The sequence below is a fragment of the Enterobacter cloacae complex sp. XAL002 genome, assembly GCF_049236805.1.
Classification (GTDB): Bacteria; Pseudomonadota; Gammaproteobacteria; order Enterobacterales; family Enterobacteriaceae; genus Enterobacter; species Enterobacter intestinihominis.
Map to the genome: position 1 here is coordinate 170252 of NZ_JBMKJN010000002.1, position 115343 is coordinate 285594.

The following is a 115343-nucleotide window of genomic DNA, read 5'->3' on the forward strand; positions in this document are numbered from 1 at the left end:
TGCTGCTTTGTTCTGTACCGGTGCGGTTTGCAGGGCGCGTGCTTTTTCGGCTTCGTCTTCTACCGGGATATCTTCAAACCCTAACAGCAGGGTCAGCACGAACGACAGCACCACCGCCAGACCCATCACACCAAACACCCAGACGATGGTCATCGGGTTGGCCGGGTCGAAGAACTGCACGCTGGTGAACAGCCCCGGCGCCGCCATGGAGTGGCTGGCAAGACCGGCCATGCCGGCCACCGCGCCGCAGATAAAGCCGCTGATCAGGCTTGCAATCAGCGGACGCTTCAGGCGTACCGCCACGCCGTACAGCGCCGGTTCAGAGATCCCCGCCATGATGGCGGAGGCCGCAGCCGCCAGCGCCGTCTGGCGCAGCTCCGGGTTTTTGGTTTTCCACGCCACCGCCAGCGATGAACCGCCGAGTGAGAGGTTGGCGCCGATTTCCGACGGCATCACCATCCCTTCTTTGCCCGTTTCGGCAATGGTCTGGATGATGGTCGGCGTAAACACGCGGTGCATCCCGGTCATCACCAGCAGCGGCCACAGCGCGCCCATAATGGCAACGGAGAGCCAGCCCAGATAGCCGTGAATGGTGTAGACCAGCGCGGAGATGGCGCTACCGATCCAGATCCCAAGCGGGCCAATCAGCACGATGGCGAGCGGGGCGGCAATCAGCACGATCAGCATCGGCTTGAGGAAGTTTTTGGTCACCGCCGGGGTGATGCGATCCACCCAGCGTTCGATATACGACAGGCACCAGGTCATCACCAGGGCCGGGATAACGGTATAGGTGTATTTCACCGCCGTCACCGGAATTAAGGCAAATTCTACATGCTCGCCCTGCGCCGCTTTCGCCATCAGCTCGATAAAGCTCGGGTGAACCAGTACGCCCGCAATGGCTATCGCCAGGGACATGTTGGTTTTGAACTTCACCGCTGCGGAAGCCGCCACCATCAGCGGCAGGAAGAAGAACGCGCCGTCGCCGATAACGGTCAGGATCGTCAGCGTCGGGTCACCTTTGCCCAGCACGCCGGTCATCTCAAGGATCATCGCCAGCAGCTTGACCATCGACCCGCCGATGATCGCCGGGATCAGCGGAGACATAGTGCCGATCAGCGCGTCGAGGATCCCGGCGCCAATCCGGCGCAGCGTAAGCTTCTGTGGACCTTCCGCTACGGCAGGTTGCAGGTTGGCGGGCAGCAGGCTCACCACTTCACGGTATGCCTGGGATACGGTGTTGCCGATGATCACCTGGCACTGGTTGTCGTTGCGCACCACGCCGAGCACGCCGCTGATGCTTTTCAGACGCGCGGCGTCGGTAAGGCTTTCGTCTTTCAGAACGAAGCGCAGGCGCGTCATGCAGTGGGTGACGGCGACGATGTTCTCTTTACCGCCCAGCGCGCTAACCACGTCATTTGCCAGCGCAGCGTAATTTTTTGCCATCGGATGTGATCCTGTTATCGTTGTGAGAAGTGTAGGAAACCGGTTTCACATAATCATCATGAGTTTCTTTTAATGAAACAAGACCACTTTTTATGCATTTTTTCGTTTCGTGATGACGATCACTCGTGGCCGTATAAAGCGTGATAACGCCGCTGCGACAATTTTTCTGCGGTGAAGTACACTGCGGCTCATCAGATTTGAATGGAATAACACTATGACCACGATGCTGGAAGTGGCGAAGCGGGCAGGCGTGTCGAAAGCGACGGTCTCCCGGGTGCTGTCGGGGAACGGTTACGTCAGCCAGGAGACGAAAGACCGCGTGTTTCAGGCCATCGAAGAGAGCGGGTATCGCCCCAATCTGCTGGCGCGAAACCTGGCGACCAAACGCACCCAGACCCTGGGGCTGGTGGTGACAAACACCCTGTACCATGGGGTCTACTTTAGCGAGCTGCTGTTTAACGCCGCGCGGATGACGGAAGAGAAGGGGCGTCAGCTGATCCTGGCGGACGGCAAGCACAGCGCCGAAGAGGAGCGCGAGGCGATCCAGTACCTGCTCGACATGCGCTGCGACGCGGTAATCATCTACCCGCGTTTCCTGAGCGTGGAAGCGCTGGACGAAATTATTGAGAAATGCGAGCAGCCGATTATGGTGCTCAACCGCCGTTTGCGGAAAAACAGCAGCCACAGCGTCTGGTCCGATCATAAAGCGTCGTGTCAGGACGCAGTATCGCAGTTGATCGCGAAAGGCCACCGGGAGATTGCGTTTATCACCGGTTCGCTGGATTCCCCCACCGGGGTGGAGCGTCTTTCCGGCTACAAGGACGCGCTGGCGCAACACGGCATTGCCCTGCGTGACGCGCTGATCGCCGAAGGGAAGTGGAGCCCGGCCAGCGGCGCGGCGGCGGTCTCTCAGCTGCTCACCCGCGGCGAAACGTTTACCGCGCTGGTGGCGAGTAACGACGATATGGCGATTGGTGCCATCAGGCAGTTGCACGAGAGCGGCGTCGCCACGCCGGGCGCGGTGTCCGTCATCGGCTTTGACGACGTGGCAATCGCGCCCTATATCGTGCCGTCCCTCTCCAGCGTGCGTATTCCGGTAACGGAGATGATCCAGGAGACCATCAGTCGCCTGATCTTCATGCTCGACGGCGGTGAGTTTAAGCCTCAGCAAACTTTTTCCGGCGAGCTTATCCTGCGCGGCTCCGTCATTGACGGCCCGCATCGCTGACGTCGACATCTGTCATCGTCACAAATGACGATGACAGATCCTCTTCTTTTTTATTTCTCTTTAAAATCAATGTATTAAATATTGGCACGGTTTATGAATAGCTTCGCGCATAACAGTTATGCCGGAGAAGCAGATGAACCGTTTTATTATGGCCGATGCCAGCAAATGCATTGGTTGCCGTACCTGTGAAGTGGCGTGCGTGGTGTCCCATCAGGCGGAGCAGGATTGCGCCTCCCTGACCCCCGACACCTTCCTGCCGCGCATCCACGTCATTAAAGGCGTGAATATTTCCACCGCCGCTATCTGTCGCCAGTGCGAAGACGCGCCGTGCGCCAACGTCTGTCCGAACGGGGCGATTAAGCGCGAGAAAGGCTTCGTGCATGTGATGCAGGAGCGCTGCATCGGGTGCAAAACCTGTGTGGTGGCGTGTCCGTATGGCGCGATGGAGGTGGTCGTTCGCCCGGTGGTGCGCAACAGCGGTATCGGGCTGAGCGTGCGCGCGGAGAAAGCCGAAGCCAATAAATGTGACCTCTGCTACCACCGCGACGCCGGTCCGGCGTGTATGGAAGCCTGTCCGACGCATGCGCTGGTCTGCGTCGATCGCGACAAGCTCGAACAGATGAGTGCCGAAAAACGCCGCCGTGCGGCGTTCGACACCTCGTCATCGCTGCTGTTTTAAGCTGCAATGCGCGTTAACGGCGTACAGCTTCGGGTGCGCGGCAAGGTGCAGGGGGTAGGATTTCGTCCCTTCGTCTGGCAGCTTGCACACCAGCTGGGGCTGGCGGGCGACGTGTGCAACGACGGAGAGGGTGTCCTGGTGCGTCTCGCGGGTAGTGGGGGTGACTTTACCGCGAGACTGCGCCAGGACTGCCCACCGCTGGCGCGCATCGACCGCGTTGAAACGCAGCCGTACAGATGGAATACGCTGCCGGACGAGTTTGTCATCCGCCACAGCGAGAGCGGGGCGATGGATACGCAAATCGTCCCGGATGCCGCCACCTGTCCCGCGTGCCTGGCGGAGATGCGCGATCCGCGCGAGCGCCGTTATCGCTACCCGTTTATCAACTGCACCCACTGCGGGCCGCGGTTTACCATTATCCGCGCCATGCCCTATGACCGCCCGGCCACGTCAATGGCGCCATTCCCGCTCTGTGTGCCCTGTGAAACGGAGTACCGCAACCCGGCTGACCGGCGTTTTCACGCTCAGCCGGTGGCCTGCCCGGACTGCGGGCCGCAGCTGGAGTGGCAAGCCGGGGATGCTGCCACCACCCGCGAATCGGCGTTAAGCGCGGCGGTGGAGAGATTGAAAAACGGCGGGATTGTGGCGGTCAAAGGGCTGGGCGGATTTCACCTGGTCTGCGACGCGCTTAACCCACAGGCGATTCGGAAATTGCGGGCACGCAAGCAGCGCCCGACCAAGCCGCTGGCGGTGATGATCCCGCATGCGAACGATCTGCCGGAGGCCATCCAGACGCTGTTACGTTCACCCGCTGCGCCGATTGTGCTGACGCCAAAAGCCTGCCTTCCTGCGTTTCCTGAGGAGATTGCGCCGGGGCTGAATACAATTGGCGTGATGCTACCTGCGAACCCGCTCCAGCATTTGCTGATGTTGGACTGCCAGCGCCCGCTGGTGATGACCTCCGGCAACCTCAGCGGTCATCCACCCGCCATAAGCAACCAGCAGGCGCTGGAAGAACTCAGTGACGTCGCTGACGGCTTCCTGCTGCACAACCGCGATATTCTTCAACGGATGGATGATTCCGTAATGGATCGGGACGGTGCGATGCTGCGTCGCGCACGCGGTTTTGTGCCGGATGCCATCACATTGCCCGCCGGATTCCGCGACATCTCGCCCATGTTATGCACCGGCGCGGAGATGAAAAATACCTTCTGCCTGGTACGTGGCAACCAGGCGGTGCTGAGCCAGCATTTTGGCGATCTGAGCGACGAGGGCGTAGAGGCGCAGTGGCGCAGTGCGCTCTCGACGATGCAGGACATCTACGCCTTCCAGCCTGAGCGCGTGGTGTGCGATGCCCATCCGGGATATCACGCCCGACAGTGGGCCCGGGCGCAGGCGCTGCCCGTTGAGACCGTGCTGCATCATCATGCGCATGCAGCGGCGTGTCTGGCGGAGAATGGCTGGCCGCTCGACGGCGGGGATGTTATTGCCCTGACGCTGGATGGGATCGGTATGGGTGAGAACGGCGCGCTGTGGGGCGGCGAGTGCCTGCGGGTGAACTATCGCGACTGCGAACGGCTGGGCGGTCTGCCAGCCGTTGCGCTGCCGGGGGGCGATCTGGCGGCAAAACAGCCGTGGCGCAATTTGCTCGCCCACTGTCTGGCGTTCGTACCTGACTGGCAGCAGTACCCGGAAACAGAGGCGGTACAGCGTCAAAACTGGCCGCTGCTGGCAACGGCAGTGTCGCGCGGTATCAATGCGCCGCGGGCCTCCTCCTGTGGTCGTCTGTTCGACGCCGTGGCCTGTGCGCTGGGCATTGAAACGCAACGCTATGAGGGCGAAGCCGCGTGCCGGCTGGAGGCGCTGGCCGAACGCTGTGCAGGGGTTGATCATCCGGTGACGCTCAAGACGGATAACCTTGCGCTGTTCTGGCAGCAGTGGCTGGCCTGGCGGGCGGAGCCCGGCGAGCGCGCCTGGGCCTTTCATGATGCGCTGGCAAAAGGGCTGAGCGAACTGGCGGCAACGCATGCCCGCCGACGGTCGATCTCTACGGTGTGCTTCAGCGGAGGTGTCCTTCACAACCGCCTGCTACGCGCGCGCCTTCGTCATTACCTTTCTGATTTCACGCTTCTTTTTCCTTCGCGCCTGCCCGCAGGCGACGGAGCGATCTCCTTCGGGCAGGCGGTGGTTGCTGCCGCCCGATCATGTTCACAAAGGATTTAAAATGTTACGACTTTTACGCAATGAACCTCGTGCAGCGTGCCTGCTGCTGGCTCTGGTGATGGCTAACCTGCTGGCCTGGGGGCTGGCGTGGCACACCTTTAGCGGCAGTACGGCGCTGATGGCGGCCAGCCTGCTGGCCTGGTGTTACGGACTGCGTCATGCGGTGGATGCCGACCATATCGCCGCGATTGATACCGTGACGCGTAAGATGATGCAGCAGGGCAAGCGCCCGTCCGGCGTGGGCGCATGGTTTTCCCTCGGACACTCCACCATCGTGGTGCTGGCCTCCATTGCCATCGCCGCCACCGCCACGGCGTTTCAGAAAAATATGGAATGGTTCCACGAAACCGGCAGCCTGATTGGCACCGCCGTCTCCGCCACCTTCCTGCTGGCGATGGCGCTGGTGAATATGGTGATCCTGCGCGGCGTCTGGCGCAGTTTTCAGGCACTGAAACACGGCAGGCCCGTGCAGGGCGACATCACGCTGCCTGCCCAGGGTGGCGTCATGAACTGGCTGTTCGGCAAAACCTTCCGCCTCGTCAATAAAAGCTGGCAGATGTATCTGGTGGGCTTCCTGTTTGGCCTCGGCTTTGACACGGCCACCGAAATCGGCGTGCTGGGGATCTCCGCCGCCAGCGCCTCCAGCGGGATGTCGGTGTGGTCGATCATGATCTTCCCGGCGCTCTTCGCCAGCGGCATGGCGCTGGTGGATACGCTCGATAACCTGCTGATGGTGGGTGCCTATGGCTGGGCGTTTAACAAGCCACAGCGCAAGCTGTACTATAACATGACCATCACCGGCACTTCGGTGGTGGTGGCGCTGTTTATCGGCGGGCTGGAAGCGCTGGGTCTGCTGATGGACAAGTTCGCCCTCAGCGGCGGCGTGTGGGATATGATTGGCGCGGTGAACGATAACCTGGGCGACGCCGGGTTTGTGGTGGTCGGGCTGTTTGTCGCCTGCTGGCTGATCTCGATGGCGAACTACCGCTGGCGCGGTTATGACGCGCTGGTGGTGCGGTCCTGAACCACGCAGCCCTGTTTTTACCCGGCGGCGCTACGCTTGCGCGGGCCTACAAGGTTTACCGTTATGGTGTTAAGTAGGCCGGGTAAGCGGAGCGCCACCCGGCATGACGAGGGTTAAGCAGGTAACGATTTCAGCAGCGCGAAGGCCTCCTTCATTCTGTCTTCGCTGACCACAAAGGCGCGCATCTGACCGACAGTATCGGTGCCGCGCGCCACCATGCCCTGAGGCGAAAGGACAATCTCCCAGTTCAGATCCTGACGCTGCGTTTCACCTGCGAGATGCAGCGGTAGTTCCGGCGTTTTTACCTTCACCAGCATGGCGGGTAATTTCACCGGGGCGTTGCCGCCGAGCAGGTTTTTCGCCAGGAACATGGCGCTTAACTGAATCGGTTGCAGGAACGGCAGCACCTGGCCGTTAATTTCCGCGCAGTCGCCCAGGGCATAAATGTCCGGCTGGGTGGTTTGCAGGTAGCTGTCTACCTTCACGCCGCGATTGATCTCTGCGCCTGCGCGGTGCGCCAGCGCGGTTTCCGGGCGCAGCCCCGTCGCCGCAATAACCACATCCACTTCCACCCTGCGGGTGCGGTCGAGCGTCGCACAAATGCCGGTTTCGGTTTTACTCAGGCTCTGCAACTGCGATTTCAGCAGCAGATGCACGCCCATGTCGGTCAAACGATGCTGTAAGCGACTGCTTACTTCTGCCGGCATCAGCGCTGACAGAATGCTGGCCGCGTGGTCAACCAGGGTGACGGATTTTCCCGCCCGGCAGAAGTCCATCGCCAGCTCGGTGCCAATCAGCCCGCCGCCGACAATCATCACCCGTGTGGCGTCGCGTAACAGGGTCTCGCTGGCCTGATACTCCTGCTGACTGTTGAGCGTGACCATCAGCTCGCGGCCCTCAACCGGCGGCACAAACGCGGATGCCCCCGTCGCCAGCACCAGCTTGTCGTACTGCCAGGTTTTATCTTTCGCGTTCACCACGTGGGCGTCGGCGTCGATATCGGTGACCCAGGTGTACGGAAACAGACGCAGATTAAATTGTTCTGCAAACTCCCCCGCCGTCTGGCGGGTGAGATCGTCGGCGCGCTGATTTTGGCTAATGACGTGGCTTAAATCAGGCTTGTTGTACTCATCCATGCTGTCGGCGGCGATCACCGTCAACGGCACGTTAGCATCCTGTTTGCGGATATTTTTCACCAGCTGGCGGGCGGCAAAGCCCGAGCCGATAATGACGATGCCGTGGCTCATTTTGCCTCCGTTGCCAGTTCATCAAAGACGTCTTTTCCGAGGGAACATTCCGGGCAGAGGAAGTTGTCCGGCACCTCGCTCCACGGTGTACCCGGCGCGACATCCTGCAACGGCTCGCCCAGCTCGGGATCGTAAATCCACTGGCAGACGCTGCACTGCATGCAGGGGCCGAGGTCGGCAGCGGCAGGAGCGGCTTCTGCTACGGCTTCCGGCGCAGCAGCCGCGGCGGGTGCGGTTTCCGGCAGCGGCGCAAGCGCCCACTGGCGGGCAATGTCGCGACCGTGCTGGCGACAGATTTCCAGCGCGTCGAGATCCGGACGCCATTTCGCCTTCAGGCTCAGGGACATCTCAAAACCGGCATCCTGTAAACGGGTGGAGAGACGGTCTACCGCGCCGCCGCTCCAGCCGTGTGAACCAAAGGCGCTGGCGCGTTTGTTACGGAAGCGCAGGCCGGTCATCTCTTCCACCAGTCCGGCAATTTTCGGCATCATCACGTTATTCATGGTGGAGGTACCCACCAGCACGCCTTTGGAGCGGAAGACGTTGGTCAATACCTCATTCTTATCGCTGCGCGCCACGTTGAAGATTTTCACTGCCACGTTCGGGTCCACTTCGTTGATGCCCTGGGCAATGGCGTCCGCCATCATGCGGGTGTTGTTGGACATGGTGTCGTAGAAGATGGTGATGCGGTCTTCCTGATAGTCCGCCGCCCACTTCAGGTACAGCTCGACGATCTGGGTTGGATTTTCACGCCATACCACGCCGTGGGAGGTGGCAATCATATCCACCGGCAGGTTGAAGCCGAGGATCTCGGTGATTTTTGGCGTGACCAGACGGCTGAACGGCGTCAGGATGTTGGCGTAGTAGCGCTGGCACTGTTCGAACAGCTCGGTCTGATCCACTTCGTCGTTGAACAGACGTTCGTCGCAGTAGTGCTGGCCGAAGGCGTCGTTGCTGAACAGCACCGCGTCACCGGTCATGTAGGTCATCATGCTGTCCGGCCAGTGCAGCATTGGGGTTTCCACGAAGATCAGCTGTTTGCCGTTGCCGATATCCAGCGTGTCGCCGGTTTTTACGGTGTGGAAGTTCCACTCCGGATGGTGGTGGTGACCGTTGATGGAGTCAATGGCGTTGGTGGTGCAGTAGATCGGGGTATCCGGAATGTGGGACATCAGCTCGGTCAGCGCCCCGGCGTGATCCTCTTCCGCGTGGTTGATGATGATGTAGTCGATGTCATTCAAATCGATTTCGCTGCGCAGGTTCTGCACGAACTCGCGGCTGAATTTGTGATCGACGGTATCGATCAGGACGTTTTTACCTTCACGAATGAGATAGCTGTTGTAGCTGCTGCCGCGCAGCGTTTTGTATTCCGTCCCGTGAAAATCACGTACTTCCCAGTCACGTTGACCCACCCAATGAATGTTATTTTTAACCAGAATAGACATAGCAACCTCAACTTAATACGGCGTTTTCAAATAAGATGACTGTCATATATCAAGTTGCGTGCCAGTTTTTTAACTTATTGAAAATAATGTATTTGTGTTTTGATTCTCCCTAATGGGTAGTCATTTTGACTATCTTAAAAATTGTCAATATGACACTATGTGTTGTCAAAATGACAGTGAGGCAGAGATGAGCTTTTCCGTAGATGTGCTGGCGAAGATCGCCATAGAACTGCAAACCGGTATTGGTCATCAGGACCGCTTTCAGCGGCTGATCTCCACGTTGCGCCACGTGCTGGATTGCGATGCCTCGGCGCTGCTGCGTTACGAAGGGCGGCAGTTTATTCCGCTGGCTATCGACGGTCTGGCGAAGGACGTACTCGGGCGGCGCTTTACCCTGGAGGGTCACCCGCGTCTGGAAACCATCGCCCGCGCGGGTGACGTGGTGCGTTTCCCGGCAGACAGCGATCTGCCCGATCCGTACGACGGCCTGATCCCCGGCCAGGAGAGCCTGAAGGTTCACGCCTGTATCGGCCTGCCGCTGTTTGCCGGGCAGAACCTGATTGGCGCGTTAACCCTCGATGGCATGTCGCCGGATCAGTTCGATACCTTCAGCGACGAAGAGCTACGGCTGATTGCCGCGCTGGCGGCCGGGGCGCTGAACAACGCCCTGCTGATAGAACAGCTGGAGAGCCAGAATATTCTTCCGGGTAGCCCGACGGCGTTTGAGCAGGTGGCGCACACCGAAATGATTGGCCTTTCGCCGGGCATGGCGCAGCTTAAAAAAGAGATTGAGATTGTCGCCGCGTCTGATTTGAACGTGCTGATCTTCGGGGAGACCGGCACCGGTAAAGAGCTGGTGGCGAAAGCGATCCACGAAGCCTCGCCCCGTGCGGTGAACCCGCTGGTCTATCTCAACTGCGCGGCGCTGCCGGAAAGCGTGGCGGAAAGCGAGCTGTTCGGACACGTCAAAGGGGCCTTTACCGGGGCGATCAGCAACCGCAGCGGCAAGTTCGAAATGGCTGATAACGGCACGCTGTTCCTCGATGAAATTGGCGAACTCTCCCTTTCGCTCCAGGCCAAACTGCTGCGGGTGTTGCAGTATGGCGATATTCAACGCGTAGGTGACGATCGCAGCTTACGTGTGGATGTGCGCGTGCTGGCGGCGACGAACCGCGATCTGCGCGAAGAGGTGCTGGCGGGCAATTTCCGCGCCGATCTGTTCCACCGTCTGAGCGTGTTCCCGCTCACGGTGCCGCCGCTGCGCGAGCGGGGCGATGATGTGGTGCTGCTGGCGGGCTTTTTCTGCGAACAGTGTCGGCTCAAAATGGGGCTTTCCCGCGTGGTGCTAAGCCCCGGCGCGAGGACGCACCTGCTGAGCTACGGCTGGCCGGGTAACGTGCGTGAACTGGAACATGCGATTCACCGCGCGGTGGTGCTGGCGCGGGCTACGCGTTCGGGGGATGAAGTGGTTATCCATGCGCGCCATTTCGCGCTGCATGAGGAAACGACGCCGTCCGTGAAGCCAGTGATACCTGAGAGCGTGAACGAAAACCTGCGCGAGGCGACGGATGCGTTCCAGCGTCAGATGATCACCCGCGCCCTGGAGCAGAATAACCGCAGCTGGGCGGCATGCGCGCGGGCGCTGGAGATGGACGTCGCCAACCTTCACAGGCTGGCGAAACGTCTGGGGCTTAAGGGTTAAATAATCCCCGCCTGGTAGAAGTCTTGCAGGTTGATCGCGCCGCACAGCCTGCCGTGCTCGTCCACCACCGGCGCGGCGGTGATTTTGCGCTTCATCAGCACCTCTTTGGCTTCAATGGCGCGGCTGTCGGCATTCAGCGTCAGCCCGCCCCGGGTCATTGCTTCGGATACCCGCGCCTCCAGCTTGCCGCCGCCCACCAGCCAGCGGCGCAGGTCGCCGTCGGTGAAGACGCCCTTCACCTGGCGGTCGTTGTCGCATACCGCAACCAGCCCCAGCCCGGTGCGGCTCAGCTCCAGCATGGCGTCCATCACGCTGGTGTCGAGTTTGACCTGAGGAATGGCATCGTCCGTGCGCATCAGATGGTGAACCTTGTTGAGCAGACGTGCCCCAAGCGCGCCAGCAGGATGGGAACGGGCGAAATCTTCCTCATTAAAACCGCGCGCCTGCATCACCGCCATCGCCAGCGCGTCGCCCATCATCAGCGTGTTGACGGTGCTGGAGGTCGGTGCCAGGTGCATCGGGCAGGCTTCGCGCTCAACGGAAATATCCAGCGTTGCTTTCGCGGCCAGCGCCAGCGGCGAACGGGATTTGCCGGTCATCGCTAACAGGGCCACCGATTTTTCTTGCAGGCGAGGGATGATGAGATCCAGCTCTTTGGCTGAACCGGAGTAGGAGATAAACAGCATCACGTCGCGGCTTTCGATCATCCCCAGATCGCCGTGCAGCGCTTCGGCAGGATGCACGAAGAACGCCGGAGTGCCGGTGCTGGCAAGCGTCGCGGCAATCTTCTTGCCGATATGACCGGATTTACCGATACCCGCCACGATCACTTTGCCCTCGCAGTGGATAATGGTGTTGGCTGCACGAACAAAATCCTCATCCAGACGCTCCGGCAGGCGGCTGGCTTCCTGTAGCTCCAGCAGCAGAGTCTGGCGGCCTGCGTTTAACAGAAAATCACTCATTTTTCTCTCCGGTTACGATCACGTCGATGCCCTTCGCTTCCAGCGCTTTTTTAAATGCCGGATCGATACCTGCGTCGGTAATCAGCTTATCGACGCTTTCAAGGCTACAGACAATGTTGGGGCTTTTACGGCCAAACTTCGACGAGTCCGCCATCAAAATCACTTCCCGCGCGGCGTTGCACATCGCTTTGCTGACGCTGAACACCTCGTTGAAGGTGGTCACGCCCGCGTTGAGGTCGATGCCGTCCGTGCCCATAAACAGCTTATCGAAGCTGAAGTGGTCGAAGGCATTCTCCGCCAGCTGCCCGTGAAACGACGCGGATTTTTTACGGAAGGTGCCACCGGGCATCAGGATGGTCTGCTCGCTGTCGAACTCTGACAGGGCATTGACGATGTGCAGGCTGTTGGTCATCACGGTGATGTTATTAAAGCGGCTGAGCAGCGGGATCATCTGTAGGACGGTACTGCCAGCGTCGAGGATGATGGAATCGCCGTCCTGGATAAATTTGACCGCAGCTTCGGCAATCAGCGCTTTCTGGTGCGTATTAATCAGCGTCTTGTGATCGATAGGCGGGTCGGCTTCGTCTTTATTGAGCACCACGCCGCCATAGGTACGAATGACGGCGCCGGAGTTTTCGAGCAACACCAGGTCCTTGCGTATTGTCGTGCCGGTGGTGTCAAAGTAGTGGGCCAGATCCTCTACCGAGCACTTTCCCTGCTTTTGCAGATGCTCAAGTATGGCCGCCTGCCGCTGACGTGGTTTCATAGGCGCTTCGTTCCTTACGTTGCGAAATGATAATTCCGCAAGTTTATAACTTTCACAACGAAATTATCCCTGTTTCAGATTAAGCGCTAATGATAGTGCATTCTGACAGAGTGAATCATGGGGGAAGATCACATCAGGTTGTAATTCATGCAGCAAAATGCCGTTGATCGCCTGGATTTTCACCGGACGGGCAAAGACGGTCATGCCGCGCATGATGAGGGAATCGCAGACCTTATTGTTTTCATCCAGCGCAACAGCGACGACAACCCGCGGTTTGAAGCGTCCGCCGGAACGCCCGACGCCCACACGGCCTTTCTGGCACAGGGCGTCAAACGCGCGGTTAAACTGATGGATTTGCCAGCCGCCAAACGCCATCTGGCAGATCCAGGCGAGGGCGGCGACGGTGATTAATGCGGTTACCATATCGGCTCCTTGTTTTGTTCCCTCTCCCGGTGGGAGAGGGTTAGGGTGAGGGCATCAGGCCGCTCGATCAGAACATCACCTGCCCACCGGTGACGTTAATCGACTGCCCGGTGCAGTACGAGGCTTTCGGGCTGGCGTAAAACAGCAGCATGTTCAGCACGTCCTGATAATCACACCCGCGCTTGAGCGGCACTTTGTCGATGTAGTACTGCTCCACTTCTTCAGCTTTGATGCCGAGCTTGGAGGCGTACTGCGGCAGCAGGGACTGGAACATCGGCGATTTCAACAGGTTACCCAGCATCAGCGAGTGAACGGTGATGCCGTATTCGGCCAGATCCAGCGCCAGAGACTGCGTCAGCCCCACGCCGCCAAACTTCGCCGCGCTGTAGCCGGAGTTGTGCTTGCTGCCCACTTTCCCGGATTTCGAGTTGATCTGAATGATGCGCCCCTGAATACCATCGCGGATCATCAGCCGGGAAAACTCACGGGCGCAGAGGAAATAGCCCACCAGATTCACCTGCAACGAGCGGTCAAAATCCCCCAGTTCGAAATCGCTGATAAAGGCCGCTTTCGCGATCCCCGCGCTGTAGACCAGCAGGTCGATACGCCCAAATATCTCATCTACGCCGCGGGCCAGCGCCATCACGCTCTGCTCGCTGGTGGCGTCGGCACCAAATCCGTACGCCATCCCTTCGCCAAACTCGGTGTTGATGGCGTCCGCCACGCGGGCGGCTTTTTCACTCTGAATGTCCACAACCGCCACGCGGTAACCCTCTGCGGCAAGCCCACGGCAGAGGAACTCGCCTAAGGTTTGTCCCCCACCAATGACAACGGCAACCTGACTCATGTGTTTCTCCTTAATTACGCAACAAATTTTAACGTACAGCCTGGTGTGACAGCCTGCGGAACCGGCCCCTCAACGTGAACCGTGCCGGGATACTCCGCCTGCGGCTGCCCGTCAAAACGCAGGGTGATGTGCCCCAGCTCGCGCAGGTTTTGTTCAGCGACGTCGCCGACGGCGGTCACGGCATAGCGCGCCTCGCCCAGCTCAAGCTGGCTCCCGGCCTTCAGCTCGCCGTTTAGCTCGCCGTGGCAGTGGATAAAGCAAAACTCTTCGATATCCGCAGGCGCCCCTTCGCGGAAGGTGATCAGCATCTGGTCGCTCAGCGCATCGGCTGCGCTCTGGCCGATGCGGGTAATGGTGGTCTGGTAAATCACGGTCATGGCAGGAACCTCTTATTGATAAATAAAGCCGGAGACAAACCAGGCAATCAGCACCGTGGGCGCGCCCGTCAGGAAGCGGCTCACCAGCACGGAGGGGACGCCCACGCGCACGGTGTCCTGACGTGCTTCCGCCAGCGACAGCCCGACGGGGATGAAGTCGCACGCCGCCTGAGCGTTAATGGCAAAAAGGGCAGGCAGAGCGAGGTGCGGGGGAATGTTGCCCAGACCAATCTGTACGCCAATCAGCACGCCGATGACCTGGGCAATCACCGCGCCCGGGCCGAGAAACGGCGACAGCAGCGGGAAGGAGCAGATCAGCGCCAGCGTCACCAGGCCGAGCGGGTGGCTGGCGAGCGGGGCGAGGCCGTGGGCAATCCAGTCGCCGAGGCCGGAGGCCATGATGATACCGATCAGCGCCGAGACGAACGCCATAAACGGCAGAATGGTTTTCAGCACCGTGTCGATGGTGTCGCGCCCGGACTGGAACAGCACCGCCACGGCGGACCCCATCCCCATCCCGACCTTCGCCAGCAGGCCATCGCTCTGCTCGGTGATTTTTTTGCTGGTGTCGTACTCGCGCGGGGCCGCTTTTTGCGGCGCGGATGTGCCATTCACCAGCGTGATGTTGTCCTCCTTCACCCCAGAGACATAAATATCCTCAAGGATGTACTGCGCCAGCGGGCCGGATTTCCCGGTGGAGTGAATATTTACCGTCGGAATGCGGCGCTTCGGATAGATGCCGCAGCGCAGCGTACCGCCGCAGTCGATCACCGCCACGCCGATTTCCGCTTCCGGCGGTTCCCCTTCCTTGAAGCCGTCGACCGCTTCCCAGCCCGTCAGCTCGTGCAGCCTGTCGACGATCGCCGGGCGCGTGCCCGCGGTGATGTACACAATCTTTTTGCCTTCGGTGGCGTCGAACTCCAGCGGGCCGCCCCAGCCGCCCGTGCCTTTCTCAATGCGGATCCGGTTCATGCTGTAGCTCCTGAAAGATGGACTTTCTGTTCAAGCTGGATGCCCATTTTTTTCTCAAAAATGGCGGTGGTGAGATCCGTCACCCAGCCGCGGAAGAAGTTGGTGACCAGACCGACCAGCAGGTAGCTCACCGCCAGCGGGCCGAGCGGCAGGCCAAGCGTGGTAAGGCCGCTGGCGATCCCGAGATAAACGAACAGCTCGCCGGGGTTGATGTGCGGGAACAGGCCGTTCATGGAATGGCAGCTGTAGGAGGCGGCGGCGTAATAGCTCGGCTTGTACTTCTCTGGCATAAAGCGGCCGAGGCTTAAGGTCATCGGGTTGCAGAACACAAAGGTGCCGATGAAGGGCAGGATCAGGTAGCGGGACAGCGGGTTTCCGGCGCAGCGCTGGGCGAAGCGTTCAATACGCTGCTGGCCGATAAAGTTAATCAGCGCGTTCATGATCACCAGCAGGCTGATCAGCAGGGGCAGGATCCCGGTCACCATGCCGGTGAATACCTCGCCGCCTTTCTGAAAAAGCCCGATGAACCACTCGGCGCCGTGGGTGATGGTTTCTATCATTCTTCTCTCCTGTAGGGCGTTTTTTTTTGTCTGTTCGGGGCTAATAATAATCAAATTGAAAGATTTTAAAGTGTTAATTAGATCTCACAATGAAAGAAAAATGGATTAATTTGAAAGATAATTGGTGGGGCGAATGATTTTCGATGGAAAAAAGCGCGGATTTGCGTTGGGGAGGTGTGTACCGCTTCCTTGAGGTGTTGCGGATGCTTTACCATACTGGGTTCTTACCGAACTCGTTAAATGGATGCCACATGTTCAAGCGTCGTTATGCAGCGCTGTTACCTGCGCTTATTCTCCTGTCCGCCTGTAGTAGCAAACCCAGGACTGAAGCTGTTCAACAAACGGCGGGCGCGCCTTCCGGCGGGTTTCTGCTTGAGCCGCAGCACAATATGATGCAGATGGGCGGCGACTTCGCGAATAACCCTGCGGCCGAACAGTTCATCGATAAAATGGTGAGCAAGCACGGTTTTGATCGCCAGCAGCTGCATGCCATTTTGTCTCAGGCGAAGCGTCTGGACTACGTGCTGCGCCTGATGGACAGGCAGGCGCCGACGGCCCAGGTGCCGACCGGGCCAAACGGGGCGTGGCTGCGCTATCGCAAACAGTTTATTACCCCGGACAACGTGCAAAATGGCGTGGTGTTCTGGAATCAGTATGAAGACGCCCTGAATCGTGCGTGGCAGGTCTATGGCGTGCCGCCGGAGATCATCGTCGGTATTATTGGGGTCGAGACTCGCTGGGGACGCATTATGGGTAAAACCCGCATCCTCGATGCGCTGGCGACGCTCTCCTTCAACTACCCGCGCCGCGCCGAGTATTTCTCCTCTGAACTGGAAACCTTCCTGCTCATGGCGCGAGACGAACAGGACGATCCGTTAGATCTGAAAGGGTCGTTCGCCGGTGCGATGGGCTACGGCCAGTTTATGCCGTCCTCCTATAAGCAGTACGCGGTAGATTTTAACGGGGATGGTCACATCAACCTGTGGGATCCCGAAGACGCCATTGGCAGCGTGGCCAACTACTTCAAAGCGCACGGCTGGACGCCGGGCGGCCAGGTGGCGGTGCAGGCGAACGGTGAGGCGTTTGGTCTGGAAAACGGATTTAAAACCAAATACAGCGTGGCGCAGCTTGCAGCGGCAGGCTTAACGCCGTCGCAGCCGCTGGGCAATGTTGACCAGGTGAGCCTGCTGCGCCTGGATGTCGGAACCGGTTATCAGTACTGGTTCGGACTGCCGAACTTCTACACCATTACCCGCTACAACCACAGCACGCACTATGCGATGGCGGTGTGGCAGCTGGGGCTGGCGGTGTCTCAGGCGCGTGTGCCGGCAGCGTCACCGTTTAGCCAGTAAGTTACCCCGACGGGTAGGCCGGGTAAGGCAACGCCGCCACCCGGCATGGCTGCCCGCACGGTGCGGCCTGATGCCCTCACCCTGACCCTCTCCCACGGGAGAGGGAAGTTTGCAGAAACATTTCGCCACATTCCCATTTCACTCCCGCCGTTTACATCTTAATCGTCTTTCATTATTGTTATGTTATAACATAATTTTGAATTGAGATGTCCATGTCCCTGTTTTCTCTCTCATCCCCGGTTCGTCTGCTGCTGGCGCTGATGCTCATTCTGTTTCTCGGCCTGGCCGTGCGCTGGGCGGTGGCGTTGCCATGATCGTGATGAACGACCTCGTGGCGGGTTACGATCGCCAGCCCGTTACGCGCGCACTGTCCGGCGTGATTGAACGCGGGAGCATGACCGCCATCGTCGGGGCCAACGGCTGCGGCAAATCCACGCTGCTGAAAACGCTCGCTGGCTTTCTTCCGCCCGTCAGCGGTACGTTTCGCTGGCAGGGGAGACGTCCGGTGGTGGGCTGGCTGGCGCAGCGTCACGCGCTGGAGGCGCAATTTCCTCTGACCGTGCAGGACGTGGTGAGCATGGGCTGCTGGCCAGCAATCTCGCTATTTGCCAGTTTTCGTCGGGATACCCGCATGCGCATTGCCGGCGCGCTTGAGCGCGTGGGGCTGGCGTCCATGGCGTTATCCACCATCGATGAACTCTCCGGCGGGCAATTCCAGCGCATGCTGTTTGCCCGCGTTTTAGTGCAGCAGGCACCGCTGGTGATGCTGGACGAACCCTTCACCGGCGTTGATGAGGCGACCTGCAACGTGCTGATGGATCTGATGCTGGAGATGTATATGCAGGGGCAGACCCTGCTGGCGGTTCTGCATGACAGCGAGCGCGTAGCACGTCACTTCCCGCAGACGTTACGTCTGGACGCTGATAGTCCCCAATGGAAAACCGAGCGGGTGAGGGTGGCATGATCTGGCATACATTCTTCCAGCCGTTTATTGAGTACGGCTTTATGCGCCGTGCGCTGGTGGTTTGCCTGGCGCTCTCCGTCAGCACCACGGCGCTGGGGGTATTCCTTCAGCTGCGTCGGATGAGCCTGATGGGGGACGCCCTTTCTCATGCCATTTTGCCGGGTGTCGCGGTGGGCTATCTGCTCAGCGGTATGTCGCTGCTGGCAATGACTGTCGGCGGGTTTATTGCCGGGATCGCCGTTGCGCTGGTGGCCGGGCTGGTCAGCCGCCGCACGCCCCTTAAAGAGGATGCCAGCTTCGCGGGGTTTTACCTGGGTTCCCTGGCGCTGGGCGTCACGCTGGTGTCGCTGCGCGGTTCAAATGTCGATCTGCTTCATCTTCTGTTTGGCTCCATTCTCGCCGTGGATAGCGCGTCAGCCCTGTTCGTGACGGGCGTTTGCATGTTCACGCTCCTCACGCTGGCGATGTTTTATCGTGGGCTGGTCAGCGAAGCGTTCGATACCGCGTGGTTGCAGGTGAACGCGCGCTGGCTGCCCGGGATGTTACACGGTCTGTTTCTGGCGCTGCTGGTGCTCAACCTGGTGGCCGGTTTTCAGGTGCTCGGCACGTTGATGGCCGTCGGGCTGATGATGTTGCCCGCCGTGGCGGCACGCTGCTGGGTGCGCACCCTGCCAGGGTTACTTCTGATGGCGGGTATCAGCGGTATTTTTTGCGCGTGGCTGGGCTTAAGCCTTTCCTGGGCAGTGAGTCTGCCCGCCGGGCCCTCCATTGTGCTGACCGCCAGCGCATTGTTCTTTATTTCCGTTTTATTTGGCACGCGCAGCAGGCTGGCGGATAGCCTGCGGGCACTTTTTTAACGCAAGGGGAAACGATGAAACGTACAGGGTTAGCCGTGGCGCTCGCGCTCGGCATGATGACGCACGGCGTAATGGCGAAAACGCTTAATGTGGTGACCAGCTTTTCCATCCTGGGAGACATCACGCAGCAGGTTGGCGGCGATCGTGTGAAGGTGACGACGCTGGTGGGGCCGGACGGTGATCCCCATACTTTCGAACCCTCGCCCAAAGACAGCGCGGCGCTGAGTAAAGCCGACGTGGTGGTAGTCAATGGGCTGGGGCTGGAAGGCTGGCTCGATCGTCTGGTGAAAGCCTCCGGATTCAAAGGCCAGCTGGTGGTTGCTTCGGACGGCGTGAAAACGCACACGCTGGAAGAGGACGGTAAAACAGTGACCGATCCGCACGCGTGGAACAGCGCGGCGAACGGCGCGCTGTATGCGCAAAATATTCTCTCTGGGCTGGTGAAGGCCGATCCTGAAGATACGGCGGCGCTTGAAGCTACCGGTAAACCCTATATTGCGCAGCTCTCTCAGCTGGACGGTTGGGCTAAGAAGCGTTTCAGCGACATCCCACAGGCGAAGCGCAAAGTGCTGACCAGCCACGACGCTTTCGGCTATTTCAGCCGCGCCTACGGCGTGACGTTTATGGCGCCGCAGGGGCTGTCGTCTGAGAGTGAAGCCAGCGCGGCGCAGGTGGCGGAGATCATTAATCAGATTAAAGCTGACGGCGTGAAAACATGGTTTATGGAAAACCAGCTTGATCCGCGCCTGGTGAAGCAGATTGCGACCGCCACGGGCGCCCAGCCGGGCGGTGAACTTTACCCGGAAGCGCTGTCCGCGAAGGGCGGCGTGGCGGACACCTACGTCAAGGCGTTTCGCCACAATGTAGACACCCTCGCTAACAGCATGAAATAAGCGTCTCTCTGGCCGGTGCGCCCGCATCGGCTTTTTTCTGAAGCCCCCTCGTAAAACCCGACGCGCATCCCCATATTTGATGAGAAAGTGCTATCTTGTGCTGCATGTTTTTCTAAGGCCTGGAGCGAGAATGACTGACCATGAATTGATGCAGCTAAGCGAAGTGGTGGGGCTGGCGCTGAAACAGCGCGGCGCGACTCTCACGACCGCAGAATCCTGCACCGGCGGCTGGGTGGCGAAAGCAATTACCGATATTGCTGGCAGTTCCGCCTGGTTTGAACGCGGCTTTGTGACCTACAGTAACGAGGCTAAAGCGCAGATGATTGGCGTGCGTGAAGCCACGCTTGAGCAGCATGGCGCGGTCAGCGAGCCGGTGGTGATCGAAATGGCGATTGGCGCGCTGAAAGAGGCGCGCGCAGATTACGCTATCTCCATCAGCGGTATCGCGGGGCCGGACGGCGGCAGCGACGTGAAGCCTGTCGGCACCGTCTGGTTTGGCTTTGCCACCTCAAAAGGTGAAGGGATCACCCGCCGGGAATGCTTCAGCGGCGATCGCGAAAGCGTGCGTCGTCAGGCAACGGAATACGCGTTAAAAACGCTCTGGCAACAATTTCTACAAAATACTTGATACTGTATGACTATACAGTATAATTGCCTCAACAGAACAGAAGTCCATGGTGAAGCGCAGTTGCTTCTCCCGGCATGACAGGAGTAATAATGGCTATCGACGAAAACAAACAGAAAGCGTTGGCGGCAGCACTGGGCCAGATCGAAAAGCAATTCGGTAAAGGCTCCATCATGCGCCTGGGTGAAGACCGTTCCATGGATGTGGAAACTATCTCCACTGGTTCGCTTTCTCTTGATATCGCACTGGGCGCTGGCGGTTTGCCGATGGGCCGTATCGTAGAAATCTACGGTCCGGAATCCTCGGGTAAAACCACCCTGACGTTGCAGGTTGTTGCGGCGGCACAGCGCGAAGGTAAAACCTGTGCGTTTATCGATGCCGAGCACGCGCTGGACCCGGTCTATGCCCGTAAACTGGGCGTTGATATCGACAACCTGCTGTGCTCCCAGCCGGACACCGGCGAGCAGGCACTGGAAATTTGTGACGCGCTGGCGCGCTCAGGTGCGGTTGACGTGATCATCGTCGACTCCGTTGCGGCGCTGACGCCAAAAGCGGAAATTGAAGGTGAAATCGGTGACTCTCACATGGGCCTCGCGGCACGTATGATGAGCCAGGCGATGCGTAAGCTGGCGGGTAACCTGAAGCAGTCCAATACGCTGCTGATCTTCATCAACCAGATCCGTATGAAAATTGGTGTAATGTTCGGTAACCCGGAAACCACCACCGGCGGTAACGCTCTGAAATTCTATGCTTCTGTCCGTCTGGATATCCGCCGTATCGGCGCGGTGAAAGAAGGGGATAACGTCGTCGGTAGCGAAACCCGCGTGAAGGTTGTGAAGAACAAAATCGCAGCACCGTTCAAACAGGCTGAATTCCAGATCCTCTACGGCGAAGGTATCAACTTCCTCGGCGAGCTGGTTGACCTGGGCGTGAAAGAGAAGCTGATTGAAAAAGCGGGCGCATGGTACAGCTACAACGGTGACAAGATTGGTCAGGGTAAAGCGAATGCTATCTCCTGGCTGAAAGAGAACCCGGCGGCGGCGAAAGAGATTGAGAAGAAGGTGCGTGAACTCCTGCTGAGCAACCAGGACTCTAAACCTGATTTCGTGGTCGACGGCGCGGATGCTGAAGAAACCAACGAAGATTTTTAATCCTCTCGGATAAAAATGAAGGGCTGCTGATGCGGCCCTTTTTGCATTTCTGAATCGACAGGTTTTTTATGAGTGAACCGACATCACGCCGACCAGCCTACTCACGCTTGCTGGATCGGGCCGTGCGTATTCTTGCCGTGCGTGACCATAGCGAACAGGAGCTGCGGCGGAAACTGTCAGCGCCCGTCATGAGCAAAAACGGTCCGGAAGACATTGATGCCACCGCGGAAGATTATGACCGCGTGGTTGCCTGGTGCTACGAGCATCACTATCTGGATGACGGCCGTTTTGCCGCTCGCTTTCTTGCCAGCCGTGGTCGTAAAGGCTATGGGCCAGCGCGTATCCGCCAGGAGCTGAACCAGAAAGGTGTAGCCCGTGAATCGATTGAAAAAGCCATGCGCGAAAGTGAAATCGACTGGTGCGAACTGGCGCGTGAGCAGGCGGTACGAAAGTACGGTGAGCCGCTGTCGCGTGAATTTTCAGAAAAAGTTAAAATCCAGCGCTTTTTGCTCTACCGCGGCTTCCTGATGGAAGATATTCAGGATATCTGGCGTAATTTTACCGATTGAACGCATGCGGGATTTTACTTCCCACTAAAGAAAACTTATCTTATTCCCACTTTTTCCAGTAGCTGGTCCGTCCAACTGTTTACAGATACAGATCTGCTGCGACATTTCGTTAGCTTGATTTCAGGATAATTATGAGCAAGAGCACCGCTGAGATCCGTCAGGCGTTTCTCGATTTTTTCCATAGTAAGGGACACCAGGTTGTTGCCAGCAGCTCCCTGGTACCGAACAATGACCCGACTCTGCTGTTTACCAACGCCGGGATGAACCAGTTCAAGGATGTGTTCCTTGGTCTCGACAAGCGTAATTATTCCCGCGCCACAACCTCACAGCGTTGCGTGCGTGCGGGCGGTAAACACAACGATCTGGAAAACGTCGGTTACACCGCGCGCCACCACACTTTCTTCGAAATGCTGGGTAACTTCAGCTTCGGCGACTACTTCAAACACGACGCCATTCAATATGCGTGGGAACTGCTGACCGGTGAAAACTGGTTTAATCTGCCGAAAGAGCGTCTGTGGGTGACCGTGTATGAGACCGATGACGAAGCGTTCGACATCTGGGAAAAAGAAGTGGGTATCCCTCGCGAACGTATCATCCGTATCGGTGACAACAAAGGCGCGCCTTACGCGTCTGATAACTTCTGGCAGATGGGTGACACCGGCCCTTGCGGTCCGTGCACCGAGATCTTCTACGATCATGGTGACCACATCTGGGGCGGCCCTCCGGGAAGCGCGGAAGAAGATGGCGATCGCTACATTGAGATCTGGAACATCGTCTTCATGCAGTTCAACCGTCAGGCCGACGGCACCATGGAGCCGCTGCCAAAACCGTCCGTAGATACCGGTATGGGTCTTGAGCGTATCGCGGCCGTTCTGCAACACGTTAACTCCAACTATGAGATTGACCTGTTCAGCACCCTGATCAAAGCCGTTGCCGAAGTGACGGGCGCAACCGATCTGAACAACAAATCACTGCGCGTTATCGCAGACCATATTCGTTCCTGTGCGTTCCTGATTGCTGACGGCGTTATCCCGTCGAATGAAAACCGTGGCTATGTGCTGCGTCGTATCATTCGTCGTGCGATCCGTCATGGCAACATGCTGGGCGCGAAGGACACCTTCTTCTATAAACTCGTTGGGCCACTGATTGGCGTGATGGGCTCTGCCGGTGACGAGCTGAAACGCCAGCAGGCGCAGGTTGAACAGGTTCTGAAAACCGAAGAAGAGCAGTTTGCCCGTACGCTGGAGCGCGGACTGGCGCTGCTGGACGACGAGCTGGCGAAACTCAAGGGCGACACGCTGGATGGCGAAACCGCTTTCCGCCTGTACGACACCTACGGCTTCCCGGTTGACCTGACGGCGGACGTTTGCCGCGAGCGCAACATCAAAGTTGACGAAGCAGGCTTTGAAGCCGCAATGGAAGAGCAGCGTCGTCGTGCGCGTGAATCCAGCGGTTTTGGCGCGGACTACAACGCGATGATCCGCGTTGATAGCGCGTCTGAATTTAAAGGCTACGAAGAGCTGGCTCTGACCAGCAACGTGACCGCGCTGTTTGTTGACGGTAAAGCCGTAGACAGCATTAGCGCAGGTCAGGACGCGGTTGTTATCCTGGATAAAACACCGTTCTATGCGGAATCCGGCGGCCAGGTTGGCGATAAAGGCGAACTGAAAGGCAATGGCTTCAGCTTCAGCGTAAGCGATACCCAGAAATACGGTCAGGCAATTGGTCACCAGGGCAAACTGGTTTCCGGTTCTCTGAAAGTGGGCGAGGGCGTTCAGGCCAACGTTGACGAAGCTCGCCGCGCGCGCATTCGTCTGAACCACTCGGCAACCCACCTGATGCACGCAGCCCTGCGCGAAGTGCTGGGTACGCACGTTGCACAGAAAGGTTCTCTGGTTAACGACAAAGTGCTGCGTTTCGACTTCTCGCATTTTGAAGCGATGAAGCCGTCTGAAATTCGTGCGGTGGAAGACCTGGTGAATGCCCAGATCCGCCGCAACCTGCCAATCGAAACCCACATCATGGATCTTGAGGCAGCGAAGAAGAAAGGTGCGATGGCGCTGTTTGGCGAGAAATATGACGACCGCGTTCGCGTGCTGAGCATGGGCGACTTCTCTACCGAACTGTGTGGCGGTACTCACGCATCCCGCACCGGTGACATCGGCTTGTTCCGCATCGTTTCCGAGTCGGGTACGGCGGCAGGCGTGCGTCGTATTGAGGCGGTGACCGGGGAAGGTGCAATTGCCAGCCTGCATGCGCAGAGCGACCAGCTGCACGAGATCGCGCAGCTGCTGAAAGGCGATAGCCAGAACCTGGGCGAGAAAGTGCGTGTCGCGCTGGATCGTACCCGTCAGCTGGAAAAAGAACTCCAGCAGCTGAAAGAACAGGCTGCGGCGCAGGAGAGCGCAAACCTCTCCAGCAAAGCGGTAGACATTAAGGGCGTCAAACTGCTGGTCAGCGACCTGGCGGGCGTTGAGCCTAAGATGCTGCGTACCATGGTCGACGATCTGAAGAACCAGCTTGGTTCGACGGTTATCGTGCTGGCAACGGTCGCAGAGGGTAAGGTTTCTCTGATTGCGGGCGTCTCTAAGGATGTGACGGATCGTGTCAAAGCAGGGGAACTGATTGGCATGGTCGCCCAGCAGGTGGGTGGCAAAGGTGGCGGTCGTCCGGACATGGCGCAAGCCGGTGGTACGGATGCGGCGGCACTTCCCGCGGCATTAGCCAGCGTTGAAAGCTGGGTAAGCGCGAAACTGTAATAACTACAAAGCACAAGCAGACGCCATAGCGGTAACGTTATGGCGTCTTGCTCACTGCGCTATCGATAACGATAAAGTCAGGTTGAGTTTGTGTATATCGGCTAAACTTACGTTTAACAGAATGTGATGCCGTGACTGCTTACACTTTACGTGTTTGTCATCGCTTACTTTTTGGCGTTATATGATGGATAATGCCGGGATACAAGAGACCCGACTCTTTTAATCTTTCAAGGAGCAAAGAATGCTGATTCTGACTCGTCGAGTTGGTGAGACCCTCATGATTGGGGATGAGGTCACCGTGACAGTTTTAGGGGTAAAGGGTAACCAGGTACGTATTGGTGTTAACGCTCCTAAAGAAGTATCTGTCCACCGTGAAGAGATCTACCAGCGTATCCAGGCTGAAAAATCCCAGCAGTCCAGTTACTGATATTGTCGCGTCTCGCTGTCGGGCGAGACGCAACCCTCCCGCTATTTTTCCTGCATAAAGTTACCGTTCTATTTCAAACGCTTCGTTTTTGACCACTCTCATAATCTTATCTCATCCAAATGACGCGCTTCTCTCAACACAATTCTGTGAAGATGCCTGCAAAATCCGCTTATAAAACACTCTCTTTGCGGCTTTTACATGCGAATTGCGTGCGAATTGTGCAAACGAAAAAAGCATGTGGAAAATTGTTTGACTTATAAGTCCCAGAAAGTAATATATGCGCCACGCAGCGACGAGAAGCTCTTAACGAGTTGCTCGAAGCACTCGAAAGAGGCGTTGTGTGGTGAGGTGGCCGAGAGGCTGAAGGCGCTCCCCTGCTAAGGGAGTATGCGGTCAAAAGCTGCATCCGGGGTTCGAATCCCCGCCTCACCGCCATTTTGCATCCGTAGCTCAGCTGGATAGAGTACTCGGCTACGAACCGAGCGGTCGGAGGTTCGAATCCTCCCGGATGCACCATCTATTACTTCATATTGCTTTCGAAGTGATATGAATATCGAGCAGTACAGCAGTAAATCCCGATGCATCCGTAGCTCAGCTGGATAGAGTACTCGGCTACGAACCGAGCGGTCGGAGGTTCGAATCCTCCCGGATGCACCATTTTTTACTTCATATTGCTTTTGAAGTGATATGAGTATCGAGAAGTACAGCAGTAAATCCCGATGCATCCGTAGCTCAGCTGGATAGAGTACTCGGCTACGAACCGAGCGGTCGGAGGTTCGAATCCTCCCGGATGCACCATTTTTTAATTCATATTGCTTTTGAAGTGATATGACTATCGAGAAGTACAGCAGTAAATCCCGATGCATCCGTAGCTCAGCTGGATAGAGTACTCGGCTACGAACCGAGCGGTCGGAGGTTCGAATCCTCCCGGATGCACCATATTCTCCGAGATAATAGCCACGCTGTTGTTTCAAGGTCTGCGTGTTAATCGCAAGCACCAGGGAGGATAACGTTGCTTCAGCAACGGCCCGCAGGGCGAGGCGCAGCCGAGTAATCCTCCCGGATGCACCATCTCTTCTTGTGATCCCCTTCGATGTTTAGTTCTTAATCACTCTCATTGTTATCACTTCGCAATCAGCGACAAAAATCCCCTTTTACGATAAAGTAATGCTTTGTTAATCGTTTAGCGAGAGCACGATGTACGCACAGTATGACGGTTTGATCTTCGACATGGACGGCACCCTCCTGGATACCGAACCCACGCATCGTCAGGCCTGGACCGAAGTCCTGGGCCGTTACGGTATGCGCTTCGATTTACAGGCGATGATTGCCCTCAACGGATCGCCCACCTGGCGTATCGCACAGGCCGTGATTGAGCTGAATCAGGCCGATCTCGACCCGCACCAGCTCGCGCGTGAAAAAACCGACGCGGTAAAAGCCATACTGTTAGACACCGTGCAGCCTTTACCACTCATTGACGTCGTCAAGGAGTGGCACGGCCGTCGTCCTATGTCTGTCGGTACGGGCAGCGAGAGCGCGATTGCTGAAGCGCTACTCAAACACCTTGGCCTGCGCCACTATTTTTCTGCCGTCGTTGCCGCCGATCATGTTAAACATCACAAACCCGCACCGGATACCTTCCTGCGCTGTGCAGAATTAATGGGTGTACCACCTGCAAAATGCGTGGTGTTTGAAGATGCTGATTTTGGCATTCAGGCCGCGCGTGATGCCGGAATGGCGGCGGTGGATGTTCGCTTACTGTGAGTGACGCGCTGTCACTCGCTTCATTATTCGCCAGCAGTTTTTTAAGCTCCACCCTCTTACCGGGGAGTTCGGAAGTGGTGCTGGTGGCGATGCTGTTGTCCGGCGTGAGTCAGCCCTGGTTGCTGGTCTTAATAGCAACAATGGGTAATAGCCTTGGAGGGCTGACTAACGTTATTCTTGGACGTTTCTTTCCGCTACGCGAAAAATCTCGCTGGCAGGAAAAGGCAGTGGGCTGGCTAAAACGCTATGGCGCTGCCACGCTGTTATTAAGCTGGATGCCTGTAATAGGCGATTTACTGTGTCTGCTGGCGGGATGGATGCGCATCTCTTGGGGACCGGTGCTCTTTTTTTTGTGCCTTGGCAAGGCGTTACGCTATGTTTTACTGGCATGGGTAACACTACAGGGTATGACGTGGTGGCACTAATTGGTGGAATGAATTCGCGACCTTCAATCGTCAACCATTACAATTATGCTGAGTGACAATTTTTTGACAGGCGGGAGGTCAAATTGATCCCGGACGTATCACAGGCGCTGGCCTGGCTGGAAAATCACCCTCAGGCACTGAAGGGGATTCAGCGTGGGCTTGAGCGCGAAACGCTGCGCGTAAATGCGGATGGTAGCTTAGCGACTACGGGACACCCGAAGGCGTTAGGCTCGGCGCTGACACATAAATGGATCACAACCGATTTCGCCGAAGCGCTGCTGGAGTTCATTACGCCAGTAGACGGTGATATTGATCATATGCTGACGATCATGCGCGACGTGCATCGCTTCACCGCCCGCAACCTCGGCGACGAGCGTATGTGGCCGCTCAGCATGCCGTGCTATATCGAGCAGGGGCAGGAGATTGAGCTGGCTCAGTACGGCACCTCGAATATTGGACGGCTGAAAACGCTGTATCGCGAAGGACTGAAAAATCGCTACGGCGCACTGATGCAGACGATCTCTGGCGTGCACTACAATTTCTCTCTGCCGATGGCGTTCTGGCAGGCGAAGTGCGGTGAAACGGATAAAGAAGCGATCTCCGCGGGCTACTTCCGCCTGATCCGCAACTACTACCGTTTTGGCTGGGTTATTCCGTATCTGTTCGGCGCGTCCCCGGCTATCTGTTCATCGTTCCTGCAAGGGAAACCGACCACGCTGCCGTTCGAGAAGACCGAGTGTGGCATGTACTATCTGCCGTACGCGACCTCGCTGCGCCTGAGCGACCTTGGCTATACCAATAAATCGCAAAGCAATCTCGGAATTACGTTTAACGATCTGCACGAATATGTGGCAGGCCTGAAGCGGGCGATAAAAACCCCGTCGGAAGAGTACGAAAAAATCGGCCTCGAAAAAGACGGCAAGCGCCTGCAAATTAACACCAACGTATTGCAGATTGAAAATGAACTGTATGCGCCGATTCGTCCGAAGCGCGTGACGCGCAGCGGTGAAACGCCGTCGGATGCGCTACAGCGCGGCGGGATCGAATACATTGAAGTGCGCTCGCTGGATATCAACCCGTTCTCACCGATTGGCGTTGACGAGCAGCAGGTTCGCTTCCTTGACCTGTTTATGGTCTGGTGCGTACTGGCGGATGCGCCGGAAATGAGTTCCAACGAACTGCTGTGTACTCGTGCCAACTGGAATCGCGTGATTCTGGAAGGGCGCAAGCCGGGTCTGACGTTAGGTATTGGCTGTGAAACGGCCCAGTTCCCACTGTCTAAGGTAGGGAAGGATCTGTTCCATGACCTGAAGCGCGTAGCCCAGACGCTGGATAGCGTGTACGGCGGCGAAGCTTACCAGAAGGTCTGCGACGAACTGGTTGAAAGCTTCGATAACCCGGAACTGACATTCTCAGCACGTATTCTGCGTTCTATGATTGAACAGGGAATTGGTGGCACAGGGCGTTCACTCTCAGCGGAGTACCGTGAGATGCTGATGCAGGAGCCGTTAGAGATCCTGAGCGAAGCGGATTTTGTGGCAGAGCGCGATGCGTCCGTTGTGCGTCAGAAAGAGGTCGAAGCGGCGGATACGGAGTCGTTTGAGGCGTTTCTGGCGAAGCAGGCCTGAACCAAAAGAAAAAGGCCACATCGCTGTGGCCAAAATATACATCTCTGAATTCAGGGATGATGATAACAAATGCGCGTCTTTCATATACTCAGACGCGCATTCTGTAGAAGAGTTCAGTTTATTTTAAAAAAAATCACTATCGGAGGTGACGTATGCCGTTATTAGATAGCTTTACTGTCGACCATACCCGTATGGAAGCACCAGCAGTCCGCGTGGCGAAGACCATGAACACGCCGCACGGCGACACGATCACCGTTTTCGACCTGCGCTTCTGCGTGCCGAATAAAGAAGTGATGCCAGAGAAAGGCATTCACACGCTGGAACACCTTTTCGCCGGATTCATGCGCGACCACCTGAACGGCAACGGCGTGGAGATCATCGATATCTCTCCGATGGGCTGCCGCACCGGTTTCTACATGAGCCTGATTGGTCAGCCTGAAGAGAAACGCGTCGCGGATGCGTGGAAAGCGGCCATGGAAGACGTGCTGAAGGTGAAAGAGCAGAACCAGATCCCAGAGCTGAACGTTTACCAGTGCGGTACTTACCAGATGCACTCTCTGGAAGAAGCTCAGGAGATTGCCCGCCATATCATCGAACGTGATGTTCGTGTAAACAGCAACGACGAGCTGGCCCTGCCAAAAGAAAAACTTCAGGAACTGCACATTTAGTATTGTGCCTGTGGATGCCCGGTGGCGCTTCGCTGACCGGGCCTACAATACTGATGACGACAACCACGGCCAGCTCCGCGCTGGCGACGCCGGTATCGCGATCGTTTTGCGGATGCACGCTGTTACAGACGTCGCTGCGGCGGCTGAAGTAGTGGCAGAAATATTCGATCTGGTCGAGATAGACGTTCGGCGTGCTCACTTCGACGTAAGTCTGTCGAGAGCCAGCGCGTGGCGCGGGTGTGTTCAGCATGGTACGCTCCTGTTGTCTTTTCACACTCGTGAATCAATTTCAGGCGCGCTGCTTTATCGGAACTGACAATCGCTGTCGCGTTTTGGACACGGTGCGGTGTTTTGCCGGATGGCGGCTACGCCTTATCCGGCCTACGTTCGTAGGCCCGGTAAGCGTAGCGCCACCGGGCAACCCGTGCACAGGGCTAGTGCGCTCCACCGCCACCGCTACCGGCACCAAACGGTGGTTTGGCAAACCACACCAGCCCCAGCAGGACGATGAAGATCCCCGCCGATATCCAGAAAATCTCGTTTGCCGAGATAATCAGCCCCTGGTTGGTGATCTGCTGGGCAAGCCAGCCGGATGCCTGCTGCTCCGTCATCCCCATCCCCTCAAGCTGGCTATACATCTGCTGAGCGTTAGGGTTGAACGGGTTCACCGCTTCGGTCAGTTGGGCATGGTGCATCGCTTCCCGGTTGGTCCACAGCGTGGTGGTGATCGATGTCCCGATGGAGCCCGCCAGCGTACGGGTGAAGTTCGACAGGCTCGATGCCGCCGCCATCCGCTCAGGCGGCAAGCCCGAAAGCGTAATGGTGGTCAGTGGCATAAAGAAGCACGCCACAGCAAAGCCCTGAATAAACTGCGGCCACGCGGAGGCGCCAAAGTCCATTCCCGGTTCAAACGTATACGCGCGCCAGTAGAAGCACACGGCGTACATGATGAAGCTGAACGTCACCAGCCTGCGCATGTCGAGCTTATGGGCGAAACGGCCAATAATCGGCGACAGCAGAACCGGAATTAACCCCACCGGCGCGGAGGCCAGCCCCGCCCAGGTTGCGGTATAGCCGTACACCTCCTGCAACAGCTGCGGCAGCAGAACAATCGCGCCGAAGTAGAGCATATAGGCGAGGCTGATACAGAGGCAGCCGATGGTGAAGTTTCGCGATTTAAACAGCGAGAGGTCGACTATCGGATTTTCGTCCGTCAGCTCCCAGACAATCAGGAAGCTGATGGCAACCACGGCGACCACCGTCAGCACGATGATTTCCGTAGAGGCGAACCAGTCCAGCTCTTTGCCGCGGTCGAGCATGATTTGCAGGCTGCCGATGCCGACAACCAGCAGTGCCAGCCCGATGCCGTCGATCCGCCGCTGTTCGGTCCGCGTTTCGCGACCACGCAGAGACTGTAGCGTCATCAGCACCACCAGCGCACCGATGGGTACGTTGATGAAGAAGATCCAGCCCCAGTGATAGTTATCGCTGATATAGCCGCCGAGGATTGGCCCGCAAATTGGGGCGACAATCACCGTCATCGACCACAGCGCGAGCGCGATGGAGCGCTTGGCGGGCGGATAGTTGTTCAGCAGCAAACTCTGCGATAGCGGAATCAACGGCCCGGCGACAATCCCCTGGATGACGCGGAAGAAAATCAGCATCGTCAGGCTGCTGGACATGCCGCAAGCCCAGGAGGCCAGCACGAACAGGATCGTCGACCAGAGGAACAGCTTCACTTCACCGACGCGCTTCGCCAGCCAGCCGGTGATGGGAATAGAGATGGCGTTCGCCACCCCGAACGAGGTAATGACCCAGGTCCCCTGGCTCAGCGATGAGCCAAGGTTCCCGGCGATCGTAGGGATCGCCACGTTTGCGATGGTGGAGTCCAGCACCTGCATGAATGTCGCCAGCGACAGCGCAATGGTCATAATGACCAGCTGCGCCCCCTCAAGCGGTTTTTGCGGCTTTTGCTGTTGCATAACGCTCACCTTCGGCTTAACCGGCGTTTGCCTTCACGATGTCATCGATCAGCTTATTGACCGGATCGAGGCTAATTTCACGGGCGTTACTTTCATAAGCTGGCGTGCTGCGCACCTGGCTTGCGAGGATCTGACCGTCGCGGTTGGCGGTATCGACCGTCACCAGCGTGGAAAGGCCAATTCGCAGCGGATGGTCTGCCAGCTGCTTAGGATCCAGCTCGATACGCACAGGCAAGCGCTGTACCACTTTGATCCAGTTGCCGGTGGCGTTCTGTGCAGGCAGCAGGCTGAACGCGCTGCCGGTCCCCATGTCCAGACCGACCACTTTACCGGTGTACTTCACGTCATCGCCGTAGATATCGCTGACCACGGTTGCGGTCTGGCCGATACGCATATGCGCCAGCTGGGTCTCTTTGAAGTTCGCGTCCACCCATAGGTTGTTCGCCGGAACGACCGCCATCAGCGGCGTGGTGGTGCTAATTTGCGCACCCGGCTGCACGGAACGACGGGAAACGTAACCGGTCATCGGGCTGACGATTTTGGTACGTTGCAGGGCAAGCCATGCGTTACGCACTTCGGTCGCCGCCTGTTTCACCGCTGGCTGGTTTTCCAGAGAGGTGCCCAGCACCATCGCCTGGTTGGCGTTGTACTGTTGGATCGCCACGTCCAGCTGCGCCTGTGCGCTTGCCACCGCATCGCGTGCGTGCTGCAACTCTTCACGGCCAATCAGGTTGGCGGTGCCGAGAGGAACACGACGCTTGAGGTCGCTCTGCGCCTGGGCCAGGGCCGTTTTCTGCACGTCGATATTGGCCTGAAGCTGTTTGCTGTTGATCATCAGCTGGCGGGTCTGGCGAACGCTGGAGGCCAGCGCCGTCTGTGCTTTTTCAAACGCCTGTTGGGCGTCGGTCGGATCAAGCGTGACCAGCACATCCCCTTTTTTCACAAAGTCGGTGTTGTCAGCCCAGACTTTCGTCACGCTGCCTGACACCTGGGCCATGATTTGAACCTGATTCCCTGCCACGTATGCATCGTCTGTCTCTTCAACATGACGCAAGACTAAAAACCAATAGATCCCATATGCCACGGCAATAATAATAAAGAGCAAGGTCAGCAGAATAAGGGCGCTCTTACGTTTGCCCTTCTTGTTGACCGGTTGCTGCGGGGGGGTGTTCTCCGCATTTGCGCTCATTGTTGTTCTCCACGATCTTTTTATTTTCACATCGGCTGAGCCGACCTGTTGTCAGAAAGGCCAGCAGTTTCACGTGCTGGCCTGTCAGTTTTTCTTTTGCAATCTGGAATGTTGAGCGGATCGTCGCGTTAGCGCAGCGCCTCAAGAATGACGCCATCTTCATCCATCTGGTCCAGACGGGTGAGCAGCTTGCGAGTAATGTGCTCAAGCTGGTCGCGCTCGGCGGTGCTGAGGGCAGACCAAAGCTGGTGCAGGCAGTTATGCTGCGGTGGCAGCACTTCGCGCAGGAATTCGTGACCTTTCTCGGTCAGTTGCAGATGCAGGCAGCGGCGATCGTTATCGCTCTCACGGCGCTCTATCCAGCCGCGCTTCTCCAGCTCATCAGCAATACGGGTTGCATTGGTACGGGATGAACCCAGCGCGCAGCTCAGTTCAGACGGCTGAATGCTGTGGTTTTCCTGAGACTCAAGCGTAATCAACGCCATAAACAACGTCTCGTTAATCCCTTGCGCTTTCAGCATCTTGTTACGATTTTCCAGCAGCTTACCCTGCATGTGCATGCACAGGCGGGTCAGCAGGATCTCCTGATACGGGAAGTCCTCATGACGACTGGCGCGGAACTTAAGCATTTGTTCAATGGGCGTAAACGAACTATCCATTTTGGGCATAACCTCATTAATTACAGCCGATATAGTAACGATAGTGACAAATAATGTAAATGAATTATTTGTGCGGTTATATCCGCCAAACGTATGTCACCATCAGAAAGCGCCGGGTAAATCCGTGACCCGGTGAGCACAGAAAGTGTGGGGTTTGTACCCGCGAAAGAGGGGATGTGAGGACTGGGGTCTGAACTATTCATGCCGGTAGTAAATATGTCACCCACAGTAAAATTTCTGGGATAAATGATTACCGTTACCTTAACAGATGCAGGCCCCCTTTACACCCCAGGGGGCCCAAAGCAATGTAAAACTTAGTGAATTGCTTCCTGGCGGTGATAGCCGCGCCACCATACCAGCAGATTTATCGCCGCCACGACGGCGCCGATTGCGCACACGCCCGTCCAGCCCGCATGCTGCCAGGCGGAGGCTGAGATTAGCGAGCCCGCCGCGCCGCCGATAAAGTAGCTGGTCATGTACCCGGCCGTCAGACGGTTACGGGCGTCTGGTTTCACGCGGTAAATCACGGTCTGGTTGGTGATATGTACGCCCTGCACGGTGAGGTCGAGTACCAGAATACCGACAATTAGCGCCAGCACTGAGACGTGTCCGTACCAGATAGCCGCCCATGAGAGCAGGAGTAAAACCAGCCCTGCGGAGGTGGTCATATGAGATTTACCTTTGTCGGCCAGGCCACCCGCCGGGCGCGCGCCCAGTGCGCCAGCCGCGCCTGCCAGCCCGAACAGGCCAATCACGCCTTCTGAGTAGTTAAACGGCGGCGCGGCGAGCAGAAACGCCATCGACGTCCATAAGATGCTGAAGTTGGCGAAGGTGAGACACCCCAGAACGGCGCGTGTGCGCAGGAGTTTATCCCGGGTGAAGAGGCTGAAAACGGAGGCGAGGAGCTGCGGATAGTTCAGGTGATTCTCCTGCTTCACCTTTGGCAGGCCGCGCCACAGGGCCAGCGCCATGATAACCATCAGCACGCTTGCCACCCAGTAAACGGTGCGCCAGCCGCCGAGGCTCGCCAGCAGCCCGGCAACGGTTCGCGCCAGCAGGATGCCCAGCAGCAGGCCGCTCATAATAGTGCCAACCACTTTGCCGCGTTTTTCCGGGGAAGCCAGCGTCGCCGCGAGGGGAACCAGAATTTGTGCCACCACCGAGAACAGCCCCGTCAGCGCGGTACCGATAATCATCATCGTTAACGACTGGCTGCTGGCGGTGATCAACATCCCGCCTGCGGCCAGCAGCGTCATGGAGACGATAAGCATCCGGCGCTCAAACATATCGCCTAATGGCACCAGGAACAGCAGCCCGGCCGCATAGCCGAGCTGCGCAGCGGTGACGATAAAGCCGGCGGAGCTGGCTGAAAGATCGAAAGCACGCGCGATAGTATCAAGCAGAGGTTGCGCGTAATAGTTGCTGGCGACGGCCAGTCCCGTTGCCACGGACATTAAAAGGATGAGTGCGGGGCTAAGCCCTTGAGTTGTTTTTGTCATTTGTTTCAGGAATCGTAAGTTAAGTGATTATTTTTCCGGAAACATAATAACCAATGATTGTGAATGTTGGGGGATTGTTACGTGGTGGATTGTGCGGTTTAGGTTGGGTGCGGTTTGATCCCCTCACCCTATCCCTCTCCCCAAAGGGGAGAGGGGATTTTATACACCCTCTCCCCTTTGGGGAGAGGGCAGGGTGAGGGGTAGTATTTTTACTTCTGCGCCTCAAGCGCCTCTTTCACCCAGCCATCGAACTGCTGCTGGTGGGCTTTGATCCAGCCATCCACGTGGCCTTTGATATCAGCTTCGGATGATTTACCCGCATGCATCATCGCGTTCTGGGCGTTAATGTCTGCCAGCGGCAGTTTCATCACCGAGAACAGCTTCGCCGCCGCCGGGTTTTTCTCGGCCCAGGCTTTGTTCGCCACGATATGCATGGTATTCACCGGGAAGCCATAGTTCATGCCGTTTGGCAGTTTGGTGTCGATATCTTTCTGCTCGCCCGGCAGGGAGGAGAAGGGCACCTGCAACCACACCACGTCTTTGCCCGGCTTCAGCACGTCGCTCACCCAGTACGGCGTCCAGGTGTAGTAGATCACCGGCTTGCCTTCTTTAAAGCGGGCGATGGTATCGGCCATCATCGCAGAGTAATTGCCGTGGCTCACGTCGACGGTCTTTGCCAGATCGAAGGCTTTGTTCTGGTGGTTAATCACCGCTTCACAGCCCCAGCCCGGCGAGCAGCCCATCATGTCGGCTTTGCCGTCACCGTTGGTATCAAAGAGTTTGGCGATCTTCGGATCTTTCAACTGTTCAATATTGGTGATGTGATACTTATCGGCGGTTTTCTTGTCGATCAAATATCCCTGCGCAGCGCCGGTCACAAAGGTGCCTTCGCGGTAGAACTTCTTGTCGCCACCGGCGGCGGCATACATGTCGTCGTGCAGCGGCTGCCAGTTCACGGCGGTAAAGGTGGCATCGCCGGAGGCAATAGAGGTATAGCCCACGTTGTAATCCACTTCACTGGCGGTATTCACCGTATAGCCCAGTTTCTCCAGCGCACGGCTGACAATCTGGGTCTGGAAGGACTCTTCCGAAATGGTGCTCTGCACCGGCTGCACGGTAATGCCTTTGCCCGGCAGGTCAGCGGCAACTGCGCTGGTGGAGACAAGGGTCGCAAACGCTGTGGCAAAAAGTACGTTATGTCGCATCGTTGTTCCTTATTTTGTGAATGGGCGGGTGAGTAACCCGACAGGGCCGGTGGTATACCAGCGACGGTTGCCGCGACTGCGTGAATCACGACCGACAGCCTGGGTCAGGCGGTCAAGAATGATGGCGAGGATCACAATCCCGACGCCGCCGACGGTCGCCAGCCCCATATCGAGACGGCCAATGCCGCGCAGTACCATCTGACCTAACCCGCCAACGGCAATCATTGAGGCGATCACCACCATCGACAGCGCCAGCATCAGCGTCTGGTTAACACCTGCCATAATGGTCGGCATCGCCAGCGGAAGCTGAACCTTAAACAGCATCTGACGCGGGCTGGCGCCAAACGAGCGTGATGCCTCTATCAGATCCGCAGGCACCTGGTTAATGCCCAGAATGGTCAGGCGAATAATCGGCGGCAGGGCGAAGATAATGGTCACGACCACCCCCGGTACGTTACCGATGCCGAACAGCATCACGATAGGCACCAGGTAAACGAACGCTGGCGTGGTCTGCATTGCATCCAGCAGCGGGCGGATAATTTTTGCGGCCCGCGGGCTGCGCGCCAGCCAGATCCCCATCGGCAGGCCGATCGCCACGCAGAACAGCAGGGCGGTCAGCACCAGCGCCAGGGTGATCATCGCCTGAGACCACGCGCCAATCGCGCCGATGGCAATCAGGGAGATCAGCGTGGCGATCCCCATACCCGCGCTGCCGAACTGCCATGCGATCAGCGAGAACAGGATAATCGCCACCGGCGCGGGCATGCCCAGCATCAGCTGCTGGAAGCCGTTCAGGATGTAATCCACCGGGATACGGATCCCCTGGAACACCGGACGGAAGTGGGTAACGACCCAGTCGATCCCCTCCGTTACCCAGCTATCCAGCGGGATCAGCGTCTTGTGGAACGGATCCATAATATTGAAATGCTCTGGGGCAGGCGCCGGTGCGCTGTTGAGCCAGTCTGCCGCGCCGCCGCCATCGGCAGGCGCAGGCGTCGACCCCCACGCATCGGCAGATTGCGCCGCGCTGTCCGCTGCTTCAGTGGTGCCCCATGGGTTTGATTGATCAGCCATTGTTTGTCCCCTCGCGATCTAAAGCCTGTAGCAGCATCCGTTTTGAGATGATGCCAACGTACTGTTGTTCTTCACCGACAACCGGCACGGCGCACGGCGCCTGACCCACGTGAGAGAGCAACTCGCTGAGCGGCGTTTCGGCGTCCACGGCAAGCGGAGCGTCAATCAACGCCGCATCGATTCCCTGGTTTTCGCTCAGGGCGGTTTTCAGGGAGTCGATGGAGACAACGCCGACAAATTTATTGCCGCGTTCAACCAGATAACCGTATTCACGGTCTTCGTCCTGCAACAGTTTCAGCGCGGAGCGCGGACCAAAACCTGGCGTTTTTCGAATAATGCCGTTTGGTGTTCGACGGGCAATATCTTTCGCACTGAATACGTGGCTAATATCCACGCCGCGGAAGAAGGTGCGCACATAATCATTCGCCGGATTATTGAGAATTTCATCCGGTGTGCCGACCTGCACCACTTCACCATTTTGCATAATGGCGATACGGTCGCCAATACGCATGGCTTCATCCAGATCGTGAGAAATAAAAACAATGGTGCGCTGATGTTTGGCCTGTAATTTTACCAACTCATCCTGCATCTCGGTGCGAATTAAGGGATCGAGCGCCGAGAAGGCTTCGTCCATTAATAAAATATCCGGATTAATCGCTAATGCGCGCGCTAATCCCACGCGCTGACGCATACCGCCAGAGAGCTCATCCGGATACGCATGAGCATAATTTTCCAGCCCGACCTGACGCAGTGCATCAAGGGCTTTTTCCTGACGTTCCTGAGCGGGCGTGCCGGCTAACTCCATGCCAAAGGCGGTATTATCGAGTACCGTCATGTGCGGCATCAGTGCAAATGACTGAAACACCATCGCAATTTTCTTTCTGCGCACCTCGCGGAGTTCCGCGTCTGATATTCTGGCGATATCAACGCCGTCAATCAGCACCTGTCCGCGGGTGGGTTCAATCAGGCGATTGAGAAGGCGAACCATAGTGGATTTACCCGAACCGGATAATCCCATGATGACAAAAATCTCGCCTTCTTCAATGGCCAGACTGGCGTCTTTAACGCCAAGCGATAGCCCGGTTTTTTCCAGAATTTGCTCTTTCGAAAGGCCTTTCTCAATATATTTGAAAGCACGCTGCGGGTGCTCGCCAAATACTTTATAAAGATTTTTCACTTCTAATTTAATTGCCATGCAATAGAGAGTGTCCTGTTATTTGTTTATGTCGATATGATTACCATGGTAAATAGTTAACTGGCATTACCCTAACATACTCAGAATCTGAGACAACCCTGGACCTGCCTGAGGTCGGAATTTTACCGCAAGCGAAACGGCTGAATTTCCCATGAATAAAGGGCTGAGGGCGCTTTGAATTTTTCTCAATTTTTTGCTACTGCATGGGAGAATTTCGCCTGAATCGGTGTGATTCAGGCGAATATGAAGGAGAAATTACAGTGTAGTACGTAGTGGAATATTCGGCTGAAAATAATGAAATGTAGAGTTAATTAATGAACGTTAATTCATTCATTAAAAATCCCAGTCCTCGTCTTGCGTCTCCACCGCTTTACCCATCACGTACGACGAGCCGGACCCGGAAAAGAAGTCGTGGTTTTCATCGGCGTTGGGCGACAGCGCCGCGAGGATCGCCGGGTTCACTTCCGCCATTTCCGGTGGGAATAACGCTTCGTAGCCCAGGTTCATCAGCGCCTTGTTGGCGTTGTAGCAGAGGAAGGCTATTACGTCCTCTTCCCAGCCCGTTCCGGCGTACAGCTCCTCGGTATAGCTCAGCTCGTTGTCATACAGATCCATCAGTAAATCGAGGGCAAAACCTTTGAGTTCCTCGCGTTTTTCCGGGGTGACTTTCTCCAGTCCTTTCTGGTACTTATAGCCGATGTAATACCCGTGTACCGCTTCATCGCGGATGATGAGGCGAATCAAATCGGCGGTATTGGTGAGCTTGCCCCGGCTCGACCAGTACATGGGCAGCCAGAAGCCGGAATAGAAGAGAAAAGATTCCAGGAACACGCTGGCGATCTTCTTCTTCAGCGGCTCGTCGGCCCGGTAATATTCCAGCACCAGATCTGCCTTGCGCTGCAATGACGCGCTCTCTTCGCTCCAGGCGTAGGCCGCGTCCACGTCTCTGGTCTGGCACAGGGTGGAGAAAATCGAGCTGTAAGAGCGGGCATGGACCGCCTCCATAAAGCTGATATTCGACATTACCGCCTCTTCGTGCGGGGTCAGCGCATCACTCATCAGCGCGGGCGCACCCACGGTATTCTGAATGGTGTCCAGCAGCGTCAGGCCGGTAAAGACGCGGATTGTCAGCTGCTGCTCGGCATGGCTCAGGGTTTGCCAGGCCGGAATATCGTTGGAGAGCGGCACCTTTTCCGGCAGCCAGAAGTTGCTGGTCAGGCGGTTCCAGACCTCCAGGTCTTTATCATCCTGAATTTTGTTCCAGTTAACGGCACTTACGCGTGACAGTTTCATCCTTTCTCCTTACAGCGCGCAGGACACGCAGCCTTCAATTTCGGTACCTTCCAGCGCGAGCTGGCGCAGGCGAATGTAGTACAGCGTTTTGATGCCTCTCTTCCAGGCGTAGATCTGCGCTTTATTGATATCCCGCGTGGTGGCGGTGTCCGGGAAGAAGAGCGTCAGCGACAGCCCCTGGTCCACATGTCTGGTCGCCTCGGCGTAGGTATCAATGATCTTTTCCGGGCCGATCTCATAGGCGTCCTGGTACAGAGCCAGATTCTCGTTAGTCATAAACGGGGCAGGGTAGTAGACGCGTCCGGTTTTGCCTTCCTTGCGGATTTCAATCTTCGACACGATCGGATGGATGCTCGACGTGGCATGATTTATATAGGAAATGGAGCCGGTTGGCGGCACCGCCTGAAGGTTCTGGTTATAAATGCCGTAGCGCATCACCTCTTCACGCAGCTGTTGCCACATCTCACGCGTCGGCAGGGTGATGCCAGCGCGGACAAACAGCGCGCGTACTTTTTCGGTTTTCGGCTGCCAGTCGCCTTCCAGATACTGGCTGAAATACTCTCCGCTGGCGTAGCGGGACTGCTCAAAGCCTGCGAACCGCTGGTTGCGTTCGCGCGCCAGCATCATCGAGGTATGCAGCGCATGCCAGGTGATGGTATAGAAATAAAGGTTGGTGAAATCCAGCCCTTCCGGGCTGCCGTAGGCGATACCCTCCCGCGCCAGATAGCCGTGCAGGTTCATCTGCCCAAGGCCGATGGCATGCGACGCGGCGTTGCCCGCCTCAATGGACGGTACGCTGCGGATGTGGCTCATGTCCGATACCGCCGTCAGCCCGCGAATGGCGGTCTCTACCGTGCGGCCAAAATCGGGGGAATCCATGGTGTGGGCAATATTCAGCGAACCGAGATTGCAGGAGATATCTTTGCCGATATCCGCGTAGTCGAGGTTCTCGTCGTAACTGGACGCGCTGTTGACCTGCAAAATCTCCGAGCACAGATTGCTCATGTTGATGCGCCCGGCAATCGGGTTGGCGCGGTTCACCGTATCCTCGTACATGATGTACGGGTACCCGGACTCAAACTGAATTTCGGCAAGCGTCTGGAAAAAGTCGCGGGCGTTAATGTATTTCTTACGAATGCGCTCGTCCGTCACCAGTTCGTCATACAGTTCGCTGATGGCCACATCGCCAAAGGCTTTGCCGTAGATACGCTCGACGTCATACGGCGAGAAAAGCGCCATGTAGGCATTTTCTTTGGCCAGCTTAAACGTGATATCCGGGATCACCACGCCGAGCGACAGGGTTTTAATGCGGATCTTTTCGTCGGCGTTTTCACGTTTGGTATCCAGAAAACGCAGAATGTCCGGATGATGCGCGTGCAGATAAACCGCGCCCGCGCCCTGACGTGCGCCAAGCTGGTTGGCGTATGAGAAGGCATCTTCCAGCATCTTCATCACCGGGATGACGCCGGAGGACTGATTTTCGATGCGCTTGATCGGTGCGCCCGCTTCCCGCAGGTTCGAAAGCAGAAATGCCACGCCGCCGCCGCGTTTCGAAAGCTGTAGCGCCGAATTTACCGCACGGCCAATCGACTCCATATTGTCTTCAATACGCAGCAGGAAGCAGGAGACCAGCTCGCCGCGCTGGGCTTTGCCGCAGTTAAGGAACGTTGGCGTGGCGGGCTGGAAGCGGCCAGAGAGGATCTCCTCCGTCAGTCTTTCGGCCAGGGCTTCATCGCCCTGCGCCAGCGTCAGGGCTACCATCACCACCCGATCTTCAAAGCTTTCTAAATAGCGTTTGCCGTCGAAGGTTTTCAGGGTGTAGCTGGTGTAATACTTCCACGCGCCGAGAAACGTCTGGAAGCGAAAACCGCTGGCGTGCGCCCGTTCAAACAATGCCACCGCGAAGGCGCGGTCGTAGCGGGTCAGGACGCGCTCTTCGTAATAACCCTCTTTTACCAGCCAGTCGAGACGTTCCTGCTGGCTGCCAAAGACGACGCTGTTCGGGCGTACATGAGCGGCAAAAAAGGCGTCCACCGCCTCACGATCTTTGCCAAACTGAATGCGCCCCTCCCGGTCATAGAGGTTTAGCATGGCGTTTAATGCATGGTAATCCGGCGTCGCCTGAATCACGCGCTCTGCGGTTGTCGTTGCCAAAATTCGTTCACTCCTTTACGCACGTTCTCTACGTCCTGCTGTGTCCCCATCAGTTCAAAACGATAGAGATACGGCACGCCGCATTTTTGAGAGATGACATCCCCGGCGCGGGCAAAGGCCTCGCCGAAGTTGCGATTGCCTGCCGCGATCACGCCGCGAATCAGCTGCCGGTTATGGGGATCGTTCAGAAAGCGGATCACCTGACGAGGCACAGCCCCCGCGGTGCCGCCACCGCCATAGCTGGGCACTACCAGAATGTAGGGTTCGTCTACCTGAATACGCTCCCGCTCGTTCAGCGGAATGCGAATCGCGGGCAGCCCGAGACGCTCCATAAACCGAAGCGTGTTTTCCGAGCTGCTGGAAAAGTAGACCAGCCTGCTCATGCACTGACGCCCTGAGCGGCAAGGCGGTTGATCATGTCCGGACGAAAGCCAGACCAGCTGGTGTCGCCGGCAACCACAACCGGAAGCTGACGGAAACCCTGCGCCCGCAGGGTGTCTGCCGCGTCAGGCACCTGATCTATATTGACCATCTCAAATGCCACGCCGCGGCTCTCCATCGCCCGTTTCGTGGCGTGGCACTGAACACAATCGTTACGAGTGTAAATAATAATGCTCATGATTCGTATTTCCATTTAGAATGAGAGAACGGCGCGAGTAAACGCGTCATGTGGTGTCTGTCTTGCTAAAGGGAATACTAGATGTAGTTGAGATAACTTTCAACCACACAAGATATGGGAAATTCAGATTGATAAGGCCCCAACGATGAGCCTGGCGGGGCAGGGCGAACTGCGCGGGTTTTTCAGGCTTTCAGGCAAATAAAAGCCCCGGCGCCTGAGGCTACCGGGGCTGAAAACGCGTGCTTACTTACGCAGGCTAAGCAGGGCGCCGACAAAAATCCCGACTGCCGCGACCGTTCCCAACGTACACAGCGGTTTCTCTCGTACGAAGGTGGTGGCGCAGCTTGCCATATCGCAGGCCGCCTGAGTGGTACGTGAGCGGCCATTCATCCTTGCTCGCGTTTCACGCAGCAGAGACTGAGCCTTACGTTTCGCGGCATCTGCTTCGTCCTTCGCGTCAGAGCCCCAGGATTTCAATACGGCTTCCAGCGTGTCCGCTAATTGGCTGACATCGTTACGAATATCCTGGGTGTCGTCGTTAATATCGTTTCGGTTCGGTCTGTTAAACATACGATCCTCCATAATTTGTGTTCCCGTTTAGTTTAGTCCAGAAATGTAATATCTGAAGCGAGTCACGGCTTATCGGGCAGTTTATGGAATATTCTGAAAGCCCTGCTAATGCTGAATACTGTAAGGTTGCCCGGCAGGTATGATAATGAGGAAAAGATATGTATTTACGACCCGATGAGGTGGCGCGCGTTCTTGAAAAAGAAGGGTTCACCATGGATGAGGTAACATCAAAAGCGTACGGATATCGCCGTGGTGAGAATTATGTTTACGTCAACCGTGAAGCAAGAATGGGGCGTACTGCTCTCATTATTCACCCGACACTCAAAGACAGAAGCCTGTCATTTGCTGAGCCCGCCTCGGATATTAAAACCTGCGATCATTATCAGCAATTTCCGCTCTATTTAGGCGGCGAGACGCATGAACATTATGGTATTCCGCACGGTTTCAGCTCGCGTATGGCGCTGGAGCGTTTTCTGAAAGGGCTGTTTGGCGACGTACAATAACTCAGCGACTGGCATGAGCCAGTCGCCTTATCTTACGCTTTTGCCTGGCTATAAGGGCTGACTTTAAACAGGCGGCGGCAGTAGTCAAGGAAGTAACCGTACACCGCACCCATCAGCATAGATACCACGATATTTGAACTTACCGCGGCGGCGATTTGATGCCAGTCTGCGCCCACCGTCAGCAAAATAACCACATACACCGGGGACTGGAACGTCACGTAAGCCAGCACGTCCGCCAGGTTTTTTACCCAACCTGCCGGGCTAATACGCCGGGCGAAACGCATCACCGCATCGCGATACATTCCGTACGGCCAGGCAATCATGATATTCACCGGAATGGCCACCAGGCGCGATGAGAGGGACTGCTCAAAGGTCATTCCGGACAGGAAAATTTCAATCAGCATGTTTACGACGGAACAGTAAACGACCATCGCGAACGTATCCGCTACCGCATGGCGCAGGCGAGACTGCGGTGAGAACATGTCTGAACTCCTCGAACAGGACAAAAAAGTGGCGTTTTTACCTGCGGCGTTTAGTGCTTTAGGTTGGTTTGTTTTGAGTGTATAGCGTATCCCTCTGGCTTTTAACTAACAAGTAGTGATTAATTTTTATTTATGGGCGCTTTGTCGATAAAATTCTCTAAAGTTGGCTGTTTTTTGTGCGAGTCGTTATTTTCTTTCCCATTCACCGTTTTATTAAACGAAATCAAACTATTAGCTTATCTGAGCAAGCGTATAACGTTTGTTATTCGGAGGATGCCGGGCGGTTTTTTGAACGGCATTAAACAGGGATTTTTGACCAGGTGCAGGACGGAATATTACGCATTAAAACTGACAGGTTATTCGGGGTTATATTAACGGGATATTCTAAAACATTTACAATAATGTCAAAACGACAGAGTGGGTAGATATCAGAACAAAAATCAATTATTCTGTTGCCTGATTTATGTTATAAACACGAAGAAAGGTTTCTCATTATTATGGCTTTAACTTTACAGAATCTTAATAATATCCGTACGCTCCGGGCGCTGGCGCGTGAATTATCCATGGATGTTCTGGAAGAAGTGCTGGAAAAAGTTCGGATTGTCACAGAAGAAAAACGCAGCGAGCAGGCTGAATTAGAGCGCCAGCGCGCTGAACAGCAGGATAAAATTAATGCTCTGCTGGAACTGATGAAGGCAGACGGTATTTCCCCGAGCGATCTGTTAGGCGGAGAACTGGCTCATGCGGGCCAGCCGGCTAAAAAACGTAAAGCGCGTGCGGCGAAATATCGTTTCATCGACGCGAACGGTGAAGAGAAAACGTGGACCGGTCAGGGACGTACGCCAAAGCCAATTGCGAACGCACTGGCAAACGGTAAATCGCTGGACGATTTCCTGATCTGATGATTATTCGGGCGGTATATTCCGCCCGATTATTGACTTAGCAGACGCCAAAGTCACCTTCTTCGGAGTACAGAACTACGTCCGCCGCTTTCAGGTGATATTTCTCGCCCTGCTCATTGCTGGCCTGCACGGCCACAATGTTTTCACCATTTACTTCGAGCACTTTCAGTTTCGGACCGCCCTGACGCGGTTGGACATAATCACCGACAGAAAACATAGCACCTCCTCATCATTGTCACGATCTTCACCATAGCCCACGTCCGGGGCGGGGTACAGCCTAATCTTTCAGATACCCCTTATCAGGTACGTCGGTTCCACGGCATCACTTTCAGCAGTCGCGCCATACCGCAAAAACCTGTCACTCCGGCGAACAGCAGCCCGGCGCCCACAAAACCGCTTAGCAGGAAAAAGCCGCTGGAGACGCTGTAACCCAGCACCACGCCGCAGAGAATCAGCAGCCCGGCGGCGATCTGCACCTGACGCATCAGCGGAAGTGGCTGCGATTTATCTTCAACGGTCAGCAGCCCGGCTTGCTTCCAGCCCTGAATGCCTCCCTCAACCACAAAGGCGTTCGCAGGGGACGCTGCCTGGGCAAGACGAGCATCATTGTTTGCGGTTCTTGCGCCAGACTGACAGTGGAAAATCACCGTTTCTCCCGGCGCTGCGTTAAGCCCGCCGGGTAACGAATCCAGCGGAATGGAGTGCGCCGCTGGAATATGCTCGCGGGCATACTCGTCGGGGTCGCGAATATCGATAAGTTTGGCGCCTTCAGCAATAAGCGCGTTTGCCTGCTGCGGCGAAATAAGAGGAAGAGACATTGTGTTTCCTTACGGTCAATTTCAGAACAGTAGAGCATTTAAGGCAGGGTTTCAGCCAGTGTAAAGAGGGTAAAGGCAGGTAAAAGCGCGAGAGACGAATGGCAGTTACCCGTAAACTGGCTACGCTTAGAGAAGTGTCTTTTATAATTTTCAATTGGTTAGCTTGCACGGAGTTATTTATGGGTTTTTGGCGCGTTGTTTTTACGATTATTCTCCCGCCGCTGGGCGTGCTGCTTGGCAAGGGACTGGGCTGGGCGTTTATCCTGAACATCCTTCTGACCATCCTGGGTTACTTCCCGGGTCTTATCCACGCGTTTTGGGTTCAGACGAAAAGCTAGGTACGCCACAATAGATCACTGTAGATCCGGGTCAGCGCGCCCTCGGGGCCAAACTGCTGTTTGATCCAGCGCGTGACCTGACCGGTCGCCGCATGCTGCGTGGCGAGCAGCATGCGCGAGTCCTGGCGCGGATTATTGATTCGCCGCTTTACCAGCAGCCCGTCCTCCACCGCCTCACGCGTCATATACTCCGGTAAAAATCCAATACCCTCCCCCAGGATCTGACACTGACACTTGGTGTTAAAGTCCGGTACCAGAATCGCCTCCTGACCGTGAAGCAGCCAGCCGACCTTCTTGTTGATGGTATGCGCGGTGTCCTCGACCATGATATTGGGATACAGACGCAGCTGACTTTCGGAAATGGGCTCCGGGGCGAACGCCAGCGGATGCGTGGGCGCGATGGCAAATACCCAGCGGATCGCGCCTATCTCGGTGTAATCGATGCCTCCGCCATCCAGCAGCGTATCCGGCGCGCCAATGGCGATGTTGGCCTGATTATTAATGATGGAATCCCAGACGCCGTTATACACCTCGGTCGTCACCGTGATTTGGCAGGTAGGAAACTGTTTTTTCAGCACCTGGAGCAAACGCGCGGTATGGCGTGGCGTATACAAAAGCTGATTAATGCAGATGCGCACCCGCGTCTCAATGCCCTGCGAAATGGTATCAATCCCGCGCTTGATGGCATGAAAGTCATTCAGCAGGTCGGTCGCTTTACGATAAAAATAAAAACCGGATTCGGTCAGCTCAATGCTGCGCGTGTTGCGTACAAACAGCACCACGTCCAGCCCGGTCTCCATACGTTTGATGGTGTAACTGATGGCGGAAGTGGTCACGCCCAGCTCGGCAGCCGCTTTGCTAAAACTGCCAAAGCGTGCCGCGGTGGTGAAGGCCAGCAAATTCTCTTCGGTAAAGATGGAATTCATATTATGGCTCCTGGTTACCATCAGTTTTGAACATATTTTAACACCGGCGTTACATCATAGTTGATGTCGGTCACAGTTCTGGATTTTTACGTAGGGCCGCGCTGTGTAAGGCTTTTTCATTCATAAGGATAATGCAGCCCGAGGCGCGTAAAAGCGGTAAACCATAAGAAAAAGGTTGCACAGACGCACGTTTTTGCCGGACTGTTGAATTTAACTCAACAATGAATTGCGTGTCGATGAATCATTTTTAAGCGGATTCTTTTATGACCAGGCTGTTGCTATTCTCAGGTCATCAGAAGTGAAACATAGGGAGTCTGAATATGTCTGCAACTGCACTGGTTACAGAATTTTTGCTGGCGGCAGAAGAGGGTAATATCGACGCGCTAAAAGCCTGCCTGGAAAAAGGCGTGGATATTAACGCGACCAACCGACAGAAAAGAACCGCCATTATTATTGCCAGCCTGAAAAAGCATTACACCTGTGTGGAATTTTTAATTTCCGCCGGGGCGGATATTGATAAACAGGACCAGACCTGTTTTAACCCCTTCCTGATCGGCTGCCTGACCAATGATTTAACCCTGCTGCGCATTGTCCTTCCGGCGGATCCGGATCTCGACCGTCTGACGCGCTTTGGCGGCGTGGGCATTACCCCTGCCAGTGAAAAAGGGCACGTTGAAATCGTGCGCGAGCTGCTGGAAAAAACCGACATTAACGTCAACCACACCAATTTTGTCGGCTGGACGCCGCTGCTTGAGGCCATCGTGTTAAACGACGGCGGCGCAAAGCAGCAGGAAATTGTGAAGCTGCTGCTGGATCACGGCGCGAATCCGCACATGACTGATAAATACGGCAAAACCCCGCTCGAACTGGCGCGGGAAAAAGGCTTCAACGCGATCGCAGACCTGCTGCTGGCAGCAGGCGCATAGCGCATTCGGTCAGCCTTCCCCTGGCTGGCCGTGAATCAAAAAACGCATTGTTACCGACGTGCATTTAGCACGACGGCGGCCCCCTTTTATCTTAAACAGGTGAAAATAATGCCAACCAAAATCGTCATAAAAAAGAATACGTATTTCGATTCGGTTTCCTTAATGTCGGTTTCCACCAAAGCCAATAAATTGCCGGGCGTCGAGCAGGCGTTTGTGGCGATGGCGACGGAAATGAACAAAGGGGTATTAAAAAACCTCGGGCTATTAACGCCGGAATTAGCGGACGCGAAAAACGGCGACCTGATGATCGTTATTAAAGGCGACGCGGCGAATGAGGAAACCCTTGCCGCCATTGAAGCGTTATTCACGCGTAAAGAGAGCGCTGGCTCCCATGAAGCACGCTACGCGACAATTGCCAGCGCCAAAACCCATCGTCCGGACAGCAACCTTGCGGTGATATCCGTCAACGGCACCTTCGCCGCCCGCGAAGCGCGCCAGGCACTGGAAAACGATCTCAACGTGATGCTGTTTTCCGATAATGTGTCGCTCGACGACGAGCTGGCGCTGAAGCAGCTGGCGCATGACAAAGGATTGCTAATGATGGGGCCGGACTGCGGCACCGCCATTATCAACGGCGCGGGGCTGTGCTTTGCCAACGCGGTACGTCGCGGGCCGATTGGCATCGTTGGTGCCTCCGGCACCGGTAGCCAGGAGTTGAGCGTGCGCATTCACGAGTTCGGCGGCGGCGTGTCGCAGCTGATCGGCACCGGCGGGCGCGATCTCAGCGAGAAGATTGGCGGCCTGATGATGCTCGACGCCATCGACATGCTGGAGGCGGACGACGCGACCCGGGTGATAGCGCTCATCTCCAAACCGCCTGCACCCGCGGTGGCAGAGAAGGTGCTGGCCCGGGCACGCGCCTGCCGCAAACCTGTGGTTGTGTGCTTCCTGGGCCGCAACGAACCGCCAGCCGATGAAGACGGCTTGCAGTTTGCTCGTGGCACCAAAGAGGCGGCCCTGAAAGCGGTGCTGCTTACCGGCATTAAAAAAGACTCCCTGAATTTACATCCCCTCAACTGGCCGCTGATCGAAGAGGTGCGCGCCCGCCTGACGCCGCGGCAGAAGTACATTCGCGGCCTGTTCTGCGGCGGCACCCTGTGCGACGAAGCGATGTTTGCCGCGCTGGAGAAGTTTGACGATGTTTACAGCAACATCCAGCCGGATCCGGCCAGGCGTCTGAAGGACATCAGCGTCAGCCAGGCCCACACCTTCCTTGATTTCGGTGACGACGATTTCACCAACGGCAAACCACACCCGATGATCGACCCGACCAACCGCATCAGCCGCCTGCTACAGGAGGCGCGCGATCCGCAGGTGGGCGTCATCGTGATGGACTTCGTGCTGGGCTTTGGCGCACACGAGGATCCGGTGGGGGTGATGATCGAGGCGATCAAAGAGGCACAGGCAATCGCGAAAGCCGACAACCGTCCGCTGGAAATTCTCGGCTACGTGCTCGGCACCGATCAGGATCCGCAGTCGCTGGCCCAGCAGTGCCAGCTGCTGACCGACGCAGGCGTCATCTGGGCCAGCAGCAGCACCAATACCGGATTACTGGCACGCGAATTTGTCTGCAAAGGGGAGAGAGCATAATGACGACCTTATTCAACCAGCCGCTGAACGTGATTAACGTCGGGATTGCGATGTTCAGCGACGACCTCAAAAAACAGCACGTTCCCGTGACCCAGCTCGACTGGACGCCGCCGGGGCAGGGCAATATGCAGGTGGTGGACGCGCTGGATCGGCTGGCGGAAAAACCGCTGGCGGAGAAAATTGCCGCCGCGAACAACATTGCCCTTGAACGCATTATTCAGTCCCATCCGGTGCTGGTGGGCTATGACCAGGCCATCAACGTGGTGCCGGGCATGACTCGCACCACCATTCTGCATGCCGGTCCGCCTGTTACCTGGGAAAACATGTGCGGGGCGATGAAGGGCGCGGTTACCGGCGCGCTGGTGTTTGAAGGGCTGGCGACGGATCTGGAGGACGCCGCAAGGCTGGCGGCTTCAGGGAAGATCACCTTCTCGCCGTGCCACGAGCACGACTGTGTGGGCTCTATGGCGGGCGTCACCTCCGCGTCGATGTTTATGCACATCGTTGAGAACAAAACCTACGGCAACCGCGCCTTCACCAACCTCAGCGAGCAGATGGCGAAGATCCTGCGCATGGGGGCCAACGATCAGAGCGTGATCGACCGCCTGAACTGGATGCGCGACGTGCTCGGCCCAATGCTGCGCGACGCGATGAAGATTATCGGCGAAATCGACCTGCGCCTGATGCTGGCCCAGGCGCTGCACATGGGCGACGAGTGCCACAACCGCAACAACGCGGGCACCACGCTGCTTATTCAGGCGCTGACGCCGGGGCTGATCCAGGCGGGCTATCCGGTGGCGCAGCAGCGTGAAGTGTTCGAGTTTGTCGCCAGCAGCGACTACTTCTCCGGTCCGACGTGGATGGCAATGTGTAAGGCCGCGCTGGATGCCGCCCACGGCATTGAGTACAGCACCGTCGTCACCACCATGGCGCGCAACGGCTACGAGTTCGGCCTGCGCGTCTCCGGCCTGCCGGGGCAGTGGTTCACCGGCCCGGCGCAGCAGGTGATCGGCCCGATGTTCGCGGGCTATAAGCCGGAAGACTCCGGGCTGGATATCGGCGACAGCGCGATTACCGAAACCTACGGCATCGGCGGCTTTGCGATGGCGACGGCACCGGCAATCGTGGCGCTGGTGGGCGGCACGGTGGAGGAAGCCATCGATTTCTCCCGCCAGATGCGCGAAATCACTCTCGGCGAAAACCCGAACGTCACCATTCCGCTGCTGTCGTTTATGGGCATCCCGTCCGCCATCGACATCACGAAGGTCGCGGGCAGCGGCATTCTGCCGGTCATTAATACCGCCATTGCCCATAAGGACGCCGGTATCGGCATGATTGGGGCGGGCATCGTTCACCCGCCGTTTAGCTGTTTTGAAAAGGCGCTGTTAACCTTCCGCGATCGCTACGTTCTATAAGGTATGCATCCATGAAAAACATGAAACTGGAGTGGAAAAGAGGTGACTGGGCAGCTTATTTCGGGTTGATGACCAACAACCTGACCAATTTGCTGACCATGATGGGGTTGCTCATTTTTGTCGTCGGCATCCCGAAGGAGATTGTTTATGGACGCATCGCGCCAGCCTTCGGGCTGGCGGTGCTGGTGGCGAGTCTTTGCTATACGTGGTTTGGCCTGCAAATGGCGCGCGCCACCGGACGAACGGACGTCACCGCGCTGCCGTCCGGCCCGAGCGCGCCGTCGATTTTTACCGTGACCTTCCTGGTCTTAATGCCGGTTTACCAGCAAACCGGCGATGCGGATTTCGCGATTCAGATTGGCCTGGTGTGGTGCTTTGTGGAAGCGATGATCCTCGCGGGCGGTTCCTTCCTGGGGGAAACCATCCGTAAGATGATCCCGCGTACCGTGCTGCTGTCGTGCCTGTCCGGTCTTGGCCTGCTCCTGCTGGCGATGAACCCGATGTTGCAGGCGTTCGAAGCGCCGACCGTGTCGTTTATCGTCCTGCTGCTGATCTTCATTAACTGGTTCGGTAAAAAGCCGATTTTCGCCCGCATCCCGACCGGCCTGCTGCTGTTGATTGCCGGTACTCTGCTTGCGTGGATCTCCGGACTGCAAAGCCCGGATGCCATTAAAGCGTCCATGTCATCCTTCGGCTTTAACCCGCCGGAAGTGCATGTGGACAGCTTTATGCAGGGGTTGCCGCACGCGCTGCCGTATCTGGCGTCCGCCGTACCGCTGGGGCTGGCGAACTACATCTTTGACCTGGAGAACATCGAAAGCGCCCATGCGGCGGGGGATGAATACCCGACCCGCAAGGTAATGCTGGCGAACGGTCTGGCCTCCATGCTCGGCTGCCTGATGGGCAATCCGTTCCCGGTCACGGTCTACGTCGGCCATCCTGGCTGGAAAGCGATGGGCGCCAGCATCGGCTACACCCTGGCGTCCGGCGTGACCATGTTCATCGTGCCGCTGTTCGGGCTGGGGGCCTTTATGCTCGCCATCATACCGATGACCGCCATAGTGCCGATTCTGGTGTTTATCGGCGTTGTCACCGCCAACCAGGTGGTGAGGGAAACCCCGAAAGTGGAGGTGCCCGTCATCTTCATCTGCCTGTTCCCGTGGATCGCCAACTGGGCGCTGACCATGATGAACAGCGTGATGAGCGCGGCGGGGACCAGCGCGGCGAAAATTGGCACCGACGTGCTGCACAGCAAGGGGATCTACTACGAAGGCCTGATGCATCTCGGCAACGGCGCGCCGCTCGCCAGCATGCTCTGGGGCTGTATCGCCATCTTCGCCATCATCAACAAACCGCTACGCGGGGCCGTCGCCGCCGCAGGAGGCGCGCTGCTGGCGCTGTTTGGCGTGATCCACGCCCCGGTGGTGGGCTTTGCCGAGGGCAGTTCCCTGATGTTCGTCACGGCCTACCTGATGATGGGCGGGATGTTTGTGGTGAAGCATGTTCTCGATATCTCTGTTAATCCCCCTCTCCCAGTGGGAGAGGGCCAGGGTGAGGGCGCCAGAACGCACCTTCTAAAGGAAACAAAATGAAAGAGCTTATGGTCGTTGCCATCGGCGGCAACAGCATTATCAAAGACAACGCCAGCCAGTCGATTGAGCATCAGGCGCAGGCGGTCAAAGCGGTGGCTGAGTCGGTGCTCGAAATGCTGGCCTCGGACTATGACATCGTGCTCACCCACGGCAACGGCCCTCAGGTGGGGCTGGATCTGCGCCGCGCCGAGATCGCCCACGAGCGGGAAGGGCTGCCGCTGACCCCGCTGGCAAACTGCGTGGCAGATACCCAGGGTGGGATCGGCTACCTGATCCAGCAGGCGCTCAACAACCGCCTGGCGGCGCGCGGGGAACAAAAAGCGGTCACGGTCGTCACGCAGGTGGAGGTGGATAAAAATGATCCTGGCTTTATGCACCCGACGAAACCCATCGGCGCGTTCTTCAGCGAGGCGCAGCGCGACGAACTGCAACTTGCGCATCCGGACTGGCATTTTGTCGAGGATTCAGGCCGGGGCTATCGCCGCGTGGTGGCTTCACCGCAGCCGCGGCGCATTGTCGAGGCGGACGCCATCAAGGCGCTGACGCAGAAAGGATTTGTGGTGATCGGCGCGGGCGGCGGAGGCATTCCTGTGGTGCGCAGTGACCAGGGCGATTATCAGAGCGTGGACGCGGTGATAGATAAAGATCTCTCCACCGCGCTGCTGGCGCGCGAGATCGGCGCCGACGTGCTGGTGATCACCACCGGCGTGGAGAAAGTGTGCGTTAACTTCGGCAAGCCGAACCAGCAGGCGCTGGATACCGTCAACGTGGCGCAGATGACGCGCTACAGGGATGAAGGCCACTTCCCGGCGGGCAGCATGCTGCCGAAAATCGTCGCTTCGCTGGAATTTTTACGCCATGGCGGCAGGCGCGTGATCATCACCTCGCCGGACTGCCTGCCCGCAGCGCTGCGCGGTGAAACGGGTACCCACATTGTTAACGAAGGAAGATAAGATGAGTGAGAATAAAAGCCGCCGCGAGTTTATTAGCCAGAGCGGTAAAATGGTTACCGCCTGCGCGCTTTTTGGCGCCACGGGTTCCGTCGCGTATGCTGCCGATTCTGCTAAGGCAACCTGCGTGACGGGTAAACCGATGAACATCACCGCAAAACATTACTATCTCGACAACGTGCTGCTGGAAGCCGGGTTTAACTTCGACGGCAGCGTGGTGACAAGTACCCGCACCGAGCTGAAAACGCTTGAGATAAAAGACGGGAAAATCGTCGCCCTGCGCGATAACAACAGCCACGCCGACGCGGCCCTGCCGCACTTCGACGCGGGCAAAAAGCTGATGCTCCCGGCGATGCGCGACATGCACATCCATCTGGACAAAACCTTCTATGGCGGCCCGTGGCGCTCCCTGAACCGTCCGGCGGGTACCACCATTCAGGACATGATCCGCCTGGAGCAGAAGCTGCTGCCGGAATTACAGCCTTACACGCAAGAACGCGCCGAAAAGTTGATCGACCTGATCCAGTCCAAAGGGTCCACCATCGCCCGCAGCCACTGCAACATAGAGCCGGTTTCCGGCCTGAAAAACCTGGAAAATTTGCAGGCGGTACTGGCGCGCCGAAGCCCAGGTTTTGACTGTGAAATCGTTGCCTTCCCGCAGCACGGTCTGCTGCTCTCCAACTCTGAAAAGCTGATGCGCGAGGCGATGCAGGCCGGAGCGCACTACGTGGGCGGGCTGGACCCAACCAGCGTCGACGGCGCGATGGAGAAATCCCTCGACACCATGTTCCAGATTGCGCTGGATTACAACAAAGGGGTGGATATTCACCTGCACGAAACCAGCCCGGCGGGCGTGGCGGCGGTGAACTACATGGTAGAAACCGTGGAGAAAACGCCGGAGCTGAAGGGGAAGCTGACCATCAGCCACGCCTTCGCGCTGGCGACGCTTAACGAACAGCAGGTGGATGAGATCGCCACCCGCATGGCGGCGCAGCAGGTGACCATCGCCTCCACCGTGCCAATTGGCACCCTGCACATGCCGCTGAAGCAGCTGCGTGAAAAAGGCGTGTTTGTCATGTCCGGTACCGACAGCGTGATTGACCACTGGTCCCCGTACGGTCTGGGGGACATGCTGGAGAAAGCCAACCTCTACGCCCAGCTCTATATTCGCCCGAACGAACAGACGCTTTCGCGGGCGCTGGGCATCGCCACCGGCGACGTGCTGCCGCTGAACGACAAAGGTGAGCGCGTGTGGCCTAAAGCGCAGGACGACGCCAGCTTCGTGCTGGTGGATGCCTCCTGTTCCGCCGAGGCCGTGGCGCGTATCTCTCCGCGTACCGCGACGTTCCACAAGGGGAATCTGGTCTGGGGCACGGTCGCCTGACGCCACGTTGGGGTATCGCTACAGGTGATACCCCGACAATCGCAACTCACGGTCAATCCACTCGACGAACTGCTGGATCTTCCACGCGCGTTCGTTCATGTGCGGCATCACCAGATGGTGCGCGTTGATGGCGATACCCATTTCATCAGGCAGCACCTGCACCAGCGAGCCATCCTTCAGGTGATCGGTAGCCATCATTTTGCTCTCCAGAATAAACCCAAGCCCCATGCGCGCCGCTTCAAAGCTCATGTAGGAGCGGTCGAAGCTGAGGCTGAAATTAAGCCAGGGCCTGTCGATATTGTGCCAGGCGAACCATTTCTCCCAGTTCACCAGAGTGCTGGTGGACGAGATAAGCGATTGTTGCAGCAGATCGGCGGGCGTGCTGATGGGATGCTCTTCTGCATAGTCCGGCGAGGCCAATACCACCAGCGTGTCGTTTTTAATGGTCATCACCCGGTAGGCGTCCCAGTCCGGAATACCGTGACGGATATCAATGTCGATATTATCTCTGGCGAACTGTAGGTTCTCATAGGAGCAGGTGAGATTGATGGTGATATCAGGATATTCGGCGCGGAATCTGCCCAGACGGCGCAACAGCCAGGACAGCCCGAAGGTGGGGGAAGAGTGCACGCGAAGCACAGCATTGTCTTTTTCTTTCACGATTTGATCGGTGGCGCGCCCGATGGCGCTCATCGCCGCCGAGACCTCCCGCAGATATTTTTCTCCCGTCGGGGTGAGTTGAACCCCTTTGCCGCTGCGGATAAATAATTTCTTGCCCAGCCACGATTCCAGCGACGCGATCTGGTGGCTTACCGCCGAAGGCGTGACGTTGAGCTGTTCCGCCGCCTGATGGATGCTCAGGGCGTTAGCAACGGCGATAAACGCCTGCAAATTTCTGAGCGAGGGCAGCGATAACGTCTGGCGATCCTGCGCGGACATGGCCTACTCCTTACACGATAATTGATAAAAAACATAACATTGAGACTGCGAGCGGGCAATTTTATCCCGATGTTATTTTTTTGAGCTGTATCGCGAATCAAATTTATCTCAGCAATAAATGAGCTTTATTGAATGGCGTTTCATGGGTGAGCCGATATATTGACGTTGAACGCAATAATAAAACGACTCACGGTGTTCGAATAATGAGGTAAGTTATGTCTCGTATAGAACAAGCTGTCCCCTACATAAAGACTAAAAAAACCAATTACCGTTTCGTTGTGCTGGCATTAATTTTTATTGTTTATGCCATTAACTATGCTGACCGAACAAATATTGGTGCAGTACTGCCGTTTATCATTGACGAATTTCATATCAATAATTTCGAAGCCGGTGCCATCGCCAGCATGTTTTTTTTGGGATACGCCCTGAGCCAAATTCCTGCGGGCTTTTTTATTGCCAAAAAGGGAATTCGCGGCATGGTGGCACTGTCGATATTCGGCTTCTCTGCCTTTACCTGGCTGATGGGCACCGCAACCTCGGTTCTGGGCCTGAAGTGTATCCGCCTGGGGCTGGGGTTAACAGAGGGGCCGTGCCCGGTCGGGCTGGCCTCCACCATCAATAACTGGTTTCCGCCAAAGGAGAAGGCCACTGCCACGGGCGTCTACATCGCCGCCACCATGTTCGCGCCCATCCTCGTGCCGCCGCTGGCAGTGTGGATCGCCATGACCTGGGGCTGGCGCTGGGTCTTCTTCTCCTTTGCGATCCCCGGTCTGGTCATTGCCGTCCTGTGGTATCTGCTGGTACGCACCAAGCCGTCCGAGAGCGCATTCGTCTCGAAAGCGGAGCTGGAGACCATTACCGCCGGTCAGGAGACCCCGGACGCCAGACAGGAAAATATCGTGATTTCACCAGGCTTTGCACGCCTCGATCGGCTGATCCGCGTGCGGGAATTAGCCCCGGTAAGCACGGTGAAAGGGCTGTTTACCTCGAAGAATATTCTCGGCGACTGCCTGGCCTATTTTATGATGGTCAGCGTGCTGTACGGACTGTTGACGTGGATCCCGCTCTATCTGGTGAAAGAGAAAGGCTTTACGTTTATGAGCATGGGGCTGGTCGCCAGCATGCCGTGCATCGGTGGATTTATCGGTGCGATTTTTGGCGGCTACGTCTCCGACAAACTGCTCGGCCGCCGACGTAAACCGACCATGATGTTTACCGCCATCAGCACCGTTTTAATGATGGTTATTATGCTGAATATTCCGCAAAGCACCGTCGCGGTTTGCGTCGGGTTATTTTTTGTCGGCCTCTGTCTGAATATCGGCTGGCCCGCTTTTACGGCTTATGGAATGGCTGTTGCGGACAGTAAAACCTATCCGATTGCCGCGTCCATTATCAATAGCGGCGGTAATCTCGGCGGATTTGTTTCCCCGATGCTGGCAGGTTATCTGCTGGATAAAACAGGTAGTTTTAATTCCGTGTTTATTTATTTCGGTATTTGCGCAGCCATTGGCTTAATTATGATTATGCTGCTGGAAGAACCGAAATAAAACATTAAATCTCTCTTGTCCGAATGGAGTAAATGTATGCTACTGAAAAATAAAGTCGCCGTTATTACCGGCGCGGCTTCCGTACGCGGTTTGGGTTTCGCTACGGCGAAATTATATGCTGAACAGGGTGCGAAAGTGGTGATTATCGATTTAAACGCTGAAGCCAGCCGGGCTGCCGCCGCGAGCCTGGGCGACGAACATCTGGGCCTTGCGGCGAACGTCAGCAATGAATTACAGGTTAATGCCGCCATTGAGCAGGTGCTGGGGAAATACGGGCGCATCGATATTCTGGTGAATAACGCCGGCATAACTCAGCCGATCAAGCTGATGGATATCAAACGCGAAAATTACGATGCGGTGCTTGACGTCAGCCTGCGCGGCACGCTGCTAATGTCCCAGGCGGTTATTCCCACTATGCGCGCGCAAAAGTCGGGCAGCATCGTCTGCATTTCATCGGTATCGGCCCAGCGCGGCGGCGGCATCTTTGGCGGCCCACACTACAGCGCTGCAAAAGCGGGTGTGCTGGGGCTGGCAAAAGCCATGGCGCGTGAGCTGGGGCCCGACAATGTGCGCGTAAACTGCATCACGCCGGGTCTTATCCAGACGGACATTACCGCAGGCAAGCTGAGCGATGATATGAAAACGTCCATTCTGGCGGGCATTCCGCTTAACCGCCTCGGAGACGCGCAGGATATTGCCCGCGCCGCGCTGTTCCTCGGCAGCGACCTCTCTTCTTACTCCACCGGTATCACGCTCGACGTGAACGGCGGGATGCTGATCCATTAAGGAGATACGACGATGACGGATACCACAGTTCAACAGGTTGCCGCCGCGGCCTGGCGCATTCGCCGCTACGCGCTGCGCATGGGCGAAGTGCAGGGGCAGGGCTACATCGGGCAGGCGCTGGGCTATGCCGATGTGCTGGCCACCGCGTTTGCCCACGGGATGAACCTTAAGCCGGGCGAGCCGGAGTGGGAGGGGCGTGACCGTTTTTTGCTCTCTCACGGCCACTACGCCATTGCCTGTTACGCCGCCCTGATTGAAGCGGGGATCGTTCCTGAAGAGGAGCTGGAGACCTACGGCGCGGACGACAGCCGCCTGCCGATGTCCGGCATGGCAACCTACACGCCGGGCATGGAGATCTCCGGCGGTTCGCTGGGGCAGGGCTTAAGCATTGGCGTTGGCATGGCGCTGGGGCTGAAGCGCAAGCAGAGCGCGGCATGGGTCGTTAACTCCATGTCGGACGGCGAGCTGGACGAAGGGTCAACTTGGGAAGCTGCGATGTCGGCGGCACATCACGGCCTGTCGAACCTGATCGTGCTGGTGGACATTAACCGCCAGCAGGCGGATGGCAACTCGCACGCGATCCTCGGCTTTGAGCCGCTGGAAGATAAATGGACCTCCTTCGGCTGGTACGTGCAGCGCGTCAACGGCAACGATGTCCCTTCACTGGTAACGGCGTTTGATAACGCCAAACGCTACCCGGAAAACCAGCCGCGCGTCATTTTGTGCGACACGCTGATGGGCAAGGGCGTGCCGTTCCTCGAAAAGCGTGACAAGAACCATTTTATTCGCGTGGATGCTGACGAGTGGCAAAAGGCACTCGCTGTGCTGGATGCCAACAAACCTGAAGGAGTGCTGTAATGAGCCAGACCACGGAGAAAAAACCGCGTTTAACCACGTCGGCGATGATTGCCTCTATCGCGGAAGAGGGCCAGGAGACGCGAGCCGCACCGTTCGGCCACGCGCTGGTGAAGCTGGCGGAACAGCGACCGGAGGTCGTAGGCATGACTGCGGATCTGTCGAAGTACACCGATCTGCATATTTTCGCTCAGGCCTACCCGGAACGCTTCTTTCAGATGGGCATGGCCGAGCAGTTGTTAATGGGGGCCGCGGGCGGCATGGCGAAAGAGGGTTTTATTCCTTTCGCCACCACCTATGCCGTCTTCGCCACCCGCCGCGCCTACGATTTTATCCATCAGGTGATTGCTGAAGAGCACCTGAACGTGAAGATCTGCGCGGCGCTGCCGGGGCTAACCACCGGTTACGGGCCGAGCCACCAGGCGACGGAAGATATTGCGATTATGCGCGGTATTCCGGGCATGACGATTATCGATCCCTGTGACGCAATCGACACCGAACAGGCGGTGCCGGCGATGGCAGCGCACGATGGCCCTGTCTATATGCGCCTGCTGCGCGGCAAGGTGCCGGTGGTGCTGGACCAGTACAACTACCAGTTTAAGATTGGCAAAGCTGCGCTGCTGGAAGAGGGGAACGATGTCCTGATCGTCGCCTCAGGCCTGATGACCATGCGTGCCCTGGAGGCGGCGAAGCAGCTGCGTAAGGATAACGTCAGCGTGGCGGTGCTGCACTCGCCCACCATTAAGCCGCTGGACGAAGAGACGATCCTGGCGCAGGCTGCGAAGCCGGGACGGCTGGTCATCGTGGCGGAAAACCACAGCAGCGTAGGCGGGTTGTGCGAAGCCGTCGCGTCGCTGTTGATGCGCAACCGCGTGAACGTGGATTTCGATACCGTCGCGCTGCCGGACGCGTTCCTTGATGCGGGCGCGTTGCCCACCCTCCATGACCGCTACGGGATCTCAACCACAGCCATGGTGGAGAAAATCCGGCGCAGGCTGTGATTTATAAGACGGATACGTTGTCAACGGGCGAGGGGTGCTTTACCCTCGCCACTGTTGCGATAAAGGAGTCCGTTATGGCACAAAACATCTACGACAACCCGGCTTTTTTTGAAGGCTACGCCCAGCTTCCGCGCTCGGTTCAGGGGCTGGACGGCGCGCCAGAGTGGCCTGCGCTTAAGGCGATGCTGCCGGATTTAACCGGCACATCGGTTATCGATCTTGGGTGCGGCTACGGCTGGTTCTGCCGCGTGGCGCGCGAGCTGGGCGCTTGTGACGTCACGGGCGTCGATATCTCTGAAAAAATGCTCGCCCGCGCGGCAGAACTGACGGATGACACGCAGATCCACTATCAGCGTAGCGATCTGGAATCTCTTCAGCTTCGCGAAAACAGTCTCGATCTGGTCTACAGCTCGCTGGCGCTGCACTATCTGCCGGAACTGGATGCGTTATTCGCCAGGGTGCAGCGTGCGCTTAAACCCGGCGGCAGCCTGGTTTTCTCGATGGAGCACCCGATTTATACCTGCGCCACCCGTCAGGGCTGGCTCACCGACGACAACGGTGAGCGGTTCTGGGGCGTGAACCATTATCAGGACGAAGGCAAGCGCGTCAGCAACTGGCTGGCAGAGGGGGTAATCAAATACCACCGCACGCTGGGTACCACGCTTAACGCGCTGATCAAGGTCGGATTGACGATAAGTGAAGTCAATGAGTGGGGACCAACGCAGGCGCAGGTTGACGCCTGGCCCGCGCTGGCCGAAGAGGCGGAACGCCCGATGCTGGTGCTGATCGCCGCCCGTAAGGCTCAGTAACCCACTTTATATACCCGCCCGCTCTGCACCCCTTCCACGCTGCGGCGGTAGGCCTGCGCAACGGTCGCAGCGGGAACGCTTTCAAAGCCCGGGAAGAAGCCATCATATGCTTCGACGGATTCCGTCAGCACCGTCGGGCTGATCAGGTTAATGCGGATCCCGCGCGGCAGTTCACAGGCCGCGGCGCGCACAAACCCTTCCAGCGCCGCGTTTACGGTGGTGGCATTGACGCCCTGAGCAATCGGTTCGTGCGCCACAATCCCGCTTATCAGCGTGATCGAGCCGCCTTCGTTCAGGAAGTGCTGGCCGGTCAGCGCCAGACGAACCTGCCCCAGTAGCTTATCCTGCAAGCCCCGGTTGAACTCGCCGTCGGTCATGGTTGCGAGCGGGCCGAAGTGTACCCCACCGCTGGCGGAGACAATCGCATCCACCGGGCCGATCTTTTCGAACAGCGCCTGTACGCTCGCCTGCGAGGTGATATCCACCTGATGCTCGCCCTGCGTGCGACCCACGCGGATCGTCTCGTGGCGTTGGCTTAACTCTTCTGTGACTGCACGACCGACCGTACCGCTGGCACCAATAATGACGATTTTCATAGCAGACTCCTTATGTTGTGAGTCTTCATTCTTTAATAAATAAAAACTCAGATAAACTGGGCTAACGTTAGAAGATTACTAACCAGAGGTTTGGAATATGGATAAGCTTCGCGGGATGGAGACGTTCATCGCGGTGGTGGAAAGCGGCAGCTTCACCGGCGCGGCGGCCCGGCTGGAGATGTCGGCGGTGATGGTCGGGAAGTATATTGCGCTGCTGGAATCGCAGCTCGGCACGCGGCTACTGGAACGCAACACCCGACGCCAGAGCCTGACCGACGCCGGACGCGTTTATTTCGAAGAGGCCAGGCGCGTGCTGGAGCAGGTCTCCATTGCTGAAAACGCAGTTGAACGTCTGCGAGCCACGCCCGCCGGCACCCTGCGCGTGACGGCACCCACCTCGTTTGGCGGCTGCGTTATCGCGCCTCTGACGGCCACGTTTTTACAGCGCTACCCGCAAGTGCGCATCGAACTGGATCTCACCAACCGAATGGTGGATCTGGTGGAGGAAGGGGTCGATCTGGCCATTCGCATCGGGGAGATCCGAAATGAGGATCTGGTGGCGAAATATCTCTGTCCCTACAACATGACGATCTGCGCCGCGCCGGAATATCTGGCGCGTCACGGTACGCCGCAAACGCCAGCCGATCTGGTGGATCACCTGTGTCTGTCGCACACGGTATGGACGGCGCGTAACGAGTGGCGGCTGCCCGGTGTGGAAGGCGAGGTGCGCTGGAAGCGTGATGCCGTCTTACGATGCAATGACGGCTACGGCTTACGCATGGCGGCGCGAGCCGGGGCAGGACTATTGCTGCAACCGGAAGTGCTGGTGGCTGAAGAGCTGGCAAACGGCAGGCTGGTTCGGGTTCTGGAAGCGTTTACGCCCGCGCCGAGGCCGGTGCATTTATTGTGGCGCCAGGATTTGCGTCCGCTGCCTAAGCTAACGGAATTTATTGCCCATATTCTGTTAAGATTGGGCACAATATAAAAAAAGAAGGTAAGTAAAGAATGTCTGCAAACAAACTCGCCAGCAGCGCGCAGGGCCTGCAATCCTCTGCCATCCGTGAATTATTAAAACATAGCAAAATGGCAGGCGTGATTTCGCTGGGGGGCGGTATTCCAAACCCGGATCTGTTCGATCATGAAGGTTTAAAAATTGCCGCTGATGCCGTGCTGTCTCAGCATTTTGGCGAAGCGTTCCAGTACGGCCTGACGGAAGGCGTCCCGGGGCTGCGCGAAGAGATCCAACGCATCTGTGAAGGTCGCGGCATCGCCTGTAAAGCCGATGACGTGGTCATTACATCCGGCTCTCAACAGTCGCTTGACGTGCTGGCGCGTGCGTTAATTAACCCGGGCGATACGGTCGTCGTTGAGCGTCCGACCTACCTCGCTGCGTTGCAGGTCTTTGGCCTGGCACAGGCGAATTTTGAATCCGTCGGCACCGACGGCGACGGCATGAAAGTAGATGAACTTGAAGCGCTGGTGGCAACCAAAACCATCAAAGCGGTTTATATCGTGCCAACCTTTGGTAACCCGGGCGGCGTGACGCTCTCCGAGGCGCGTCGTAAACAGCTGGTGGAATTATCGAAGCGCTATGACTTCGTGATTATCGAAGACGATCCGTACAGCGAAATCAACTATACCGAGGAAGCGTTCCGCCCGCTGATTGCTCATGCCAAAGATATCGGCAATGAGGATAACGTGGTGTACACCTCCACCTTCTCTAAAATCCTCGCGCCGGGCACCCGCGTGGGCTGGGTGCTGGTGCCGGAGTGGCTGAAGCGTGCGGTGGTGAACCTCAAGCAAACCACCGATCTGCACACCAGCACGCTGTCGCAGCTGATGACGTACGAATATCTGAAAACCGGTCGTCTGGCGAATCAGATTAAAATGATCCGCGAAGCCTATCGCCAGAAATACCAGACCTTTGCCAGTGAACTGGAAGCGGAGCTGGGCGATGTGATGTCGTTCCACAAGCCAAAGGGCGGCATGTTCCTGTGGGCGAAAATGAATAACGGCATCAATACGACGAAATGGCTGGAAAAAACGTTGAGCAACGGCGTCGTGTTTGTGCCGGGTGAGTTCTTCTACTGCAACGAGCCGGACCACACCACGCTGCGCATGTCTTTCGTTACCCCAACGGATGAGCAGCTTAAAGAAGCGGTTCGACGTCTGAAAATTTCCCTGTAAGCGGATGCGCATAATGGCAGATGCCGTTATGCGCTGTTCCCGTGTAGGGTAAGGTTATTGCGTGGCGTGGGCGAGGGTGCGGTCAAATGCATCGCCGTCTGGCGCCTGTGTGACTTCATGGATCCGACAAATTTTCCCCTCGCGCAGCGTGGCAAACATATACACCTCTAATTCTGCCTGGCGACCATCCGGATATGTCACGGCCACTCTGTGCCGGTCTGCCACACATTCGTTATGGCAACATAACGCTTCCACGGTAAACGTAATCTCGCGGATCTGCGCACGCACATGGTTCAGGTGTTTCATAAATCCCTGATAATCAAGCATGTGACCGTCCGTAACCTGCTGGTAATCGGGCGTAAACACCTCTGCCGGATCTACATTGCCATTGAATAAGCGGGTTAACAGACAGGCCATTTGCTCGCGCTGCGCGGTGTTGTCGGGCTGGTTTATCAGGGATGTAATGATGGTCATTTTAGCTCCTCGTGATGTTGAGCCGCTATTATCCTTGACAGCATAAGGCGTAGTTTCTGTAATAAGTCGAAGAATAACGATTTTCGGTCAAATTCATGCTGACAACTGAGAGGCTTGTTCATCCCGGTGGCTATCACACCCCGTGGCACAGCCATCATGCCGGCCAGCTCTGGCGCATTGCTGCGGGGCTGCTGGTGATTGAGACGCCGCTGGGGCGTTCGGTGGTACCCGCAAAACATATCGGCTGGATCCCGCCTGGTCAGCAGCACGCTGCCTTTTCGGAAAGCGCGATTGAAGGTTGCGCTGTCTATCTTGACCCTGCCCATTGTGAAGGGCTTCCGGAAAAGGCCACGCTTTTCGAGTCTGACGATTTTACCGATGCACTGTTTTCCCGTTTAAGCGTTGCCGGGAGTGAATACGATCCCCGAAAGCTCATCCTGCTGCTGGAGGAGTTGGCTCTGGCGTCTCAGGTCCGCTTTTATCTGCCCGTACCGACCGATCCCCGGCTGAAAAATGTGGTCAGGAAACTGCTGCAATCCGTCGATGATAATCAGACGGTGGAAAGCCATGCCAGCCGTGCCGGGATGAGCGTACGTACATTCAACCGGCGGTTTAGCGCGGAGACGGGGATGAACTTCGTCAACTGGCGCCAGCTGGCGCGCGTCATGCAGGCGATGGAGTGGCTGGCGGCGGGGAAGCCGGTGGGGTGGATTGCGCTCTCGTGCGGATACAGCAGCGTCAGCGCATTTATTGAAGTTTTCAGAACGTGGACCGGTAAAACGCCGGGGCAGTGGGCGATTAAAGAAGGCCCTTTTGCGTAAAGGTAATGCGCGTGGCCTCGTTGAGATCCAGCTCTCTTAACGATTCCGGATAAACCCAGGCGATCTCCTGAAACTCGTCGTTAAACGTAACATCCCGATTGGCGCTGATGCAGTCGAAGATCAGATAAATCATATAAATTTCCTCGGTGGTACCATCGGCGTAAGTTTTGACCCTGATGTCATCGCGAAAAGCCCAGGGCTTGACGTCGATAATGTCCAGCGCGTCGCCCAGCTCCTCACGGACTTCACGGCGCAGCGCCTGTTCCATGGTTTCGCCTGGTTCCATTCCACCACCGCAGAGTGCCCACTGACCGGGGAATACACCGCGATCGTCGGCCATTTTACATAGCAGGTAGGCTCCGTCATTCTGGATGATGGGGCAAACAATGGTTCGTTGGCGCATGATTTCTTCCTGAAAAATGAATTTGGGCTACTATAGCAGATTGGTAATGGAGATCATGTTAGGTGTGTTGGATCCTCATCACTCGGAACAGCGGTGTAGGCCGGGTAAGGCGAAGCCGCCACCCGGCGTTTGACTACCGCTCCCTCAGCGCCTCCTTCGCCCGGTTAAACGGCTTAATCAGATAATCCAGCACCGTTTTCTCCCCGGTCTTAATATCCACCGTCGCAATCATCCCCGGCACAATCGAAAAGTGCCTGCCCGCCTTGTTCACCAGATAATCCTGGCTGGTGCGAATGAATACACGGTAGTAGAACACCTCCGGCTTCGCTTCGTCCTGAATGGTGTCCGGGGAAATGGTCTCCACCACTCCGTGCAGCCCGCCGTAAATCGCGTAATCGTAGGCGGTGATTTTCACCAGCGCCTCCTGATTAGGATGGATAAAGGCGATATCCCGGGGCGAGAGGCGGGTTTCAATCAGCAGGTGATCGTCCACCGGCACAATTTCCATTAACTCGCCGTTGGGCGGTATGACGCCGCCGATGGTGGTCACCTTGATGTTTTTCACGATCCCGCGCACCGGCGACTTCACCGTCAGGCGGGTAACGGAATCCTCGCGGCCTTTCAGGATCGCTGACACCATATCCACCTCGGCGTTGGCCTTCGACAGCGCTTCACGGGCCTGCACGTAATACTGGGAACGTACGTCGGTGAGCTTCAGCTCCAGGTCGCTTTTCTGCCGTTGCAGGCGTAGCACTTCCACGTGGCTGGCGGCACCGGTTTTCACCAGCCGTTGAGTGATCGCCAGTTCTTTATTGGCGAGCGCTAACGCGGAGCGGAGTTCACGCTGCGTATCCTCCAGCTGGGCGCGGCGAGAGTTGTAAAGCCGCGTTTCTGCGGCGGTCAGGTCGGTCCATTTCGCCAGGGAAGGCGGGAATTTCAGCGGGAGATCGTTCACCTCGGCGTACAGGCGCACGCTGGAGGCCAGCGACGCGCGGTAACGCGCCGCGCTTTCGCCGACGTTAGATTCCGAGCGGGTAGGATCCAGCCGCGCCAGCACCTGTCCGGCCTGCACCTGATCCCCTTCGTGTACGTTCAGCTCGGTGAGGATCCCCCCATCCAGCGACTGCAATACCTGCTCGCGTGAACTGGGGATCACTTTTCCGGTGCCGGTTGAGACTTCATCCAGCACCCCGAACCACGCCCAGACGCCGAGCACCACAAACATCAGCAGGGAGAAGAAAACGATGCGCCGGGCACCGGTATAACCGCTCTCGGAGTCGAGCGCGTTATCCAGATCTTCTACTGCGGCAACGTCACGCTGATTGATTTTCATTATTCCACTCCCGTCCGGTTGCCTGCTGCTGTTGCTGCATACGGCTGTTGTTCAGCGCCTGCGCTTTTGGCGCGTCCATCACCAGCATGCCATCTTTGAGTACCACCACGCGCTCCACCAGCTCCAGTACCGGCACGCGGTGGGTCGCGACAACCAGCGTGCGGTTGCCGAGCCACGCCCCGAGACGTTGAATAAATTCCCGCTCGGTATGTTCATCAAGGGAGGCGGTCGGTTCATCCATCAGCACGATATTCGGGTCGCGCAGCAGCATCCGCGCCAGCAGAATAGACTGCCGCTGCCCGCCGGACAGCCCGACGCCATTTTCCATAATCGGGTAATCCAGCCCCTTTGGCAGCTTCTGCACAAAGCTGGCCGCGCCGCACATCTCCAGCACCTCGAAGATCTCTTCATCGGTGGCGCGGGGCATGCCGAGCGTGATGTTCTCGCGCAGGGTGCCGTAAAACAGCCGGGCGTTTTGGGTCATAAAGCCGACGTTTCTCCGCACGTCAGCCACGTCCAGATGCGGCAGGCTGAGGTTGTCGAGCCGCAGTTCACCGCCCGCCAGATCCATCCCGCCCGCCATCGCCTGCAACAGGGTTGATTTACCCGCGCCGTTGCGCCCGAGGATCGCCACTTTTTCGCCCGCTTTGATCTCCAGGCGGTTAATGCGCAGCGCCATGCGGGGATCTTCCGGGTGATAGCGGAACTGCGCCTGCTCGAAAAGATAGTGGCCGCGCAGCACGTCCTGGCGGATCGGCGTCTCTTCGCGCTGGTTCTCGGTCGGCAGCTGCATAATGCTGTCCAGCCCCTCTTTGGCCGCCTTCACCTGCTGCCAGCGGGCCAGCACGCCGCACAGCGTCGCCATCGGGGCGATCATCCGTGAGGCGAGCATCGAGGCGGCCACCACCGAACCGGTGGTTAAGGTGCCGTCGATCACCATCGGCGCGCCCACCACGATCACCCCGGCATAGACCAGGCTCTGAATGGTCATCCCCCAGCTGATCAGGTTCTGCGTCAGTTCGCGGGTGCGCAGGCCGGATTCGGCGGTGATCTGGATATAGCTGTTCCACTGCTGCAAAAAGCGGTTCTCCGCCTGCATCAGCTTGATGTCCTCCAGCCCCTGCACGCTCTCCACCAGCACCGCGTTGCGCAGGGTAGATTCATGCGCCGACTGCTTCGCCAGCTCCGCCAGCTTCTTTTGCAGCAGCAGGCCAGGCAGGACCATGATCACCGCCGCCACCGGGGCGATCCACGCCAGCTGCGGGGCGATGATCGCCAGCACAATCACAAACAGGATAAAGAACGGCAGATCGACGATGGTGGAAATGGTGGAGGAGGTGACCATCTCGCGGATCTGCTCCAGCTCGCGCAGCTGGGAGATAAAGCTGCCGGTGGAGCGCGGAATGGCGCTATGGCGTAGCCGCAGCGCGTGGCCGAAGACCCGATCCGAGACGCGCATATCCGAGCGTTTGCCCAGCAGATCCATAATGTGCCCGCGCGCCACGCGCAGCACAAAACCAAACAGCGTGGCGATCAGTACCCCAATGGTCAGTACGTAGAGCGTCGGGTAGGACTGGGCGGGGATCACCCGGTCATACACCTGCATGGAAAAGACAATGCCGGAGAGGGAGAGCACGTTGATAAACAGCGCCGCCAGCATCACCCAGCTGTAAGGGCGAAGGTCGCGCATCACCAGCCGGTAGAGCCAGTCCGGGCGGTATTTTGAGATATAGGCGTCCACGCGGCTGTCCTTCAGCGCCGCCAGCGGACGCAGGGCGATGACGTGGCGGATGGCAGGCAGCATCGCACTCATCGACAGGCGGTTGGTGTGCGTGTTGTCGTCGAAAAAGCTGACCTCAAGCGTATCCTCGCCGTCGAAATTGTCGATCACGCCGATTTTACCGTCGTTTAGCTCTACCACCACCGGCAGACGCCAGCTGTTGATGGCGTGCTGATCGGCCGTCAGCAGCTGGAACGTCAGCCCGGCTTCACGGGCGAGCTGCGTCAGCGCGGGCACCATCGGTTTGCCTTTCAGCCACGGCGCGCCCGCGATCAGCGAGCCTGGCGAGCAGGCAACGCGATAGCGCGTCGCCACATAGCCAAACGCCTGCGCCCACTGCTCCAGCGCCTCATCCGTCATGTTTTCACCCTGCGGAATATCGCGTTGCTTCATGGCTGGATCTCCACGGTCTGGATGGTGCGGTTTTCAAGATCGAACGCCTGACGTATGCGCCCGGTTTGGTAGAGACAGTTCAGCTGAAGCTGGCGGAGCTGTCCGGCGGTTTGCTGCTGGGTAAAGCGCGCCTGATACACCTCCTGCTCGGCGTTGAGCACGTCGAGCAGCGGGCGGGAACCAAGATCGAGATACTGCTGCTGATACAGCTCGCGGGTACGGGCGCTGAGCGCTTCCTGGCGGCCCTGGATCTGAAGCGTGCTCATCAGGCTCATCACCTGGCTGCGCGCTTCCAGCAGTTTTTGCCGCACCTCAAGACGGGTGCGCTGAATGGTGGACTGGGCCGATTCCACCGCGTGTCCGGCGGCGTTACGCCGGGCGGTGAGGCCGCCGCCCTGATAGAGCGGCATCTGCACTTTTACCCACGCGGAGTACTGGGTGCGGTCCCGCGTTTCGTTGCCTGAGTAACGGTCGTTAAGATAGTGGCGGACTTCCGGCTCCAGCGAGACGGTAGGGGTCATCTGCGCGTTGGCATAGTCGAGATTGGCCTGCGCGACGTTAGCCTGCGCCCAGGCCGCTAAAACCGAGGGTACCAGGCGATCGTCCGGCTCGGCAATATCGCAGCTGCGGGCCAGACTTTGCGGAAATTCATTGCTGACCGCGTTCAGGCCGTCCCAGCCCAGCATGCTCATCAGCGTGGCGCGTGAGCTGTCGAGGCTGGCCTGATACTGCATCAGCTGCGCTCGCGCGCCTTCGATACGGGCATCGGTCTGCACCACGTCAGAGAGCGACGTGGCGCCTTCGTCATTACGCAGCTTCGTCAGTGTGCCGATGGAGGTCAGGGCGTCCAGCTGTTCTTTAGCGGTCTCGACCATCTGCTGCCAGGTCTGCACCTGCACCATAGCGATGGCGGTATCGTGGGCGATAGTGTCGATGCTCACCAGCACGTTGGCCTGCTGCTGGGCGACGCCCGCGTTTTCGGCGCGCACCTGGCTTGCGACTTTGCCGAAGTCGTAAAGCATTTGCGAAAGAGAAAGCACCAGCGAGGGGGTAAAGCCATTATCGTCGCCGTCGTGGCTATAGCCGTTATCCATGCCGGCGTTAATTTGCGGATAATATTTCGATTTGGCGACGTCCACATTTTCGCTCTGCTGATAGAGTTTGCCGACGGCTTCACTGATGGCCGGATGCCAGGTCACGGCGCGGTTTACGGCTTCATCCAGCTGTAGCGTGCCGGGGGCGGCTTTGCTGGCTACGGGCGCCACGCGGCCATTTAAAGAGGGGAGTTCCTGCGTTTCGCTTAATTGTCCGGTATTAATCATCGCCGCAGGGTTTGCCGCGATAGCGGGCACAGATATCAGGCAGCACGAGAGTCACCAGTAAGGCATCTTCTTTCCCATGTCTTGTCCCTAATAAAAAAGTACTGCTTTATTGTTTATGCCCGGGCGCTGTGCGCGCCCGGGTCATTTCTTGCAGGTGCTATCAGGTAATGATGTGTTGCTGGTTTACAAGCTCGTCGTAGGTGGTCTGAACATTGTCCAGCGTAACGAGCGTAGATTTAGTGTAGGCGGCTCCCGTGCCGTCACGGTCGATGGAGATCACAGTATTGTTACCGCTTTGTGAAACAGAGACATAGTTCCCCAGCGTCGACGCGCTACCGTTCCAGCCCACCAGCAGATCGCCAATGTCGATCTTGTCTCCCTGCGACAGGGAGAAGTTCGTCCAGTGGTCACCCGTGCTGTTACCTGCGGTGGCGTTACCCGCCGTAGCGTTCAACACCTGATAAATCAGCGTGTCGCCGTAGGCCGTGCCGCTAATCACATCGTTATGTTCCGAACTGACAAATTTCGGTGCCATATTGATGGTCAGCGAGGCGGTATCCCGGGTACCGTTGGCGTCGGTCAGGGTGTAGTTAAAGACCTCCTTGCTGGTAATGGTAGAGAACGATATCCCCGGGTTGAGTGTGTAGGTGTAACTGCCGTCTGCGGCAATCGCCAGCGTGCCGTAGTGACCCGTGATATTTACCTGCGTGCTGCCGGTGTAAGGATCCAGCGTGGTGGTTACGCCGTCGTAGCCGGTAATGCTGAGACGGGTATCCACCGAGTGCAGCTGGTCCATCGCGCCCGCGGAGCCGGTGCCGTCGAAGATATTGCCGTCAACGGTGTGGGTGCCCGTGGCGTCAAACTGCGACAGGGAGTAGCTGGTCCCGGTGACGCTTGGGGTAACGGTGATATTTCCCACCCCGAGCGGTCCCATTCTGCCGGTATAGTTCAGCGTATAGGTTCCCGCTTCCAGATCGAGGCCCGTCAGGTTGATCGTCGCCCTGCCGCCCAGCAGCAGCCCGCCGTTAAATGAGCCGGATCTGAGGGTGGTGGTGCCGTTGGTCAGCGTCCAGTCGACCGTTAACCCGGTAAGGGTCAGCAGCGAGGCGACGTTAAACGACAGAACCACGTTATGCAGTGCAGTATTAGGATCCACCACGAAGGTCCCGCTTCCGCTGCCCTGGGTTGAGGCAAGCAGCGCGGCGTTCCAGCTCGCCGACCCGACGGTGGTATCCGAGTATGCGGCGGTGCGGTGCACCGAGTTCACGTCCATCGCCGTGCTGACATCGTTCACCGCGTCCATTGGCTGCGCGGTCGGGGTGATGTTCAGCGATGCCGTGTCTTTCGAGCCGTTCGGCGCGGTGATGGTGTAGACGAAGGTATCTGGGGTGCTGATGCTGTCAGCGCCGACTCCGCTGTCCAGGGTGTAAGTGTACTCCCCGGCTGCGTTGATCCGCAGCGTACCGTACTCGCCGGTGATCTCCGTCAGGCCGCTGCTGTTCACCGCCACGCCGTTAACGTCGGAGACCACGGTACCTGCTGGCGCAATATCATCCGCCAGCACATCCCCGGTCGTGCTCTCGCTCACGCTTGCCACGCTGTAGACATGATCCTGCAAGACGTTCAGCGTGTAGGCCGTCAGCGCGGTGATCCCCGCCGCCGTATTGAGCAGGAACAGGTACTCGCCAGCGGGCAGGTTCAACGTCAGCTGCGGGGAGGTGCCGCCCAGCAGCGGCGCGCGCAGCCAGCCGGGTTCAACGCGCATCTGCTCGAAGGTCTGCGTCGCATTGTTGAACTTATAGATGTAGAGGTCGAACACCGAGGCCAGCGCGACGCCGCCCACGGAGGCCTGAACGGTCATGGTGCGGGTGGTGCCTTCTTCCACGTTATAAATGATCGGGTTGGCCAGATCGTCCAGCAGGTTCAGCCCCAGGGTATTGCCAAGGTTGATCCCCACCAGGGTAAAGCCGCCCTGCGACGAGGTGCCGTTGTTGATCGCCTCCACGGTGGTGTCGAAGGTCAGCGAGGCGGTATCGTCCACGGCCACGATCCCGCTGCTGGTAGTGCCTTCGCCCAGCGACAGAACCAGATTTGCCGAGGCGCTGGTGCCGTTGTGGGTGATGGTGTAGGTAAAGTTCTCCGTGCGGCCAATGACGGCGGCGCTGGTGTTGGTCAGGTTATAGGTATAGCTGCCGTCCAGGTTGATGGTCAGCGTGCCGTATTGCCCCTGAATCACCGTGCCGTCAGCCGTAACGCTGGTGGTGGTGCCCTGGGCGTTGGTGACCGTAGTGACGGTGGTGCCCGCCGGGGCGTTGTCGCTGCCTGCGGTTGGATCCACGTCAGTGATGACGTTCCCGACAACGCTGGTCTCGCCGGACACGGTGCCTGCGCTGGTCTCTTTCACCGCCACATCGAGGCTGGTGTAAGAGCCGGTTGCCAGCAGGTTAGTGTTGTAGCTCAGGACGCGATACTGACCATTCGCCAGCCCGGTCAGGTTCAGCGACACCCCCGTCGCGCCGAGGGTCAACAGGTCAGCGAACTGCGGCTGCCCGGTATCGACCACGGTAGTCCAGGTATTATTGGCGGCGTCGAAGCGCTGTACCACCAGCTCAAGGGTATTGAGCAGGGAAAGAACGGCACCCGTGGCGTTGGCGTTCACGGCAATATCCGCACTGCCGCCGTTGCCGACGGTGAAACCTACCTGCGCGGTGTCGTTGCCGAGCAGCGTCAGCACGTTACCTAAGGCGCCTACCAGCAGGAAACCATAGTCGCTGTACTGCGAATTGGTCACCGTGGCGGTGGTCGTGAGCGCCAGTTCTTCAGCGTTGGTGCTGGCAGAGAGCGGCACCACCGGCGCAAGGGCTGAGCCGGGCAGCGAAACGTTGCCTGCCGCATCGGTGGCGGTGATTTGCAGCGTCTGACCTTCCGTCTGTTTATTGAGGAAGGTGTAGCTCCAGGAACCGTTGCTGTCCGCCGTGGCGGTGACCGTTGAATTATCCGCCAGGCGGATGGTGACGGTGCTGCCCGCTTCAGCGCTACCGGTCAGTACGCTGCCGTCTGCGTTGAAGGTCCCGGTTGGAGCCGTTGGCGCAGTGAGATCGACAATGACGGTGGTTGACGTGGAAATCGGGCTGGTGCCCGAGCCGTTGCTCGCCGTGGCGGTGAAGGCATGCGGGCCTTCGCTCAGCACCGGCGTGGTGAAGCTCCAGTTGCCGCTGGCATTCGCGGTGACCGTGCCCATCAGCACCCCGTTGTTATAGAGGGTGATGGTCGTGTTCGGCTGCGCCGTGCCGCTCAGGGTTGGCGTGGTGTCATCGGTGGTATTCCCGTTGGTCAGGTTGCCCGTCACCGTGCCAACATTATCGTCAATATTGGCGATAACAGGCGCGTTCGGGATTGTGGTGATCGGGGCAATCACGGAGGTGGTGATACCCGCGTTACCGGCCTTATCGGTAGCAAAGACAATCAGTGACTCCCCGCCGGTCTGTGGAGGGGTGAGGGTGGCGCTGAAGTTTCCGCTGCCGTCCGCGACGGCGGTACCAAGCACGGTTCCGGTGCTGCTGGTGATGGTGACGGTGCTTCCCGCTTCCGCTGTACCGGTGACCTGCGTCCCGTTGGTGATCACCGCCAGCCCGGTTGGGGCTGGTGGCGGCGTCAGGTCAACGTTAATCGTGATAATCGGTGAAGCCACGCTGGTATTGCCCGCGGCATCGGTGGCGGTTGCGGTGAAGTTATGCGCGCCTTCCGTCAGCGTGGTGCTGGTTTGCGGCAGCGTCCAGTTGCCGTTGGCATCGGCAGTGACGGTCCCCACCAGCGTCGTGCCGTCGTAAATACGTACGGTGGTATTGGCTTCTGCCGTACCGTTTAAGGTCGGACGGGTATCGTTGGTTGGGTTGGTGCCAGTAACAGGTCCGGTGACGGTCCCCACATCATCCTCAATCGAGGTGATTGCCGGTGCGACAGGGGCGGTGGCATCCACATTAATGGTGTAACCGCCGGTCTGCGCGCTGGCGTTGCCCACCGCGTCGGTAGCGGAGAAGGTCAGATTATGCGGCCCGTCAGCCAGCGGGGTGGAAGGCGTAAAGCTCCACGCGCCGCCGGTGGCGACTGCGGTGCCAATCTGTACCCCATTATCAAAGATGGTGACCGTTGCGCCGGCTTCTGCCGTACCGGTGAGCGTTGGCCGCGCGTCGTTGGTTAACCCGCCGTTGGCGACAGGCGCAGCGGCGTTACCGACATCGTCGGTGATGCTGGTCAGCACCGGCAGCGCTGGCGGTGTGGTGTCAATGGTCAGGCTGAAGTCGGCGGACGACGTGCTGGTGTTACCCGCCTGATCCGTTGCTTCTGCGGTAAAGGTGTGTGACCCACTGTCCAGCGGCACGGTGATATCGACGGTCCAGTTGCCATCGGCATCGGCAGTACCGGTGCCCACCAGCGTCGTGCCCTCATAAATATTCACGGTGGCCAGCGGCTCGCTGGTCCCCACCAGACGCGGGAGAGGATCGTTGGTGGTCTGGCCGGAACCTATTGCCCCGGTGATGGTGCCAACGTCGTCAATCGCCTGGGTGATAACCGGCGCGACAGGCGCAGCCGTATCTACCACCAGCGTAAAGCCTGGTGAGGCAGGGCTGACGTTGCCCGCGGCATCGGTTACCGTGGCGGTCCAGGTGTGGCTGCCGTTTGCCTGCGTACCGGTGGTAAAGCTCCATACGCCGTTTGCGTCCGCCACGGCGGTACCCACTTCACGGCCACTTTCATAAATGGTGATGGTCGCGTTGGCCGCCGCGGTGCCGTTCAGTGTTGGCGTGCTGTCATCTGTGCTTTGTCCCGAGGCGACCGGGCCCAGCACGGTACCAGCATCGTCAGTGGCCGGGGTAAAGACCGGTGCCTCAGGCACCGAGGTATCCACCGTCAGGTTGAACGGTGGTGAGATGACCCCGGTATTGCCTGCGGCATCGGTGGCGTTGAAGGTAATAACGTGCGGCCCTTCGCCCAGTTCAGTGGTCGGCGTGAAGGTCCAGTTACCCTGGGCGTTGACGACCGCCGTGCCGATTTCCACATCATCGACAATAACGTGTACCGTTGCGCCCACTTCCCCCGTACCGTTGAAGGTTGGACGTGTGTCGTTCGTGGAGCCGTCGCTGGCGAGGGTTCCCGTTCCCGGGCTGACATCGTCTATTACCGTGGTAACCACCGGGGCCGCAGGCCCGGCGGTATCCACCGTAAAGGCGAACACTGGCGAGTTGGCGGAGACGTTTCCGACATCATCGCTGGCGTTAACGCGCAGGTTATACGTCCCGTCCGTCAGTACCGGATCCGGCGTAAAGGTCCAGTTGCCGCTGCCGTCGACCGTGGTGGTGCCAATCTCCACGCCGTTATTAAGCACGTGAATGATGGTACCCGCCTGGCCGGTGCCGCTGAGGGTTGGCGTGGTGTCATTGGTCACCTGCCCGGCGGTAAGCGGGCCGGTTGCGCCTCCCGGGGCGTTGTCGCTGACCGTAACGATCGTCGGCACCTGTGGCGCAGTCAGATCGATTTCGACGCTCCAGGCGTTGGACGGCTGGCTGACGTTGCCCTGCGGATCCGTCGCTCTGACGGTAAAGTCATGCGTCCCTTCGCCGAGGGCGGTTTCAGGGGTAAATGTCCAGGCACCGGTGCCGTCTGCTGCCACCGTACCAATTTGCGTAGCGCCATCAAAAATGGCGACGACGCTGTTCGGCTCGGCGCTACCGGTCAGGGTTGGCGTAGTGTCGTTGGTTGGATCGCCGCTTGGGACAGGCGTTGCCGCATTGCCTGCGTTATCCGTCACGCTGGTAATCACCGGCGTGGTAGAGACGGTGTCGACAACGATGGTGATCCCGGCCGACGGGGCGCTCTCATTGCCTGCCGGGTCGGTGGCGGTCACGGTCAGGGTGTGGCTGCCGTCGTCCAGCGCAGGCGGCGTGTAGCTCCAGGTGCCGGTCGGACCGACAACAACGGTGCCCAGCGGGTCGCCGTCATCGTACACCGTAATGGTGTCCCCGGCCGTGCCTGTTCCGGTCAGGGTAGGACGGTTGTCGTTGGTGCTCTGCCCGTCAGCGATTGGGCCGGTGACCGGGCCTACGTCATCGGTCACCGCACCGATGGCTGGTGCGGTCGGATCGGTGAGGTCGACGGTGACGGTCGCGATCGGCGACTGCCCGCTGGTCGCGCCGGTGCCGGTATTCGTGGCGGTGACGGCGAAGGTGTGTGGGCCTTCCGCGAGCGGCAGCAGCGGCGTGTAGCTCCAGTTGCCGTCTGTATCCGCAACAATTTCGGTCAGCGGAACCAGCGCCCCATCCAGATAAATGGTGATGACGCTACCCGGATCGGCGGTGCCGGTAAGGGTAGGCGTGGTGTCATTGGTGGTTTTATCTTTCACATCGCCAGTGACGGGATCGGCGTCATCGTTGATTGCCGTAATCACCGGCACCGCTGGCAGAATAAGCGGGGAGTCCGGTACGTCAAAGGTGGTTGTCGGGCTTGCATTACCTGCGGCGTCCGTGGCGAACAGCGTCAGCGTCGCGGGATCCAGTTGGGCCGGGGAGAGGGCGATGGAGAAGATGCCTCCCGTCGCGACCCCGGTCCCGATGATATTGCCGCCGGCGTCACGCACCGTCACCGTGGTTCCGTCATCTGCCGTACCGGTCAGCGGCGTGCCCTCTGCGGCAATGGTGATATTGGTTGGCGTTGCAGGAAGCAGCGTATCCACCGTCACGCTGAGATCGCCGGAGCTGGCGGAGGTATTCCCCGCCGCGTCACTTGCGGCAACCGAGAAGGTGTGCGGCCCTTCCGCAAGCGCGGGGTCGGCTGTCCAGGACCATGTCCCGTTCGGCTGAACCACCACGACCACCGGAGACGGCGTGCCATCAACAGAAACGGTTATGCTCGAACCCGGCTCGCCAATCCCGGTGAGGGTTGGGGTACCGTCGCGGGTGTAAAGCACGCTGTTGGTCAGTTGGCTGTCAGAGACGGCGTCAATTTGCGGCACGGTCGGTGCCTGCGTATCGACCGTCACGCTAAAGACCGGGCTGACCGGGCTCAGGTTACCCGCGTCGTCCACCGCGGCGACGGTGATATTCAGCGGGCCATCGGTTTGTGTCGGCAGGGTGTATGACCACTCGCCATTGGCGATTTCAACGCGATCCACTTCCACGCCGTTGTTGTAGATAATCACCGTTTCGCCGGTCGTGCCGCCTCCGCCAATGACAGGTGTGTTATCGTTGGTTGAGCCTCCATTCTGAGCGCCGCCAATGGAACCGATGAGCGGGGTATCCGGGGCGAGGGTGTCGACCGTTATCGTGATACCGGTTGATGGCAGAGATTCATTGCCGGCTTCATCGGTGGCGGTCGCCGTGTATTGGTGCGTCCCTTCGCCAATGTTGCTCTCAGGACGCCAGCTCCAGTTACCGCTACCGTCCACCGTGACGCTGCCCACGGCCTGCGGCTCGCCTGTACCCACCTGGTCATAGATGGTAATGACGTCATTCGGCGTACCGGTGCCGCTCAGTACCGGGCGCGGATCGTTGGTGGTTCCGCCGTTGTCCACTGGCCCGGTGATCTGGCTTACGCTGTCTGTCACCGTCGGGATCCCCGGCTGGCCCGGCGCGTCGGTATCAATGGTAATGGTCACCGGCGTGGACGGTGCGCTTTCGTTCCCGGCGCTGTCCTGATTGGTCACCGTCAGGGAGAGATCGTAGGTGCCGTCAGGGAGCGGATCTTCCGGTGTCCAGCTCCAGTTACCGTCGCCATCGATCTCGGCTTCACCTATTTTGGTTGCGCCATCGTAAATGCTTACGGTATCTCCCGGCGTGCCCGAGCCGCTCAGGGTTGGTGTGGTATCGCGGGTGGTCTCCCCAGGATTCAGAGCCGTCCCCGGTGTGGCGCCGTCCGGGTTCACGGTGATCTCAGGAATATCCGGCGTTGCAGGCGCGGTCGTGTCGATCGCCAGCTCAAACGGTGGCGAGATGGTGGTATTACCCGCCTCATCCGTCGCGTGGACCGTCAGCGAATGCGGGCCGTCCGTCAGCGGCGTGGTTGGCGTAAAGCTCCAGCCGCCGCTACCGTCAAGCACGGCCGTGCCGAGCAGGGTGGTCCCGTCATAGATAGTGATGGTGGTGCCTTCCGGTGCGGTTCCCTGCAGCTGCGGCAGCGTGTCATCGGTAGTATCCCCGCTGTTAAGCGGAACCTGCACAGTGCCGATGTTATCGGAGACGGTGTCAAGGGTGGCCGCCGGTGGCGGAGTGGTATCGACGGTAAAGGTAAAGCCGGGTGATGATGCGCTGGTGTTGCCGGCCGCATCGCTCGCGACGACGGTGAACGTATGCTGCCCGTTCCCTAATGCGGTAGTGGGCGTGAAGGTCCATGCGCCGCCGTTGTTCACAATGGCAGTACCAATATCCTGTCCGTCCAGGCGGATCGTCACGGTGGAGCCCGGCTCGCCGGTACCGTTCAGCGTCGGGAGCGTGTCGTTGGTGATTTGGTTGTTGTCGAGCGGCCCCGTGCGGCCCGGTACGTCATCAATGACCTGCGTAATGGCTGGAGCGCCCGGCGCGGCGGTATCCACCGTGATGCTCCAGGTGTTCGATGTCCCGCTGAGGTTATTGTTGGCGTCAACCGCCGTCGCCGTCAGCACGTGCCCGCCGTCGGGAAGATCCGTTTCCAGCGTGATGGACCACTGGCCGTCAGGCCCAACCACTGCGGTGCCGATTTCAGTGGTGCCGCTGTAGAGGGTGATCGTTGTGCCGGGCTCGCCCGTTCCGTTGATGGTCGGGGTTTTGTCGTTGGTGAGACCGTTCTGGCTGACAGGACCGGTGACGTCGAGCGCATCATCCTCCACGCCTGTGATGACCGGGGTTTGTGCCGCGGTGATGTCCGGCGCGTCAAACGGCGCGGTCGGGCCGGTGTTTCCGGCGGTATCGGTGGCATCTGCGGTCAGGGCTTCGCCGTTGGCTTTCGGCGGGATCAGATCAACGCTGAAATTACCCTGATCGTCGGCGACCGCTTCCCCGACCTTAACGCCATTTTCACGAATGGTGACGGTGCTGCCCGGCTCGGCTGTACCGGTTACCGTGGTGCCGTCGGCAGAGATCACCACGTTTTCCGGTGCCAGCGGTGGCGTGCTGTCTGGCGCGTCGGCAAAGCCGGACGGACTGGTGTTGCCGCTGCCGTCGGTGGCCGTCACTGCAAGGGCTTCGCCGTTGGTCTGGGCTGGCGAAATCGGGATGGTAAAGGTGCCGTCCGGACCGGCGGTGGCCTGGCCGATGATCGTACCGTCCGGCGCTTTAATAATAATCGTGCTGTTTGGCTCGGCGGTTCCGCTGACGCTTGCCCCGTCTTCCGCCACCACCAGGTTACCCGGTGCGGCAGGCGCGGTGATGTCCGCTGCGTTAACCAGCGCCGGTGAACTCTGGTTGCCTGCGGCATCGGAGGCGACCACGGAGATGATCTCGCCGTTCACTTGTGCAGGGTTCAGGTTGGCGACGTAGTTGCCGTTGCTGTCGGCAGTGGCGGTCCCGATTTGCACCCCGGCGTTGTTGGTGATGACAATTTTGCTGCCCGGCTCGGCAGTACCGGTGATTTGCGTGCCTGTCGAATTGAGCGTCGCCTCCGGCATGTCTGGCGGCGTAAGATCGACGGTAAAGTTGATCGGCTGAGACAGGCCGCTCTGGTTGCCTGCCGCATCGGTTTCGCGCAGGGTAATCGAATGTGCACCCTCTGCCAGCGGCGTTGTCGGCGTGATGCTCCAGGTACCGTTCGGCAGAACCGTTGTGCTGCCAATCGCAACGCCGTTATCGTAAACCGTAATCGTGCTGCCTGGTTCTCCTCGGCCCGTCAGGCGGGGCTGCGACTCGTCGGTAAACTGCCCGGCGGTAATCGTGCCTTTCAGCCCTCCGGTGTCATCGTTAACGATAAATCCTGTCGGCACCGGCGGGGTGGTGACATCCACCGTTACGGTAAAGGCCGGCGAGGCCGGACCGGTGTTACCGGCGATGTCGGTGGCGCGTACGGTAAGCTGGTGGCTGCCTTCGCTCAGGTTAACCGACGGCGTAAAGCTCCAGCTTCCGTTGCTGCCTACAACCGCTGTGCCAATGGCAATGCCGTTATCATAGATGGTGACCGTAGAGCCCGCTTCCGCCGTGCCGGTGAGCTGCGGGCGCGGATCGTTAGTGGTGCTTCCGCTTCCGAGCACGCCGGTATTGGGCGCAACGTCGTCGGTCATGCCGGTGATGGCCGGGGCGCCTGGTGCGACCGTATCCACCACGAAGGTCACCGCCGTAGACGCCGGGCTGGTATTGCCTGCCGCATCGGTCGCGGTGGTGGTCATGGCGTGGTTTCCTTCAGACAGGTTGGTCGACGGGGTAAAGCTCCATTTCCCGGTAGCATCGGCCGTGGCGGTGCCGATCGGCTTGCCGTTGTCATAGAAGGTAATAACGGTGCCAGCTTCACTGATGCCACTGAACGTCGGGCGTGCATCGTCCGTGCGTTGTCCGTTGCTCAGCGGGCCCGCCTCGGTGCCCACGTTATCATTGACGGTGACAATCTCGGGGGCAGCCGGCGCGGTTGAATCCGGTGCCGTGACCTGAACGCCCGGGCTGGTATTGCCGGACGGATCGGTGGCGGTGGCGGTGATCTGCTCCCCGTTGGTGAGCGGCGTGCCGAGATCGATAGTAAATTTCCCGTCGCTGCCAGCCTTGCCCGTTCCGATGGTGTTGCCATCGGCATCTTTCAGTGTCACGGTGCTGCCCGGCTCAGCCGTACCGGAGACGGTTTTGCCGTCAGGCGAAACCTCCAGATTGGCAGGTGCATCCGGCGCGGTGAGATCCGGTGCTGTGACCTGACCACCCTGGCTGGTATTGCCGGACGGGTCGGTGGCCGTGGCGGTGATCTGCTCCCCGTTGGTGAGCGGCGTACCGAGATCGATAGTAAATTTGCCGTCGCTGCCGACCTTGCCCGTTCCAATGGTGTTGCCATCGGCATCTTTAAGGGTAATCGTGCTGCCCGGTTCAGCCGTACCTGTTACGGTTTTGCCGTCAGGTGAGACCTGAAGATTAGTGGGAGCATTCGGAGGCGTAGTATCAGGTTCGGAAGGATTTCCCGGATTACCGGGATTCGGGTTGTTGTTATCGTCATCTCCGCCACCTCCACCGCCGGTTCCCGCCGCAATAGCAATCCCACCTGCGGCGGCCAGGCCACCCAGCACCCAGGGCCACGCAGCGGCGCCACCAGCATCACTCCCTGACGCCGCCAGTAATGCATCGGTGGAGGCGATGGATTCATAGGTCGCGGCACCGGTTGGATCTTCAATCCACCACAGCGCTCCGTCACTCTCTTCAAGCACCAGCTGGCTTACGCCCTGCGCATCAGTAACGTAGAAATTCTTGAGGGTAATCACTTCGCCCGAATTGAGGGTAATCACCAGATCGTTTCCGCTGCGGGAGTAATCTGCGATGTTGGCTCGATCCACGTTAAGCTTAACGATTGAGGAGTGATCGAGTGTTATCTGTGTCCCTTCCGTGGTCGTTTCCACGCCAGTTAATTTAGATATAACAGATATTTGGCTCATACAGTTATTACTCCAGCAGAGTGATTGGTTACGGCGTGTCAAACAAAGCCATCGTTTCTGAAGGGATGAACGCGCTCCCGGCGAAAATACTGTTTAATAAACAGGATTTACCGTTACTTTCTTTAGCGCGACCGATGCCCGCCAGGATTAAAAGTGGCAACCTCAGGGCAAAGCTAATTATTTACACAGGAAATAGTTGTTTATTTATATGTTTGCGATTTATAAGCCTTATTATTTGTGCAGGTATTAAATTATTTCGTTATAAAAATGATATAGCTATAAATGTCTGAATACGCAAATTAAGTGTTCGTAAACCCAACGCGGCTATTGCAGGGGAGATTAATTGATAGCGTGAATATATTTCGTTAGCTATGAGGGCGCGTGGATAAAGGGTTTTGGCGTAAAAGGTGCAACCCTTAAAACGGTGCTGGTGGGGCGATACTAATAATTATAATATGCGATAAATATCTAATTTTGGTTAGGTTTAATTGCTGCTTAATTGTGGTTTAAGTTAGGGTAAAATATCTGGTGTATGATATATTTAAAACTTTCTCATTTATAAAATATATTTTAACGGGCGGGTTAATTTCTGCTACTCAAAAAAATTACGTATTTTCTTCTCATGTTTAATAAATAAAAGGCCGCAAGCGTGGCCTTTCAGAGGCTATCGGTATTAGCCTAAAGAAATTATGCCGATTTCCACGAGGGCGGCTAATGTCAAAAGAATAAAGAGGATAACAACTATTGGTCTGTACATTTTTAAGGTTCCATCCTTGTGTGAAGTCCTGCCCATCGTGTCCGTTGTCATTTTCCATGGTAATGACGTGCTGTCGTTGATGCTCATCAAAGGGACGCAGTAGATTGAGGAAAATCTGCATTCAGGGTTGGAACCATTTAACGCAGTGTAGGCTGCGTGGCGGGGAGCTGTCGCCACTGGCGGATGTGCTCGATCAGGGCTCTGAGCTTGGGGGCCATATTGTGGCGCTGGGGAAAATAGAGATAAAAACCAGGAAAAGATGGAAGAAACGCATCCAGTAAGGAAACCAGCTGTCCTGATTCAATGTACGGTGTGAAGGTGTCCTCCGTGGCAAAGGTTATACCACCGCCGGCCAGCGCGAGGCTGAGCATAAGACGCAGATCGTTAGTGGTGATTTGTGGTTCAATTGCCACATCGAAAGGGACGCCTGCTTCCTCAAACTCCCAGCGATAGGGGGCAACGTCCGGGGAAGGGCGCCAGCCGATACACCGATGAGCGACCAGTTCACGGGGGTGCGTCGGTGCGCTGTGTGTCGCCAGATAGGAAGGTGAAGCCACCACCCGTTCACGCTGCTGGCCCGTAAGGGGAATAGCGATCATGTCTTTTTCGATAACTTCGCCCAGCCTCACCCCAGCATCATAGCCCGCTGCCACGATATCGAATTCCTCATCTGACACGAAAACATCAAGCGATACCGCAGGATGCGCGGCCGTAAACGAGGCGAGCAGTGGGCCCGAAAGAAACGCTTCCGCAATTGAGGTGACAGCGATCCTGAGCTGTCCGCGCGGTATGCTGTCCGAGGTGACGTCGTCAAAGGCCGCCTCAATGTTGGCGATGGGCCCCAGCAACGATTTATGCAACCGTTCACCCGCTTCGGTGAGCCTTACCGAGCGCGTGGTGCGCATCACCAGCAGGGTCTGAAACCCATCTTCGAGACGTCTTATTCCCTGGCTGACAGCGGAACGGGTTATGCCCAGGCGCCCGGCGGCAGCGCTGAAGCTGCGTTCTTCGGCGACCGCCAGAAAAAGCGGTAACAAATTAAGATCGATTTTCATTGTTTAACATTGCTAACCAGTGAGTCCAGTAAAGGCAGGATACAAGAAACAATGGTCTGTATCTATGATTGCAGTGAACTCAACTGAAGGAGTAAAACATGAACAAAGTCATCTTAATTACCGGCGCCTCCAGCGGTATCGGAGAAGGTATCGCCAGAGAGCTCGGCAAGGCTGGCGCAAAAGTGTTCCTGGGTGCACGCAGGCTGGATCGCATCCACGCTCTGGCTGATGAAATCCGCAGCGCAGGAGGGGAGGCAGAGGCTCAGGTATTAGACGTTACCAGCCGCCAGTCGATGGCCGCCTTCGTTCAGGCAGCACGGGAAAAGTGGGGCCGCATTGACGTACTTATTAACAACGCGGGCATTATGCCTCTCTCTCCGCTTTCGGCTGGCAAGCAGGATGAATGGGAGCGCACCATTGACGTAAATATCAAGGGCGTACTGTGGGGTATTGGTGCTGTTTTGCCGATTATGGAAGCCCAGGGCTCGGGGCAGATCGTCAATATAGGCTCGATTGGTGCCTTGTCCGTCGTGCCCACGGCCGCCGTCTATTGCGCGACCAAATTTGCGGTACGGGCCATTTCCGATGGTTTACGTCAGGAAAGTTCGAACATCCGTGTGTCCTGCGTCAACCCTGGGGTAGTGGAAAGCGAACTGGCCTCGACCATCACGCACGAAGAAACCATGGCGGTGATGGATGCGTACCGGGCTATTGCTCTCAAACCGGCTGATATCGCTCGCGCCGTGCGCCACATCATCGAGGCGCCTGAGAGTGTCGATACCACCGAAATCACCATCAGACCTACGGCCTCTGCAAACTAACGTAGCGGGTCAGGCACCAGCCTGACCCGCTTCACCCTCTTACCACGGCTGTTCGGTCGGCATAATAAACAGCTCTGCCACGTCCACATGTTCCGGTGCCTGCAATACGTAAAGAATCGAGTCGGCGATATCATCGGCTTTCAGGAACGTCATCTTCTCCTTCAGCTGTTCCATCTGTGCACGATAATTTTGGTCACTGATATGCTCGAATAATTCACTTTCAACGGCACCCGGCTGAAGCGAGGTGACGCGAATGTTGAACTGAGGGGCCAGCTCCATACGCAAAATATCCGAGAAGGCGGCAACCGCGTGCTTCGTCGCGCAGTATACGCCCAGTCCGGGAAACGTTTTACGCCCGGCGATCGACGAGGTATTGATGATATGACCCGAGCGCTGTGACTGCATAATCGGCAATACGGCCGCGACCGTGTTAAACAGGCCCTTTACGTTTACATCTACCATTCGATGCCACTCGTCAACACGGAGGCTGGCGATATCCGAAATCGGCATCAGCCCGGCGTTATTAAAGGCGATATCAATATGGCCATAGCGTTTGTGCAGTGCCTCCACCCCTTTATTAACTGAGGCCGGGTCAGTGACATCCAAGGCCAGCGCCATGGCTTCCCCGCCAGCAGCCTCAATTTCAGACACCAGCGCCTGAAGACGATCCAGACGGCGGGCGGCGAGACCTACCCTGACGCCCTGTTCCGCTAACTTTTTGGCCGTGGAGGCACCAATTCCGCTTGAAGCACCGGTGATGAGCGCGACTTTACCGTTGAGTTCCATAGTTGATCCTCTTGAGAGTTGATTTCAACGCTTCAGAAAGAATGTCTGAAGTACGGGTCAATAATGGATCTTTCTGGCAATCGCTTCGCGCGGGCTTTTGCTCAAACTGTCGGGCTTTTGCTGCGAACGGCATCGCTGCGATAGTGGGAGGGCGTCACGCCGTTATGCCTGAGGAATACGGCAGCAAAGTGGCTGGGGCTGGTGTATCCGACGTTCAGTGCAATATTGATAATGGAATCATTGCTTTCCGATAGCATGCGACGCGCCTCCTCCATGCGTAGCCGGATAAAGTAGTGAGAAGGGGAAAGTCCGGTTGACTGTTTAAAGGCGCGGCTAAAATGGTATTCGCTAAGATCGGTCAGTTCAGCCAGGCGTGCCAGGTCAAACGGCTGGGCTAACCCTTCACGCATTGCCGTGAAGACCCGGTGCAGCTTAAATGCCTGCAAGCCCCCGCGGTGTCGTTTCGCAGGTGTGCCATAGGTGCGAATCAGATGTACTGCCAGCGCCTGCGCAATGCCCTGAATAAACGGGCCGCTGGGTGGATTTTGCAGATACAGCTCCTGACGTATCTGCTCCAGCAGGGCGGATAGCGTGTCGTCGCGCGCGCCGGAGACTTCCCGCAGTTCATACTCCTGCATCATAGCCACTCCCATATAAACATGCATAACGACGAAAGGCGTATCTGGCCCGGCGTGCCAGCGCATTTCAGTAGGAGAAGCCGCCGTTGTGAGAAAGAAATCGCCTGCGGTAACGCGGTTTGCTAACCACGGCTCACCGGGGGAACGCTCCTCAACGACGGCATTACCTGAGAGGATCCAGACGATAAAAGGCTCCGGCACTGCCGGAATAATGACGTTTTCCTGCACGTGTCTGCGCGCCAGAATTTGCACGAATACATCCCGGGAAGATTGCGCCCGATGTTCTCTGATCAGCTTGCCGGGAAGGTATTCTTCAAAGGTCTCTGCGGAAGTACGCTGCGTCATATTTATCGTTGCCTTTAGCTATGCCAGTTGCACCAGGTTCACCGCCGGAAGAGGCCCTCCGGGGAATTGTTGTAGCGTACCGCCAACCTCCAGGCTGCCTAAATCAATACTTGCGAAGCCCAGTTGACCGGCTAAGGCTGTTATTTCCGCCTTTGCGTCAGGATGGTCTCCGGAGATAAAGACGACACGACGGCCACCCGCCTGCGCCGGATCCTGAGCCAGCACCCCTGCAAGGAGAGTATTGAAGGCTTTAACGACGCGTGCACCCGGAGCCCACTGTGTCACCACCTGGCTTGAGTTTTTTCCGCCCAGTTCAGCCAGCGTGAAGCCCGGCAGTATGACCGGGTTGGTCGCGTCGATCAGGATACGCCCCTCCCAGTTGATGCCGCGTAACGCGGCCTCGGTTTTGTCCCAGTTTGTGCTGACAAAAACGATGTCGGCCTGGGCGGCCTGTTCTACGGTGCCAGCGCGAGCCCCGTGGCCCAGTTTCTCAACCACCGCAGTCAGGCTTTCCGGCCCGCGGCTGTTACTCAGAATAGCGTTCATGCCCGCTTTAACCAGTTGTTCTGCAAAGGCTTGCCCGATAGCGCCAGCGCCGATGATACCTACAGTAGTCGTTTTCATATTGTATTTCCTTCATTGAAGAGTAGTGAACATGCACTGAGAGTAGTAATCTTTGACCTATCTGAATAGCCTATATAATTAGATGGGATCCATCTGCTGGAGCGATACATGCTGGACGGTATGTCTGTTGATCAACTCCGCACCTTTATTGCTGCCGTTGATGAAGGGAGTTTTTCCGCCGCCGGTCGCAGGCTGCGGCGCGCGCAGTCGGTTGTCAGCGCGACGCTGGCAAACCTTGAGGCACAGGTCGGGTTTCCATTATTCGATCGTTCCGGGCGTTATCCGACGCTGACGGAGGCGGGCGTCGCCATGCTGGAAGCGGCGCGTCTTGCCACTGCCGGGATGGACGCCTTTAAGGCTAAGGCACGCACCTTAGCCGAAGGTCTTGAGCCTGAACTGGCGGTGTCCGTCGACGTGATGTTTCCCGTAGCGCAGCTCACCGCTGCGGTGCAGGCGTTTCAGCAGGCATTTCCTGACACCCCGCTGCGTTTGTATGTGGAAGCGTTGGGGGCGGTGTTCCAGCCTTTACTGGACGGTCATTGCCGGGTGGCGATAACCGGATCGCTGCCGCATCTTCCGGCGGGATGCATCTCAGAATTCCTTCTCAGCGTGCCTGCGGTGGCCGTTGTCTCCCCTGAGCATCCGCTGGCGACCGCGTCCGGTCCGATCCTTCGTTCACTTTTACAGGAACACGTCCAGCTGGTGCTGACCGATCGCTCCTCTCTCACCGTGGGCCGAAGCTTTGGCGTCATGTCGTCAAAGACATGGCATTTAGCGGATATGGGCGCGAAGCACGCCTTCCTGCGTGCCGGACTGGGGTGGGGTTATATGCCGCTGCCAATGGTCGAGGAAGATCTCGCAGCGGGAAAACTGGTTACGCTGAACGTGCCGATGCAGCCCGACGTCGGGCCCGGTTTTTCCATGCAGGCGGTGCACCTGGAGGAACATCCGCCCGGCCCGGCCGGACGCTGGTTCGTTAACAGGCTGAAAATGCAGGCTGGCATGCCGGGTATTAGTAGCAGCGTCGGGTAGCCAGCATTCATGGCTCAGGAGGGCTTTCCACCCTCTCATTGCGCTGGTTGGAACCCACGGTTTTACCGGCGCGATCCGAAATCACATATTCAATGGTAACGTTATGCCTGCTGGTCGGTGTGACGGTAAGGTCCTTTATCTTGCTGCCCGAATCAGGGGGAAGCGTAAGCGTTGTATCGCCTTTAGCCAACACCCGACCATTTTGCTTCACCTGCCACTTCAGGCGACACGCCTCACAGGCGGACCAGGTGTCATTGATTGCCCACAGGCGAACCGTGGCCTGGCTTCCCTTGCGCCACACCGCCGTCACGGGTTCAATCGACGGCAGAATGGGCTGATAGGCTTTTTGCAGCGCGTAGTAACCCGGTTTGGGCTTACGCAGATAATCCACGACGCCCCAGTTGATGGAGGGCCAGGTTTCAACAAACATAAAGTGGAAGAGGGCGGTAACCGGCTGATAGCGTTGCCGACGATAGCTCTCCGCCGCCATTGCCACCAGCTCCGCCTGGTAACGCTGGGTGTTGGCAATCATCTCCTGAATGGTATTGCCCCGCGGAATGTTGGCAAATTTGAAGGTCTGGAAAGGCTGGAAGTTATGGTATTTCCAGTGCGTCCAGCCAGGATCGTCGGCGGCGGTGCTTTTCGGCCATATCAGGCGGGCGGGGATGATGGTTTTCAGGGTTGAGAGTCGCGGTAGCGCCTGAGCGCCAAATTCCGTAATGATCGCGGTTTTGGCGGGGCCAAGGAGATCGCGCATGGTGCCAAAGTACCACCCGGCCCAGTAATGTTCTTCAACCGCGGAAAAACGATGAACAATGCGCGAGGTGTCTTGCGCAAGCGCTTCTCCCACGCGTTTCGTCAGCGTCTGGTTCAGGGTTTTGTTCCAGTCGGGGAAGCGTTTTTCCATCCACGGTGAGTTCCACGGCGGCTCGTTATGACCGCCCCAGACGATAATGGCCGGGGAATTGCCAAACTGTTCGACCATCTCGCGGGTCTGCCGCGTGGCATTGTCCGCAAAGGCGTCGCTGTTGTTGTAACCCCATTGCAGGGGGACATCCTGCCAGATCATTAGCCCCATCTCGTCAGCCACATCGTAAAGTGCCCGACCTGCCACATGTGCGTGAACGCGTATCGCGTTGGCGTTCATCGCCTGCACCAGCCTAAAATCGCGGCGATATTTTTTGCGCGTCATGGTGCTAAGCCACGGGGAGCCGATGTAGTTACTCCCCTTGATAAACAGGCGTCTGTCATTGAGCAGCCAGCCCTTGTTGTCAGGCTGCTTCACTATCTTGCGTAACCCGGTTCGGGCAACCGCAGTATCCATCACCCCTTGCTCATCCATCAGGGTTGCGCGCACCCTGTAGAGGTTTGGCCTGCCATAGCCCACTGGCCACCAGAGCCTGGCGTCTTTCATCGGCAGCGTGACGCGAAGCGACTGCGGCTTCCCGTCAGTCCTCGCAAGGTTTACAGGGAATTCCTGCTTTATACGCGGGCCCATAAAATTGTCCGGTGTGGCCGACAGGCGCAGAGTTACGTCACCGGCAGACAGCGCGCGATAGCGGATCTCGGCGTGCAGCGCTGGTTTGCTCAGTCCTTCGCGCCAGTCCGGACGCAGTATCACCTCGTCGATGGTTACTCCGCGGCTCAAGTGTAGCTTTACCGGCGACCAGATCCCCCCGGAGTTGGCATCCTGGCCGTCCTCTGACCAGGCCCCGCCAGGGCGAGTATCGTGCTGGTTAAGTACGCCTTTAACCATCGTTTTATGTAGCGGCCAGATTGTTTTCGGATCTTCCCAGGGACTGTCCACCCGAACGGCAAGCTTATTATGCCGGTACAGGGCATCACTCACGTCTACGGAAAAGCGCTGGAAATACCCTTCGTGGCGAGCCAGATGTTTGCCATTAAGTATGACGTCGGTGAAATAATCCACTCCCTCAAACACCAGTGTGGTCATGATATCGGGAGCGGGTTTGGGCAAGGTAAATTCGTGACGATACCAGAGGGCCCCCTGATGATCGTATCCGGCACTGTACCAGTTGGCCGGAACCCGAATCGTTCGCCAGTCATGATCAGGCGCATTGGCTCCGTCGAAGGTGGCGTTATTTGCGTCATGTACGCGCCACATTCCAGCTAATGACCAGGTGATAGGTTGGCTTGCCTGTGCAAGCAGAGGGGTGAATGCCAGCAGCATAATATGCCTAGAGATCATCTTTAACCTCCTGCCCTCGGCGGTGCAGCCATGCCATACTGCGCCTGGCCTGCTTGATGAGCTCGCCTCGCATAACGCTCAGCTCGCTCTGATTCAACGCCACTGCCTGACTCTCGACGAACTGGAGAGTTTCCGCAAAGCATGCGAACCCCAGGGTGACGGCTTCACCGCGAAGCTTATGTGCAGCCCGACGCAAGGCCTCGCGGTCATCGTTTACAATACTTCTTTCTATGGCTGCCATTGCCTCGTCAAGCCCGTTACCGAACAGCGCCAGCAGCTCATTAACCAGATCGGGATCGTCAGCGCACTGTTTTAACAGGTGAGCCTCATCCGGCAGACCCTTTTCTTCTCCGGCGACAACACGGGCTATCTCCTCCCTGAGCGCCTCCTGACTCACCGGCTTGGCAATATAGCCGTCGAAGCCCATTGCCAGGCAACGCGCCTGGTCGCCCTGCATGGCATGGGCAGTCATCGCAATGGCGGGCTGGTGGCTACGCCCCCGCGTGAGTGTCTCTTCACGAAGCAGGCGAATGGCCGTTTCACCGTCCATTTCTGGCATTTGCAGATCGATCAGCATCAAATCCCACGACCGTTCACGCCAGCGTTCGAGAGCCTCCCGGCCATTGGATACCACTTCGCAACGGTGGCCGAGCTGCTCCAGCAGGCGTCTGGCGACTTTCTGATTCACCAGGTTGTCCTCGGCCAGCAGGATGTGAAGCCCGTTCTGCACCTGTACAGGCGAGGTGACGGGAGAGGGAGAAAGAGAAGGGGGTGATGCCAGCTGTGGAGTGGGTGCCAGGACGCTGGCTATGGTTTGATAAAGTTCACGTTGGGCAACCGGCTTATGCAAATAGTGGGCAATCCCGATACGCTTGAGCAGATTGGCATCGAAATGGCGGCTCATGGAACTGAGCATAATGATGTGGCTTTGCTCGGCCTGCGGCATAACAGAGAGTTCAAGGGCTAGCGATACACCGTCCATATCCGGCATCTGGGCATCCAGCAGGATCAGCGGCCAGTATCCCTTTTTTGCAGTCAGGCTTAACGCTTCCCCGGCGTTGTTAACACAGGTCGGTGTCAGACCCATCTGGCGAAGCATGGTATCCAGCAGCCGCAGGTTGGTACTATTGTCGTCTACAACCAGTACCGATTCGCCGTTAAAGCGTGCTACAGGAGCATCGGTTGCTGGGACAGCCAACTGACCTTCCAGTGGCAACGTAAAAGCAAATTCGCTGCCTGCACCCGGCTCGCTCTGAACCGTTAGCTCTCCGCCCATCAGGCTTACCAGGCGGGCAGAAATGGTCAGTCCGAGGCCAGTACCGCCGTAGCGGCGGGTGGTAGAGCTATCGGCCTGGCTGAACGCCTCGAAAATGGCTTTTTGTTTCTCCATCGGGATGCCAATGCCGCTGTCGCGTATGCGAAAACGCCAGTGTCCTTCACTTTCTGTAGGCTCTATTGCCAGCATAACCTCACCGTGATGGGTGAACTTCAGCGCGTTGCCCAGGAGATTAGTCAGAATTTGACGTAGTCGGGGACCATCAACGATGAGCACTTCAGGTACCCCCGGAGCGATATCCACCAGCAGTTCAATGCCTTTTTCGCTGGCGGAGGGCATATGCGGGCGGATGAGCGACTGCACAAAGGGGCGGATTTCCAGCGGCTCTGTATCGACGGTCATCTTACCTGACTCAATGCGTGAGAAATCGAGAATGTCATTGATGATATGCAGCAGTGACTGCGCTGAACTCATCACCAGAGAAAGATATTCCCGCTGTTCGGGGTTGAGCTGTGTATCGAGGCAGAGTTGAGTCATGCCCAGAATGCCGTTCATCGGGGTGCGAATTTCGTGGCTCATGTTGGCGAGAAATGCACTCTTCGCCTCGTTGGCCTCCCGGGCCACTTTCGCCGCTTCAATGGCTAACAGCTCGGCCTCCTTGCGGCGGGTGATGTCCTGTAGGGTGCCGATCACCCGTTCGGCCTGCTGCTGCATAGTGAGGGTGACCACCTGTCCCGAAATCAGCATCCAGCGCCAGCCCTGCGTCGCGTGTTGCACGCGAATCTCACATTCAAACACCGGCATGTGCTCCTGCCTGGAGGCGATCATCGCGTTGCGCAGGACGGCACGATCCTCTTCATGGACCAGGTTCAGTAAAAAGCGCAGCGGGTAGTGCAGTTGCGTACGCGACTGACCCACCATCGCCAGCAGCGTATCGTTCACCTCCAGGCTGTCGTGAGAGACCTGCCAGTTCCAGATGCCGATCTGAATGGACTCTGCGGTCAGTAAAAAATCATCGTGCAGCTGCTGGCGCGAGCGCTGGGCGTCGTCAAGCTCGGTAATATCGGTATGCAGGCTGAGGATGCCACCATCGGCAAGACGCTGATGCTGCACGTAGAGCCGCCGGTTTCCTGACTGCCGCACCTCTCGATGGCTTGACTGACGGCAGTTGCGAACGAGCGCTTCACGCAGGGTCCGGCGGCGGGTGGGGTCAATGTTATAACCCGAATCAATAAATTTCTCCGCCAGGCTCTCAAGGGTGGCACCGGCGATCAGCCAGGGGGCGATCACCGGGTAAAAGCGCGATATCTGGTCATTCCAGGCCAGCAGATGCTCGGCGGGATCGTAAATCATCACCCCCACAGGCAGCGCGTTGAGATCGAAACGGGATGTGGCTCGCATGATTACTCACCTCTGGCCTTATAGTGCAGCTCCGCCTGACGGCGCAGATACTCCAGCCCGGGGGCAATGGCCATCGCCCAGGCTGTTAGGATCTCTTCATCGCAAAGTGGATCGCAGGCGCGTACGGTCCGGAGCATTGCCTCCCGCCAGAGGCCGAAAAATCGTGGTGGCAGGCGCAGCCCTTCATCACTCTGCTCCCGCGCCAGGCGTTCCAGAAAATCGGGCACAAAGAGCGAACCGTCAACGGCAAGCATGGCGAAAAAGCTCTTGAAGATCATCTGCTGGCCATCCCGGCCCTGATCCTGGGCAAAGTGCTGCTCCGTATCGGGGGACATATGAATAAAAGTCTCCCAGAATGCCTCAAAAAAGTGCCGTTTATCATTCTCCGGCAGGACGCGGCTCAGGCTGGCGTCAAAGAGATCGCGATAAAATTTCATGGTGCGGGCCTCGCGGCACGTTCGCCGGGCATGCAGAGGCCGGGCGGGTTGAAGGGATCCGACGTGCGGCGGGCAAAATAGCCATCGCTTTCCACAAGGCCATTTTCAAACAGCGGCCCGGCGTTGTGTTTGTACAGCAGTGCTTCCAGCACCATGGCGTTCGTCGAGAGTGTGAGCGTCGGGTTAATGTCGCCGGTTGCCTCAACGCGGCCCTCATACCAGCCCTGTTTCGGGTTATTCAGGTGCCGGGTAACGGTCATCAACGCGTCAGTGTAATCTGTCTCCCACAGCGCCCAGAGCACAAAGACGGCCTTAGTACTCACCTGTGCCAGACGGGGATAGCTTTTTCCGTCGTCGCCCAGGGTATTCCAGGCATAGCCATTTCCCCAGACGGTGTCCTCTATGTGCCAGGGGGCCTGAGAGAGGTAAAAATCGGCGCGTGCGGTTAGCGCGCGCTCACGCTCCCAGCGCGTTTTCTGGCTAAGCCATACGGCTTCGGCCCGTGCGCGCAGCGTTTTGTGAATATCGGACGCCACACCGGGCGGTTGCCAGCCAAACTCCAGCCCCGGCAGCATAGCGGGGAGGGTGGAGAGTAGCGACGGCTGCCAGGTCGTTCTTGGATCGCGCGCGTCAACGGCGAGGCTACGCTGGTAGAGAATGATGTTCTGAGAAGGCGGGGAAAATGCCTTACCCGATGGAAATCCCCACAGCCGAAACGCGCTGGCGGCATATTCGCTTTCACCCAGCCGCAGCTCGTCGCGCACCACCGGCTGCCCGTTCTGCATGGACGCAGACCACAGCTCCCCGTCCTTATCCATCACCGGACAGAAGTTCCAGCGCAGGATGATTTTATCCAGATATTCACGGTACTCAGGCGCGCGCTCAGCGGTGAGACGCAGCGCCAGCATCACACGGGCCATATCTTTTGCCGACCAACCGCGCAGCGCCGGTTTTCCTGTGAAATCGATGGGCGAAGCCGTTCGGCTGGAATAGAGCCTGCCGGGGGTGCGGGTTTCGGTCAGCGTCAGGCGGTTGAGGGTTCCGAGCAGGCGCGTCAGCCGGGCGTCGAATTCGTCCGCCTGGATCAGACCCAGCTCGCGGGCAGCCAGCAGGGCAATAAGCGTATCGCCAATTTGCCACAGCGTAACACGCGGCTGTTTATCGCTACCGTTGACCAGCCCTGTCTGAGGCTGGGTGTTATTCTCAAAATAGCGCCATGCGATACGTGCCCACTCCCGCTCCTGTGGGGTCAGGTTACTGATGCGCGCGGTGGTGTGCCAGCCACCTTTGGTCAGCCAGCGCCAACCTGCGCCTTCACGGTTAAACAGGGCGAAGGCGATAATAAGAATCAGGACGGCGGCAGCCAGCCAGCGGGCTAAGGTCTTAAGCATTGTGCGGTCACCGGCGGCAGTTTCACAGGCTCGTCCGTATTACAGGTAGCACACTGACAGGCCTGGCAAGCGGGTTTGGTGCGAAGGGTGGTTCCGGTCTGTTCACACCATGTCTTCACCGCTGGCGTACTGTTCAGGAACGGACGGTTGCGCGAGGCATTATTTGGCTCAAAGAGATCCACCAGCTTTTTTTCCCACAGGGAGGGGGCGAAGTGGCGATCTTTGGGATTATCGCTGTTGAACTGCAACAGCTTGCCCTCTTTTTTGAACAGCAATGCTTCTAGCATGATGCCGTTGTTATTGGCGGTGAACTCTTTGATGGGGCCGTCGCCGTTTTCGTACAGCCCTTCATAGTATCCTTTGTCCGTCTCGTTGGCGTTTTCAATGGCGTCCAGCAGGCGGTCGGTATAAGGCGAGTTCCAGAGAACCCACATCCCGAGCGCCGCTTTCAGAGAGACGGCGGCCGTATTGGGAACGTACACGCCTTTATCGGTGATGGTATTCCAGTTGAAGCCGTCGCTAAAAACGGTGTCGTAGACGAAGTAAGGGGACTTATCGAGTTGATGTTCAGAGCGAGCGGATAAAATACCGGTGATGGCGTAGCGATTCTCCTGAGCCTGGTAAACCCTGTCGGCGAAGTTTTTCATCCACGGATGGGAGTAGTCGCGCGGACTGTTCTCTCTGTCCGTCGGCTTGTCGAAACCGAATTCCAGGCCGTAAAGCACATACGATTCGGTTACGACGTAATTATGCTGGTTGGTGAGGCGTGGATCGCGCGAGTCATAGGGCACCATTACGCAGTAGATCTCAGCCAGCTCATAGGGCTGGGGCTGGCTGGACTGACAGGTTCCAAAGCCCCATAACGCGAAGCCCGCGGCGCCGTACTCTTCATAGCCCAGCCGCCCCTCCTGCACGTACTTTGGCTGGCCGTTTTCCAGATAGGCTCCGTACATCATCCCGCAGGGGTTGATGACGTTGGTGAAATTCCATCCCAGCATCACGTTATCAATGCTGTTGCCGTATTCCGGATAGCGCTCCTTAATGACCTTCAGCCAGATCAGCATCCTGCCGATGTCCAGTGCCGAGAAGCCAATTTCACCAGGTTTGTTCTGGTAGTTAACCTTCTGGGCGGTGATGGTGTTATAGGCTTTATTGGGCAGTTCGTTGCGGAACAAATCCAGTTTGTTCAGGGTGGCGAGTAATTTCAGCATTCTGCGATCGAATTCGGCTTTATCAATAATTCCCAACTCCCTTGCGGCCGTCATCGCGGCCATATAGGAGGCGCTATCCCACATGGTGGTTGAGGGAAATTTATTGACGGCGTTCACCAGGCCGGTCGTAGGCTGGTAGTTCACAACGAAATATTGCCAGGCGTTTTTGGCAATGGTCATCTCCCGAGGCGTGAGTTCACCGCTACGCGGCGGGTAGTCCGAGGCGGGAAGGCCGGTCGCTGCCTGGGCCGCAGAGAGTGAGAGCCAGCCTGCCACAAGCCCGGCCAGAAGAGGAAAAAAGAGGATAGATTTCAGCTTCATGGCTTCGCTCCTGCTGAAGATGTGAGGGAAGTGGCGGGACCAGGGCAGGCCAGACAAAGCATCTGACCGTGAGCAATGTACGCCAGGCTCTCAAGCACGACCGCATTGGTATCGGCGTCAACGATCTCGTTCACGCTGCTGTTAAGGTTAAGTCCGCGCTGCCAGCCCTTACCCGGAACCTGTAGCTTCTGCACCTGCTGGCGCAGTGCTTCGCTCCAGCCATTACGGAACAGGGCGTACCAGGCAAAGGCGGTGCGGGTAGAGGTAATTGCCGTTTGCTCGGGGGTAGCGTCAAGCAGAGCGCTATTTTGCAGCGGCTGGCGATCGGGCAGATCGTTGACGTAATCCGGCGCGGGCTCAGCGTAATCGGTGCTTATCGGTGGCTTGCGGACCCGCAGGCCGTGACGGCGCTGCTGGATCTGCATTATGCGCCACGTGATTTCTGCGCTCTGCGCATCAAAACCCAGTTCGAGACCCGTTAATAAATAGGGAAGGCTGATAAGCGAAGGCTGCCGATCCCACGGCGTGCGTAGCCCTTCGTCAGGCACCATTATTCCGTCGATGTCGATCATCTGCTGTCCTTCCGGCGGATTCGTTACCGCCAGTCCCGCCGCGCTGTCGATCAGCCGAAGCGTATGGCTGGCATACAGGCGATAGCCGAAGCTGTTGCGCGGCTCGTCCGTCGCCAGCGCCCAGTGGTGTAGCGGGACCGCGGCCTGGCTGGTGGTGTTGTTGGCAATCAGGGCGCCCATATTCCAGCGTTCAAGCAGATTGCGCACGGGGCCAGCGTGCTGAGGATAGCGCCATAGCAGCGTTTGCAGAGCGTTAAGCAGACGGCCCATGCCGATCGCCGAGGCGTCCGGTTTGCCCAGGGCTTCCAGCGTGTCGGCATGATAATAGGCGGCAGGCAGTCCCTGAGGATTGAGTGGAAGGCTGGCGAGAGCGGCCAGTGCGGCCGCGATGCGTTCATCAAATTCGCCGGGAGTAAGAATGGTGAGTTGCCTGGCGGCTACAGCGGCAAACAGATAGCTGCCGGTGCTCCACAGGCTGAGCCAGGGCTCGCCATTCTGCGCGTTGGCCAGACCATTAGGCTGCGTGTTGTTCACATAATACTGCCAGGCTACCCGCGCCCAGATGGCTTCTTCGAATGTCAGTTCACGCGGAGCGGGCAAGGGCGGGAAATCGTTACTCAGCGACATCCCCGCGCTGCTCTCCACCCGTGTCGGCATCTGTTTTTCAACCCAGACGACGATGGCGAATCCCAGCAGAAAGCCGAGCAGAATAGTAAGGTAGCTGCGGGCAGACAAAAGCGCGTCGCGTTTTCTCATTCGCTAACCTCTTCTTCTTCCGCCGGGGTCCACATGGCGGCGAAGATCAGCGGCAGCATGGCGGCAATGTTGACTGCACCCCAGAAGATGTTGATGACGTAGCCAGACGGATCGTCAACCTGCCCGCGTGCAACCTGAATACCACCCCAAATCAGCCCGGCCAGAGTGAGCACGACGATGGCGATCTGCGGTTTTACCAGATAAAGAAAACGCCCCGTCTGCCGCTCTTTGGGGGTGACGTGGAATTTGATCTGCTCTCCGCGCAGGACCGTGTCGAGCGCGCGCAGATTCATGGAGAAGAATGAGAGATATGATGCTCTGCCATCCCAGGCTGATATTCCCCAGGTGCCGAACATAAACGCCAGCTCCGACACAATAAAAAAGGGCAAAAAATGCAGGTAAAAGGGTTCAGACCACGCTGATACAGGGGGTATACCGGTAAAAAGGTAAACAATGGGCGATATCAGGAAAATAGTGTTCCACACGCAGGCCAGATAGGACCAGAAGGTGGTGGCGTACATCAGAGTCTGCGGCAAAGAGAGCTTAAAGCGACGACGGCTGAAGATATTGTCGTGGAACAGAATATCCAGTGAACCCGCGGCATATTTGAAGCGCTGGATCATCCACGTCAGCATATCCTGCGGAGAGAGCATTTTCGATTCGATCCGCGGGTGCATTACCGAGCGCCAGCGGCGGGCGGCATCGCCGTGGAGCAGGATAGAGGTATAAATATCTTCCGATACGTGAAATTTATAGGGCGTGAGTTCCGTATCGAAGGCCACGTGGGGACGCATGGCGTCCTGCAGGGTTTCGCGCATGACAGGATCGCGTATATCCCGCGTGTGGCGATCGATCTCTTCTTCAACCGTCCATACGTAGCTGCGCAGCGCCGCCTGCATCACCGCTTCGCGCCTGTGTACAGAGGCCGCACCGCAGCAGAAGGCAGCGTTGGCCCAGTTTCGCCGGCGTAGGATCACATCATAAAACATGCGCGGATCGTTAAAAAAGGGATCGCGGCCGATGGTCACTGGCCCGACGAACTTCTGGGCGAGCCATCCCAGCCCGTATCCCGTTTTGCCTGCTTTTCGCCCAAGCCAGCGTGCGAGGTTTTCCCCCTCCGGCAGGTCGAAGAACCACTGCGGTGTCTGAACCCAGGCTACGTCAGGGTCGCGAAAGTAGCCCAGCGTGTGGCTGAGCAGGGTGGGGAAGACACGGGTATCGGCATCGCAAATGATCAGGAAATCACCGTCGGTTTGCTCAAGTCCGTTTCGCAAATTACCGGCCTTGAAGCCAATATTTGTCTGGCGGGAGATGTAGTTGGCGCCTTCCCGATCGCAGACGGCTTTCATCTCCGGGCGTCGGCCGTCATCGAGCACATGTACCCTGTAGTCCAGCGGGAAGGGGTAATCCATCTTCATGGCGTCCCGAATAGAAAGCCTGACCAGCTCTACATCTTCTGAATAGGTTGCGATAAAGAGATCGACCTTTATGGGTCTTGATGCTTCCGCGTCTTCGGGGCGCAGGCAATCATTGATCTCAACCGGCGGGGGATTTTGCGGCGGATCTTCTTCTTTCCACAGGTTAATGGTGAACAGCACGGTGCCGATCCAGGCCAGGGTTTCAGCCAGCACCAGAGGAATGGCATACCACAGCGCGTCGGTATTTAAGGAGGCTGTCCAGCGCCAGTAAAGATAATTAGCGCCTAAAATCAGCGCAGCAACCGCCAATACCTGCCATGTTAGCATTATCCAGCGCGGTGTCTTAAGCGGTTCAGGCGGCTGGCGATGTTCAAAACGGGTAAAATAAAAATCCATACAGAAGGATATCCTTTTTCCACGATAGATATTAATAACAGACCCGTTACCGACAGGGATCGCAAAACGAAAAAATCAGGTCCGCAAACAAAAAGTAAAGTAAGTGTAGAACGTGGGGGAAATAATTCCAGAGGTGTTAATAGTCGATTATTTACATCTGCTTAATTAATTGTTAACCACGCTTAATAATATCGGAAGATCTTCCAAACATTGCCAGATGCTTTTCTTTACGCTATCTAAATAAAATACAAGAAACTTTTTTAGCATGGAGAACGCGACGCCCCATGAGCCAGATTGCGCCTGTGCTTATAAAAAAAGATGCTGACAAACCAACAATATGGCGTTACGCCCTGTCGGATAAACGTGATTTACGTATTGATTTTATGCGCGGTATCGCGTTAGTGATGATGGTGGTGGCGCACACGGAAGTGATGTCGATATTTAATATATTTACCTGGGAAAGATTTGGTTTGGTCACTGGTGCCGAGGGTTTTGTCATCCTTTCCGGATTTATGCTGGGAATGTTAAACCGTGTCAGATTGCAAAAAACGGTATTGTTGACTATATCCTGGGGGCTTTATCTGCGCGCGTGGAAAATATATCGCGTAAATATCATCATTATTCTTTCATTTTTGCTATTAGGATATCTTCCGTTTATTAACGTCTTTGAGGTGACCCATTTTACCGATCGTTACTCGGGGACAACCTGGTCACTGTATCCGGTGACGCCGCAAATTAAAGAAACCTGGTTTAACATTGTCCTCTACCTGCAAATTGGCCCTCATCAAACGCAAATCCTTGGACTCTATATTTTTCTTCTGCTGTTAAGCCCCCTGTTTTTGGGAATGCTTCAGAAAGGATACGTCTACTGGCTGCTGGGTCTATCGTTACTCGTTTACGGCTGCTGGCAGGTGTGGCCGGTGCGGGTTACGCCGTCTCAGTTTGAATTCGCGTTTCCGCTGCTGGCCTGGCAGTTTATTTTTGTGCTGGGAATGTGCAGCGGCTGGTACAAAGAGGAGTTGATCTCCTTTGCCCGCACGCCCGCCGGTAAGGTAGTGCTCGTGGCGTTGGTGATGATTGCGCTGATTCTTGGCTTTATTGCCCAGAACCATACCAACCCGTTTATGCCGCCCGCGCTGCTCATGCACAGTCTTTCACCCGAGGACTTTAACGCTTTTTACCATACCTGGGCGGCAAAAAATGGCCTGGGACCCATCAGGGTGCTTAACGATATCAGCCTGATGGTGACGGTCTATCTGCTGCTGACCTGGTACTGGCTGCCCCTGTATCGCTTCGCGGGCTGGTTTCTTATCCCCCTGGGTCAGCATTCGCTTTATACCTTTATTTTGCACGTCTACGTCGTATTCCTGGTAAGCCAGTTCGTTACGTTCGATCTGTGGCGCCATGACTGGGCTGTGAACACCTTCATTCACGCGGCGACGCTGGGCGTGCTGTGGCTGATGGCGAAATATAATGTCGCCGCGCGCTGGATACCTAACTAAGGAAGGGCAGATGCGGGATAAATTTTTGCTGACCTGCGCACTATTGTGCGTTGCCACTGGGGCTGAGGCTGCGCCGAAGGACGATGCGGAATCGCTACGTGACAAGAACGGTGAGCCGGTGCAGGCTGGCGTGTTCACCAGCCGCTGGGGACGTCTGTTTTCAGGGAATGAAGACGTTTTCTCTGGCGCGCTGAGCTTTAGTTCCGGCCTGAAAGAGCAGTGGATGACCATCCCGAACAGCTCGGACAGCGCAGATCAGAAAAGAAAATACAACCAGACGCTCAATCTTAGCCTGCAATACTCACCCTACAGCTACTGGTTTGCCAACGTGACATCGAGGTTACCGGTGACGGACACCAGCCGCTACACGGCCGATTTTCGCTACAGCTTTGGCTATGACGACTGGCATGCCAACACGGTCAGCCTGGTTTACAGTAATTACGGGGATAACCGCTTCTGGACGTCAGGAACCCGTCGTCACACCTATTTTGAGCAGGGGGCCGTGACGCTGGCGTATAAATTTTCACTGCCGAAGCCCGTAGAGAATAAGCTTCTGATCAACAAAGGCGACTCCATCATTTGCCAGATGGGCTACAGCTGGGTTCCGCGCTATTACGATCTGGACAGCAACGATATCCGCAAAAACAAGAACGTGGTATTGGGCGGGTGTGGTTATACCTTTAAGCAGCATTTTTTCGTACGCGCCACGGCGTTCTGGTTTCCGGACAGCAGCCAGCAGCAGCCCTGGAACGGCGACTACAGCTATAGCTTTGGCTATGCGGGTTATACGCCAGGTTCATTCTCTGTTCAGTATGCAAACTACTCCGGCACCCGTTACCCCGGCCACCAGAGCGGCAGCGGTAAATTCCGGGAAGGCACCGTCAGCGTCATCTGGTTCTTACCGCTATAGGAGGGCGTATGTTGTCCCAGCACGTCCTGATAGTTGAAGATTCACTGGTTTATCGTCGCCTGCTTAGCCGTATGCTGACGCAGTGGGGGTATATCGTCTACGAGGCGGAGAATGGCGTCGCCGCGCTTGAGATCCTTGAAAACCAGCCCGTCAGCCTGGTGATTAGCGACTGGGATATGCCGGAAATGGATGGCCTGACATTGTGCCGGGAGGTTCGCAGCCGCCAGTTCGGCCATTATGTTTATGTAATTTTGCTTACCGCGCGCGAAGAGCCGGGCGATCTGACGGTGGGTTTTGACGCCGGTGCGGATGATTTTCTCAATAAGCCAGTCGAGCAGAGTGAGCTACGGGCGCGATTGCACGCGGGGGCACGGGTTTTGTCCCTTGAAGCCACGCTTGCTGCGCGTAATGCGCGCCTCAGCGAGGCGTTAAGGCAGATAGAGCAAGACCTTGAGGTGGCGGCACGGATCCAGCAGTCGGTTCTGCCCGCGCATCAGCTGCGCTACCGGGATTATTTTGCCGACTGGATTTTCCTGCCGTCAGCCTGGGTATCGGGCGATATTTTCAATGTCTTCCCTCTCGACAACCATCTGGGATTCTACTGTGTTGATGTGTCGGGGCACGGCGTCGGTGCGGCGATGATGTCACTTGCTGTTGCCCGTCAGTTTCTGCATGGCAGGGCGGTAGAGCGTTTTCTGTTTGCGGACGAGAGCGATGTTGCGTCCCCTGCAGAAGTCGTTCGCATCCTGAACGGTCGCTTTTGCAGCGAAGAGGCTGAGATAATGAGTTATTTCACCATGATTTACGGCGTTATCGACCTGGCGACAGGCGAAGGCAAGCTGTGCCAGGCCGGGCATCCTACACCGTTCATTGTGAACCCTGGTGGCGAGGTCAGGACGGTCGGTGAAGGCGGTGCGCCGGTAGGATTGATGCCGGATCTCAGCTGGACAGACGTGAGCTTCTCGCTGGCACCGGGTGATCGCCTCTGTCTGTTTAGCGATGGTATTACCGAGTGTGAGAACCCTGATAACGAACAGTTTGGTCAGGCGCGTTTGCAGCGTCGGCTTCAGAGTGATGTCACGCTAGCGCTGGAACAGCTCTTACCGCAGTTTGCACAGCATCTTATACGCTGGCGCAGCGGAGAATGTCGTGAACAGCAGGCTATGGCCGATGATGTTTCCTTATTAGTAATTGAGCGTACAGGAGTAAACGATGAACATTGATACAGACCGGCTGAGCGAGGTAAACATTATGACCCCATCGGTGCGCCGACTGGACGCCTCGGTGGCGGCGGGATTTAAGGAAGCCATTGCCAGGGAGATTGGGGAAGATCGTAAATCCCTGATAGTCGATTTCAGCAAAATCGACTTTATCGACAGTAGCGGCCTTGGTGCGCTGGTTTCCCTGCTGAAAATGATGAACGGTAAAGGTGAAATGATGTTATGTGCGCTGAACCCCGGTATACGCAACATGTTTACCCTGACCCGTATGGATCGCATATTTCGCATCTGCCCGGATCGCGCAACGGCACTTGCGCAGCTAAATCAGTGAGTTGACTGTGGCTAACCACATCTCTTTTCCCGCCACGTTAACTTCAGTCTCGCCGCTTGCGGCATGGCTTGAGAGCCAGATGGCCTCGCTATCCGTCAGCGATGACTGGCGCTTTGCGCTCGATCTCGCCGCCTGTGAGACGGCTACCAACATTATTCGTCATGCGCTACATGAGGATCCGGAACGTTGCTTCACCGTGGAGTTCATCGCTACCGTCTCGGACGCGACGCTGCGTTTTACGGACGATGGCGATGAATTTCCCGCTGAACGTCTCGTGGCGGTGCGGGACGACGCGACGTTCGATGCCTCTCTTTTGGCTGAAAGCGGCAGAGGACTGAAACTCATTTTTTTGTATGTCGATAATTTCACGGTGGAAAACGTTGCAGGGAAAAATATCACCGTTCTGGAGAAGAGGATGGTCGGATAATGTTGACGTTTAAGAAGGCCCGGTGAGGGGCGGTATGTTGATAACCACAATGGCGCAGTGAACAGTCTGCGCCAGTATCGTGATGACGAGTATAAGCTCAGTCAGGCATTCGCCTGCCATTTCTCCAGTATCGCACCGGCCCGACGGGCCGTGGCAGGCAGGATGTCGGCATCGGCCACGTAGCCATCGGGATCGAGACAGCGATTGTGTTCTCTCGCCTGTTGCAGGATCGCTTCATCCCAGTAGAGGCGCTTACGCTGATCGCCGCGGGTCGTCAGAATAAACTCCGTTTTGCCGTCAACCGCGCGGTAGCGACGCCAGCTGTTTGCCGGAACAGAGATCACCGAACGTTCCGGAGCGATAACGCTCACTTCTTCGCCCGCCTCGTTCCAGGTGATCTCCAGCTGGCCTTTAAAGACCATAATGACCTGAATATCCGGGCAGAGATGGCGGCCCACAACGTGATCCTCGGCGAGACGCAGCCATTCGACGGAAAAACCGTGCGGGCTCACGATAGCGGGAGCGGAATCCCGATCCTGTGAAATGCCGAAACCGATAACCGGCGCAATTTCGCCGCCGTGTCCTGGCAGCACCGAATCCAGCAGTCCCTGGGCTGACCAGCAGCGGTCATCGCCGGTTACCGCACGCTGGCGCATCTCCTCAACGCTGTAGTCACGCAGCCCGGCAATATATTCCTCTGACAGCGGCGTCAGCAGCGCGGCGGGGTCAGGCCGCGGGTCGCCGGTTTCCTGTGTGATGAGCATGTTGTCTTTACTCAAATACATTCCGTATTCGCTGGCTGCCGCCAGCACGGAAGGATGCCAGATGATGCCGCCCGTGTTGTCCCCGCCGAGCACCGTAAACACCATACCGCTGGTCTCTTCTTTACTGACGTTGGTGAAACCGCGGAAGATCCAGGTCGGTATTGAAAGGATAGTGGGTGCGCTAAATTCAGCTTCATGCTCGCCGTTGGCACCCCAGCGAAAACGCCATGTTCCTTCATGGATCAGGAACACCTCGGCGGTGAAATGCAGATGCAGATTATTCGTCACCCCTTCCGGCATAGCCGCCGCGCCAATGTTAAAGCCGTGCGGCTCGGGAATATTGACGACCTGCTCGCTGGACTGGGTTACACCCGGGCCGATGAAGGAATAGTTTTGTTTGAGATGCGAGCCGGGTAGCTTGCAATCAATAAAAGCAAGATTACAGGAAACCATGTCCTCGGGGGCGATCAACCGTGTTCGAGCCTGACTCTGGGTAAGATGGATGGTTTTCATTATTTCTCCTTTTAATAACCGGATGCACCGGTGGTAGGGATAGCGTTGCTGCGGACGAGGGCAATGGCTTCACGCGAGGCGCGACCCAGTTGCATAACGTCGTTTGCAGGGGTAACAAACTGAAAACCCTGATCAATGCGCGCTGCGGCGGCCGCGCCGGAAGTGCAGAAAATTCCGGCAATCTTCTGCTGCTGGCGGCAGCAGTGAATCACCTGCTCAATAGCAGCAAGCATTTCGGGATGTTGGGATTCGGCGCTGGCGCTGCCGGTCAGCGTCAGTGAGAGATCGTTGGGGCCAATAAACACACCGTCCAGCCCTTCGGTATCAAGGATGGCGTCAAGATCAGCCAGCCCTTCGCGGGTTTCGATCATCGCCAGCGTCAGGATCTCGTTGTTAGCGTGCTGTGGATAATCACTGCCGCCGTAGAGTAGACCTCTGGCCGGACCAAAGGAGCGAACACCCAGCGGTGGATAGCGACAGGCAGCGACAAAACGGCGAGCCTGTTCCGCGCTGGAGATCATCGGGCAGATTACGCCGTAGGCTCCTGCGTCTAATACGCGCATGATTTGCGCCGGATCGTTATCTGCCACCCGCACCAGCGGCACGGCAGGCGTGGCCGATAGCGCCTGTAGCATTGACAGCGCGCTGGCAAAATCAATCATGCCGTGCTGCAAATCGACGGTGACGGCGTCGTAACCCTGATGGCCCATAATTTCCGCGCTATAACCGGACGGGATCGCCAGCCAGCCGTTTATGATGGGAGTATTTTCCAGAAATGCGGTCTTTAAACTGTTTTTGCGCACTGTATGCACTCCGTTATCCACTGACGCAGCAGCGGCGCGATCTCATCCGGGGTTTCCAGCGGAATAAAATGCCCGCCAGCCTCCACCGTATGCCTGGTCACGTTCGCGTTGCCTGCTGCCAGTAGCTGATGATGATGGGGCGTACAGATAACGTCCTGCGCGCCGTTTAGAAGTAATGTGGGGCAGGAGAGGGCGTTAAACGCAGTCCGGTTGTCCTGCCGGTGAATGGCCATTTCCGTTTGCCCGGCAAAGGTCTCAATGCCGCACTCTTGCGCCATTCGGCAAATAGTCTCTTGCAGGATCCGATCGGACAGACGTGACGGGGCGACATAGCTCTGCCACAGCGAGGAGACCAGCCAGTCGGCCAGGCCCCGCGCCTGTGCGGTGCGTACCGCTTCCCGGCGTGAAGCGAGGGTGTCTGGCGCAACGGGCAACGGATTAACGGAAATCAGCGTCAGCCCGTTCACTCTTTCTGGCGCGTCGGCGGCCATTTGCAGCGCGACTATGGCACCGAGAGAAAACCCTGCCAGCAGAAAGCGCGGCGGCAGAACCTCTAATAACCGCCGTGACGCCTGCGGCGCGGACTCCGCACCCGTCAGCGTAATACAGGACACCGCTGCGACATTCAGCCGTTCAATAACGGGCTGCCAGAGCCGGGCGTTACAGAGCGTGCCACCAAGCAGCACCAGTGGCAGATCGGTATTGTCCAGAAGCGGATATTCCATTGCATCCCTCACGTAGCGGTCCAGCCGCCGTCAACCATCAGGGCACTGCCGGTGATCAGCCCGGCGGCATCTGAGGCGAGAAACACTACCGGGCCCATAATGTCCTCCAGCTTGCCTAACCGGCGCAGCTTGATGTTGTCCAGCACGTAGTGGCGGAACGCCGGATCGGCAAGCGCCGGGCGCGTCAGGTCGGTTTCAATGAAGGTCGGGCACAGCGTATTAACGCGGATCCCCGCATCGCCCAGCTCCAGCGCCATCGTTCGGGTTAACCCTTCAAGCGCGAATTTGGAGGCACAGTACACGCTACGCTCGGGGCCACCAACGTGTCCCATTTGCGATGAGATGTGAATAATCGACCCTCCCTTACCGCCCGCCCGCATTCTGCGCGCCACGCGCTGGCTGACAAAAAAGGTGGCGCGCAGGTTAAGCGCCATCACCGCATCGAAATTGTCCTCGTTCACCTCAAGAAACGGCTGATGGCGGGCCAGCCCGGCACTGTTCACCAGAATGTCGGGCGTGGGCAATGTCGCCAGCACACGCTCCACCTCCTGAGCGTCGGTAATATCCAGCTCCAGCGGGTGAAATGCGAGCCTGTGTTCCGCTGCCAGACTTGCGGCATGCGCCAGCGCCTCGTGGCCCCGGGCGGCGATCCATACCTCTGCGCCCGCCTGTGCGAGGGCGACGGCGGCAGCGAAGCCAATCCCTCTTGACCCGCCGGTTACCAGCGCGCGTTTGCCGTGCAGGGTGAAAGAGGGCGTTTGCAAAAGCGTCATGGCTTACACCTTTTCCCTGACCGGGGCCGGTGTGGCGTAGGGAACCTCCGTCTGGCCATAACGGCGCACGCGAATATTGGCCTGCTCGGCATGTCCGGCGAAACCCTCCAGCAGCGACAGACGCGAACAATAGCTGCCGATTTCGGCGGTGGCTTCGTCGCTGAGGACTTTCTGGAAGGTGCAGGTTTTCATGAACTTGCCCACCCACAGGCCGCCGGTATAGCGTGCGGATTTTTGCGTCGGCAGGGTGTGGTTGGTTCCGATCACCTTATCGCCGTAGGCCACGTTAGTACGCGGCCCAAGGAACAGCGCGCCGTAATTGGTCAGGTTAGCCAGGAACCAGTCGTCCCGGTCGGTCATCACCTGAACATGTTCGGAAGCGATACGATCTGCCTCCAGCAGCATCTCTTCGTAGCTGTCGCAGACGATGATTTCCCCGTAGTCCTGCCAGGACTGGCGGGCAATGTCGGCGGTAGGGAGCTTTTCCAGCAGCCGTTCCACTTCGCTGAGCGTCTCTTTGGCAAGCTGGAGCGAGTTCGTCAGCAGGATGGCAGGGGTGGTGACGCCGTGTTCGGCCTGGCCCAGCAGATCCGTGGCGCACATTTCCGCGTCAACGGTGTCATCGGCAATCACCAGCGTTTCCGTCGGACCGGCAAACAGATCGATACCTACCCGGCCGAACAGCTGGCGTTTGGCCTCCGCGACGAACGCGTTACCGGGGCCGACCAGCATGTCGACCGGTGCCAGCGAGTCCGTGCCCAGCGCCATGGCGCCTATCGCCTGAATGCCGCCAAGGGCATAGATTTCCGTTGCGCCAGCCATTTTTTGCGCCGCGACAATCGCCGGGGCGGGCTGACCGTTAAACGGCGGGGCACAGCTGATAATTCTTGAGCACCCCGCCACGCTGGCGGTGATAATCGACATGTGCGCGGAGGCGAGCAGGGGATATTTTCCGCCAGGCACGTAACATCCCACGGCGTTAATCGGAATATTTTTATGCCCGAGAATAACGCCGGGACGCGTTTCAATTTCCAGATCCCGCAGGCATTCTTTCTGCGCGCGGGCAAAATTCGCCACCTGCTGTTGGGCGAATTCAATATCCTGAATATCCTGGCGGCTTAACTGTTTTATGCAGCGGTCGATCTCCGCGGGGGTCAGACGATAATCCTGACGGTCATAACGATCGAATTTAATGGATAATTCGCGAATGGCTTTATTTCCACGCTTTTCAATATCCGCAAGTATTTGCTCAACCGTTTCTCTTATTTGCTGGTTGGCTTGCTGGCGCTCTTCGGTAGATTTACCGGTTTTTAATTTCCAGGACACACGCTTCTCCTTACCTTTTTTAGATGTCAGTTGTCCTCCCGGCAGACCGGGAAAGGGTGTTTACTTCAGAGTGGGTTATTGATCCGGCGCGGCGGCGTACGCACCGTTTTTTAATAATTGGGCTGAGGTTTGCGTTTTACGGGCATATACCCATCGAGCGGACAGCGGCGTGGCAATAGCGGCCACAACGGAAAGGGCGGCAATCAATATATAACCGGACGACAGGTTAATATGTTGCATCATTACGCCCATCATTACCGGCCCGACAAACATGCCGCAGGAATAAATGGTCTGGAATAGTCCCATTCGCGTGGATTGTTCATCAGACGAGGTATTCACTACGCTGAGCGACATGAATGCGGCAAAGGCCATACCGAACGAAAAACCTGCCAGCGCCTGCCACAGGTAAATGACGTACATATTGCTGGTAAAGGGAATGCCGAAGGTGGAGATCACCTGTAAAACGATGCCGAGCACGGCGGTTTTTACCAGCCCAAGGCGCTGATAAAACACCGAGCTGCACAGGGCGATGGCCAGCCCGTAAAACAGAAGGTGGATGTTTCCGAGCACCGCGAGGATCCCCGCCCGGGCGCCGAGCTGTTCGGCGTAGACCGGCGTCAGCGTGTCCCGGGTGGCGAAGGGCACCAGAATGACGACGGTCGCCAGGATGCCAATCAGCCAGACGGAACGGTCGGCCAGCTGCTGGCGCGCGCCGGTGATGCAGGCTTTAAGCGTGGGGGCCTGCACCGGGTCGTGCACGTCCTGAATGCGGGTCGTCAGGATCAACGCCACCAGGGCGGAGATGCAGGAGACAAAAAAGGCGATGTTATTGGCAAAATAGTGAATCAGCACCGCGCCAATACAGTTGCCGAGAAACACGCCGATGGGCCCTGCCAGCGCCAGCAGCGCGACGGCGGCAGGGGCTTCGTTGCGACCGAAGTAACGCATGAACAGGATGTTGTACAGCACCCATGTCGCCGCCGTGACGCCGTCTGCCGCTTTCGCCAGATACAGCGTAATGGCATTGGGTTCAAGCCAGGCAATTGGCCAGGCGATAATTGGCAGCAGCAGGCCAATCTGGATGAAGATCCTGCGGCTTTTAACCACGTCGGAAATAATGCCTAACGGGAAGCGTATCAGAAGGGTTGCCAGCCCGGATGCGCCCATGATGATGCCCATGATCTGTGGCTCAATGCCCTGGTTGATCATCATGGGGGCCAGGAATGCATCAATGCTATGGATGCAGATAAAGAACAGGATGCTGATGATGAAAAAGAGCCGGGCTTCCCGACGGCGTAACAGTGCTTGAAACATGGTTTTGAACCTCTTAAGAATTAATGGGTTATAACCAGTCAGGGACGACGTTTACCGGTTCAATCCTTTGGGCGACTCCTGTTCTCTCCGGTACCTTTGACGGTATGAAAACTCTTTGCATACGTATTCAAGATTTGAAGTTACGAAAAGGTTTCATGTTTGTAAAGTGATCTCGATCTTGTTGTGAGAATTTTAATTTTTTGTGTTGCATACGCATGCAAAGGTGGTGTAAGTATAAAAAACACCCACTTGCTGAGGCGTTTGAAGCACGCGCAAATGGGCAGGACGTTGATAAGGAATCAGGGGTAATGAAACGTAAGACTTTTGCAGCAGTCACATCCCAACAGGTCGCTCAACTGGCGGGGGTATCACAATCTGCGGTGTCGCGAACGTTCACGCCGGGGGCCAGCATTTCACCGGCAACGCGTGAAAAAGTGCTGAAGGCGGCGCGCGAGTTGGGCTATCGCCCGAATGCGATAGCCCGTTCGCTCAACACGGCGCGTTCGCGCATTATCGGTGTCGTCATTTCTTACTTTGATAACCCCTTTTACTCGCAGGTGCTGGAGGCGCTGGCACAAAAGCTGGATACGCTGAACTATCACCTGCTGCTGTTCGTTGGCGACCGGGACGGTAACGTTGACCGTATTTTTGACCAGATTATGCAGTACCGGGTGGATGGCATTGTGCTGGCCTCGGTGACGCTGTCGCTGGAGTTGTCCGAGGAGTGTCTTGCCGCCGGGATCCCGGTAGTGCTGTTTAACCGCAGCGAAGAGAGTGGCATGGCCTCCAGCGTCAACAGTAATAACGAAGCGGCCGCGCGGCAGATTGCCGAGTTTCTGCTGGCGGGGGAGCACAAGCGTTTTGCCTACGTGGGCGGCGTGGCGGATTCCCCGGTCAATATCGCCCGCCAGCGCGGGTTCATCTCCACGCTGGAAGAACATGGCATCACCGATGTGCGGGTGGTGCACGGGAATTACGACGCTCAGCAAACCACCCGGGCGGCTTATACCCTGTTTTCGGCGTCGCCAGCGCCGGATGCGGTCTTTGTCGCCAACGATCATATGGCCGTCACGGTAATGGATGTGGCGCGCTATGAGTTTGGTTTGCGCATTCCGGAGGAGGTCTCCATTGTCGGGTATGACGACATCGGCCCTTCCGGCTGGCCCTCTTATGCGTTGACCTCGGCGTCGCAGCCGGTCGGCGCGATGGTAGATGCCACGGTGGAACTGTTAATGAAGCAAATTGACAGCGGAACCATAGAGCCTGAACAGATTACGGTGCCCGGTACGCTGGTGATACGCCACTCGGCGCGTCGCCCACGCAGCGGCGTTATCGAAACCAATGGTTTAACGCTATTCCAGTCTAAGGAGCGCACATGACCAGATTGCGGGGCTTCAGCCCTCAATTCGACTCTATCCAGCAGTTCATTTTGACGCTGACGCATGTCGTCTGGGAGCAGAAAGATATCGGCCAGCTGGCGGATTTTTACGCCACGCCGGTGGTTTTCACTACCCCCGAAAAACAGCTGCATGAGCTTTCCCAGTTTATGCGCCTGACGCTTGAGGCGATGCACAGCTTCCCGCAGCGAGCGGTGCTGACGGAGGATATTCTGTGCAGCCTGAACCCGGGGGACGAGTACTATGCGGCTCAGCGTACCGTAGCCCGCATTCAGCATCAGGGGGAGGGATTTTTTGGCCCGCCGACCGGGAAAAATGTCTGGGTCCGCACCTGGGCCGATCGCATCTGTGTTGATGGGGCCGTACGTCAGGAGTGGCTGCTTCAGGATCGTGCTGCGATTGTGGCGCAACTGGGGCTGGATATCCGCGAATTTGCCTTTAACCTGGCGACCATGCGCCAGCAGCTTGGCGTGGAGGCGGTCTCTGCCGAGACGCTGGATGCCCGCTGGGCGGGCGGGCCCGAGGGCGACGACGTAGAAGGGGCGCTGGCAGGCGTCGTTGAGCGCTACTTAACCATGTGGGCGGGCGGTAACAGTGGCGTGGTGCCCGGTCTCTATCACCCGGCGGCGACGCTTTACGCGCCGGGTCATTGCCTCTGCACCGGTGAGCAGGAAATTGGCGCACAGCTTTCTGGCTACCGCGCTTCATTTGCCGACAGCGAAACGCAGCTCCATCATCTGATTGTGCGTAAAGATCCTAACGAGCCGATTCGGCTTTCCCTGCGCTGGTCATTATTAACCTGGCATGACGGTTACGGCAAATTTGGTGCGCCAACCCGTAAACCCATATCAATTACCGGTATCAGCCAGCTTGAATTACGTGATGGTTTAATTTTCCGTGAATATCTGGGGATCGATGAATTAGCGATCTGGTCGCAAATTGTAAATTAACAGGGGCGGCAGCCCCCTTATTCTGGCTGCCGAAAATAATCGAGTTTAATTCACCCTCACTTACGGGTGCGGGTTCTTATTGTCTGAAAACAGAGCAGGAGTTTATATGTCTTCCACCGAAGCAACAAATAAAGCACCAGCCGTACCCGAAAAAAGCAGCGTGAAATCGCTGAAAGAGGAACCTGTATTACAGGTGGAACGTCGTGATTTTGTCGATCTGGTACCGGAAAAAAGACCGCGCGTGCAATCATTACGCGGCTTTGATGACTGCTATACCGATATTGTCGATTATATAGTTCGCTGCACCCATAAAATATGGGACGAGCGCGATGTCGGCTTAATTTATTCTCACTATACCCATAACTGCGTGCTGTATAACGCGCTGGGGACACTCTATAACCGTGAGCAGGTGGTACAGGATACGCTGCAACGCTTAATTGCCTTCCCGGAGCGGCGCGGCATGGCAACCCAGGTTATCTGGAACGGAAATGATGTTGACGGTTTTTATACCTCTCACCTGGTGACGGGAAGCGGGCGGCATACCCAGCACAGCCATTTAGGCAAGCCGACCAACCGCACCTTCGTTACCCGTACCGTGGCAGATTGCATGATCCACGAGAATAAAATTTACCGGGAGTGGGTGGTCAGCGACAACATGTCGTTAATGAAACAGCTTGGCCTGAATACCGATCAAATCGCATTTAATATGGCAAAGGAGCAGTTTGATAAAGGCTTCCGCGTGATGGATATCGGCGAAAACGGCCGCATGCTGGGGCAATATCCGCCGGAGATGGAGTGCGATGTATCCATTGCACACACCGATACGGAAGAGCAGTGCCTGCGCTGGCTGCATGAGATCTACAATCGTCGGATGTTCGGCAAAATCAAAGAGGTTTACGCCCCTAACGTGCAGTGGCATGGCCCGCTGATGAAAGAGCTGTACGGCACCGCGGCGGTAACCCATCAGACGCTGGCGCTGGTGGGGATGATCCCTGACGGCGCGTGGCTGCCGCAGCATATCTGTTCCAACCCGTGCGATGAAGGCGGCGTCAAAGTGGCGGTTCGCTGGATCATCGAAGGGCATCACCTGGGTTACGGCGAACTGGGCAAGCCGACCGGAGAACGACTGTTCGTGATGGGCATGTCGCACTACCACATCGTCAACGGCAAAATTGTTGATGAATGGGTCGTGTATGACCACCTGGCGCTGCTGGCGCAAATCAAACTCGGCCAGATGGAGGACGCGTAAATGTTAAATCAGGTGAGCTGGATTAAGCGCCCACAGGGGCAGGATGCGCAGGCCGATCGTTCCCTGACGGAGAAGGTCAGCGCCATTATCGAGCGCGTTAAAACCGAAGGCGATACGGCGCTAAGAGCCTTTTCGCAGCAGTTTGATAACGCCGTGCCGACGCAGTTTGAGGTGAGCGAGCAGGAGATCGCCGAAGCACTGCAGGGGATGGATGCCCAGACGCGCCGCGACAGCGAGTTTGCTATTAATCAGGTGCGTCGTTTTGCGCAGGCGCAGCTGGCGACCATGCAGCCGCTGGAAGTTGAGACGCTGCCTGGCGTGCATCTCGGTCACCGGATCATCCCGGTGCAGACGGTGGGCTGCTACGTGCCGGGTGGGCGTTACCCGATCCTCTCTGCGCCGGTGATGTCGATTGTCCCTGCGACGGTGGCGGGCTGCGAACAGGTCATCGCCTGTCTGCCGCCGGGAGCGCATCCGGCGATGATCGCGGTTTGCCATCTGGCGGGCGCGCACCGCATTTTCAGGGTAGGTGGCGCGCAGGCCATTGCGGCCATGGCCTGGGGAACGGAGAGCATTCCATCGGTGGACAAAATCGTTGGGCCAGGCAACGCCTTCGTTAACGAAGCGAAACGCCAGGTGTTTGGTCGAGTCGGCATTGATGCCCTCGCCGGGCCGAGCGAGATTTTCACTATCGCTGACGACAGCGCCGATCCGCGCATTCTGGCCGCCGATATGCTGGCGCAGGCAGAACACGATATTCATACCCGCGTCGGGCTGGCGACAACCAGCCGGGATATCGCTGAGCGTACCCTGGCGGAGGTTGAGCGTCAGCTTGCCAGCCTGCCAACGGCCGCCACGGCGGGGGAGGCGTGGCGCCGGCAGGGTGAGATTGTGCTCTGCGAAGATGAAGCGCAGCTGATTGCGTTTGCTGACCATATGGCGACGGAGCATTTGCAGGTGCATACCCGCGATCCGCACGCGACGGCGGCGAAGATCCGCAACTATGGCTCGCTGTTTATTGGTCAGAACGCCAGCGTGGTGTTCTCTGATAAATGCTGCGGCACCAACCATACGTTACCGACGATGGCGGCGGCACGCTATACCGGCGGTCTGTGGGTTGGGGCGTACGTCAAAATCTGTACCCATCAGTGGATTGACGAGCAGGGTATCCCGGCAATCGCAGAACCGGCGATCCGCCAGAGCCGTACCGAGGGGATGCAGGGGCACCGACGGGCGGCGGAAATTCGTCTGCGTCCGCAGGACATTGATGCCATTACTACCGGCATGCGGGACTAAAACGTATCCCGGGCAGCCTTCTGCCCGGTTTTCATCACGAGGGAGCCTGAGACTATGAAGCGCCTGATACCGCCAGACGACTGCCCGGAGGAAATTGCCCGCCGTCTCGACGTCATTCAGCAGCACCGGGCGCTCAACGCGATCCTCGGGGTTAACCCTGACGCCATGTCTCAGGCGGACCAGCATCAGCAGCAGCGTCGACGCGGGGAGCCGATCGGCCCCCTGCACGGCGTGCCGTTGATCGTCAAAGATAATATTGCCT

At 57.4% G+C, this 115343-nt stretch carries 98 protein-coding genes, 5 tRNA genes and 1 pseudogene (2 of these 104 running past the window's edge); 52 read left to right on the top strand and 52 right to left on the bottom strand.

Annotated elements, in window-relative coordinates:
* A protein-coding gene (ascF, locus tag ACOT0L_RS02440; protein WP_022649157.1) for a PTS cellobiose/arbutin/salicin transporter subunit IIBC crosses the window boundary here: on the bottom strand, positions 1 to 1443 show its 5' portion. It extends 9 nt beyond the left edge of the window; only the first 1443 of its 1452 coding nucleotides appear in the window; the start codon lies at positions 1441 to 1443; the stop codon falls past the left edge of the window.
* 214 nt (positions 1444 to 1657) lie between these two features.
* On the opposite strand from ascF, the gene ACOT0L_RS02445 reads away from it, so the two are divergent.
* The 4 genes from ACOT0L_RS02445 to ACOT0L_RS02460 all read left to right on the top strand — a co-directional run bounded on the left by ACOT0L_RS02445 (position 1658) and on the right by ACOT0L_RS02460 (position 6597).
* Positions 1658 to 2671 carry a LacI family DNA-binding transcriptional regulator gene (locus ACOT0L_RS02445; protein WP_038416589.1) on the top strand — a complete coding sequence of 338 codons (1014 nt, stop codon included), beginning with the start codon at positions 1658 to 1660 and terminating at the stop codon, positions 2669 to 2671.
* Between the two features lie 133 nt (positions 2672 to 2804).
* Complete coding sequence (gene hydN / locus ACOT0L_RS02450; RefSeq protein WP_017382793.1) at positions 2805 to 3350, top strand: electron transport protein HydN; 546 nt, start codon at positions 2805 to 2807, stop codon at positions 3348 to 3350.
* A 6-nt stretch (positions 3351 to 3356) separates the two neighbouring features.
* Positions 3357 to 5573, top strand: a complete 2217-nt coding sequence (gene hypF, locus ACOT0L_RS02455; RefSeq protein WP_126502706.1) for a carbamoyltransferase HypF — start codon at positions 3357 to 3359, stop codon at positions 5571 to 5573.
* Position 5574: 1 nt separating this feature from the next.
* Positions 5575 to 6597 carry a HoxN/HupN/NixA family nickel/cobalt transporter gene (locus ACOT0L_RS02460; protein WP_126502707.1) on the top strand — a complete coding sequence of 341 codons (1023 nt, stop codon included), beginning with the start codon at positions 5575 to 5577 and terminating at the stop codon, positions 6595 to 6597.
* A gap of 113 nt (positions 6598 to 6710) precedes the next feature.
* Here the strand turns inward: ACOT0L_RS02460 and norW are convergent, their stop codons facing one another.
* The gene (gene norW, locus ACOT0L_RS02465) at positions 6711 to 7844 is read right to left on the bottom strand and encodes an NADH:flavorubredoxin reductase NorW (protein ID WP_063163524.1); all 1134 of its coding nucleotides are present in this window, start codon (positions 7842 to 7844) and stop codon (positions 6711 to 6713) included.
* The gene (gene norV, locus ACOT0L_RS02470; protein WP_022649152.1) at positions 7841 to 9289 is read right to left on the bottom strand and encodes an anaerobic nitric oxide reductase flavorubredoxin; all 1449 of its coding nucleotides are present in this window, start codon (positions 9287 to 9289) and stop codon (positions 7841 to 7843) included. The genes norW and norV overlap by 4 nt, the downstream gene beginning before the upstream one ends.
* Before the next feature lie 187 nt (positions 9290 to 9476).
* On the opposite strand from norV, the gene norR reads away from it, so the two are divergent.
* Entirely contained in the window at positions 9477 to 10991 is a 1515-nt protein-coding gene (gene norR / locus ACOT0L_RS02475) for a nitric oxide reductase transcriptional regulator NorR (protein ID WP_023298459.1), read from the top strand.
* On the opposite strand, the gene gutQ is transcribed toward norR, so the two are convergent.
* The 7 genes from gutQ to srlA all read right to left on the bottom strand — a co-directional run bounded on the left by gutQ (position 10988) and on the right by srlA (position 15898).
* Positions 10988 to 11953 (bottom strand): arabinose-5-phosphate isomerase GutQ, encoded by a 966-nt coding sequence (gene gutQ, locus ACOT0L_RS02480; protein ID WP_126502708.1) that lies wholly within the window; start codon positions 11951 to 11953, stop codon positions 10988 to 10990. The genes norR and gutQ overlap by 4 nt on opposite strands.
* The gene (gene srlR / locus ACOT0L_RS02485; RefSeq protein ID WP_015571676.1) at positions 11946 to 12719 is read right to left on the bottom strand and encodes a glucitol operon DNA-binding transcriptional repressor SrlR; all 774 of its coding nucleotides are present in this window, start codon (positions 12717 to 12719) and stop codon (positions 11946 to 11948) included. The genes gutQ and srlR overlap by 8 nt, the downstream gene beginning before the upstream one ends.
* A gap of 63 nt (positions 12720 to 12782) precedes the next feature.
* Complete coding sequence (gutM, locus tag ACOT0L_RS02490) at positions 12783 to 13142, bottom strand: transcriptional regulator GutM (protein WP_126502709.1); 360 nt, start codon at positions 13140 to 13142, stop codon at positions 12783 to 12785.
* Positions 13143 to 13209: 67 nt separating this feature from the next.
* Positions 13210 to 13989 carry a sorbitol-6-phosphate dehydrogenase gene (srlD, locus tag ACOT0L_RS02495; RefSeq protein WP_023298456.1) on the bottom strand — a complete coding sequence of 260 codons (780 nt, stop codon included), beginning with the start codon at positions 13987 to 13989 and terminating at the stop codon, positions 13210 to 13212.
* A 14-nt stretch (positions 13990 to 14003) separates the two neighbouring features.
* Positions 14004 to 14366, bottom strand: coding sequence for a PTS glucitol/sorbitol transporter subunit IIA (gene srlB, locus ACOT0L_RS02500; protein ID WP_022649147.1), 363 nt, complete (start codon positions 14364 to 14366; stop codon positions 14004 to 14006).
* 12 nt (positions 14367 to 14378) lie between these two features.
* Entirely contained in the window at positions 14379 to 15338 is a 960-nt protein-coding gene (gene srlE, locus ACOT0L_RS02505) for a PTS glucitol/sorbitol transporter subunit IIB (protein ID WP_022649146.1), read from the bottom strand.
* Positions 15335 to 15898, bottom strand: coding sequence for a PTS glucitol/sorbitol transporter subunit IIC (gene srlA / locus ACOT0L_RS02510; protein WP_003862164.1), 564 nt, complete (start codon positions 15896 to 15898; stop codon positions 15335 to 15337). The genes srlE and srlA overlap by 4 nt, the downstream gene beginning before the upstream one ends.
* Positions 15899 to 16149: 251 nt before the next feature.
* Between srlA and mltB the strand changes: the two genes are divergently transcribed.
* The 18 genes from mltB (at position 16150) to luxS (ending at position 29980) form a co-directional block, all read left to right on the top strand.
* Positions 16150 to 17250 (top strand): lytic murein transglycosylase B, encoded by a 1101-nt coding sequence (mltB, locus tag ACOT0L_RS02515; RefSeq protein ID WP_022649145.1) that lies wholly within the window; start codon positions 16150 to 16152, stop codon positions 17248 to 17250.
* A 310-nt stretch (positions 17251 to 17560) separates the two neighbouring features.
* Positions 17561 to 18214 (top strand): metal ABC transporter ATP-binding protein, encoded by a 654-nt coding sequence (locus ACOT0L_RS02520; protein WP_023298453.1) that lies wholly within the window; start codon positions 17561 to 17563, stop codon positions 18212 to 18214.
* Positions 18211 to 19071 (top strand): metal ABC transporter permease, encoded by an 861-nt coding sequence (locus ACOT0L_RS02525; RefSeq protein ID WP_022649142.1) that lies wholly within the window; start codon positions 18211 to 18213, stop codon positions 19069 to 19071. The genes ACOT0L_RS02520 and ACOT0L_RS02525 overlap by 4 nt, the downstream gene beginning before the upstream one ends.
* Before the next feature lie 14 nt (positions 19072 to 19085).
* Positions 19086 to 19964 carry a metal ABC transporter substrate-binding protein gene (locus tag ACOT0L_RS02530; RefSeq protein WP_022649141.1) on the top strand — a complete coding sequence of 293 codons (879 nt, stop codon included), beginning with the start codon at positions 19086 to 19088 and terminating at the stop codon, positions 19962 to 19964.
* A gap of 130 nt (positions 19965 to 20094) precedes the next feature.
* Positions 20095 to 20592: a nicotinamide-nucleotide amidase gene (gene pncC / locus ACOT0L_RS02535; protein WP_003862172.1), complete on the top strand. Its 498-nt coding sequence runs from the start codon at positions 20095 to 20097 to the stop codon at positions 20590 to 20592.
* A gap of 89 nt (positions 20593 to 20681) precedes the next feature.
* Positions 20682 to 21740: a recombinase RecA gene (gene recA, locus ACOT0L_RS02540; RefSeq protein WP_022649140.1), complete on the top strand. Its 1059-nt coding sequence runs from the start codon at positions 20682 to 20684 to the stop codon at positions 21738 to 21740.
* 68 nt (positions 21741 to 21808) lie between these two features.
* Positions 21809 to 22309 carry a recombination regulator RecX gene (gene recX, locus ACOT0L_RS02545; protein WP_038416578.1) on the top strand — a complete coding sequence of 167 codons (501 nt, stop codon included), beginning with the start codon at positions 21809 to 21811 and terminating at the stop codon, positions 22307 to 22309.
* 131 nt (positions 22310 to 22440) lie between these two features.
* The gene (gene alaS / locus ACOT0L_RS02550; RefSeq protein WP_022649139.1) at positions 22441 to 25068 is read left to right on the top strand and encodes an alanine--tRNA ligase; all 2628 of its coding nucleotides are present in this window, start codon (positions 22441 to 22443) and stop codon (positions 25066 to 25068) included.
* Between the two features lie 241 nt (positions 25069 to 25309).
* Positions 25310 to 25495: a carbon storage regulator CsrA gene (gene csrA / locus ACOT0L_RS02555; RefSeq protein WP_000906486.1), complete on the top strand. Its 186-nt coding sequence runs from the start codon at positions 25310 to 25312 to the stop codon at positions 25493 to 25495.
* A 342-nt stretch (positions 25496 to 25837) separates the two neighbouring features.
* Positions 25838 to 25930: transfer RNA gene (locus tag ACOT0L_RS02560), tRNA-Ser, on the top strand.
* Between the two features lie 4 nt (positions 25931 to 25934).
* A tRNA-Arg gene (locus ACOT0L_RS02565) sits at positions 25935 to 26011 on the top strand.
* A gap of 64 nt (positions 26012 to 26075) precedes the next feature.
* Positions 26076 to 26152: transfer RNA gene (locus tag ACOT0L_RS02570), tRNA-Arg, on the top strand.
* Positions 26153 to 26216: 64 nt separating this feature from the next.
* A tRNA-Arg gene (locus ACOT0L_RS02575) sits at positions 26217 to 26293 on the top strand.
* A gap of 64 nt (positions 26294 to 26357) precedes the next feature.
* Positions 26358 to 26434: transfer RNA gene (locus ACOT0L_RS02580), tRNA-Arg, on the top strand.
* A 258-nt stretch (positions 26435 to 26692) separates the two neighbouring features.
* Positions 26693 to 27259 (top strand): fructose-1-phosphate/6-phosphogluconate phosphatase, encoded by a 567-nt coding sequence (gene yqaB, locus ACOT0L_RS02585; RefSeq protein WP_022649138.1) that lies wholly within the window; start codon positions 26693 to 26695, stop codon positions 27257 to 27259.
* Entirely contained in the window at positions 27256 to 27684 is a 429-nt protein-coding gene (locus ACOT0L_RS02590; protein ID WP_045623688.1) for a YqaA family protein, read from the top strand. Before yqaB ends, ACOT0L_RS02590 begins: the two co-directional genes overlap by 4 nt.
* An 83-nt stretch (positions 27685 to 27767) precedes the next feature.
* Positions 27768 to 29312, top strand: coding sequence for a glutamate--cysteine ligase (gshA, locus tag ACOT0L_RS02595; RefSeq protein WP_126502710.1), 1545 nt, complete (start codon positions 27768 to 27770; stop codon positions 29310 to 29312).
* A gap of 152 nt (positions 29313 to 29464) precedes the next feature.
* Entirely contained in the window at positions 29465 to 29980 is a 516-nt protein-coding gene (luxS, locus tag ACOT0L_RS02600) for an S-ribosylhomocysteine lyase (protein ID WP_003862180.1), read from the top strand.
* 61 nt (positions 29981 to 30041) lie between these two features.
* On the opposite strand, the pseudogene ACOT0L_RS02605 reads toward luxS, so the two are convergent.
* The 13 genes and pseudogenes from ACOT0L_RS02605 to ACOT0L_RS02665 form a co-directional block, all read right to left on the bottom strand.
* Positions 30042 to 30185: pseudogene (locus ACOT0L_RS02605) on the bottom strand (hypothetical protein); the annotation flags it as partial.
* A 229-nt stretch (positions 30186 to 30414) separates the two neighbouring features.
* The gene (emrB, locus tag ACOT0L_RS02610; protein ID WP_022649134.1) at positions 30415 to 31962 is read right to left on the bottom strand and encodes a multidrug efflux MFS transporter permease subunit EmrB; all 1548 of its coding nucleotides are present in this window, start codon (positions 31960 to 31962) and stop codon (positions 30415 to 30417) included.
* 16 nt (positions 31963 to 31978) lie between these two features.
* On the bottom strand, positions 31979 to 33151 hold the full coding sequence (gene emrA / locus ACOT0L_RS02615; RefSeq protein WP_022649133.1) for a multidrug efflux MFS transporter periplasmic adaptor subunit EmrA: 1173 nt from the start codon (positions 33149 to 33151) through the stop codon (positions 31979 to 31981).
* Positions 33152 to 33279: 128 nt separating this feature from the next.
* Positions 33280 to 33810: a multidrug efflux transporter EmrAB transcriptional repressor EmrR gene (gene emrR, locus ACOT0L_RS02620; protein ID WP_017694792.1), complete on the bottom strand. Its 531-nt coding sequence runs from the start codon at positions 33808 to 33810 to the stop codon at positions 33280 to 33282.
* A gap of 314 nt (positions 33811 to 34124) precedes the next feature.
* Positions 34125 to 35309, bottom strand: a complete 1185-nt coding sequence (locus ACOT0L_RS02625) for an MFS transporter (protein WP_126502712.1) — start codon at positions 35307 to 35309, stop codon at positions 34125 to 34127.
* Between the two features lie 209 nt (positions 35310 to 35518).
* On the bottom strand, positions 35519 to 36514 hold the full coding sequence (gene proX / locus ACOT0L_RS02630; protein ID WP_017382774.1) for a glycine betaine/L-proline ABC transporter substrate-binding protein ProX: 996 nt from the start codon (positions 36512 to 36514) through the stop codon (positions 35519 to 35521).
* Positions 36515 to 36523: 9 nt separating this feature from the next.
* A complete protein-coding gene (gene proW, locus ACOT0L_RS02635; protein ID WP_022649132.1) occupies positions 36524 to 37588 on the bottom strand; it encodes a glycine betaine/L-proline ABC transporter permease ProW in 1065 nt (354 codons plus the stop codon).
* Positions 37581 to 38783 carry a glycine betaine/L-proline ABC transporter ATP-binding protein ProV gene (gene proV / locus ACOT0L_RS02640; protein WP_022649131.1) on the bottom strand — a complete coding sequence of 401 codons (1203 nt, stop codon included), beginning with the start codon at positions 38781 to 38783 and terminating at the stop codon, positions 37581 to 37583. The genes proW and proV overlap by 8 nt, the downstream gene beginning before the upstream one ends.
* 333 nt (positions 38784 to 39116) lie before the next feature.
* A complete protein-coding gene (gene nrdF, locus ACOT0L_RS02645; RefSeq protein ID WP_126502713.1) occupies positions 39117 to 40076 on the bottom strand; it encodes a class 1b ribonucleoside-diphosphate reductase subunit beta in 960 nt (319 codons plus the stop codon).
* A gap of 9 nt (positions 40077 to 40085) precedes the next feature.
* Positions 40086 to 42230, bottom strand: coding sequence for a class 1b ribonucleoside-diphosphate reductase subunit alpha (nrdE, locus tag ACOT0L_RS02650; RefSeq protein WP_126502714.1), 2145 nt, complete (start codon positions 42228 to 42230; stop codon positions 40086 to 40088).
* Entirely contained in the window at positions 42203 to 42613 is a 411-nt protein-coding gene (nrdI, locus tag ACOT0L_RS02655; RefSeq protein WP_022649128.1) for a class Ib ribonucleoside-diphosphate reductase assembly flavoprotein NrdI, read from the bottom strand. Before nrdI ends, nrdE begins: the two co-directional genes overlap by 28 nt.
* On the bottom strand, positions 42610 to 42849 hold the full coding sequence (gene nrdH, locus ACOT0L_RS02660) for a glutaredoxin-like protein NrdH (protein WP_017382770.1): 240 nt from the start codon (positions 42847 to 42849) through the stop codon (positions 42610 to 42612). The genes nrdI and nrdH overlap by 4 nt, the downstream gene beginning before the upstream one ends.
* A gap of 243 nt (positions 42850 to 43092) precedes the next feature.
* Positions 43093 to 43419, bottom strand: a complete 327-nt coding sequence (locus ACOT0L_RS02665; RefSeq protein WP_017382769.1) for a DUF883 domain-containing protein — start codon at positions 43417 to 43419, stop codon at positions 43093 to 43095.
* 158 nt (positions 43420 to 43577) lie between these two features.
* Here ACOT0L_RS02665 and ACOT0L_RS02670 point away from each other — a divergent pair, with 158 nt between their 5' ends.
* Positions 43578 to 43922, top strand: coding sequence for a DUF2002 family protein (locus ACOT0L_RS02670; RefSeq protein WP_006811693.1), 345 nt, complete (start codon positions 43578 to 43580; stop codon positions 43920 to 43922).
* 32 nt (positions 43923 to 43954) lie between these two features.
* Here the strand turns inward: ACOT0L_RS02670 and alaE are convergent, their stop codons facing one another.
* Positions 43955 to 44404 carry an L-alanine exporter AlaE gene (alaE, locus tag ACOT0L_RS02675; protein ID WP_022649127.1) on the bottom strand — a complete coding sequence of 150 codons (450 nt, stop codon included), beginning with the start codon at positions 44402 to 44404 and terminating at the stop codon, positions 43955 to 43957.
* A 497-nt stretch (positions 44405 to 44901) separates the two neighbouring features.
* On the opposite strand from alaE, the gene stpA reads away from it, so the two are divergent.
* The gene (gene stpA / locus ACOT0L_RS02680) at positions 44902 to 45306 is read left to right on the top strand and encodes a DNA-binding protein StpA (protein WP_022649126.1); all 405 of its coding nucleotides are present in this window, start codon (positions 44902 to 44904) and stop codon (positions 45304 to 45306) included.
* A 37-nt stretch (positions 45307 to 45343) separates the two neighbouring features.
* On the opposite strand, the gene ACOT0L_RS02685 is transcribed toward stpA, so the two are convergent.
* Both ACOT0L_RS02685 and ACOT0L_RS02690 read right to left on the bottom strand, forming a co-directional pair.
* A complete protein-coding gene (locus tag ACOT0L_RS02685; RefSeq protein WP_006811690.1) occupies positions 45344 to 45523 on the bottom strand; it encodes a hypothetical protein in 180 nt (59 codons plus the stop codon).
* Between the two features lie 82 nt (positions 45524 to 45605).
* Complete coding sequence (locus tag ACOT0L_RS02690; RefSeq protein ID WP_126502715.1) at positions 45606 to 46124, bottom strand: rhodanese family protein; 519 nt, start codon at positions 46122 to 46124, stop codon at positions 45606 to 45608.
* A 179-nt stretch (positions 46125 to 46303) separates the two neighbouring features.
* Between ACOT0L_RS02690 and ACOT0L_RS02695 the strand changes: the two genes are divergently transcribed.
* Positions 46304 to 46462, top strand: coding sequence for a YqaE/Pmp3 family membrane protein (locus ACOT0L_RS02695; RefSeq protein ID WP_003862203.1), 159 nt, complete (start codon positions 46304 to 46306; stop codon positions 46460 to 46462).
* On the opposite strand, the gene ACOT0L_RS02700 is transcribed toward ACOT0L_RS02695, so the two are convergent.
* Positions 46459 to 47388, bottom strand: coding sequence for a LysR substrate-binding domain-containing protein (locus ACOT0L_RS02700; RefSeq protein WP_032625925.1), 930 nt, complete (start codon positions 47386 to 47388; stop codon positions 46459 to 46461). The genes ACOT0L_RS02695 and ACOT0L_RS02700 overlap by 4 nt on opposite strands.
* 320 nt (positions 47389 to 47708) lie before the next feature.
* On the opposite strand from ACOT0L_RS02700, the gene ACOT0L_RS02705 reads away from it, so the two are divergent.
* The 6 genes from ACOT0L_RS02705 to ACOT0L_RS02730 all read left to right on the top strand — a co-directional run bounded on the left by ACOT0L_RS02705 (position 47709) and on the right by ACOT0L_RS02730 (position 55305).
* Positions 47709 to 48314, top strand: coding sequence for an ankyrin repeat domain-containing protein (locus ACOT0L_RS02705; RefSeq protein ID WP_126502716.1), 606 nt, complete (start codon positions 47709 to 47711; stop codon positions 48312 to 48314).
* Between the two features lie 108 nt (positions 48315 to 48422).
* Positions 48423 to 49964 carry an acyl-CoA synthetase FdrA gene (fdrA, locus tag ACOT0L_RS02710; RefSeq protein WP_126290834.1) on the top strand — a complete coding sequence of 514 codons (1542 nt, stop codon included), beginning with the start codon at positions 48423 to 48425 and terminating at the stop codon, positions 49962 to 49964.
* Positions 49964 to 51379, top strand: a complete 1416-nt coding sequence (locus tag ACOT0L_RS02715) for a DUF1116 domain-containing protein (protein WP_023298441.1) — start codon at positions 49964 to 49966, stop codon at positions 51377 to 51379. Before fdrA ends, ACOT0L_RS02715 begins: the two co-directional genes overlap by 1 nt.
* A gap of 11 nt (positions 51380 to 51390) precedes the next feature.
* Positions 51391 to 52971 (top strand): hypothetical protein, encoded by a 1581-nt coding sequence (locus tag ACOT0L_RS02720; RefSeq protein WP_022649120.1) that lies wholly within the window; start codon positions 51391 to 51393, stop codon positions 52969 to 52971.
* Entirely contained in the window at positions 52968 to 53924 is a 957-nt protein-coding gene (locus ACOT0L_RS02725) for a carbamate kinase family protein (protein WP_023306797.1), read from the top strand. The genes ACOT0L_RS02720 and ACOT0L_RS02725 overlap by 4 nt, the downstream gene beginning before the upstream one ends.
* A gap of 1 nt (position 53925) precedes the next feature.
* Positions 53926 to 55305, top strand: a complete 1380-nt coding sequence (locus ACOT0L_RS02730) for an amidohydrolase family protein (RefSeq protein WP_126502717.1) — start codon at positions 53926 to 53928, stop codon at positions 55303 to 55305.
* Between the two features lie 18 nt (positions 55306 to 55323).
* Here the strand turns inward: ACOT0L_RS02730 and ACOT0L_RS02735 are convergent, their stop codons facing one another.
* On the bottom strand, positions 55324 to 56244 hold the full coding sequence (locus ACOT0L_RS02735) for a LysR substrate-binding domain-containing protein (protein ID WP_023323646.1): 921 nt from the start codon (positions 56242 to 56244) through the stop codon (positions 55324 to 55326).
* A gap of 215 nt (positions 56245 to 56459) precedes the next feature.
* Here ACOT0L_RS02735 and ACOT0L_RS02740 point away from each other — a divergent pair, with 215 nt between their 5' ends.
* From ACOT0L_RS02740 to ACOT0L_RS02760, 5 genes are all read left to right on the top strand, one after another.
* Complete coding sequence (locus tag ACOT0L_RS02740; RefSeq protein ID WP_058676724.1) at positions 56460 to 57791, top strand: MFS transporter; 1332 nt, start codon at positions 56460 to 56462, stop codon at positions 57789 to 57791.
* A gap of 36 nt (positions 57792 to 57827) precedes the next feature.
* Complete coding sequence (locus ACOT0L_RS02745) at positions 57828 to 58577, top strand: SDR family NAD(P)-dependent oxidoreductase (protein WP_126502718.1); 750 nt, start codon at positions 57828 to 57830, stop codon at positions 58575 to 58577.
* Positions 58578 to 58589: 12 nt separating this feature from the next.
* The gene (locus tag ACOT0L_RS02750; RefSeq protein WP_022651707.1) at positions 58590 to 59435 is read left to right on the top strand and encodes a transketolase; all 846 of its coding nucleotides are present in this window, start codon (positions 58590 to 58592) and stop codon (positions 59433 to 59435) included.
* Positions 59435 to 60433 (top strand): transketolase family protein, encoded by a 999-nt coding sequence (locus ACOT0L_RS02755; protein ID WP_022651706.1) that lies wholly within the window; start codon positions 59435 to 59437, stop codon positions 60431 to 60433. The genes ACOT0L_RS02750 and ACOT0L_RS02755 overlap by 1 nt, the downstream gene beginning before the upstream one ends.
* Positions 60434 to 60507: 74 nt before the next feature.
* Positions 60508 to 61242 carry a class I SAM-dependent methyltransferase gene (locus ACOT0L_RS02760; RefSeq protein ID WP_063146928.1) on the top strand — a complete coding sequence of 245 codons (735 nt, stop codon included), beginning with the start codon at positions 60508 to 60510 and terminating at the stop codon, positions 61240 to 61242.
* Here ACOT0L_RS02760 and ACOT0L_RS02765 read toward each other — a convergent pair.
* Positions 61236 to 61838 (bottom strand): short chain dehydrogenase, encoded by a 603-nt coding sequence (locus ACOT0L_RS02765; protein ID WP_023298436.1) that lies wholly within the window; start codon positions 61836 to 61838, stop codon positions 61236 to 61238. The genes ACOT0L_RS02760 and ACOT0L_RS02765 overlap by 7 nt on opposite strands.
* A gap of 97 nt (positions 61839 to 61935) precedes the next feature.
* Here ACOT0L_RS02765 and ACOT0L_RS02770 point away from each other — a divergent pair, with 97 nt between their 5' ends.
* Complete coding sequence (locus ACOT0L_RS02770) at positions 61936 to 62823, top strand: LysR substrate-binding domain-containing protein (protein ID WP_022649115.1); 888 nt, start codon at positions 61936 to 61938, stop codon at positions 62821 to 62823.
* A 20-nt stretch (positions 62824 to 62843) separates the two neighbouring features.
* A complete protein-coding gene (locus ACOT0L_RS02775; protein WP_022649114.1) occupies positions 62844 to 64025 on the top strand; it encodes a PLP-dependent aminotransferase family protein in 1182 nt (393 codons plus the stop codon).
* 54 nt (positions 64026 to 64079) lie between these two features.
* On the opposite strand, the gene ACOT0L_RS02780 is transcribed toward ACOT0L_RS02775, so the two are convergent.
* Positions 64080 to 64499: a nuclear transport factor 2 family protein gene (locus tag ACOT0L_RS02780; RefSeq protein ID WP_023298434.1), complete on the bottom strand. Its 420-nt coding sequence runs from the start codon at positions 64497 to 64499 to the stop codon at positions 64080 to 64082.
* A 95-nt stretch (positions 64500 to 64594) separates the two neighbouring features.
* Between ACOT0L_RS02780 and ACOT0L_RS02785 the strand changes: the two genes are divergently transcribed.
* Positions 64595 to 65320 (top strand): helix-turn-helix domain-containing protein, encoded by a 726-nt coding sequence (locus ACOT0L_RS02785; RefSeq protein WP_126502719.1) that lies wholly within the window; start codon positions 64595 to 64597, stop codon positions 65318 to 65320.
* Here ACOT0L_RS02785 and nudI read toward each other — a convergent pair.
* The 6 genes from nudI to ACOT0L_RS02815 form a co-directional block, all read right to left on the bottom strand.
* Complete coding sequence (nudI, locus tag ACOT0L_RS02790) at positions 65298 to 65723, bottom strand: nucleoside triphosphatase NudI (RefSeq protein ID WP_023306790.1); 426 nt, start codon at positions 65721 to 65723, stop codon at positions 65298 to 65300. The two genes, ACOT0L_RS02785 and nudI, sit on opposite strands and share 23 nt — an antisense overlap.
* 133 nt (positions 65724 to 65856) lie before the next feature.
* A complete protein-coding gene (locus tag ACOT0L_RS02795; protein ID WP_022649110.1) occupies positions 65857 to 67056 on the bottom strand; it encodes an HlyD family efflux transporter periplasmic adaptor subunit in 1200 nt (399 codons plus the stop codon).
* Positions 67037 to 69229 carry a type I secretion system permease/ATPase gene (locus ACOT0L_RS02800; RefSeq protein ID WP_023306789.1) on the bottom strand — a complete coding sequence of 731 codons (2193 nt, stop codon included), beginning with the start codon at positions 69227 to 69229 and terminating at the stop codon, positions 67037 to 67039. Before ACOT0L_RS02800 ends, ACOT0L_RS02795 begins: the two co-directional genes overlap by 20 nt.
* Positions 69226 to 70590, bottom strand: a complete 1365-nt coding sequence (locus ACOT0L_RS02805; protein ID WP_368995282.1) for a TolC family outer membrane protein — start codon at positions 70588 to 70590, stop codon at positions 69226 to 69228. Before ACOT0L_RS02805 ends, ACOT0L_RS02800 begins: the two co-directional genes overlap by 4 nt.
* A 121-nt stretch (positions 70591 to 70711) precedes the next feature.
* A complete protein-coding gene (locus ACOT0L_RS02810; protein ID WP_421637246.1) occupies positions 70712 to 82135 on the bottom strand; it encodes a BapA/Bap/LapF family large adhesin in 11424 nt (3807 codons plus the stop codon).
* A gap of 894 nt (positions 82136 to 83029) precedes the next feature.
* Positions 83030 to 83947 carry a LysR family transcriptional regulator gene (locus ACOT0L_RS02815; protein WP_094948228.1) on the bottom strand — a complete coding sequence of 306 codons (918 nt, stop codon included), beginning with the start codon at positions 83945 to 83947 and terminating at the stop codon, positions 83030 to 83032.
* Between the two features lie 98 nt (positions 83948 to 84045).
* Here ACOT0L_RS02815 and ACOT0L_RS02820 point away from each other — a divergent pair, with 98 nt between their 5' ends.
* Positions 84046 to 84768: an SDR family oxidoreductase gene (locus tag ACOT0L_RS02820; RefSeq protein WP_126502721.1), complete on the top strand. Its 723-nt coding sequence runs from the start codon at positions 84046 to 84048 to the stop codon at positions 84766 to 84768.
* A gap of 39 nt (positions 84769 to 84807) precedes the next feature.
* Here ACOT0L_RS02820 and ACOT0L_RS02825 read toward each other — a convergent pair whose 3' ends face one another.
* The 3 genes from ACOT0L_RS02825 to ACOT0L_RS02835 form a co-directional block, all read right to left on the bottom strand.
* The gene (locus ACOT0L_RS02825) at positions 84808 to 85554 is read right to left on the bottom strand and encodes an SDR family oxidoreductase (RefSeq protein ID WP_126502722.1); all 747 of its coding nucleotides are present in this window, start codon (positions 85552 to 85554) and stop codon (positions 84808 to 84810) included.
* A gap of 101 nt (positions 85555 to 85655) precedes the next feature.
* Positions 85656 to 86537 (bottom strand): helix-turn-helix domain-containing protein, encoded by an 882-nt coding sequence (locus ACOT0L_RS02830; protein ID WP_050595080.1) that lies wholly within the window; start codon positions 86535 to 86537, stop codon positions 85656 to 85658.
* A gap of 18 nt (positions 86538 to 86555) precedes the next feature.
* Positions 86556 to 87161 carry an NADPH-dependent F420 reductase gene (locus ACOT0L_RS02835; RefSeq protein WP_045308437.1) on the bottom strand — a complete coding sequence of 202 codons (606 nt, stop codon included), beginning with the start codon at positions 87159 to 87161 and terminating at the stop codon, positions 86556 to 86558.
* Positions 87162 to 87269: 108 nt separating this feature from the next.
* On the opposite strand from ACOT0L_RS02835, the gene ACOT0L_RS02840 reads away from it, so the two are divergent.
* Positions 87270 to 88193 (top strand): LysR family transcriptional regulator, encoded by a 924-nt coding sequence (locus tag ACOT0L_RS02840; RefSeq protein WP_126502723.1) that lies wholly within the window; start codon positions 87270 to 87272, stop codon positions 88191 to 88193.
* Positions 88194 to 88200: 7 nt separating this feature from the next.
* On the opposite strand, the gene ACOT0L_RS02845 is transcribed toward ACOT0L_RS02840, so the two are convergent.
* Genes ACOT0L_RS02845 through ACOT0L_RS02875 form a run of 7 tightly spaced genes read right to left on the bottom strand, consistent with a single transcriptional unit; the run spans position 88201 to position 99581 of the window.
* Positions 88201 to 90402 (bottom strand): glycoside hydrolase family 2 protein, encoded by a 2202-nt coding sequence (locus tag ACOT0L_RS02845; protein WP_126502724.1) that lies wholly within the window; start codon positions 90400 to 90402, stop codon positions 88201 to 88203.
* Positions 90392 to 93079: a response regulator gene (locus ACOT0L_RS02850; protein ID WP_126502725.1), complete on the bottom strand. Its 2688-nt coding sequence runs from the start codon at positions 93077 to 93079 to the stop codon at positions 90392 to 90394. The genes ACOT0L_RS02845 and ACOT0L_RS02850 overlap by 11 nt, the downstream gene beginning before the upstream one ends.
* Before the next feature lie 2 nt (positions 93080 to 93081).
* Entirely contained in the window at positions 93082 to 93516 is a 435-nt protein-coding gene (locus ACOT0L_RS02855; RefSeq protein WP_046621214.1) for a globin, read from the bottom strand.
* Positions 93513 to 94907 (bottom strand): DUF3131 domain-containing protein, encoded by a 1395-nt coding sequence (locus tag ACOT0L_RS02860; protein ID WP_126502726.1) that lies wholly within the window; start codon positions 94905 to 94907, stop codon positions 93513 to 93515. The genes ACOT0L_RS02855 and ACOT0L_RS02860 overlap by 4 nt, the downstream gene beginning before the upstream one ends.
* Positions 94892 to 96439: a DUF3131 domain-containing protein gene (locus ACOT0L_RS02865; protein WP_046621211.1), complete on the bottom strand. Its 1548-nt coding sequence runs from the start codon at positions 96437 to 96439 to the stop codon at positions 94892 to 94894. Before ACOT0L_RS02865 ends, ACOT0L_RS02860 begins: the two co-directional genes overlap by 16 nt.
* Complete coding sequence (locus ACOT0L_RS02870; protein WP_126502727.1) at positions 96436 to 97767, bottom strand: DUF3131 domain-containing protein; 1332 nt, start codon at positions 97765 to 97767, stop codon at positions 96436 to 96438. Before ACOT0L_RS02870 ends, ACOT0L_RS02865 begins: the two co-directional genes overlap by 4 nt.
* Positions 97764 to 99581: a glycosyltransferase family 2 protein gene (locus ACOT0L_RS02875; RefSeq protein WP_126502728.1), complete on the bottom strand. Its 1818-nt coding sequence runs from the start codon at positions 99579 to 99581 to the stop codon at positions 97764 to 97766. Before ACOT0L_RS02875 ends, ACOT0L_RS02870 begins: the two co-directional genes overlap by 4 nt.
* A 284-nt stretch (positions 99582 to 99865) precedes the next feature.
* On the opposite strand from ACOT0L_RS02875, the gene opgC reads away from it, so the two are divergent.
* The 5 genes from opgC to ACOT0L_RS02900 are packed head-to-tail and all read left to right on the top strand — an operon-like array spanning position 99866 to position 103971.
* Positions 99866 to 101083 (top strand): OpgC domain-containing protein, encoded by a 1218-nt coding sequence (gene opgC, locus ACOT0L_RS02880; protein ID WP_126502729.1) that lies wholly within the window; start codon positions 99866 to 99868, stop codon positions 101081 to 101083.
* A 10-nt stretch (positions 101084 to 101093) separates the two neighbouring features.
* Positions 101094 to 101993, top strand: coding sequence for a hypothetical protein (locus ACOT0L_RS02885; protein WP_046621204.1), 900 nt, complete (start codon positions 101094 to 101096; stop codon positions 101991 to 101993).
* Between the two features lie 8 nt (positions 101994 to 102001).
* On the top strand, positions 102002 to 103216 hold the full coding sequence (locus ACOT0L_RS02890; RefSeq protein WP_046621202.1) for a PP2C family protein-serine/threonine phosphatase: 1215 nt from the start codon (positions 102002 to 102004) through the stop codon (positions 103214 to 103216).
* Positions 103206 to 103544, top strand: coding sequence for an STAS domain-containing protein (locus tag ACOT0L_RS02895; RefSeq protein WP_046621201.1), 339 nt, complete (start codon positions 103206 to 103208; stop codon positions 103542 to 103544). Before ACOT0L_RS02890 ends, ACOT0L_RS02895 begins: the two co-directional genes overlap by 11 nt.
* Positions 103545 to 103551: 7 nt before the next feature.
* The gene (locus tag ACOT0L_RS02900; protein ID WP_126502730.1) at positions 103552 to 103971 is read left to right on the top strand and encodes an ATP-binding protein; all 420 of its coding nucleotides are present in this window, start codon (positions 103552 to 103554) and stop codon (positions 103969 to 103971) included.
* Between the two features lie 101 nt (positions 103972 to 104072).
* On the opposite strand, the gene ACOT0L_RS02905 is transcribed toward ACOT0L_RS02900, so the two are convergent.
* The 6 genes from ACOT0L_RS02905 to ACOT0L_RS02930 form a co-directional block, all read right to left on the bottom strand.
* Complete coding sequence (locus ACOT0L_RS02905) at positions 104073 to 105248, bottom strand: cupin (RefSeq protein WP_126502731.1); 1176 nt, start codon at positions 105246 to 105248, stop codon at positions 104073 to 104075.
* An 11-nt stretch (positions 105249 to 105259) separates the two neighbouring features.
* Positions 105260 to 106051, bottom strand: a complete 792-nt coding sequence (locus tag ACOT0L_RS02910) for an HpcH/HpaI aldolase family protein (protein ID WP_126502732.1) — start codon at positions 106049 to 106051, stop codon at positions 105260 to 105262.
* On the bottom strand, positions 106033 to 106776 hold the full coding sequence (locus ACOT0L_RS02915; RefSeq protein ID WP_023298422.1) for an alpha/beta fold hydrolase: 744 nt from the start codon (positions 106774 to 106776) through the stop codon (positions 106033 to 106035). The genes ACOT0L_RS02910 and ACOT0L_RS02915 overlap by 19 nt, the downstream gene beginning before the upstream one ends.
* Before the next feature lie 8 nt (positions 106777 to 106784).
* Positions 106785 to 107549 (bottom strand): SDR family NAD(P)-dependent oxidoreductase, encoded by a 765-nt coding sequence (locus ACOT0L_RS02920; protein WP_126502733.1) that lies wholly within the window; start codon positions 107547 to 107549, stop codon positions 106785 to 106787.
* A 3-nt stretch (positions 107550 to 107552) separates the two neighbouring features.
* Positions 107553 to 108875, bottom strand: a complete 1323-nt coding sequence (gene hisD, locus ACOT0L_RS02925; protein WP_126502734.1) for a histidinol dehydrogenase — start codon at positions 108873 to 108875, stop codon at positions 107553 to 107555.
* Positions 108876 to 108950: 75 nt separating this feature from the next.
* Complete coding sequence (locus ACOT0L_RS02930) at positions 108951 to 110189, bottom strand: MFS transporter (protein ID WP_022649095.1); 1239 nt, start codon at positions 110187 to 110189, stop codon at positions 108951 to 108953.
* 308 nt (positions 110190 to 110497) lie between these two features.
* Here ACOT0L_RS02930 and ACOT0L_RS02935 point away from each other — a divergent pair, with 308 nt between their 5' ends.
* From ACOT0L_RS02935 to ACOT0L_RS02955, 5 genes are all read left to right on the top strand, one after another.
* Complete coding sequence (locus ACOT0L_RS02935) at positions 110498 to 111568, top strand: LacI family DNA-binding transcriptional regulator (protein ID WP_023298419.1); 1071 nt, start codon at positions 110498 to 110500, stop codon at positions 111566 to 111568.
* Positions 111565 to 112536 carry a nuclear transport factor 2 family protein gene (locus ACOT0L_RS02940; RefSeq protein ID WP_063147482.1) on the top strand — a complete coding sequence of 324 codons (972 nt, stop codon included), beginning with the start codon at positions 111565 to 111567 and terminating at the stop codon, positions 112534 to 112536. Before ACOT0L_RS02935 ends, ACOT0L_RS02940 begins: the two co-directional genes overlap by 4 nt.
* A 106-nt stretch (positions 112537 to 112642) precedes the next feature.
* Entirely contained in the window at positions 112643 to 113785 is a 1143-nt protein-coding gene (locus ACOT0L_RS02945) for an ester cyclase (protein ID WP_015571629.1), read from the top strand.
* Entirely contained in the window at positions 113786 to 115081 is a 1296-nt protein-coding gene (gene hisD, locus ACOT0L_RS02950; protein ID WP_126502735.1) for a histidinol dehydrogenase, read from the top strand.
* Between the two features lie 54 nt (positions 115082 to 115135).
* Positions 115136 to 115343 carry the start of an amidase gene (locus ACOT0L_RS02955; protein ID WP_126502736.1) on the top strand. It continues 1109 nt past the right edge of the window, so the window shows 208 of its 1317 coding nt (coding positions 1-208); it begins with the start codon at positions 115136 to 115138; its stop codon lies off the right edge, out of view.

Excerpts from the sequence above, each read along its gene's own strand:
- ACOT0L_RS02825 (WP_126502722.1), bottom strand. The coding sequence starts at position 85,554 with ATGGAACTCAACGGTAAAGTCGCGCTCATCACCGGTGCTTCAAGCGGA.
- srlR (WP_015571676.1), bottom strand. The coding sequence starts at position 12,719 with ATGAAACCACGTCAGCGGCAGGCGGCCATACTTGAGCATCTGCAAAAG.
- ACOT0L_RS02895 (WP_046621201.1), top strand. The coding sequence starts at position 103,206 with ATGAACATTGATACAGACCGGCTGAGCGAGGTAAACATTATGACCCCA.
- opgC (WP_126502729.1), top strand. The coding sequence starts at position 99,866 with ATGAGCCAGATTGCGCCTGTGCTTATAAAAAAAGATGCTGACAAACCA.
- norV (WP_022649152.1), bottom strand. The coding sequence starts at position 9,289 with ATGTCTATTCTGGTTAAAAATAACATTCATTGGGTGGGTCAACGTGAC.
- ACOT0L_RS02695 (WP_003862203.1), top strand. The coding sequence starts at position 46,304 with ATGGGTTTTTGGCGCGTTGTTTTTACGATTATTCTCCCGCCGCTGGGC.
- emrB (WP_022649134.1), bottom strand. The coding sequence starts at position 31,962 with ATGCAACAGCAAAAGCCGCAAAAACCGCTTGAGGGGGCGCAGCTGGTC.
- nudI (WP_023306790.1), bottom strand. The coding sequence starts at position 65,723 with ATGCGCCAACGAACCATTGTTTGCCCCATCATCCAGAATGACGGAGCC.
- ACOT0L_RS02665 (WP_017382769.1), bottom strand. The coding sequence starts at position 43,419 with ATGTTTAACAGACCGAACCGAAACGATATTAACGACGACACCCAGGAT.
- ACOT0L_RS02810 (WP_421637246.1), bottom strand. The coding sequence starts at position 82,135 with ATGAGCCAAATATCTGTTATATCTAAATTAACTGGCGTGGAAACGACC.
- ACOT0L_RS02860 (WP_126502726.1), bottom strand. The coding sequence starts at position 94,907 with ATGCTTAAGACCTTAGCCCGCTGGCTGGCTGCCGCCGTCCTGATTCTT.
- ACOT0L_RS02730 (WP_126502717.1), top strand. The coding sequence starts at position 53,926 with ATGAGTGAGAATAAAAGCCGCCGCGAGTTTATTAGCCAGAGCGGTAAA.
- luxS (WP_003862180.1), top strand. The coding sequence starts at position 29,465 with ATGCCGTTATTAGATAGCTTTACTGTCGACCATACCCGTATGGAAGCA.
- yqaB (WP_022649138.1), top strand. The coding sequence starts at position 26,693 with ATGTACGCACAGTATGACGGTTTGATCTTCGACATGGACGGCACCCTC.
- emrR (WP_017694792.1), bottom strand. The coding sequence starts at position 33,810 with ATGGATAGTTCGTTTACGCCCATTGAACAAATGCTTAAGTTCCGCGCC.
- ACOT0L_RS02445 (WP_038416589.1), top strand. The coding sequence starts at position 1,658 with ATGACCACGATGCTGGAAGTGGCGAAGCGGGCAGGCGTGTCGAAAGCG.
- srlD (WP_023298456.1), bottom strand. The coding sequence starts at position 13,989 with ATGAGTCAGGTTGCCGTTGTCATTGGTGGGGGACAAACCTTAGGCGAG.
- ACOT0L_RS02890 (WP_046621202.1), top strand. The coding sequence starts at position 102,002 with ATGTTGTCCCAGCACGTCCTGATAGTTGAAGATTCACTGGTTTATCGT.
- ACOT0L_RS02875 (WP_126502728.1), bottom strand. The coding sequence starts at position 99,581 with ATGGATTTTTATTTTACCCGTTTTGAACATCGCCAGCCGCCTGAACCG.
- ACOT0L_RS02715 (WP_023298441.1), top strand. The coding sequence starts at position 49,964 with ATGACGACCTTATTCAACCAGCCGCTGAACGTGATTAACGTCGGGATT.
- proX (WP_017382774.1), bottom strand. The coding sequence starts at position 36,514 with ATGCGACATAACGTACTTTTTGCCACAGCGTTTGCGACCCTTGTCTCC.
- ACOT0L_RS02705 (WP_126502716.1), top strand. The coding sequence starts at position 47,709 with ATGTCTGCAACTGCACTGGTTACAGAATTTTTGCTGGCGGCAGAAGAG.
- fdrA (WP_126290834.1), top strand. The coding sequence starts at position 48,423 with ATGCCAACCAAAATCGTCATAAAAAAGAATACGTATTTCGATTCGGTT.
- proV (WP_022649131.1), bottom strand. The coding sequence starts at position 38,783 with ATGGCAATTAAATTAGAAGTGAAAAATCTTTATAAAGTATTTGGCGAG.
- gutQ (WP_126502708.1), bottom strand. The coding sequence starts at position 11,953 with ATGAGTGATTTTCTGTTAAACGCAGGCCGCCAGACTCTGCTGCTGGAG.
- recA (WP_022649140.1), top strand. The coding sequence starts at position 20,682 with ATGGCTATCGACGAAAACAAACAGAAAGCGTTGGCGGCAGCACTGGGC.
- ACOT0L_RS02755 (WP_022651706.1), top strand. The coding sequence starts at position 59,435 with ATGAGCCAGACCACGGAGAAAAAACCGCGTTTAACCACGTCGGCGATG.
- ACOT0L_RS02930 (WP_022649095.1), bottom strand. The coding sequence starts at position 110,189 with ATGTTTCAAGCACTGTTACGCCGTCGGGAAGCCCGGCTCTTTTTCATC.
- ACOT0L_RS02865 (WP_046621211.1), bottom strand. The coding sequence starts at position 96,439 with ATGAAGCTGAAATCTATCCTCTTTTTTCCTCTTCTGGCCGGGCTTGTG.
- stpA (WP_022649126.1), top strand. The coding sequence starts at position 44,902 with ATGGCTTTAACTTTACAGAATCTTAATAATATCCGTACGCTCCGGGCG.
- hydN (WP_017382793.1), top strand. The coding sequence starts at position 2,805 with ATGAACCGTTTTATTATGGCCGATGCCAGCAAATGCATTGGTTGCCGT.
- ACOT0L_RS02815 (WP_094948228.1), bottom strand. The coding sequence starts at position 83,947 with ATGAAAATCGATCTTAATTTGTTACCGCTTTTTCTGGCGGTCGCCGAA.
- ACOT0L_RS02690 (WP_126502715.1), bottom strand. The coding sequence starts at position 46,124 with ATGTCTCTTCCTCTTATTTCGCCGCAGCAGGCAAACGCGCTTATTGCT.
- ACOT0L_RS02785 (WP_126502719.1), top strand. The coding sequence starts at position 64,595 with ATGCTGACAACTGAGAGGCTTGTTCATCCCGGTGGCTATCACACCCCG.
- ACOT0L_RS02935 (WP_023298419.1), top strand. The coding sequence starts at position 110,498 with ATGAAACGTAAGACTTTTGCAGCAGTCACATCCCAACAGGTCGCTCAA.
- ACOT0L_RS02670 (WP_006811693.1), top strand. The coding sequence starts at position 43,578 with ATGTATTTACGACCCGATGAGGTGGCGCGCGTTCTTGAAAAAGAAGGG.
- ACOT0L_RS02760 (WP_063146928.1), top strand. The coding sequence starts at position 60,508 with ATGGCACAAAACATCTACGACAACCCGGCTTTTTTTGAAGGCTACGCC.
- ACOT0L_RS02520 (WP_023298453.1), top strand. The coding sequence starts at position 17,561 with ATGATCGTGATGAACGACCTCGTGGCGGGTTACGATCGCCAGCCCGTT.
- ACOT0L_RS02915 (WP_023298422.1), bottom strand. The coding sequence starts at position 106,776 with ATGGAATATCCGCTTCTGGACAATACCGATCTGCCACTGGTGCTGCTT.
- ACOT0L_RS02525 (WP_022649142.1), top strand. The coding sequence starts at position 18,211 with ATGATCTGGCATACATTCTTCCAGCCGTTTATTGAGTACGGCTTTATG.
- ACOT0L_RS02770 (WP_022649115.1), top strand. The coding sequence starts at position 61,936 with ATGGATAAGCTTCGCGGGATGGAGACGTTCATCGCGGTGGTGGAAAGC.
- norR (WP_023298459.1), top strand. The coding sequence starts at position 9,477 with ATGAGCTTTTCCGTAGATGTGCTGGCGAAGATCGCCATAGAACTGCAA.
- srlA (WP_003862164.1), bottom strand. The coding sequence starts at position 15,898 with ATGATAGAAACCATCACCCACGGCGCCGAGTGGTTCATCGGGCTTTTT.
- ACOT0L_RS02840 (WP_126502723.1), top strand. The coding sequence starts at position 87,270 with ATGCTGGACGGTATGTCTGTTGATCAACTCCGCACCTTTATTGCTGCC.
- mltB (WP_022649145.1), top strand. The coding sequence starts at position 16,150 with ATGTTCAAGCGTCGTTATGCAGCGCTGTTACCTGCGCTTATTCTCCTG.
- recX (WP_038416578.1), top strand. The coding sequence starts at position 21,809 with ATGAGTGAACCGACATCACGCCGACCAGCCTACTCACGCTTGCTGGAT.
- ACOT0L_RS02835 (WP_045308437.1), bottom strand. The coding sequence starts at position 87,161 with ATGAAAACGACTACTGTAGGTATCATCGGCGCTGGCGCTATCGGGCAA.
- ACOT0L_RS02795 (WP_022649110.1), bottom strand. The coding sequence starts at position 67,056 with ATGAAAATCAATCAGCGTGACGTTGCCGCAGTAGAAGATCTGGATAAC.
- srlE (WP_022649146.1), bottom strand. The coding sequence starts at position 15,338 with ATGAACCGGATCCGCATTGAGAAAGGCACGGGCGGCTGGGGCGGCCCG.
- norW (WP_063163524.1), bottom strand. The coding sequence starts at position 7,844 with ATGAGCCACGGCATCGTCATTATCGGCTCGGGCTTTGCCGCCCGCCAG.
- ACOT0L_RS02700 (WP_032625925.1), bottom strand. The coding sequence starts at position 47,388 with ATGAATTCCATCTTTACCGAAGAGAATTTGCTGGCCTTCACCACCGCG.
- ACOT0L_RS02820 (WP_126502721.1), top strand. The coding sequence starts at position 84,046 with ATGAACAAAGTCATCTTAATTACCGGCGCCTCCAGCGGTATCGGAGAA.
- ACOT0L_RS02765 (WP_023298436.1), bottom strand. The coding sequence starts at position 61,838 with ATGAAAATCGTCATTATTGGTGCCAGCGGTACGGTCGGTCGTGCAGTC.
- ACOT0L_RS02940 (WP_063147482.1), top strand. The coding sequence starts at position 111,565 with ATGACCAGATTGCGGGGCTTCAGCCCTCAATTCGACTCTATCCAGCAG.
- ACOT0L_RS02845 (WP_126502724.1), bottom strand. The coding sequence starts at position 90,402 with ATGATCTCTAGGCATATTATGCTGCTGGCATTCACCCCTCTGCTTGCA.
- hisD (WP_126502735.1), top strand. The coding sequence starts at position 113,786 with ATGTTAAATCAGGTGAGCTGGATTAAGCGCCCACAGGGGCAGGATGCG.
- ACOT0L_RS02870 (WP_126502727.1), bottom strand. The coding sequence starts at position 97,767 with ATGAGAAAACGCGACGCGCTTTTGTCTGCCCGCAGCTACCTTACTATT.
- ACOT0L_RS02780 (WP_023298434.1), bottom strand. The coding sequence starts at position 64,499 with ATGACCATCATTACATCCCTGATAAACCAGCCCGACAACACCGCGCAG.
- nrdF (WP_126502713.1), bottom strand. The coding sequence starts at position 40,076 with ATGAAACTGTCACGCGTAAGTGCCGTTAACTGGAACAAAATTCAGGAT.
- srlB (WP_022649147.1), bottom strand. The coding sequence starts at position 14,366 with ATGACCGTGATTTACCAGACCACCATTACCCGCATCGGCCAGAGCGCA.
- ACOT0L_RS02460 (WP_126502707.1), top strand. The coding sequence starts at position 5,575 with ATGTTACGACTTTTACGCAATGAACCTCGTGCAGCGTGCCTGCTGCTG.
- ACOT0L_RS02830 (WP_050595080.1), bottom strand. The coding sequence starts at position 86,537 with ATGACGCAGCGTACTTCCGCAGAGACCTTTGAAGAATACCTTCCCGGC.
- ACOT0L_RS02850 (WP_126502725.1), bottom strand. The coding sequence starts at position 93,079 with ATGCGAGCCACATCCCGTTTCGATCTCAACGCGCTGCCTGTGGGGGTG.
- ACOT0L_RS02945 (WP_015571629.1), top strand. The coding sequence starts at position 112,643 with ATGTCTTCCACCGAAGCAACAAATAAAGCACCAGCCGTACCCGAAAAA.
- alaS (WP_022649139.1), top strand. The coding sequence starts at position 22,441 with ATGAGCAAGAGCACCGCTGAGATCCGTCAGGCGTTTCTCGATTTTTTC.
- ACOT0L_RS02750 (WP_022651707.1), top strand. The coding sequence starts at position 58,590 with ATGACGGATACCACAGTTCAACAGGTTGCCGCCGCGGCCTGGCGCATT.
- ACOT0L_RS02855 (WP_046621214.1), bottom strand. The coding sequence starts at position 93,516 with ATGAAATTTTATCGCGATCTCTTTGACGCCAGCCTGAGCCGCGTCCTG.
- emrA (WP_022649133.1), bottom strand. The coding sequence starts at position 33,151 with ATGAGCGCAAATGCGGAGAACACCCCCCCGCAGCAACCGGTCAACAAG.
- ACOT0L_RS02720 (WP_022649120.1), top strand. The coding sequence starts at position 51,391 with ATGAAAAACATGAAACTGGAGTGGAAAAGAGGTGACTGGGCAGCTTAT.
- ACOT0L_RS02735 (WP_023323646.1), bottom strand. The coding sequence starts at position 56,244 with ATGTCCGCGCAGGATCGCCAGACGTTATCGCTGCCCTCGCTCAGAAAT.
- proW (WP_022649132.1), bottom strand. The coding sequence starts at position 37,588 with ATGGCTGATCAATCAAACCCATGGGGCACCACTGAAGCAGCGGACAGC.
- ACOT0L_RS02775 (WP_022649114.1), top strand. The coding sequence starts at position 62,844 with ATGTCTGCAAACAAACTCGCCAGCAGCGCGCAGGGCCTGCAATCCTCT.
- pncC (WP_003862172.1), top strand. The coding sequence starts at position 20,095 with ATGACTGACCATGAATTGATGCAGCTAAGCGAAGTGGTGGGGCTGGCG.
- ACOT0L_RS02800 (WP_023306789.1), bottom strand. The coding sequence starts at position 69,229 with ATGAAGCAACGCGATATTCCGCAGGGTGAAAACATGACGGATGAGGCG.
- ACOT0L_RS02885 (WP_046621204.1), top strand. The coding sequence starts at position 101,094 with ATGCGGGATAAATTTTTGCTGACCTGCGCACTATTGTGCGTTGCCACT.
- gutM (WP_126502709.1), bottom strand. The coding sequence starts at position 13,142 with ATGGTAACCGCATTAATCACCGTCGCCGCCCTCGCCTGGATCTGCCAG.
- alaE (WP_022649127.1), bottom strand. The coding sequence starts at position 44,404 with ATGTTCTCACCGCAGTCTCGCCTGCGCCATGCGGTAGCGGATACGTTC.
- ACOT0L_RS02685 (WP_006811690.1), bottom strand. The coding sequence starts at position 45,523 with ATGTTTTCTGTCGGTGATTATGTCCAACCGCGTCAGGGCGGTCCGAAA.
- nrdH (WP_017382770.1), bottom strand. The coding sequence starts at position 42,849 with ATGAGCATTATTATTTACACTCGTAACGATTGTGTTCAGTGCCACGCC.
- ACOT0L_RS02740 (WP_058676724.1), top strand. The coding sequence starts at position 56,460 with ATGTCTCGTATAGAACAAGCTGTCCCCTACATAAAGACTAAAAAAACC.
- ACOT0L_RS02530 (WP_022649141.1), top strand. The coding sequence starts at position 19,086 with ATGAAACGTACAGGGTTAGCCGTGGCGCTCGCGCTCGGCATGATGACG.
- hypF (WP_126502706.1), top strand. The coding sequence starts at position 3,357 with ATGCGCGTTAACGGCGTACAGCTTCGGGTGCGCGGCAAGGTGCAGGGG.
- nrdI (WP_022649128.1), bottom strand. The coding sequence starts at position 42,613 with ATGAGCAGGCTGGTCTACTTTTCCAGCAGCTCGGAAAACACGCTTCGG.
- ACOT0L_RS02625 (WP_126502712.1), bottom strand. The coding sequence starts at position 35,309 with ATGACAAAAACAACTCAAGGGCTTAGCCCCGCACTCATCCTTTTAATG.
- ACOT0L_RS02745 (WP_126502718.1), top strand. The coding sequence starts at position 57,828 with ATGCTACTGAAAAATAAAGTCGCCGTTATTACCGGCGCGGCTTCCGTA.
- csrA (WP_000906486.1), top strand. The coding sequence starts at position 25,310 with ATGCTGATTCTGACTCGTCGAGTTGGTGAGACCCTCATGATTGGGGAT.
- ACOT0L_RS02920 (WP_126502733.1), bottom strand. The coding sequence starts at position 107,549 with ATGACGCTTTTGCAAACGCCCTCTTTCACCCTGCACGGCAAACGCGCG.
- ACOT0L_RS02905 (WP_126502731.1), bottom strand. The coding sequence starts at position 105,248 with ATGAAAACCATCCATCTTACCCAGAGTCAGGCTCGAACACGGTTGATC.
- ACOT0L_RS02725 (WP_023306797.1), top strand. The coding sequence starts at position 52,968 with ATGAAAGAGCTTATGGTCGTTGCCATCGGCGGCAACAGCATTATCAAA.